This window comes from Cytobacillus sp. SAFR-174 (assembly GCF_051964675.1).
Lineage (GTDB): Bacteria > Bacillota > Bacilli > Bacillales > Cytobacillaceae > Cytobacillus.
This window is the reverse complement of the sequence record NZ_JBQCMZ010000014.1, coordinates 1-115,343: the sequence shown is the minus strand read 5'-3', so window position 1 is coordinate 115,343 and position 115,343 is coordinate 1. Positions and strand designations below refer to the sequence as shown.

99 protein-coding genes and 10 pseudogenes (1 of these 109 running past the window's edge) are annotated in these 115,343 nt (G+C 38.0%); 23 read left to right on the top strand and 86 right to left on the bottom strand.

Features of this window, described 5'->3' with window-relative positions; all coding sequences use genetic code 11:
• The 4 genes and pseudogenes from ACTHRG_RS15335 to ACTHRG_RS15320 form a co-directional block, all read right to left on the bottom strand.
• Positions 1–1,362, bottom strand: the 5' portion of a protein-coding gene (locus ACTHRG_RS15335) for a glycoside hydrolase family 32 protein (RefSeq protein ID WP_440231554.1). 129 nt of this gene lie to the left of the window's left edge; only the first 1,362 of its 1,491 coding nucleotides appear in the window; its start codon is at positions 1,360–1,362; its stop codon lies beyond the left edge, outside the window.
• A 55-nt stretch (positions 1,363–1,417) separates the two neighbouring features.
• On the bottom strand, positions 1,418–2,848 hold the full coding sequence (locus ACTHRG_RS15330; protein WP_440231553.1) for a PTS transporter subunit EIIC: 1,431 nt from the start codon (positions 2,846–2,848) through the stop codon (positions 1,418–1,420).
• A 226-nt stretch (positions 2,849–3,074) separates the two neighbouring features.
• Positions 3,075–4,058, bottom strand: coding sequence for a LacI family DNA-binding transcriptional regulator (locus tag ACTHRG_RS15325; protein WP_440231552.1), 984 nt, complete (start codon positions 4,056–4,058; stop codon positions 3,075–3,077).
• 488 nt (positions 4,059–4,546) lie between these two features.
• Positions 4,547–4,687, bottom strand: a pseudogene (locus ACTHRG_RS15320) (multicopper oxidase domain-containing protein); the annotation flags it as partial.
• Positions 4,688–4,900: 213 nt separating this feature from the next.
• Here ACTHRG_RS15320 and ACTHRG_RS15315 point away from each other — a divergent pair.
• A complete protein-coding gene (locus tag ACTHRG_RS15315) occupies positions 4,901–5,611 on the top strand; it encodes a nucleotidyltransferase domain-containing protein (protein ID WP_440231565.1) in 711 nt (236 codons plus the stop codon).
• A 116-nt stretch (positions 5,612–5,727) separates the two neighbouring features.
• On the opposite strand, the gene ACTHRG_RS15310 is transcribed toward ACTHRG_RS15315, so the two are convergent.
• Together ACTHRG_RS15310 and ACTHRG_RS15305 are read right to left on the bottom strand one after the other, a co-directional pair.
• Complete coding sequence (locus ACTHRG_RS15310; RefSeq protein ID WP_440231551.1) at positions 5,728–6,018, bottom strand: hypothetical protein; 291 nt, start codon at positions 6,016–6,018, stop codon at positions 5,728–5,730.
• 923 nt (positions 6,019–6,941) lie between these two features.
• On the bottom strand, positions 6,942–7,259 hold the full coding sequence (locus tag ACTHRG_RS15305) for a YciI family protein (RefSeq protein ID WP_440231550.1): 318 nt from the start codon (positions 7,257–7,259) through the stop codon (positions 6,942–6,944).
• Positions 7,260–7,685: 426 nt separating this feature from the next.
• Here ACTHRG_RS15305 and ACTHRG_RS15300 point away from each other — a divergent pair, with 426 nt between their 5' ends.
• The 3 genes from ACTHRG_RS15300 to ACTHRG_RS15290 all read left to right on the top strand — a co-directional run bounded on the left by ACTHRG_RS15300 (position 7,686) and on the right by ACTHRG_RS15290 (position 10,040).
• Entirely contained in the window at positions 7,686–7,907 is a 222-nt protein-coding gene (locus ACTHRG_RS15300) for a hypothetical protein (RefSeq protein ID WP_440231549.1), read from the top strand.
• Between the two features lie 284 nt (positions 7,908–8,191).
• The gene (locus tag ACTHRG_RS15295) at positions 8,192–8,335 is read left to right on the top strand and encodes a hypothetical protein (protein ID WP_440231548.1); all 144 of its coding nucleotides are present in this window, start codon (positions 8,192–8,194) and stop codon (positions 8,333–8,335) included.
• Positions 8,336–9,320: 985 nt separating this feature from the next.
• The gene (locus tag ACTHRG_RS15290) at positions 9,321–10,040 is read left to right on the top strand and encodes a GerAB/ArcD/ProY family transporter (protein WP_440231564.1); all 720 of its coding nucleotides are present in this window, start codon (positions 9,321–9,323) and stop codon (positions 10,038–10,040) included.
• On the opposite strand, the pseudogene ACTHRG_RS15285 reads toward ACTHRG_RS15290, so the two are convergent.
• From ACTHRG_RS15285 to ACTHRG_RS15255, 7 genes and pseudogenes are all read right to left on the bottom strand, one after another.
• Positions 9,993–10,279, bottom strand: a pseudogene (locus tag ACTHRG_RS15285) (EamA family transporter); the annotation flags it as partial. The gene ACTHRG_RS15290 and the pseudogene ACTHRG_RS15285 overlap by 48 nt on opposite strands.
• A 68-nt stretch (positions 10,280–10,347) precedes the next feature.
• Entirely contained in the window at positions 10,348–11,115 is a 768-nt protein-coding gene (locus ACTHRG_RS15280; RefSeq protein ID WP_440231547.1) for an SDR family oxidoreductase, read from the bottom strand.
• Positions 11,116–11,128: 13 nt separating this feature from the next.
• The gene (locus ACTHRG_RS15275; RefSeq protein ID WP_163140539.1) at positions 11,129–12,133 is read right to left on the bottom strand and encodes an ABC transporter substrate-binding protein; all 1,005 of its coding nucleotides are present in this window, start codon (positions 12,131–12,133) and stop codon (positions 11,129–11,131) included.
• Positions 12,130–12,891: an ABC transporter permease gene (locus ACTHRG_RS15270; protein ID WP_163140541.1), complete on the bottom strand. Its 762-nt coding sequence runs from the start codon at positions 12,889–12,891 to the stop codon at positions 12,130–12,132. Before ACTHRG_RS15270 ends, ACTHRG_RS15275 begins: the two co-directional genes overlap by 4 nt.
• Entirely contained in the window at positions 12,888–13,634 is a 747-nt protein-coding gene (locus ACTHRG_RS15265) for an ABC transporter ATP-binding protein (RefSeq protein ID WP_440231545.1), read from the bottom strand. Before ACTHRG_RS15265 ends, ACTHRG_RS15270 begins: the two co-directional genes overlap by 4 nt.
• 11 nt (positions 13,635–13,645) lie before the next feature.
• Positions 13,646–15,097 carry an acyl-CoA reductase gene (locus ACTHRG_RS15260; RefSeq protein WP_440231544.1) on the bottom strand — a complete coding sequence of 484 codons (1,452 nt, stop codon included), beginning with the start codon at positions 15,095–15,097 and terminating at the stop codon, positions 13,646–13,648.
• On the bottom strand, positions 15,094–16,176 hold the full coding sequence (locus ACTHRG_RS15255; protein WP_163140547.1) for a LuxE/PaaK family acyltransferase: 1,083 nt from the start codon (positions 16,174–16,176) through the stop codon (positions 15,094–15,096). Before ACTHRG_RS15255 ends, ACTHRG_RS15260 begins: the two co-directional genes overlap by 4 nt.
• A 631-nt stretch (positions 16,177–16,807) precedes the next feature.
• On the opposite strand from ACTHRG_RS15255, the gene ACTHRG_RS15250 reads away from it, so the two are divergent.
• Both ACTHRG_RS15250 and ACTHRG_RS15245 read left to right on the top strand, forming a co-directional pair.
• Positions 16,808–17,605: a carbonic anhydrase gene (locus ACTHRG_RS15250; RefSeq protein WP_440231543.1), complete on the top strand. Its 798-nt coding sequence runs from the start codon at positions 16,808–16,810 to the stop codon at positions 17,603–17,605.
• A gap of 196 nt (positions 17,606–17,801) precedes the next feature.
• Positions 17,802–19,231, top strand: a pseudogene (locus ACTHRG_RS15245) (PLP-dependent aminotransferase family protein).
• A gap of 134 nt (positions 19,232–19,365) precedes the next feature.
• Here ACTHRG_RS15245 and ACTHRG_RS15240 read toward each other — a convergent pair.
• From ACTHRG_RS15240 to ACTHRG_RS15215, 6 genes are all read right to left on the bottom strand, one after another.
• Positions 19,366–19,581, bottom strand: a complete 216-nt coding sequence (locus ACTHRG_RS15240; RefSeq protein WP_286167899.1) for a YfmQ family protein — start codon at positions 19,579–19,581, stop codon at positions 19,366–19,368.
• On the bottom strand, positions 19,524–19,808 hold the full coding sequence (locus tag ACTHRG_RS15235) for a YfmQ family protein (RefSeq protein WP_286167871.1): 285 nt from the start codon (positions 19,806–19,808) through the stop codon (positions 19,524–19,526). Before ACTHRG_RS15235 ends, ACTHRG_RS15240 begins: the two co-directional genes overlap by 58 nt.
• 23 nt (positions 19,809–19,831) lie before the next feature.
• Positions 19,832–20,023, bottom strand: coding sequence for a hypothetical protein (locus ACTHRG_RS15230; protein WP_163140551.1), 192 nt, complete (start codon positions 20,021–20,023; stop codon positions 19,832–19,834).
• Between the two features lie 634 nt (positions 20,024–20,657).
• The gene (locus tag ACTHRG_RS15225; RefSeq protein ID WP_440231541.1) at positions 20,658–22,265 is read right to left on the bottom strand and encodes an N-acyl-D-amino-acid deacylase family protein; all 1,608 of its coding nucleotides are present in this window, start codon (positions 22,263–22,265) and stop codon (positions 20,658–20,660) included.
• Positions 22,266–22,319: 54 nt separating this feature from the next.
• Entirely contained in the window at positions 22,320–23,816 is a 1,497-nt protein-coding gene (panF, locus tag ACTHRG_RS15220; RefSeq protein ID WP_019382205.1) for a sodium/pantothenate symporter, read from the bottom strand.
• Between the two features lie 11 nt (positions 23,817–23,827).
• Positions 23,828–24,112 (bottom strand): YhdT family protein, encoded by a 285-nt coding sequence (locus ACTHRG_RS15215; protein WP_019382206.1) that lies wholly within the window; start codon positions 24,110–24,112, stop codon positions 23,828–23,830.
• A gap of 479 nt (positions 24,113–24,591) precedes the next feature.
• Here ACTHRG_RS15215 and ACTHRG_RS15210 point away from each other — a divergent pair, with 479 nt between their 5' ends.
• The gene (locus tag ACTHRG_RS15210) at positions 24,592–25,956 is read left to right on the top strand and encodes a D-serine ammonia-lyase (RefSeq protein ID WP_076258501.1); all 1,365 of its coding nucleotides are present in this window, start codon (positions 24,592–24,594) and stop codon (positions 25,954–25,956) included.
• Between the two features lie 103 nt (positions 25,957–26,059).
• Here ACTHRG_RS15210 and ACTHRG_RS15205 read toward each other — a convergent pair whose 3' ends face one another.
• From ACTHRG_RS15205 to ACTHRG_RS15090, 24 genes and pseudogenes are all read right to left on the bottom strand, one after another.
• A complete protein-coding gene (locus ACTHRG_RS15205; protein WP_019382209.1) occupies positions 26,060–26,920 on the bottom strand; it encodes a DUF421 domain-containing protein in 861 nt (286 codons plus the stop codon).
• 31 nt (positions 26,921–26,951) lie between these two features.
• Positions 26,952–27,158, bottom strand: a complete 207-nt coding sequence (locus tag ACTHRG_RS15200; RefSeq protein ID WP_061791255.1) for a DUF1657 domain-containing protein — start codon at positions 27,156–27,158, stop codon at positions 26,952–26,954.
• 12 nt (positions 27,159–27,170) lie between these two features.
• Entirely contained in the window at positions 27,171–27,521 is a 351-nt protein-coding gene (gene spoVAE, locus ACTHRG_RS15195; RefSeq protein ID WP_019382211.1) for a stage V sporulation protein AE, read from the bottom strand.
• On the bottom strand, positions 27,518–28,537 hold the full coding sequence (gene spoVAD / locus ACTHRG_RS15190) for a stage V sporulation protein AD (RefSeq protein ID WP_159864454.1): 1,020 nt from the start codon (positions 28,535–28,537) through the stop codon (positions 27,518–27,520). The genes spoVAE and spoVAD overlap by 4 nt, the downstream gene beginning before the upstream one ends.
• Positions 28,537–29,016: a stage V sporulation protein AC gene (gene spoVAC / locus ACTHRG_RS15185; RefSeq protein WP_440231539.1), complete on the bottom strand. Its 480-nt coding sequence runs from the start codon at positions 29,014–29,016 to the stop codon at positions 28,537–28,539. The genes spoVAD and spoVAC overlap by 1 nt, the downstream gene beginning before the upstream one ends.
• 16 nt (positions 29,017–29,032) lie before the next feature.
• The gene (locus ACTHRG_RS15180; RefSeq protein WP_440231538.1) at positions 29,033–29,500 is read right to left on the bottom strand and encodes a YhcN/YlaJ family sporulation lipoprotein; all 468 of its coding nucleotides are present in this window, start codon (positions 29,498–29,500) and stop codon (positions 29,033–29,035) included.
• An 81-nt stretch (positions 29,501–29,581) separates the two neighbouring features.
• Positions 29,582–29,785 (bottom strand): DUF1657 domain-containing protein, encoded by a 204-nt coding sequence (locus ACTHRG_RS15175; protein ID WP_440231537.1) that lies wholly within the window; start codon positions 29,783–29,785, stop codon positions 29,582–29,584.
• 349 nt (positions 29,786–30,134) lie between these two features.
• Positions 30,135–30,818, bottom strand: a complete 684-nt coding sequence (locus ACTHRG_RS15170; RefSeq protein WP_115596750.1) for a DUF421 domain-containing protein — start codon at positions 30,816–30,818, stop codon at positions 30,135–30,137.
• Between the two features lie 314 nt (positions 30,819–31,132).
• Positions 31,133–32,650 (bottom strand): phospholipase D-like domain-containing protein, encoded by a 1,518-nt coding sequence (locus ACTHRG_RS15165; protein WP_440231535.1) that lies wholly within the window; start codon positions 32,648–32,650, stop codon positions 31,133–31,135.
• Between the two features lie 466 nt (positions 32,651–33,116).
• The gene (locus ACTHRG_RS15160) at positions 33,117–33,269 is read right to left on the bottom strand and encodes a hypothetical protein (RefSeq protein ID WP_440231563.1); all 153 of its coding nucleotides are present in this window, start codon (positions 33,267–33,269) and stop codon (positions 33,117–33,119) included.
• A gap of 348 nt (positions 33,270–33,617) precedes the next feature.
• On the bottom strand, positions 33,618–34,481 hold the full coding sequence (locus ACTHRG_RS15155) for a MurR/RpiR family transcriptional regulator (RefSeq protein ID WP_335689905.1): 864 nt from the start codon (positions 34,479–34,481) through the stop codon (positions 33,618–33,620).
• A gap of 202 nt (positions 34,482–34,683) precedes the next feature.
• Positions 34,684–35,580, bottom strand: coding sequence for a serine hydrolase (locus ACTHRG_RS15150; protein WP_440231534.1), 897 nt, complete (start codon positions 35,578–35,580; stop codon positions 34,684–34,686).
• Between the two features lie 38 nt (positions 35,581–35,618).
• Positions 35,619–37,055, bottom strand: coding sequence for a serine hydrolase domain-containing protein (locus ACTHRG_RS15145; protein ID WP_440231533.1), 1,437 nt, complete (start codon positions 37,053–37,055; stop codon positions 35,619–35,621).
• 53 nt (positions 37,056–37,108) lie between these two features.
• Positions 37,109–39,208 carry a S9 family peptidase gene (locus ACTHRG_RS15140; RefSeq protein WP_440231532.1) on the bottom strand — a complete coding sequence of 700 codons (2,100 nt, stop codon included), beginning with the start codon at positions 39,206–39,208 and terminating at the stop codon, positions 37,109–37,111.
• A gap of 21 nt (positions 39,209–39,229) precedes the next feature.
• Complete coding sequence (locus ACTHRG_RS15135; RefSeq protein ID WP_076258487.1) at positions 39,230–40,066, bottom strand: hypothetical protein; 837 nt, start codon at positions 40,064–40,066, stop codon at positions 39,230–39,232.
• A 55-nt stretch (positions 40,067–40,121) separates the two neighbouring features.
• A complete protein-coding gene (gene menC, locus ACTHRG_RS15130; protein ID WP_019382222.1) occupies positions 40,122–41,252 on the bottom strand; it encodes an o-succinylbenzoate synthase in 1,131 nt (376 codons plus the stop codon).
• 18 nt (positions 41,253–41,270) lie between these two features.
• Positions 41,271–42,275, bottom strand: coding sequence for an ABC transporter ATP-binding protein (locus ACTHRG_RS15125; protein ID WP_019382223.1), 1,005 nt, complete (start codon positions 42,273–42,275; stop codon positions 41,271–41,273).
• Positions 42,272–43,276, bottom strand: a complete 1,005-nt coding sequence (locus ACTHRG_RS15120; protein ID WP_019382224.1) for an ABC transporter ATP-binding protein — start codon at positions 43,274–43,276, stop codon at positions 42,272–42,274. The genes ACTHRG_RS15125 and ACTHRG_RS15120 overlap by 4 nt, the downstream gene beginning before the upstream one ends.
• A 19-nt stretch (positions 43,277–43,295) precedes the next feature.
• Positions 43,296–44,213, bottom strand: coding sequence for an ABC transporter permease (locus ACTHRG_RS15115; RefSeq protein ID WP_019382225.1), 918 nt, complete (start codon positions 44,211–44,213; stop codon positions 43,296–43,298).
• A 17-nt stretch (positions 44,214–44,230) separates the two neighbouring features.
• Positions 44,231–45,148 (bottom strand): ABC transporter permease, encoded by a 918-nt coding sequence (locus ACTHRG_RS15110; protein ID WP_163140572.1) that lies wholly within the window; start codon positions 45,146–45,148, stop codon positions 44,231–44,233.
• Positions 45,149–45,218: 70 nt separating this feature from the next.
• On the bottom strand, positions 45,219–46,817 hold the full coding sequence (locus tag ACTHRG_RS15105) for an ABC transporter substrate-binding protein (RefSeq protein WP_083675346.1): 1,599 nt from the start codon (positions 46,815–46,817) through the stop codon (positions 45,219–45,221).
• A 17-nt stretch (positions 46,818–46,834) separates the two neighbouring features.
• Positions 46,835–48,325: a M81 family metallopeptidase gene (locus ACTHRG_RS15100; protein WP_076258479.1), complete on the bottom strand. Its 1,491-nt coding sequence runs from the start codon at positions 48,323–48,325 to the stop codon at positions 46,835–46,837.
• Between the two features lie 712 nt (positions 48,326–49,037).
• Positions 49,038–49,478: an Hsp20/alpha crystallin family protein gene (locus tag ACTHRG_RS15095; RefSeq protein ID WP_019382230.1), complete on the bottom strand. Its 441-nt coding sequence runs from the start codon at positions 49,476–49,478 to the stop codon at positions 49,038–49,040.
• An 81-nt stretch (positions 49,479–49,559) separates the two neighbouring features.
• Positions 49,560–49,709: pseudogene (locus ACTHRG_RS15090) on the bottom strand (SAM-dependent methyltransferase); the annotation flags it as partial.
• Between the two features lie 204 nt (positions 49,710–49,913).
• On the opposite strand from ACTHRG_RS15090, the gene ACTHRG_RS15085 reads away from it, so the two are divergent.
• Positions 49,914–50,378: a hypothetical protein gene (locus ACTHRG_RS15085; RefSeq protein ID WP_019382232.1), complete on the top strand. Its 465-nt coding sequence runs from the start codon at positions 49,914–49,916 to the stop codon at positions 50,376–50,378.
• A gap of 45 nt (positions 50,379–50,423) precedes the next feature.
• Here the strand turns inward: ACTHRG_RS15085 and ACTHRG_RS15080 are convergent, their stop codons facing one another.
• The 10 genes from ACTHRG_RS15080 to ACTHRG_RS15035 all read right to left on the bottom strand — a co-directional run bounded on the left by ACTHRG_RS15080 (position 50,424) and on the right by ACTHRG_RS15035 (position 65,892).
• The gene (locus ACTHRG_RS15080) at positions 50,424–51,545 is read right to left on the bottom strand and encodes a hypothetical protein (protein WP_019382233.1); all 1,122 of its coding nucleotides are present in this window, start codon (positions 51,543–51,545) and stop codon (positions 50,424–50,426) included.
• Positions 51,546–51,563: 18 nt separating this feature from the next.
• Positions 51,564–52,586 (bottom strand): Nif3-like dinuclear metal center hexameric protein, encoded by a 1,023-nt coding sequence (locus ACTHRG_RS15075; protein ID WP_019382234.1) that lies wholly within the window; start codon positions 52,584–52,586, stop codon positions 51,564–51,566.
• A 132-nt stretch (positions 52,587–52,718) separates the two neighbouring features.
• Positions 52,719–53,081 carry a Na-translocating system protein MpsC family protein gene (locus ACTHRG_RS15070; protein ID WP_019382235.1) on the bottom strand — a complete coding sequence of 121 codons (363 nt, stop codon included), beginning with the start codon at positions 53,079–53,081 and terminating at the stop codon, positions 52,719–52,721.
• Positions 53,082–53,225: 144 nt separating this feature from the next.
• Positions 53,226–54,431 (bottom strand): amidohydrolase family protein, encoded by a 1,206-nt coding sequence (locus ACTHRG_RS15065; RefSeq protein ID WP_440231529.1) that lies wholly within the window; start codon positions 54,429–54,431, stop codon positions 53,226–53,228.
• Positions 54,432–54,500: 69 nt separating this feature from the next.
• Entirely contained in the window at positions 54,501–55,631 is a 1,131-nt protein-coding gene (locus ACTHRG_RS15060) for a M24 family metallopeptidase (protein WP_440231528.1), read from the bottom strand.
• Positions 55,632–55,657: 26 nt separating this feature from the next.
• Positions 55,658–57,073 (bottom strand): sodium:solute symporter family protein, encoded by a 1,416-nt coding sequence (locus ACTHRG_RS15055; protein ID WP_440231527.1) that lies wholly within the window; start codon positions 57,071–57,073, stop codon positions 55,658–55,660.
• A gap of 173 nt (positions 57,074–57,246) precedes the next feature.
• On the bottom strand, positions 57,247–58,431 hold the full coding sequence (locus ACTHRG_RS15050; RefSeq protein WP_440231526.1) for an amidohydrolase family protein: 1,185 nt from the start codon (positions 58,429–58,431) through the stop codon (positions 57,247–57,249).
• Positions 58,432–58,542: 111 nt separating this feature from the next.
• Complete coding sequence (locus ACTHRG_RS15045; protein ID WP_440231525.1) at positions 58,543–60,117, bottom strand: PucR family transcriptional regulator; 1,575 nt, start codon at positions 60,115–60,117, stop codon at positions 58,543–58,545.
• 421 nt (positions 60,118–60,538) lie between these two features.
• On the bottom strand, positions 60,539–63,205 hold the full coding sequence (locus ACTHRG_RS15040) for a DEAD/DEAH box helicase (RefSeq protein ID WP_440231524.1): 2,667 nt from the start codon (positions 63,203–63,205) through the stop codon (positions 60,539–60,541).
• Entirely contained in the window at positions 63,196–65,892 is a 2,697-nt protein-coding gene (locus tag ACTHRG_RS15035; RefSeq protein ID WP_440231523.1) for a DEAD/DEAH box helicase, read from the bottom strand. The genes ACTHRG_RS15040 and ACTHRG_RS15035 overlap by 10 nt, the downstream gene beginning before the upstream one ends.
• A gap of 687 nt (positions 65,893–66,579) precedes the next feature.
• Between ACTHRG_RS15035 and ACTHRG_RS15030 the strand changes: the two genes are divergently transcribed.
• Complete coding sequence (locus tag ACTHRG_RS15030) at positions 66,580–66,747, top strand: hypothetical protein (RefSeq protein ID WP_440231522.1); 168 nt, start codon at positions 66,580–66,582, stop codon at positions 66,745–66,747.
• A 138-nt stretch (positions 66,748–66,885) separates the two neighbouring features.
• Here ACTHRG_RS15030 and ACTHRG_RS15025 read toward each other — a convergent pair whose 3' ends face one another.
• The 9 genes from ACTHRG_RS15025 to ACTHRG_RS14985 form a co-directional block, all read right to left on the bottom strand.
• Positions 66,886–67,455, bottom strand: coding sequence for a hypothetical protein (locus tag ACTHRG_RS15025; RefSeq protein WP_440231521.1), 570 nt, complete (start codon positions 67,453–67,455; stop codon positions 66,886–66,888).
• Positions 67,456–67,599: 144 nt separating this feature from the next.
• Positions 67,600–68,949 carry a cytosine permease gene (locus ACTHRG_RS15020; protein WP_440231520.1) on the bottom strand — a complete coding sequence of 450 codons (1,350 nt, stop codon included), beginning with the start codon at positions 68,947–68,949 and terminating at the stop codon, positions 67,600–67,602.
• Positions 68,950–69,044: 95 nt separating this feature from the next.
• Positions 69,045–69,374, bottom strand: coding sequence for a cupin domain-containing protein (locus tag ACTHRG_RS15015; RefSeq protein ID WP_283934743.1), 330 nt, complete (start codon positions 69,372–69,374; stop codon positions 69,045–69,047).
• A gap of 1 nt (position 69,375) precedes the next feature.
• Entirely contained in the window at positions 69,376–71,124 is a 1,749-nt protein-coding gene (locus ACTHRG_RS15010; RefSeq protein WP_440231519.1) for a hydantoinase B/oxoprolinase family protein, read from the bottom strand.
• Complete coding sequence (locus ACTHRG_RS15005; RefSeq protein WP_440231518.1) at positions 71,125–73,170, bottom strand: hydantoinase/oxoprolinase family protein; 2,046 nt, start codon at positions 73,168–73,170, stop codon at positions 71,125–71,127.
• Positions 73,171–73,215: 45 nt separating this feature from the next.
• Positions 73,216–73,761 (bottom strand): helix-turn-helix domain-containing protein, encoded by a 546-nt coding sequence (locus tag ACTHRG_RS15000; protein ID WP_221880411.1) that lies wholly within the window; start codon positions 73,759–73,761, stop codon positions 73,216–73,218.
• A gap of 321 nt (positions 73,762–74,082) precedes the next feature.
• Positions 74,083–74,406 carry a nucleoside triphosphate pyrophosphohydrolase gene (locus tag ACTHRG_RS14995; protein WP_252218641.1) on the bottom strand — a complete coding sequence of 108 codons (324 nt, stop codon included), beginning with the start codon at positions 74,404–74,406 and terminating at the stop codon, positions 74,083–74,085.
• A 41-nt stretch (positions 74,407–74,447) separates the two neighbouring features.
• A complete protein-coding gene (locus tag ACTHRG_RS14990; protein WP_440231517.1) occupies positions 74,448–76,928 on the bottom strand; it encodes a DUF2357 domain-containing protein in 2,481 nt (826 codons plus the stop codon).
• On the bottom strand, positions 76,900–78,624 hold the full coding sequence (locus tag ACTHRG_RS14985; protein WP_440231516.1) for an MrcB family domain-containing protein: 1,725 nt from the start codon (positions 78,622–78,624) through the stop codon (positions 76,900–76,902). The genes ACTHRG_RS14990 and ACTHRG_RS14985 overlap by 29 nt, the downstream gene beginning before the upstream one ends.
• Before the next feature lie 232 nt (positions 78,625–78,856).
• Between ACTHRG_RS14985 and ACTHRG_RS14980 the strand changes: the two genes are divergently transcribed.
• A complete protein-coding gene (locus ACTHRG_RS14980; protein WP_252218647.1) occupies positions 78,857–79,888 on the top strand; it encodes a nuclease-related domain-containing protein in 1,032 nt (343 codons plus the stop codon).
• Between the two features lie 24 nt (positions 79,889–79,912).
• Here ACTHRG_RS14980 and ACTHRG_RS14975 read toward each other — a convergent pair whose 3' ends face one another.
• On the bottom strand, positions 79,913–81,976 hold the full coding sequence (locus tag ACTHRG_RS14975) for a UvrD-helicase domain-containing protein (protein WP_440231515.1): 2,064 nt from the start codon (positions 81,974–81,976) through the stop codon (positions 79,913–79,915).
• Entirely contained in the window at positions 81,963–84,824 is a 2,862-nt protein-coding gene (locus tag ACTHRG_RS14970) for a hypothetical protein (protein WP_440231513.1), read from the bottom strand. The genes ACTHRG_RS14975 and ACTHRG_RS14970 overlap by 14 nt, the downstream gene beginning before the upstream one ends.
• Positions 84,825–84,970: 146 nt before the next feature.
• Between ACTHRG_RS14970 and ACTHRG_RS14965 the strand changes: the two genes are divergently transcribed.
• The 8 genes from ACTHRG_RS14965 (at position 84,971) to ACTHRG_RS14930 (ending at position 93,868) form a co-directional block, all read left to right on the top strand.
• Positions 84,971–85,150, top strand: coding sequence for a DNA modification system-associated small protein (locus tag ACTHRG_RS14965; protein ID WP_252218654.1), 180 nt, complete (start codon positions 84,971–84,973; stop codon positions 85,148–85,150).
• 14 nt (positions 85,151–85,164) lie between these two features.
• Positions 85,165–87,183 (top strand): DNA sulfur modification protein DndD, encoded by a 2,019-nt coding sequence (gene dndD / locus ACTHRG_RS14960; protein ID WP_440231511.1) that lies wholly within the window; start codon positions 85,165–85,167, stop codon positions 87,181–87,183.
• On the top strand, positions 87,171–87,557 hold the full coding sequence (locus tag ACTHRG_RS14955; protein ID WP_252218660.1) for a hypothetical protein: 387 nt from the start codon (positions 87,171–87,173) through the stop codon (positions 87,555–87,557). Before dndD (ACTHRG_RS14960) ends, ACTHRG_RS14955 begins: the two co-directional genes overlap by 13 nt.
• A 118-nt stretch (positions 87,558–87,675) precedes the next feature.
• A complete protein-coding gene (dndB, locus tag ACTHRG_RS14950) occupies positions 87,676–88,773 on the top strand; it encodes a DNA sulfur modification protein DndB (RefSeq protein ID WP_252218663.1) in 1,098 nt (365 codons plus the stop codon).
• Position 88,774: 1 nt separating this feature from the next.
• Positions 88,775–90,367 (top strand): DNA phosphorothioation system sulfurtransferase DndC, encoded by a 1,593-nt coding sequence (dndC, locus tag ACTHRG_RS14945; RefSeq protein WP_252218666.1) that lies wholly within the window; start codon positions 88,775–88,777, stop codon positions 90,365–90,367.
• Between the two features lie 19 nt (positions 90,368–90,386).
• Complete coding sequence (gene dndD / locus ACTHRG_RS14940) at positions 90,387–92,372, top strand: DNA sulfur modification protein DndD (protein ID WP_252218669.1); 1,986 nt, start codon at positions 90,387–90,389, stop codon at positions 92,370–92,372.
• Entirely contained in the window at positions 92,369–92,740 is a 372-nt protein-coding gene (gene dndE / locus ACTHRG_RS14935) for a DNA sulfur modification protein DndE (protein ID WP_252218672.1), read from the top strand. The genes dndD (ACTHRG_RS14940) and dndE overlap by 4 nt, the downstream gene beginning before the upstream one ends.
• A gap of 9 nt (positions 92,741–92,749) precedes the next feature.
• Positions 92,750–93,868 (top strand): cysteine desulfurase family protein, encoded by a 1,119-nt coding sequence (locus ACTHRG_RS14930; protein ID WP_440231510.1) that lies wholly within the window; start codon positions 92,750–92,752, stop codon positions 93,866–93,868.
• A 59-nt stretch (positions 93,869–93,927) separates the two neighbouring features.
• On the opposite strand, the gene ACTHRG_RS14925 is transcribed toward ACTHRG_RS14930, so the two are convergent.
• The 12 genes and pseudogenes from ACTHRG_RS14925 to ACTHRG_RS14870 form a co-directional block, all read right to left on the bottom strand.
• On the bottom strand, positions 93,928–94,149 hold the full coding sequence (locus tag ACTHRG_RS14925; protein ID WP_440231509.1) for a hypothetical protein: 222 nt from the start codon (positions 94,147–94,149) through the stop codon (positions 93,928–93,930).
• 70 nt (positions 94,150–94,219) lie between these two features.
• The gene (locus ACTHRG_RS14920) at positions 94,220–95,569 is read right to left on the bottom strand and encodes a M20/M25/M40 family metallo-hydrolase (protein WP_252218678.1); all 1,350 of its coding nucleotides are present in this window, start codon (positions 95,567–95,569) and stop codon (positions 94,220–94,222) included.
• 65 nt (positions 95,570–95,634) lie between these two features.
• Positions 95,635–96,117 (bottom strand): hypothetical protein, encoded by a 483-nt coding sequence (locus ACTHRG_RS14915; RefSeq protein WP_440231508.1) that lies wholly within the window; start codon positions 96,115–96,117, stop codon positions 95,635–95,637.
• A gap of 36 nt (positions 96,118–96,153) precedes the next feature.
• Positions 96,154–96,693 carry a tetratricopeptide repeat protein gene (locus tag ACTHRG_RS14910; RefSeq protein WP_440231507.1) on the bottom strand — a complete coding sequence of 180 codons (540 nt, stop codon included), beginning with the start codon at positions 96,691–96,693 and terminating at the stop codon, positions 96,154–96,156.
• A 60-nt stretch (positions 96,694–96,753) separates the two neighbouring features.
• A complete protein-coding gene (locus ACTHRG_RS14905; protein WP_440231506.1) occupies positions 96,754–97,224 on the bottom strand; it encodes a hypothetical protein in 471 nt (156 codons plus the stop codon).
• 280 nt (positions 97,225–97,504) lie between these two features.
• Entirely contained in the window at positions 97,505–97,825 is a 321-nt protein-coding gene (locus tag ACTHRG_RS14900) for a heterodisulfide reductase-related iron-sulfur binding cluster (RefSeq protein WP_440231562.1), read from the bottom strand.
• 329 nt (positions 97,826–98,154) lie between these two features.
• A pseudogene (locus ACTHRG_RS14895) lies at positions 98,155–98,280 on the bottom strand (FAD-linked oxidase C-terminal domain-containing protein); the annotation flags it as partial.
• A 153-nt stretch (positions 98,281–98,433) separates the two neighbouring features.
• Positions 98,434–99,930 (bottom strand): P-loop ATPase, Sll1717 family, encoded by a 1,497-nt coding sequence (locus ACTHRG_RS14890; protein WP_440231505.1) that lies wholly within the window; start codon positions 99,928–99,930, stop codon positions 98,434–98,436.
• Positions 99,931–100,304: 374 nt separating this feature from the next.
• A pseudogene (locus tag ACTHRG_RS14885) lies at positions 100,305–100,550 on the bottom strand (glucosylceramidase); the annotation flags it as partial.
• Positions 100,551–100,734: 184 nt separating this feature from the next.
• Complete coding sequence (locus tag ACTHRG_RS14880) at positions 100,735–100,926, bottom strand: hypothetical protein (protein WP_048008527.1); 192 nt, start codon at positions 100,924–100,926, stop codon at positions 100,735–100,737.
• A 35-nt stretch (positions 100,927–100,961) separates the two neighbouring features.
• Positions 100,962–101,408, bottom strand: coding sequence for a YaiI/YqxD family protein (locus ACTHRG_RS14875; RefSeq protein ID WP_061794443.1), 447 nt, complete (start codon positions 101,406–101,408; stop codon positions 100,962–100,964).
• A 686-nt stretch (positions 101,409–102,094) separates the two neighbouring features.
• Positions 102,095–102,538 (bottom strand): glycoside hydrolase family 30 beta sandwich domain-containing protein, encoded by a 444-nt coding sequence (locus ACTHRG_RS14870; protein WP_440231503.1) that lies wholly within the window; start codon positions 102,536–102,538, stop codon positions 102,095–102,097.
• A 196-nt stretch (positions 102,539–102,734) separates the two neighbouring features.
• Between ACTHRG_RS14870 and ACTHRG_RS14865 the strand changes: the two genes are divergently transcribed.
• Positions 102,735–103,775, top strand: coding sequence for a UvrB/UvrC motif-containing protein (locus ACTHRG_RS14865; protein ID WP_440231500.1), 1,041 nt, complete (start codon positions 102,735–102,737; stop codon positions 103,773–103,775).
• Positions 103,776–103,790: 15 nt separating this feature from the next.
• Here the strand turns inward: ACTHRG_RS14865 and bioA are convergent, their stop codons facing one another.
• Both bioA and bioD read right to left on the bottom strand, forming a co-directional pair.
• Positions 103,791–105,152 carry an adenosylmethionine--8-amino-7-oxononanoate transaminase gene (gene bioA / locus ACTHRG_RS14860; RefSeq protein WP_440231498.1) on the bottom strand — a complete coding sequence of 454 codons (1,362 nt, stop codon included), beginning with the start codon at positions 105,150–105,152 and terminating at the stop codon, positions 103,791–103,793.
• Positions 105,145–105,828, bottom strand: a complete 684-nt coding sequence (gene bioD, locus ACTHRG_RS14855; RefSeq protein WP_440231561.1) for a dethiobiotin synthase — start codon at positions 105,826–105,828, stop codon at positions 105,145–105,147. The genes bioA and bioD overlap by 8 nt, the downstream gene beginning before the upstream one ends.
• Before the next feature lie 131 nt (positions 105,829–105,959).
• On the opposite strand from bioD, the gene ACTHRG_RS14850 reads away from it, so the two are divergent.
• Positions 105,960–106,541 carry a biotin transporter BioY gene (locus ACTHRG_RS14850; protein ID WP_440231497.1) on the top strand — a complete coding sequence of 194 codons (582 nt, stop codon included), beginning with the start codon at positions 105,960–105,962 and terminating at the stop codon, positions 106,539–106,541.
• Positions 106,542–106,609: 68 nt separating this feature from the next.
• Here the strand turns inward: ACTHRG_RS14850 and ACTHRG_RS14845 are convergent, their stop codons facing one another.
• The gene (locus ACTHRG_RS14845) at positions 106,610–107,662 is read right to left on the bottom strand and encodes a tetratricopeptide repeat protein (protein WP_440231496.1); all 1,053 of its coding nucleotides are present in this window, start codon (positions 107,660–107,662) and stop codon (positions 106,610–106,612) included.
• 186 nt (positions 107,663–107,848) lie between these two features.
• On the opposite strand from ACTHRG_RS14845, the pseudogene ACTHRG_RS14840 reads away from it, so the two are divergent.
• Together ACTHRG_RS14840 and ACTHRG_RS14835 are read left to right on the top strand one after the other, a co-directional pair.
• A pseudogene (locus ACTHRG_RS14840) lies at positions 107,849–108,350 on the top strand (DinB family protein).
• Between the two features lie 199 nt (positions 108,351–108,549).
• Positions 108,550–109,389: an isocitrate lyase/PEP mutase family protein gene (locus ACTHRG_RS14835; protein ID WP_440231495.1), complete on the top strand. Its 840-nt coding sequence runs from the start codon at positions 108,550–108,552 to the stop codon at positions 109,387–109,389.
• A gap of 227 nt (positions 109,390–109,616) precedes the next feature.
• Here the strand turns inward: ACTHRG_RS14835 and ACTHRG_RS14830 are convergent, their stop codons facing one another.
• Positions 109,617–110,204, bottom strand: a complete 588-nt coding sequence (locus tag ACTHRG_RS14830) for a DUF3231 family protein (RefSeq protein WP_440231494.1) — start codon at positions 110,202–110,204, stop codon at positions 109,617–109,619.
• A 95-nt stretch (positions 110,205–110,299) separates the two neighbouring features.
• Positions 110,300–110,578 (bottom strand): annotated as a pseudogene (locus ACTHRG_RS14825) (hypothetical protein); the annotation flags it as partial.
• A 131-nt stretch (positions 110,579–110,709) separates the two neighbouring features.
• On the opposite strand from ACTHRG_RS14825, the pseudogene ACTHRG_RS14820 reads away from it, so the two are divergent.
• Positions 110,710–111,075, top strand: a pseudogene (locus ACTHRG_RS14820) (RrF2 family transcriptional regulator); the annotation flags it as partial.
• 264 nt (positions 111,076–111,339) lie between these two features.
• Here the strand turns inward: ACTHRG_RS14820 and ACTHRG_RS14815 are convergent.
• The 5 genes and pseudogenes from ACTHRG_RS14815 to ACTHRG_RS14795 form a co-directional block, all read right to left on the bottom strand.
• A complete protein-coding gene (locus tag ACTHRG_RS14815; RefSeq protein ID WP_440231560.1) occupies positions 111,340–112,293 on the bottom strand; it encodes a branched-chain amino acid ABC transporter permease in 954 nt (317 codons plus the stop codon).
• 41 nt (positions 112,294–112,334) lie between these two features.
• The gene (locus ACTHRG_RS14810; RefSeq protein ID WP_048008517.1) at positions 112,335–113,204 is read right to left on the bottom strand and encodes a branched-chain amino acid ABC transporter permease; all 870 of its coding nucleotides are present in this window, start codon (positions 113,202–113,204) and stop codon (positions 112,335–112,337) included.
• A 20-nt stretch (positions 113,205–113,224) separates the two neighbouring features.
• Positions 113,225–113,929, bottom strand: a complete 705-nt coding sequence (locus ACTHRG_RS14805; RefSeq protein WP_252218737.1) for an ABC transporter ATP-binding protein — start codon at positions 113,927–113,929, stop codon at positions 113,225–113,227.
• A complete protein-coding gene (locus ACTHRG_RS14800) occupies positions 113,907–114,680 on the bottom strand; it encodes an ABC transporter ATP-binding protein (RefSeq protein ID WP_440231492.1) in 774 nt (257 codons plus the stop codon). The genes ACTHRG_RS14805 and ACTHRG_RS14800 overlap by 23 nt, the downstream gene beginning before the upstream one ends.
• Positions 114,681–114,719: 39 nt before the next feature.
• Positions 114,720–115,265: pseudogene (locus tag ACTHRG_RS14795) on the bottom strand (ABC transporter substrate-binding protein); the annotation flags it as partial.
• Positions 115,266–115,343: the final 78 nt, after the last annotated feature.

The window sequence follows — 115,343 nt, the reverse complement described above, 5'->3', positions numbered from 1 at the left end:
ATTGATAAAAATCTCAGCTATACTGTGGTCAACAAACACCTGAACTCTTACAGAAGAATCGATTTTCAGTTCAGAGCTTCTTACAAAACCGTATTCCCCGCCAAATGAGGATGCAAATTTTTCCCGGTTCAGACTCACAGCTTGTGAGCTGCGGTCAAACTCAAGCACTAAACCCTCTTTTTCAGAAGCAAACAGCTCAATCCCAAATACATCAGCATCTACTGTATCAAAATTAAATTCGAGCTCGTGCTGCCCGATTCCTTCATCAATTATCAGGCTTCCCGACTCAATGGTCACGCTGCTCGTTTCCGACTTTACGCGAAGCTGCTTCAGCATTTCTGCCGGTCTTTGAGCAAGCTTCCCATCGACAAGACACAGCTCACGCGGAATGGACAGGCAATGCGCCCAATCCTCTTTATCACTCGGATAATCGATTTCACCCATGCCGGCCCATGAAAATAACAGGCGCTCATTTTGTTTGCCGGCAAAAGTTTGCGGAGCGTAAAAATCAAATCCTTTTTCAAGCTCCTGGAAATGCTCAGGCTCAAATGAAAGAGCTTCTGCATCTAAATGGCCCACTGCATACATGACATTATATAGATTATGGTAATCATGCCCTTCAGGCTTTAACCCTTGCGGAGAGAAAATCAGCACATCTTTGCCGTCGAGCTCGAAATAATCCGGACACTCCAGCATATATACCGAATCAGGAAAATCAATGTGCAGATCCAGCTCCCCTTTAAATGACCAGTCAATGGCATTATCAGATTCATAGACAATGATGGCGCCTGTCAGGTTTTCCCGCTGTGCACCAAGCAGCATATAGTAGCGTCCGTTCTTTTCAAACACCTTTGGATCGCGGACATGCCCCGTATAGCCCTGCGGAACCCCTTCAATAATCGGGTTGTTTTCATATTTTTGAATCTTCCCTTCCTGGTCCATGATCGCCAGGCACTGATTCGCCGATCTTTCCTCTGCACTGTATTTGATATTGCCTGTGTAATACAAATAGAGCATTCCGTCCACCTCAAGAGAAGCACCGGAATAGGCACCATGAGACTCATAATCCTCCACCGGCACCAATGCAGCCGGAAGCCGCTCCCAGTTCACAAGGTCCGCTGATTTCACGTGGGCCCAATGCTTCATGCCGTGCATTGCACCAAATGGGTACCACTGATAAAAGACGTGGAATTCACCGTTGAAATAAGCAAGCCCATTAGGGTCATTAATTAAACCGTACTGCGGGTGTATATGGTAGGCCGGCTTCCATGCGGATTCTGCGGATTTTTCTCGGAGCCTTTCCAGTTCATTCTCTTTTGCTTCATATAACGTTCGATACTTCTCTTCTGTATATCTCTCCATACTAAGTCCTCTCCTGTAAAAATAGAGAAGAGAGGAATTTCTCCCTCCCATTCTATTAATCTAAGTTTGGTTTTTTCACTTTAAAGTACACAACCGTCAGAATCGCTCCTACTGCTAAGGCCAGTACATTGGCGATAATGTAGTTGATATGTCCGTTTCCTTGTGCCGCCACAATCGCGAAACCAGGCAGTGCAGTCGCACCAAAGCCTAATGCCTTAATACCTGTCATGTATACATACGCTCCGCCGATGGCACCGCCAATACAGCCCATAGCGAGCGGAAATCTATATTTCACGTTAACCCCAAACAGTGCAGGTTCAGAGATTCCGAATAAAGTCGAACCAAACGCTGAAATGCCAATCTGTTTGGCTTTATCATTTTTCCATAGAGCCAAAGTGTACCCAAGGACTGCTCCACCCTGTCCCATTAAAGCAACCGACATCAGCGGCATAATGAAGTTCGATCCTGTGTCAGCAATCAACTGTGCTTCAACTGCTCCAATGACGTGATGAAGGCCGGTAATAACAATCACCTGCTGGATTCCCGCAAACAGCATGAACCCGACAATCCCTAAGTTATCGACACTCCACATCAGACCCGCGGTAATGCCATCTGATAAGAGACGGCCAAATGGGCCAATAGCCGAGAATAATAGAAAACCAGAAACGACAATCGTTAGAAAAGGCGCAAGGAAAAGCTTAATAATATCCGGAACTTTTCTGCTGAAAAATTGGTCAAGCTTAGCCACAACAAGTCCCATTAACAATGCAATGATAATCCCGCCCTGGAATGCAACAAGTGAAACCTTTAAGCCGAATAAACTGATGACTTCCGGCTCAACCGTTCCGTTTCCAACTAAATAAGCGTTTGCAAGATCGGGGTGAAGCATAATCGCACCAAGCACTAACCCTAGAACCGGGTTGCCGCCAAAACGCTTTGTCGCTGAATACACAACAAGCAATGGCAGAATCGTAAAGATCCCGGTTGACATGATACTGATAAAGCGATTAAAGCCAGCAATGGCCGGATACATTTCAACCACCGACTGTTCGCCGAAAATTCCTTCCTGGCTGAGAAGTCCTGTAACCCCCATCAAAAGCGCAGCGGCTAATAAGCCTGGAATGATTTCAACAAACACATCAGATAAAGCCTTGATCCCTTTTTGAAAAGCATTCTGTTTCTGGGCAGATTGCTCTTTTACGTCGCCAAGTGACATTCCTGAAATGCCTGCTTCTTCTGTGAAGACAGCATATACATCATTAACTGTACCTGCCCCAAAGATAATCTGCAGCTGATCTCCAGCTACGAACGAACCTTTCACAAAATCAAGCTCTCCAATGGCCATCGTGTCTGCCAGTGAATTATCTTTCAGAACCAGCCGCAGCCTTGTGGCACAGTGGGCTGCGCCCTGAAGGTTTTCTTTCCCTCCAATTAACTTTAGTAATTCTTGGACTGTAGGCAGGTATTTGGATTTTATGTTTGCCATTTGTCTATTTCCTCCCCTTTATCTAGAAACGGAACCGGTTCCATTTCTGGATAAAAAAATAGTCATGTTTGTTCATTAACTTTTTGGAACCGGTTCCTTTTTAGTTTAAAAAACAACCCGCTTCTCACCCTATATAAGGGTTCGTCGTGCGGGAACCGGTTCCATTAATTTGATTATAGTACAGTTTTCAGTTTTCAACAACCCATTTTTGAAAACGTTATCAGCTTTATATACTTTTCACGCTCTCACCTTCAATAAAATCAAAACCGGAGACCTGCAAGTTGGGGACCTTTTCGCCATTTGTCAATTTGATAATCGTTTCGGCAGCCATGACACCTGTCTCTTCATTTTTAAATCGAATGGTCGTTAGGGCAGGATGAATGACTTCTGAGATGTTGTATCCGCCAAACCCAGCGATTGAAAAATCCTCCGGCACTTTTTTCCCCAGTTTCGTGATAGTCTTCATCGCTCCAAATGCAATTGTGTCAGTAGCACAAATAATGGCTGTCGGAGAGCTTTCCTCGAGCACTTCCTGTGTAACTCTGGCCGCATCCTGCAAATCAAACTGGGATACAAAGGTTTTAACATCAGAGACTCCAGCAGACTTTAAACCCTCCATTATCCCCTGCTTCCGGCGCTGCCCTACGGCTATATCACTTTCCGCTACTCCGATATATGCCACAGCGCGATGCCCTTTTTGTGCAACATACTGGCCCATTTTAAACCCTGCCTGATAATCATCATTAATAATGCAGGTGCAATGATCGACCTCCTGGGCGACGATCAGAACCGGAATTTGAATGGAGTTAATCGTCTCGATATGTTTTTCCGTTACGCCTGTCGCAATCAGAATTATGCCGTCCACTTTTTGGCGGGACAAGCTGATCAGGCTTTCGATTTCACGGTCAACATGCTTGCTTGTACTAATGATCAAGGTGGTATATTCCCGCTTTCTCAGCTCTTCATCAATTGACATCAGCACCGTCGATGTTACATAAGAATCCAGCGTAGGAGCAATGACACCGATAAAGTTCGTTTTCTTAGCCTTCAGGCTTTGTGCAAACGAATTAGGTTCATACTTCGTTTCCTCAATCACCTTTCTGATTTTGGCTTTTGTCTGTTCGCTTACATGGCCGCCATTCAAATACCTGGAAACGGTACTCTTCGCGACTCCAGCAAGCTTTGCTATATCTTTGATCGTTGTATTCATGAAATGTTCACCTTTTTGGATTTAGAATTGCTTATATTATATATGAATAGTTGAAGTAATTATAGAGAGGTGCGTGTGGGAACTATCGTACAGCTGGTAAGATTAGATTTATTCCACGATATTTCAGCTTTCATTACAGTCTTACCGGGATCACTGTTACGACTAACTATCTCACCTGCCGCTGTACCTTACCAAAATCTTTTTTAAAAAGGTATCCTCCGCATTGATTACTTTAGCAGATTAACTTAAAAATCACAGCAGCAACGTTCACAATTACAGGCTTGATTTTTCTATACATTCCCATGACGATTGAAACTCTGTTGGAGAACCTATCATCGTATCCGAAAAATAGCAAACAACTAAAAAACATCATAATCTATTTACATAACCATTAAAATACACTAGGCAAAAATCCGTCCTGAGGGCTGCTTTTTTGAACATAGCTTTATTGAATTCTGACTCGCCTATGGCGAACTTGGTCCATTTTTTTATAATTGATTTACCTGCTCACCATCCTTATCTGTAATAATTAGCGGTCTCATCATATCATGATCCTCGTGTTCAAGAATGTGACAGTGCCATACATACTCTCCAATATAATGCTTAAAGGGAACTAAAATTCTTCTTACCGTATCCTAGGTGTGTTTACGATGGAATAGTATGCATTAACTTTAACAAACTCTTAAATGCCAATAGTACTTTTTGATAAAGTTTTAGTTAATTTTCACTTCTTCAACAGGACAGGATAGTTAAGCAAGGCATGGAATTTAAAGGTATTTTCCTCTAAAATATAGAACAAGTATATGAAATTTTATTAATCGGATGTGAAACCAGTGACAAATTTGAATAAATTACCCCCTATCGAAGCAGCACACCAGTTTGTTAATGCCCATTTTCCGAATTGTAAGGGAGCTTTATTAGCAGGAAGTGTTGTACGGGGTGAAGCAACAGAAAAGTCTGACCTTGATATTGTTATTTTTGATAAAAACAATAGAACATCTTACAGAGAGTCATTAATAGAATATGGCTGGTATATTGAAGTGTTTGTACATACTTTAACCTCTTATAAACAATTTTTTAAAATGGATTATGAAAGAGCGAGACCGTCGATGCCAAGAATGGTTTCAGAAGGGATCGTCCTAAAAGATGATGGGGTAATTGAGTCTATAAGAAAAGAGGCAAATGATTTATTACATAACGGTCCACAAGAATGGTCCGAAGAAACGATAAATACAAAGCGATATTTTCTTTCGGATGCACTCGATGATTTTATAGGTTCTTCTAATAGATCAGAAGAATTATTTATAGCCACTACACTTGCTGAGTTATTAAGTGAATTCGTTTTGAGAACAAACCGTCTATGGATTGGTGCATCTAAATGGGTATATCGTTCATTAAAAGATTATGATGAGGAGTTCGCAAATCAATTTGTAAAGGCTTTTGATATATTTTATAAGACAGGCAACAAAGGCCAAGTTATAGAATTAGCTGATAATGTCCTGCAGCCATTTGGGGGAAAGTTGTTTGATGGTTTTTCTTTAGGAAAAAGATAGATGTAATCTTCAATTGGGGGGAGCGTTAGTTGAAGATGAAAAAATTAAGGGCCTATTATAAGGCCCTTAATTTACATTTGATTAACAGAGCCAAAATAAAAATATGAGTTCGTTTTCTACTTATTCATAAATCCAGGGGGAAAATAATAAGGCGGAACCTTCATCCACCCTCGTTTTCGCATAATTGTTTTTAGAGTTCCACCAAACATAGCCCATTCAAGAAAGAATTCAATCCACATTTTTACTGCATCATTACATAATGCATCTGCTTTTCTCTTTGCACAAAGCTGAGAGGATGTAACGAGCTTAAATGCTAGTCCATTTGTAATTTCATTATCTGTTAACTTAACCCCTAAAGGAACAGCGTTAGGCTCTGATTTCGGTTTTGAAGAAGTTACATCTCGCATGGAATACTCTCCTCTTTCTTTTTTAAAATATTCCTTATTATCGGTAGAAAAATGTATCTTATTCTATTTCAATGGACTTCCAATCTTGATAAGAATCAAAGGGCAATAATTTTTTATGACTTTAACCATTTAGAGCCCAAAAGTGTATAAATCATATAGAATAAGCATCCCTTATGTTTGCTCTTATTCATTAGTGGGGAGGAAAATCATGGGTTGGTTTAGCCGCAGTAATCATTCGTTCCAATTTAGCTTATTTTCTGTAAAACACAAGGAAGCTATTGATCTTTACTTTTGCCAATCATTTTTTTCGTAAATAACCAGCCAGACTGAAATTATTGGTACTTGCGGCACAAACCGAAAGCCCGAGTTTAATTGATTTACCGGGTCCTTATCCATCTATCTTTACATTGGAAATTGTGTTAATTGCCCTAAGCTCTATTACCTGGTTCATTTCGAAAGTGGGTGAAAAACGGGGAACGTTCTCAGATGAATATTGGTCTAGCTAAACAAATTAACACTAGTAAGTTTTTGCATGGGCGTTTAAAGGAAGAATATATAAATTCCTGAATTATAATTAAAAAGAAATGAGTGTTAAAGATGAAAAATTTTCTCCCTGTATTGGCGCACGTCCTGGCAGCCTTTCATACTGCATTTGCAGGAAGAAAATCAGAAAATAAACAAGTTAGGAAACTCTACTTCGCCTTAATGGTCGGCGGCTTTGTATGGTCCCAGTTACAAACTGAATATCTTATATGGAGAATAGAATACCGATCGTTCTTTAAATAAATCACAGGATTAACTACATTAGCACCAAAGGGAAAAGATGATCATCAGTTATTTACATTTACACTAAAAAGCCGCCAGTACTTATACAGACGGCAGAAAACAATCGTTTAACCGGTTTTCAAATTCAGATTGATGTATTATGAGCTTCTTTCCCCATGCAGCTGCATAAAAATGGGTGGCACCTTACAAGGATGAACCTCAATTTTCTCCCATACCTTTCCGGTTACATAAGGTTCTTCATTAAGCCATAGGTCCAGTTCCTCTCTTGATGGATACTCCACCACCATCATGGAGCCAATCATTTTTTCTTCATCATCAAGGATCGCTCCAGCATATAAATGCTCTCCTTCTTTACATCTCTTCTCTACACCTCTCAGATGTTCTTCCCTTGCCTGTAATCTTCTTTCCAAGGCCTTCTCATCAGTGCCGTCATAAGCCGTAATAATAAATTGCATAAATTTATCCCCCTCTGCCTTTTTTCGATACTGCAGCGACTGCTTTTATTTCAACTAATTGATTTTCATAACCCAAAACGGTGACTCCAGTTAAGGTACTGGTATGGTCCAAACGCTTCTCTAGCAGTGTTCCATACAGTCACTAAATCAGAATGATCAGCAAATGCTGCAAGTACCTTCGTATAAGCCTGCATCCTTTACCCAAATAATAACACAATAAAGTGTTTTCTAACGATTATCTCTAAACAGAGAAAACCGTCAGCTAACAGTCAGTTCTTTTCTTTTGAATTTGTATTGGTAGAGTCGGCGCATACATTCATCTGTACAGCTAAGATTAAAAATATATGTATTGTTAGGCACGTATCGGGTTATTTCTATTAGGAACGGTGTATCTGAGCAGAATTTTTCTAATAAGGAGTGTGAATTTTGAAAAATGTTGCCAACAATGTCCATATAGGTGAATTAATAGCTGTCTCCAGCGTTTTTAAATTAAATACTTTTCAAATGATCACATTTCTGGAAAATGGCTTAATGGAAGTATTCGATAACAAGGAAGCTTTTTTTAATAAGTATGGCAATAAGGAAACATATGACGGATTAGATTGGTGCGAGTTAAATAATGGAAGAATCTTTACTATGACGAAATAGAATGGAATAAATCCTGTAGCATACGATAAGGAACGCAGGCATCTTCTGGAGAGTATACGATATTCTCTTTCTATAGGTGGTAATTCTATAAATGCTTATGATAGCAGCTTTTTAAGTGATCGTGCCCTTATCGCAACAGTCATTAATACATAATTATCATGCTTAAAGCAGAAAGTGGTCTTCTTGGCTTTAATGCTCTCCTCACTTTTTTCTCAAATCCTCTGATAAATGAGTGTTTTATTGTAAATTATAAGTTTGTTTAAAAAAATTGAGGAGGGATCTGTATGCAACAGGAGCAACAAGCGAAGAATAATATGACGAAACCTGCCGGAACTGATCCGCAAAAAGTAAAACAAGAAATCCAAAAAGATGTAAGCCGGGGGCAAGGTGCAATGACTTCCAGAGAGGCAGGAGCAATGAGAGATTAGAAGACCACTTCGAGTGGTTTTTTCTCTTTATTTCTTTGCTATTGTGATGAAAATTTAGGTTGCCAAGCAAAATTTTCAAGGAAAGAACAGCCTGTTAAATAGTGTCTATACTATAGGTTTTTGAGTTATTCTAATAACTGACTGTTAAGCTATAAATCATCAATCCAGGAACAGTACTTTTATGTACACCTGAGCGCATAACACGCTCATGGTCATAATAAGCTGGTTATTCTCCATAGCAGACTTTAACACAAACATAGCCGATACAATAATACTCGCAGTTGTCGTCTGGAGTGTCTCCCAGATTACTTCTAGGCACAATTTCTATTTGTGGAAATAATGATTTAAGCTTTCTTCCAGAAGAACAGCTTGACTGATTCTCTTTCGCATCCCCTAACATTACAGCTCACCTCCTTCATAATAGATTATTCAAAAGGAGGGACAGGTGTATAGTTGTTAAACAAGGATATAGAAAAAATATGTTAAGAAATTTTTATTTTTAAGGATCAATCAAGAAAAAGAAGCTCGATTCGCAGTTCCGCACCGCGAATCGAGCTTCTTAAATCTGTTCATTTACCTTCCTTGCTCTTATTGTTCAATAGGAATCGTTGTTTTGACATCCATAGCCTTCCTCTTAATGCTAAACCACGCATTCTTACTCGCCGCTATCAGCCTAAATCCAAGATATCCCATCAGCGGATAAATCGTTCAGACCAATGTGACGAACCAGACAAAGCCAGCATCGAGAGCTGCAGCTCCAAATAGGTGCACACTGGCTTAGTATTTTCTAAAAACCCTTTATAGTTACAGAGATACATGTATCTGGAGTCCTTGAAATTGATTATTTTTCTAGCCGGTACATCTTCTCTGTCTTCAAAAAAGAGTGTACATAAATTAACAAAGCGGAGTTCAAACTATAGAACAGACATTAAAGAATTCAAAGGTGATCGAATGAATCAAAAAGTAATTCAATCCTTGCACATATATTCTGCACATCATTTCTACAGGATTTCTTGTGCACGTGCTCATTCTTCCAATCCTGCTTTCAACAGCGAAACGGGATTCCTGGTTAAGTGTTCTTTTTAGTATAGTACCTATGATTCTCTGGTGCCTGATAATTTTCTATATCTATAAAAAAATGGACCGTCAAAATGACCTCATTACTTTACTGAAAAGAAAAGGGCTGCCTTCCTGGATTTATTCCATTATTGCTTTATTGTTTGGACTATATTTTCTTTTTTCAGCTTTTATCACCCTCAAATTCACGTTTTTTTGGGCCAAAGGTAATTACGCTTTTGAAGTCCCGAATTTAATGATTGTCTTTCTTTTCTCCCTTGTTTGTTTTTATGCATCTGTCAAAGGAATCAGGACGATTAGCGCCATTGCCTTGATTGTCATTCCGATTGTTTCATTCTTTGGCTTTTTTGTCGCAGCAGGGAATATTCCAAACAAGAATTACGAGTTGCTGTTTCCCCTCTATGAAAATGGCATTGAAGGTTTATTTAAAGGAATACTCTGTTCATGTTCAGGCCTGTTTGACATCACTGCTATTTTATTTTTGACTCAATATCTTAAAGACAAACTCAAATTAAGGTGGGTTGTATTAGTTGGAATCATACTTGCCCTGTTAACATTTGGTCCATTAATAGGAGCCATCTCAGAATTTGGCGTAGAGGAAGCGGCCAAAATGAGGAACCCGGCTTAGACCGTCGTCTAATATTGTTTTTCTATTCCATATTTTTTGTCTGTTAACCAAATAAATCCCTACTAAAATGTGACTGCCTCCAATTAAAGTTGATATATCTAATTTTTCATTGGTAAGAGCCAACCAGAAAGCACGCCAAAAAATGGTGCTTGGAATAAAAATGAACTAACCCTACCTGTATCTTCTTTTTGTAAAAGAAAGAACCAAATTGCAAATTGAACTATTGAAGCCATTATTGCTTACCAAATGACCCACTTCTTAATAAGCTAAATGCTTTAGCTAATTTAACTAACTCCTTCCACTTTCTTTACTGCATAACAAGGCCACCGTCTACATAAAGTGTCTGCCCTGTCATAAATTTGCTCCAATCTGAAGCTAAAAATAAGACCGGCCCCTCAATATCACTTGGTGAAGCAAGCCGTCTTAATGGTGTTTGGGAAATAATCATCTCCTTTACTTCCTCTTTTGTATCACGGCTTGCATCTGTTGGATAGACTAATCCTGGCGCTACACAGTTGACTCTAATTCCAAAAGACCCCAGTTCTGCAGCCAAATTTCTACTATAACCTACAACAGCACTTTTAGCGGTTGTGTAGTCAGGGTATGGTACAATCGGCCTTTCTACTAAATTACTAACCATATTGATAATGCTTCCTTGAACTCGCTTTTTCATAGCTGGAATAACAGCCTGGCAAAGGTAATGAGTAGAACGAAGTGTACCATCCATTTGCTCCTGATAATCCTCCCAAGTGAGTTGCCAGGCTAATTTTCGTTGATCTGGATTAAAAGTGTATGGTCTAAAAGCGTTATTTACGACCACATCAATTTTTCCTGTTTCTAATAAGATTTCATCAACCATATCCTTTACAGCGTGCTCCTGCGTTACATCAGCTTGAATGGCCCAAGAATCTCCACCAAGTTCAATACAAGCTGAAACAACCTCTTCAGCTGCTGATTGGTTTTTTACATAATTAACGACAACAGTAGCACCTTCTTTGGCAAAACCTTTTGCAAGGGATGCCCCGATTCCACGACTTGATCCTGTGACAAGCATAACTTTGTTTTGAAATTTCATTCCATATCTCCTATTATTTTTTCGGAATAAGCTCCTCTGTTACAATATTCTTCATGTTCAGTGGGTTTTCAACCAATCCTAATCTTCTATAGGTATCTGCTGCCGCTTGTAACATGTCCATGTCAAAAGTGCCTAAGCCCCGTTCCTCAGTTGTTGCCGATACACTTGATTCGTTGCGAATCTTAATAATTTCCAGGTTATTGGCTTCGTTTTTCCCATCAATAGCATAGGCCGCCGCTAAAGAAGCTGCTTCATCCGGATTATTTATCATCCATTCAACACTATTTCTATAACCAATGATAAAGCTTTGTAAAAGCTCCTTTTTCTCCTGGTATGTTTCCTCTGTTACAACAAATACATCACTTGGAAAGTTTAGATAGTTCTTAACCTCCATGACGTTCACTTCACCCAGACTCTTCTGTTGGCCATTAAATAAACCAGTATCTGTAGCAGCTGTTGCGTCCACTTGTCCTTGCATTAATGGAGCAAAGTTTAAGATGCCTGTTTCAACAATCTTCACGTCTTCTTCTGTTAAGCCTGCCTCATGTAATAAAACTAATAAATTTTGTCTTGTCCCACTTGAAAGGCTGTAAACACCAATCGTTTTCCCTTTTAAGTCTTCTGGCTTCGTAATGTCTTTATCTTTTAATGAAACAATATTGAACACATTCTGAGGATAGATATTATAAATCACTCTTAGTTTTTCCCCTTTGTCTAAGGCAAAAAATAATGAGCCTGGATCAGTAAAAGCAATGTCGGCTTTTCCTGTGAGAATATTTTTAATTGCATCTCCCCCTCCTGCACCAGGAATAAAGGTCATGTTTAATCCTTGTTCTTTGAAAAACCCTTTCTTCTCCTCTACAAGCAGGTTTGTTTGTTCTGTAATCGGTTTGCTCCAGCTTGCTACTCGAATTAATTCCAGCGTTGCTTTCTCTTGTGTTGTACTAGTTGAATCTTGGTTACATGCTGTTAAGATTGTTAAAATTGCTATAATAAATGCCTTCATCATGGTCTTCATTTTCTATTCATTTTCTCCTTCTTTTTGGGCTTTATAAGCCATTTCTCTACCAGTCGCACACCTTCATAAAAAAACATCCCTAGCAGGGTGAGTAATATAAGGACAGCAAACATTAAGGGTGTATCCATCATCCCTTGTGATGCAATAATCATGGCTCCTAATCCTTCACTGCCTCCAATGAACTCCCCAACAACGGCTCCAACAACCGCTAATACTACCGCGACACGAAATCCAGCCAAAATACTAGGCAGCCCGGAGGGAAGTTTTAGATGAAGTAATGTTTGCCATCTTGTAGCATTTAAAACTCGAAATAATTCTTTTTTATTTGAATCAGTTTGCTTAATTGCCACGATAGTGTTTTCCAGAAGCGGAAAGAAGCATATAAGGGCGGTTATGACTACTTTTGATGTCATCCCAAAGCCAAACCACAAGATAAATAACGGGGCAAGTGCAAGCTTTGGCACAGCCTGACTGGCAATGACATAGGGAAGAATGATTCTTCTTAAGAATTCAATTTCTCCCAAGATCATACCCGCTATTAAACCTATTAGACTTCCAAAGAAAAGTCCTAAAATAACTTCTAAGGATGTCCTATAAAGATGCGGCAAGAGATACCCGGACACCATTCCATCCCAAAGTACAGATAAGACGACTGAAGGAGCAGGTAAAATAAGCTCTGACATCGTACCTGCGATAAGCTCCCATATGATCATTAGCAAGAGGAACAGTACGAATGAATAAAGTCTGTAGTTTTTCATCCTTCCCACCCATTCATGGCAGTTCGAATCTTTAAGCAATGCTCATTAAACGAGGAACTGTACCGATCAGAAGCTTGACGCGGCTTTGGCAGTGGTACGGTTAATTCTAAAATAATTTCTCCGTTCTTCATGACTGCAACCCGATCCGATAAATACACTGCCTCAGTTATATCATGAGTAATAAATAATACTGTCATTTTTTGATCATGACACAGTGATAATAAATCATCCTGCAGCTCTTCCCTTGTAATGGCATCAAGTGCAGCAAAAGGCTCGTCCAAAAATAACATTGAAGGATGATTAATCAAGGCTCGTGCTATAGCGACACGGCTTTGCTGGCCACCTGATAGTTCAGATGGATAATGGCCGTCACAATCCGTTAGCTTCATCATCCTTAATAATGTCTTGGCTCTCTCGCAATCTTCCGCTGTTCGCTTTCTTTTTAATGAAATGGGCAAAAGAATATTTTCAAGGACCGTCTTCCACTCCAGTAGTGTAGGTGCCTGAAAAACAAAGCCGATGTCAGATGAAGGTCCGGTTATTTTCTTATTTCCTAACGCAACTGCCCCCGTAGTGGGCTCTAGAAGTCCTGCTGCTACTTTCAATAAAGTTGTCTTCCCACAGCCGCTTCGTCCTAATAGGCTGTGAAATTCTCCCTTTTTAATCTCCCACGATGTATCATTTATTATATTTTTTTCTCCATCATAACTATAGGTTACGTTGTCAATGATTAAAAAACTCATAGTATTATCTCCTAATCTACATAAGAGGCAAGATTTTCTGAATATTCCTCCGCAAGGTGTTCAATATCCACCATATTTACTAAGTCCAGTAAATTAAAACGTCCATCATGATGCCATGCTGCTTCTGGGGCTGTCATATTTCCCAACCTTGTTATACGTGTTACTCCCACTCTTCCTAATAGCTCTGCGATTTCAAAGAGTTCTTTTGGTGACGCTGCGATCCCAGCCGTTTGCAGATACGATCTTGAGTTCTCGATATATGACGGGATATCAACTAACTCGTCCACTTCAACAACTCTGATGACTCGATTTAAACAGCTTGGTGTTAACTCATTTTCAGCTTTATCAAAAACGACCACCCAGGAATTATTTTGTTCACCAAGGATTTCTTTTTCTTGGTTAGTAAATAAACTGAACTCTTCCTTTTGTCTCCATTCAACAAGTTTTGCTGCTTCTTCTAATGAAAGACTTCTGCGAGGGTACCTCTTTTCAAAGCTTTCTAATTCATGGGCTAAATATCTGGCAAACTCTCTCGGTTCAATATTCCCGCCATTTTGCACATAAAAAACATGCGGAGAGTAACAGCCTTGTTGATCATACCGAATTACATCATATGCAGCATCCCGGACTGTTTTCCATACTTTACGAGAGTCAAGGCTAACCCTTGAAACAATACCAAAACTAATTTTATGACCAAATGGAAGGAAGCGGGTGGTAATGGGAACACGGCTTTTTATTGAATCCAGTGCTTGATTGCCGCCATAAGCAAGAACAATATCCGCATGCTGATATACACGCTTCTCCTTTTCTTCGTCACCGCCCTTCCACCAAATGACGGCTAAACAATCTGCAAGTTTTGGCTCAGCCTCGGCAATCATCTTTGCAAACCAGCCTGCAAATAAGGGTTCCGCACTCGGCAGCTTGCCAATGGTGCCAGATTTTACGATTAAACTTGATATGAGGCTCCAAAGTGGAAGAGCAGGAACATTCCCAGACCAGACTTGAACCGTAATATTTGCTCCTACAGCCTTAGAAAATCCTTTTTTGACTCTTGGCTGAAAGTCTTCTAATAGCAAAGGGTTTCCAAAATCCTCCGCAATAAAACGCTGCAAATTTTGCTTGCGAAAAGTTTTTAGATAATTTGTTAACCCAAGCCTAATTATTTCCTCGTTATAACCTGTTACAATTGGCAATAATTCTTCTGCCTTTTGCCGATAGGGGTTAGATCGATCCAGCAATTGCTCAATAACTTTATCAATGATTTCAATAATTTCTGTCACAGACAAAGATTTAAGTACCGAGGCAGCTGAAGCTTTTACCACATTAATAACCTGATCAAGCTGCTGTTGTGATAATAGTGGAACTTGTACGTCTAGCTTCCTGTCATTTCCTTCAAAGGTTAAGGTTTTATATTCTGGCTCCCCCTTGAGAGTGCTTGGAAGATAGCCTGCGATTTCCATCATTGAAATGACCCCTTTGCTGCCTGTATGAATTCATCTACAGCCATTGAGCATCCTTTTGCCTCTGCTCCTTGTGCCCGCCCTAATAATATAAATCCTTCCTCTTTCTCTGCACCGAGGTCCTCCGTTAAAATCGTTGTGACTGAATTAAAGTTTGCTAGATCACAATGAACCAGCACTCCTTTTTCTCCCTTCACAACCTCTTCCCCTGTTAATGGGTTTATCAGCCTTGTTCGTATCCAATGTGGACCTGATTTTACTGATGGTACTGTACTATTCCCATGATCATAAAATTGCGTACTCAATTCAGTCATTCCATACATATTGATACATTCCGACTTATCAACCCCTAACAATGTCGAAAGCTGGGTATAAAACGTCTCTAAATCCAGCTCCTTTGATTTATTCTTAAAGCCACCAGTATCTAGAATTCTACTTCCAGCTGGAAGGCGGAAGTATCTCCCCTTTGCTTGCAGCTCATCAAACAAGTGAACAAAACTAAAGGATGCACCAAGAAGCGCTATTGACTGACCCAATTCCTCAGCTTGCTCTAAGGCGAGCAATAAGGAATCAACCTTCAAGCCCCGTCCATCGACAAAATATTGGCTGTCATGTGTCCCATATTCCTTATATGCCAATGCTAGATAATGTGACAGAGAAGAATTGGGCATATTCTTTTCAGCGGGAAATAGGATACCCATTTTTATTTGTTTATGCTCCTTCATAAAACGAGCTTTAAAGTTTTTTAACATGGATTGATTGTATACCTCTAATGTTGGGTGGTAATGCTTCCCTCTAACCCCTTTCGTTGTTCCGCTTGTCATAAACACATCCTCTGCAGTTTCCGTATCCTCACAGCTTAGGGTGAGCTCCTTGAATGCATTTATGGGCACCGCAGGGATATCCTTCCAACTTTTGACCATCCTAGGTGTTTTCCCTTTCTGACGACAATACATTTGAAAAGGTTTGTTATTCGAATATTGGTACCGAAACAAATTTAATGCCAGGTCATTAAAGGCTTCATCAGAAAAATCTTCACTTCTCATAAAATGAAGAACACGGTCTACGATTTCATTTCTCATTTCGTCATACCCTCTTTTTTGAAATTATGTAAAGCTGAACATAAGAGCTTACTATATTTATTTGCTGGCCCTTTACTTTAGGAAAACAAAAAGAGCACTCTGCAGGCGCAAAGTGCTCATAGTTCCCCTAATCACATTCCCTACGCTGGCATTATCCAACAGGTTATCACGGTCAGCAACGGAATAGTTGCAATCTCAGCCAGTTTCCACCAGCCCCCGATATGTATTCAAATATTTTTAACCACCGTTTCTCACAGGAGATAATTATTTACCTTATCATTGGTCAAGATGTTATTCAAACTTATTAAACAAGTAGCATGATTTAATAAGAATAAATATTTTTCTTAAACGATGGATATTTTTCAGTATAGCATTGTTGAACAACATAAACCAATATGTTAGTATCCCGCCTTACTTATCTACCTAATTATATATATATCAATAATCATTGAATCATTCAACTAACATTATATAAAAAGGCACCAAGCAGGCATATTCTTATTCACTATTCACTTAATTTATACTGAAAAAATTAAGTAAAAAGACATGTTCCATTTTATTCTAAATTTTACAATAATAATAAGGGGAGAATTTCCTTTAGACGAAGACCTGTAATTTGAAAGGAGAGTATATGAAAAATAATTTATTTACAAAATTATTTCTTGGAACTGTCTTACTATTCATGACTGCCTGTACTTCTGCTACGCAAACTTCACCTGAGAAAAAGAATTCGGATAAAAGTGAGACTCATTGGTCTTACAATGGAGATACCGGTCCGGAACATTGGGGAAAAATCGATGCATTTTCTGCGTGCGCAGATGGTACAGAACAGTCACCAATCGACATTGAACAAACTAATGAACAGACCGATCAAGCATTAAGTGAAATTAAAATAAACTATAGCCCTACAGCTTTTACACTTATGAACAATGGCCATACTATACAAGCTAATGATACATCTGGCAGAAATAAGATAATAGTAAATGATGAAGAGTATACACTGAAGCAAATGCACTTTCATAATCCCAGTGAACACCAGCTTAACGGAAATAAGTTTGAGATGGAGGGACATTTAGTTCATCAAAACAAAGAAGGACAGTTGGCTGTTCTTGGATTTCTTATTCATACTGGAAATGAAAATAAAGTACTTGAAGAAATCTGGGCCGCACTTCCAAAAGAGAAAACGGAAAAGGATGTTATTTTGGACAAGTCTATAAACCTTGAAAACTTATTGCCAAAAGAGAGAAAACTCTTCAGCTATAGCGGGTCATTAACAACACCGCCTTGTTCTGAGGGAGTAAAATGGTTCGTCTTAGAGCAGCCGATTGAGCTGTCAAAAGAACAAATTAATGCATTTGGTTCTATTTTCCCTCATAATAGCAGGTCAATTCAGCCTCTCAATGAAAGAACAGTTTCTGAATTAGAGTGAAAAATTCACCTTGCACCGGTTAAAAGCCAGTAACATAAAATTCCACTCAAAAACTCATCAGTCTGCCCATTGGACGAGAATTTTTGGATAATGGTGTTTTCGGTAAAGCTAGTTGGCAGCTCCAGTCAATCCATCATTAAAAGAAAGGTGTTATATATCAAAAAAGGCCATTATTTTATGAAAAGGATTGTTTCAATTGGATTGGATACCTGACAGAAAGTCGAGAACACCTATTTATAAGCAGCTTGCTTTTTATCTTGAAAATGGGATTGCAGATGGCACTTTTCCCCCGATAAGCCGCTTCCCTCTGAAAGAGGATTGGCCAAACAGTTTAACATCAACAGGAGCACGGTTGTTGCGGCATATGATGAACTGGAGTCCAATGGAATCATCGAACGCAATCAGGGAAGCGGTACAACGATCAGCAAGGATATTTGGGGGATGACAAAGAGAAGGATTCCAAGCTGGAACAGATACATTGAAGCGGGCCCCTTTTTGCCTAATTTCTCTGTTACAAAAAGAATCCATAGGGAACTAACTGGGACCAAGCTGATTAACTTAGCCAGCGGGGAACTGTCTCAAGACCTTTTTCCCTTATCGTCCCTAAGAGAAATTACATCCAGCTGATCCTTTATTGGCCCTTTGGGATATGACCATCCCCAAGGGAATGAAATTCTTAGAGAAACTCTTGCTGCCCATGTAAAAACATTTCGGGACATTGAGGCTGAATCTTCTTCTATCCTGATTACCTCAGGGGCACAGCAAGCCTTGCATCTTGTGATTCAATGTCTCCTGAAACCGGGTGATGCTGTAGCGATCCAGGATCCTTCTTATCACTATAGCCTCCCCCTCTTTAAATCTGCCGGCATCAAAACCTATTACTTATAAACAGATAAGGATGGAATTGATCCGGACGATATCACTGCATTATATAAAAAACACCAAATTAAAATGATCTTTTTAAATCCTATATACCAAAATCCAACGGGTACATTATTACCTGAAAACCAACGAAGAAAAATCCTGGAACTATCTTCTAAATATGGCATTCCCATTGTGGAGGATGATCCATATAGCTTAACCTCTTTCACAGGTGAAAAAATGAAAACTCTTAAATCCCTTGATCAAAATGGAAATGTTCTATATATTAGCTCTCTGACAAAAATTGTTGCTTCTGGCCTAAGAATAGGCTGGATTATCGGACCGAAACCGGTAATTGAAAGATTGTCAGATGCAAAACAGCAGGACGATTTTGGACATGGAAGCTATTCTCAATGGATTGCCAATGATTTTATTGAATCCAGCAAATTTGAATCCCATATTAAGCATTTAGTGAAGCAATTAGATCATCGAAGCAAGCAGATTGATACAAGTCTGCAGACCTTTTTTCATGATCAAGTTGAATATAACGTCCCTGAAGGCGGTATACATCTATGCTTCAGAATCAAGAAGGATTTTAATGGATTAGATTACTCGAAGAATCCTATTAAGAGAGGCGTCATCTACGTTCCTGGCAGCTCAATGGGAACTGAGAAAGGATTTATCCGTTTTACATTTGCAAGGGAAAAAGAAGAAAACATTCATGAAGGTATTAAACGATTTGCTGAAGCCCTTGCATTCATATAGCAGCAATCAATTTTAAGGATGGCGTTTAGTTTATTGGAGTTAAAGGTAAATCACGCATGGATTCTTTTACCCATGCGTGATTCTATCTGGCCAATATTCGGTTGTATTATTTTTTATTCAGTGTTGTCTCTATACTATCTGCCCTGCACAGCCAAACGGCTATGCTGGAGTTCCTCGGAAATCAGGCTATAGACAACAACTTTTTTTCTGTATTGTTTTACCACATCAATTCGATCACTATAACTGTATACAATAATCCTGGGGTTTGTTTCCCCCCGCTTTACATCCATTATTACGGGCGTGCCGGCTTTCGATGGCGATAAAAAATTCTGTTCGTTCCCAGGATGGATATAGTGCTTCTTGATAAAAATTCTTCGTTAAATTGATTTATAAATTTAATTTTTTCCTCGCTTTCGAGAATCTTATCTCCAAAGGTAACGGTAACGTCCTCCTCTTTAAGCTTGGAATGTGTTTCAAATTTGCTGAGGAGCCAATTGACAGTACCCGTTGGCAGGCAGGTTATGACAATTTTTAATAAACTAACAAGTATAATTGGAATTAAAACAGCCCATGTCACTTCTCATCATCTCCCTTAGCTAATTAAGCCCGCCAAATATAGATTCCAAGTGAAGTGAGAGCAATAAATATAACCACCACATATATTAAAGTTAAATTTGCTGTATTTTTCTTAGCCGAATTTCCGTAGTCCTCGTCTGATTTGCCTGTCAGCACCAACGTAGAAACAACAGCAAGAATTAAGATCAATACCACTAAACCTAACATCACTTTCATTCAGCACACCTCTTCTTACTTCTGGATCGTTATTTTACTTAACTAAATGATAACTTACTTAAAGTATAAAATAACCATCCACTACAGCATAATTTTCCGTTTGAAAACCAGCCATCTTGCAAGTAAGGAGCTATATGATTACCCCCAATCCTAAATCTAAAGGAAGCCTCTAAAGACACATACAAGAAAAAGGACAAGATATTGACATTGCAATATTGCTGCACCTAGTAGATTTCTGAAGGATCCTTATACCCGTCTGGCTAATGCAGTGGACGCTCTACCGGGATTCCACGTAAATTTCAGTAGTTTTTTCTAACTAGATCGTGGATGTAATCTACCCTGCTTTTTTAAAAGGCTAGAAAATTGACGTTAGTCTTTTCTAGCCTTTTTATTTATTAACTTATTCTTAATACCATTTTTCCATAAATTTTTTCCAAATACAATTTCGGCTTCAGCTATTTCTTCTAATGGATATATTAATAGTCTTTTTCCCAATTACCTTCACTCTGCATTCTGCTCTGATCTCAGAGGATTTCATTTTGAATAACTTTAATTGAAAGGGAAAAAGACATCATTATCGTCAAGAATTCTTCAATTTGCAGATTTCCGGTAAGTGGCTAAATTCTGTAAATCTTTATACAGAAACATTCTCGGCATATACAGGTTCCCGCCTTAACACTTGACCAGCGGTTACCCCTAAGTACTTCCCATTTTCTGCAGCCAGCTGTCCGTTAACAATTACATAGTTAATACCTGAGGGCTCTTGTAACGGATCCTCATAAGTAGCATTGTCACGAATGGTTAGTGGATCAAAAATAACAATATCAGCCGTAAATCCTTCTTTTATTAACCCTCTTTTCTTTAGACGTAACAATTGAGCAGGAGCACCGGTCATTTTACGTATTGCCTGTTCAAGCGTAAGGGCATTATTGTCTCTTACAAAGTGCCCCAATACTCTCGGATACGTACCATATAAGCGAGGATGAGGTTTTCCTCCAAAAATGCCATCAGATCCTACAATTTGTAAGGGATGCTGTATTCCACCAGTAATTATTTCTTCATCACCCCAGTGTACAAGCATAGTAATTCCCGCACTTTCTTCAAGAAGAAGTTTGAATGCTGCATCGGCAGGTTCAACATTTAAGAGATTGGCAATTTCCACCATGTTCTTTCCTTCAGCCCACCGATTTTTATCCGTTGAGACGGATGTAAGCGTGATATTCTCCCACCCGCAATTCAATACCCAATTTTCATAATCGGAATTATGTTTTAAGTCCTCTTTTATGCGAGCTTGTACGCTAGGATCTTTTAGCTTTTCCAACAATTCTGCTGTACCGCCAGAATGCATCCAAGGTGGTAATATAGCATGAAAAACAGTAGACCCTGCTGTATATGGATATTGATCAAATGTTACTTCTATCCCTTCTGACCTCGCTTCATCCATTCTTACTAGAGCCTGTTCATACTTTGCTCGATTAATTTTCCCAGCAACCTTAAAGTGGGAAACATGCAGCCGTACCCCAGATTGTCTTGCTACATCAATAACTTCATCTAGCGCCTCTAGTGATTTGTTGCTTTCATTGCGAATATGAACCACAAAGCAACCATCGTACTTCGCTGCACCTTTGCAAATTTCAATTAATTCGTCTTTGCAGGAAAATACATTAGGAGGATAAACCAGGCCTGAAGACAACCCCACAGCTCCCTGTTTCATGCCTTCCTCGACAAGATCCCTCATTTTCTCCATTTCTTCTTTAGTAGCTTGCCGGCCATCAAATCCCATTACCAATGTACGTACAGCTCCATGAGGAACTAGATAAGCTGCATTGCCGGAAATTTTAGAATGATCCAAAAATTCAAGGTACTCTTCAATCGTATTCCATGGCCAATCTCCAATATCGCCGTTTAGCCCCTTTAATTGCTTTTGCCAAAGGGGTTTTGTTTGTTCAGATACAGGCGCTACAGATATCCCGTCCTGCCCAAATAATTCTGTTGTTACCCCTTGCAAAACCTTAATTTTATGAATCTCTGGTTTGGTACATAGAAGGTCCGAGTGTACATGTGTATCGATAAACCCTGGAGTGACAGCCATTTTTTCTGCATCGATAACTCGATTTGCACTTTTATTCTTCAAATCGCCAATTTTACGGATAATACCATCTTTAATCCCAATATCAGATTTTGTCCAAGGATTTTCTGTTCCGTCATAAATACGTCCATTTTTAATGATTAAATCAAACATAATTTTCCTCCTAAAATAATAGATTGATTTTTCTTATATGGATGGAATAAATGCTTACCCTATAGAAGTTTTCTTAATGTGAGGGTTTTCAACTTTTTTGTTTCCCCACATTTTGATGATAATTTGTTCAGATGGCCGAGGAGTTAAACAGCTGACAGCGATCATCAAAATTACGGATAGAGCTGTTGCAGTTACAATGGTTTGCATTCCAAAGGGATTCGGAAAAAGCTCACCAAGAATGATATAGCTGATTAACCCTGTATACATTGAGACAATAGCTCCCCATGCATTAGCTCTTTTCCAATAAAGACCGAATACAATGGGTGCAAAAAAGGTAGCTTCCAGTCCACCTATCGCATAAATTACTAAAAATTGCAGATAGTCTGGTGGTGTTAGAGCAAACAATACCACTCCTAGTCCAATAATCAGGGTAGAGAAATAAGATAACTTAGCTACTTTTCTTTCACTTGCTTTAGGATTGATGTAATTTAAATATATATCTTTTACAACAGAAGCACTCGTCACAAGTAGCATTGAGTTGACCGTTGACATAATAGCAGCTAGCGGAGCCGAAAGTACGAGTCCAGCAACCCATCCCGGCATTATATCTAATATTAATGTCGGCAATGCCATATCTGGTGCTGATAAATCCGGATATAAAACCCTTACAAACGGACCAAGAGTTGCAAAAAATATGGAAAACAACGCCATAATCATTCCACTATAGATTATGGACTTATGCATTGAATCAGTATTTTTGAAGGTCATTCCCCTAACTGAAGCATGTGGTAAACCAATGGCTGCGATGCCAAAAAGCATAAAGTAGGAAAAAAGCATTAATGGTGTTGCTCCTGACGGTCCTGGTAATTCTACCATTTCCGGGTGTTCAGCAACTAGCTTTCCTATTAGGCCACTAAATCCGTCCGTTTTAATTAAAAAGAAAATCCAAAGCAGCACTCCACCAAAAATCATAATGATGCCCTGAATAGCATCTGTTAATGCAACTGCTCTAAAACCACCGTATACAGTATACAGAACAACAGCTAGCCCAAAAATAAGTAATCCAGTTTTATAGGGTAAACCCGTTATTGATTCTAAAATGCGGGCTCCTCCTACAAATTGAGCTACCATATAGGCACTGATAAAAAGGATAACCCCGATAGAACTTCCCAGCACTACCGCTTTACTTTCATATCTTTCCTTGAAAAAATCCGTTAAAGTGACAGCATTAATTTTCCTTGCCACTATCGCAAACTTTTTCCCAAGAATCCCTAATATATATACACCCATTCCAACTTGTGTAAGGAGAATAAGCACCCAGCTAAATCCTGATGTATATGCCACCCCTGGAGAACCGATAAAAGTGCCGGCGCTTGCTGCCGAAGCTAAAATAGTGAAGGTCAGTACAAATGGTCCAAGAGATCGGCCTCCAATAAAATAATCCTCCTGAAAGTTTGCATTTTTAACCTTCATTTTCTTGTGAAGAACAATCCCGATTGCAAACGTAGCAATTAAAGTAAGAAATATCGGTATAAGAACATCCCATTTCATTGAGTGAGCACCTACCTTTCATCCTCAGCTTCAATCGACATATCCTTATAAAAGAACTTAATCATGAAATAAGGAAGGATACAAAAAATCGCTGTGCCCATAATCCCTCCCCAAAAGAACCAAGCAGGAAAACCAAGAATATAAGTCATTGAATCTGCGGTTTTGTTAAGCCCAAGCCATAACGATACACCCCCGACAAGAAGAATGTTTATTACAAATAAGCCTACCGTAGCCCACATTTCTCTCGTACATTGGGAATACCTGCTGTCCTCAATAAAATCATCTTGATCACTCACTAAACAATACCTCCTTTTGATGTTTTTACTTCATTTCAATATAAAAATTGACGTTACAACTTCATTTATCAGTATAAATACTCAATATATCATTAGTCAACATAATAATCTTAATCTTTTGATTATTATTAATAAATTGATTGTTAAGAAATATTTCCATGAATCTCATTTTTTCAACTGTAAAGTAGGCAATAAAAAACTTTTGTTGCTGATTTTTGCTTGACGATTTCCACCAATCCAAGGGTATAAACTTTAATCACAGTGTTCTTTTGCCCTCCTCATTAGCACTCATCACAATCGGAGTGTTACGAAAGACATTCTTATCAATAAAACCTTCAAATACAGATATGTTCTCGCTAATTTAACAGCTATTTGCTCCATTAAAATAATGTAAAATAAAAAGAAAAAATTGAAAGTATGATAAAATTTATAAAAATTCAGAAATATATTTCGCACAAAAAATCAGGAGGATAAAAAAGTTGAAAGACATTGAAAGAATAGAAATAAAAGCATGGAAAGACAAATATCCTTTACTGAATAAGCTCATATCGACAGAAGAGGTTTTTTGGATCAATCCTAATCTGGAAACGTTTCAAACTGGAATTAAAAAATCTCCCCTTACTCTAGAAGATGTAAAAGATGCAGAGGAAAGGCTGCAACGTTTTGCACCATTTATCTCTAAAGCTTTTCCTGAAACAAAAGAATCCAATGGTATCATAGAATCTCCTTTAGTGAGAATACCTTCAATGAAAAAATCCTTAGAGCAGAATTATCAGCAGCCTATTCCAGGAGAATTATTATTAAAATGCGATAGTCACCTTCCTATATCCGGATCTATTAAAGCAAGAGGCGGGATTTATGAAATTCTCAAGCATGCAGAAAAATTAGCGTTTCAACATCAATTGTTAACCATTCAAGATGATTATTCGATTTTAGATAGTGAAAAATTTCGAACATTTTTTTCACAATACTCAGTCGCAGTAGGCTCGACTGGAAACTTAGGACTTAGTATTGGCATCATAAGTGTAAAATTAGGTTTTAATGTTTCTGTTCATATGTCAGCTGATGCAAAACAGTGGAAAAAAGAATTGCTCAGAAGCAAAAATGTCAAAGTTATTGAATATGAAGCTGACTACAGTAAAGCGGTAGAAGAAGGCCGATCCCAGGCATATAGTGACCCAGCATGTTATTTTGTGGATGATGAAAATTCTCAAGACCTATTTTTAGGTTATGCAGTGGCTGCATCTCGATTGAAGCAGCAATTGGAAGAGTCAGGGATCATAATAGATAAAAATCACCCTTTATTTGTTTACCTTCCATGCGGAGTAGGCGGCGGTCCTGGAGGCGTAGCCTTTGGTTTAAAATTATTGTTTCAAGACAATGTTCACTGTTTTTTTGCAGAACCCACCCACTCGCCATGTATGCTGCTCGGCTTAATGACTGGCCTTCATGATAAAATTTCTGTACAAGATATTGGCATTGATAATCTTACAGACGCTGATGGGCTTGCTGTAGGGAGGCCATCGGGATTTGTTGGTAAAACTATAGAGCCGTTTCTAGGTGGAACTTATACTGTCAGCGATGAACTGCTTTATAAGTTATTAAAGGAACTAGTTGATACAGAGGGCATCCAGTTAGAACCTTCTGCACTAGCAGGACTGATTGGACCAAGTAAATTATGCAGTGAAGGTAAAGATTATTTACACATGCACGGTTTAACGGAAGCAATGAATAAGGGTACACATATTGTGTGGGCGACAGGCGGAAGCATGGTTCCTGAAAAAATGATGGCACAATATTATCAAAAAGGGCTGGAATTAGCATCGGGAAATAGAAGCAGATAACTTGACAATAATATAGGAAAACACCCCTTAGTCTGAAATCAAGCTAAGGGGTTAACTAATTAGTTTTAAAATAAATAGGTCCTGCTTTACTGTTAATGCATCATCATCCTTTTAAAATAGGCATCACTTTATCAATTGCTTTTTGCAGTTTTTCACTATTTTCACTATACATCTGCTTAGCTTCTTTTACTTCGGTTCCAAGAGCAAACAGCTCTAAGTCTGCTTGGCATTTTTTCAGGGTCGAAAGAATTAGGGCTCGATCCTGAGGTGATGGGACTTGTAATTGATCGTCAAACAGGTCTACTGTTAACTCTCCATAGGAGTTAACTTGTCCCAGAAACACATTTTCGACCGTTACACCAAGCTTATCTAATTCAGTGTATAACCAGGCCCGGCTTCGTCCGATCGTGGCAAGCGGTTCATCCATTATAACACCATCCATAATGACAGTCTGAGGCTCTTTGATTGGAGCAATCGCCAAGTTTAGATCCTTTGGTGTTAATGGCTGATTTTCTTTCTTTAGCATGACGGACAAATCTCCAGTCGGCTCTAATACGGCGAATTCTACATCCGCCACTTGATAAACATCCTTCCTGCGAAGCAGCTCCAGTAACTCATCTGTCGTGTATCTTTCCTTTTTCATGTTATCTTCCATGATTTTTCCGTCTTTTATAAAGATAGTTCCTGTACCTTCTACAAAATCACGAAACTTTTTACTTTTTAAGGAAAGTACACCAGAGATAAAGGGTATCGCTGCAAAGATAATAACTCCGATGATCCCGTGAAAAATGCTCCGTTCAAGCCCCATAGCAACCTCAGCACCTATACTCCCAATAGAAATACCAGTGACATATTCAAAGAAAGATAACTCTGATATTTGTTTCTTTCCTAACCATTTCGTAATAAAGAATAAAATTACAACAAATAAAATTGACCGTACGGCAATATCTAACCATGCAGGCACTGATTAACACCCCCAGCAAAAATAATATCTCTTAAAAACCTTTATACTGAAATTCTTCCCGTTCCATTTCACCTATTCGCTTTTTTAAATCCGTTACTACCTCATGGACACTCATCATGGTTTCATGGAGTGTACGCTTTGATTCAAAGTCTTGAGTCCTAAGTGCTAAGCTGGATAAATCGGCTTCTGCACCTTTAAGGCTGGCAAGAGTCTGTTTTACATTTGATGCAATCGTCATTTAACATCCTCCTTATCCTTTTGGCTTAAAAATAAGGGCTCCCAGCATTCCAAAAATAATGGCAGCTGAAATACCTGAACTGGTTACTTCAAACATTCCCGTGAGTACACCAACTATCCCGTGTTTTTCTGCTTCCTGCATAGCCCCATGCACAAGGGAATTGCCAAAGCTTGTAATAGGTACAGTAGCGCCTGCACCAGCAAAATCAATCAAGGGTTCATATAATCCAAATCCATCTAAAATAGCCCCTGCTACGACAAGAGAACTTAATGTATGTCCGGGTGTCAATTTAAACACATCAAACATAATCTGCCCAATGACACAAATCAAACCGCCTACGGTAAAAGCCCAAAAATAGGTCATATGGATGATTGCCCCCCATATTCAATGGATACTGCATGGGCGATACAAGGGATCGATTCGCTTTGCTGAAAAGAAAGTGGAGATAATAAGGCACCTGTGGCCACGACTAACATTCTTTTAAATTCTCCTTTCTTCATGCGATTTAATAAATGCCCATAAACGACGGTTGCTGAACAACCTGGACCACTTGCACCTGCGAGGACTGGCTGACCCTCCCGATAAATCATAAGACCGCAATCCTGGTATTGCTCTTCACTGATGGAAATTCCATGCTTTTTAAATAAATCAAGGGAAACTTCACGCCCTATTTGGCCAAGATCCCCGGTGACGATTAAATCATAATAAGATGGATCAATGTTTCTTTCCGTTAAATGCGCCTCAATGGTATCCACCGCAGCAGGAGCCATGGCCCCTCCCATATTAAATGGATCTGTTAAGCCCATATCAATTACACGGCCAATTGTTGCAGATGTAACACTTGGTCCTTCACCAGAATCACTTAAAAGGGCCGCGCCAGCACCTGTGACTGTCCATTGGGCAGTAGGAGGCTTTTGTCCGCCATATTCAGTTGGATAACGAAATTGCTTTTCAACTGCTGTATCATGACTGGAGGCTCCAGTCAGTATATATTTAGCTCCATTGGTATTAACGATATAAGCAGCTAATGCAAGCCCCTCCATTGAAGTAGAACAGGCACCAAACAAACCAAAATACGGTGCTCCAATTGTCCGGCTGGCGAAACTGGTTGGCGTTATTTGATTTATTAAATCACCGGCAAAGATAAATTGTACCTGATCCTTTTGGATTCCTCCTTTTTCCATTGCTTTCTGACAAGCTTCTTCAAAAAGGACTTTATGTGCTTTTTCATAGGAATCTTGTCCAAGCCATAAATCAGCATGAAGAGTATCAAAGTCATCTGGGATAGCACCATTAGCTTCAAAGGGCCCTCCAATAGTTCCAGTAGAAATAATGACGGGCTTTTGTTCGAATATCCACGTGCGATGGCCTGCAAGCATTATAAACCACCCCACTTGATCAAAATCGTTTTAATTAAGGCAATAACAAAAGCAGAAAAAACCCCGAATAAAATAACCGACCCCGCCAATTTAAATATATTTCCGCCTACGCCCAGTACAAATCCTTCGGTTCGATGTTCCATTGCAGGTGATATAACGGCGTTGCCAAAACCAGTTACAGGTACTGCTGTACCGGCACCGCCAAATTGGGCAATTCGGTCATATACTCCAAAACCAGTAAAAAGCATCGTAATAAAAATTAACGTTCCAACCGTCGGATTTCCGGCCGTTTGCTCTGTAAAATCAAAATAATAAATATAGAAGTCTTGAATAAACTGGCCAATAAGACAGATAAGACCACCTATTAGAAAGGCTTTTATACAATTTTTCACAACTGGTCTTTTTATTTCATGTTGCTTTTGTACTTCTTGGTATTCCTGCTGGACTGGTGTAAGCTGTTTCTTTTGATTATTTGACATGACTTGAGCCCCCTCTTTACGTCTGTTCCTTTATGAGACTTTTAAGTTTTTTCAGATCCTTTTTTAAGTTTTTCTTATTCGTTTTGTTTTTTTGCAGTCTTTCTTCAATTTTTTGGAGTTCCCATAACATTTTTTTATCGGACGAAACGACAACCATGTGATTCGGATACATTTTTTCCAAGTCGGATGTTACGGTCTTCTCGATACTTTTTAAGCGAAAACGGTCGAAATTTTCTACCTTTATCGCCGCTAGAAGCTCCTTATCTGTATTCACAGCCCTAACATCCGTAATTTCGTCCTTAGTTATAATCTTTTCTTTAGCGTGGTTAGCGATAGATTGATCGATTGGCTTCCCTGTATGTATTTGCGAAACACTAGACTTTTTATTGTTATTATCCAATTGATTTTCATTACATCCAGAGCTTAGTCCGATAATGATTAGCAATAATATAAGAATTTTAAAATTTGCTATGTTGACTTTCATGAAAATCACCTCATTTTATCCATTCAAAATCGGGAAAAAGGTTGGCCAATATCCAACCAACCTTTTGTATCGTGTTAATGATTATTGTTTGTATTGAGGTTCTTCTTGTTCGATTTGCTGAACACGCGGTGAAATACTGTCCACTACGGCTTGAGTTTGTTTAGCGGCATCTTGATACAGCTGCTTCGCTTGTTCATTATCTGTACTAAGAGCAAATGTTTCAAAGCTCGCCTGAGCACTTTTTAGTCCAGCCAGAGCTGTTTTAACTTCATTGATGACTGTCATGAATGGCACCTCCTTTGTTTTTTAGGACCTTTTTAGAATGTTGCAAAAAAAGATTTTTATGCTTAAAATTTTCCGGATAAAACCTGCTTTGGCTAACCAAGCGAGAATTTATGTCAATCCTTTATTAGGGGTACTTTCCTACACAAAATCGATACGTTTTGTAAGAGATCCACTTTTCACCCTTATGCATTCTTGATGAGATACTATGTCATAGCGATTTTTGTAAACCAATGCCATTCATTCTTCCTATTACTCTTGAAAGGGAGAGAATATAAATTCTCTCCCTTGTCTTGGTCTTAGCTGGCCATTTCTTTTTTCAATTTAAATCCCTGCTTTATCCTAACAAAATTTATTTAGGACTTATGTGTATGCCGTCACTCTCTCGCCAATCTGCGTATAGGATACGCTTTACACTATCATATCCATTGGCAGTTAATTGGTTATCTAACCACTGTTGATCAAACCCGAGTTCATGTAAATTATCCCATAGAATTTCCCCATCTATAATTAACGATGTTGGGAGGTCTGCTGGACTTTCCGGGAGATTGAAATCTTGTTTTTCTGGTTTTTGATACTTGGATTTTAATAATAAACTTATTTGTCCATTAGCTTCCAATATACCGTATTTGACTTCGCGAATTGAAAAGACATGATTTTGACGAAGTATACTCAATACTTGATTTACATCCAGTTTGTTCTTTTTAAGTAACTTTCTGTCCATAACACCATCTCGAATGATGATGTTAGGATTGCCTAATAAGAGAGAACGTGCCGATTTATTTTTTAGAGTCATAAACTCTATTCCCAGCATAAGAAACGTCCACAATCCGATTGCATATAAAAAATGAAAGACCCCTACCTGATCTTGATAAATGGTATTTCCTAATAAATCTCCAAGTACTAACACAAAAACTAAGTGAAACGGGGTTAACTGATTTATGGATGTTCTGCCTGTTATTATAATGATAAAAAATAAAGTTGCAAAACCAACGATGACTTTAATCGTCAGTAAACCAATTTGAACTTCTTCCAAAGTTTTTCCTCCAGTTTACATTTTACTTAGCTGTATCTTGAGGTTTCGATAAAGAGGCTAGAGAACTGGCTGCCGATACCGCTGAATATCATACGGAAAGGTCCGAGGATCTAAAGGCAGGTATGCAGTTCTAATAAACGTATTTCCTTATGATATACATTTGTCATTTATATTTATTTAAAAAGCAATTCAAACTCTTTGAACTACCTGTTTTGTATTACCGTTTTTAGTAAATGAACCATCGAAACCCGTGTTCAGAGTTCTTAAACATGGGTTTTCGATTTTTCAAAGAACAAAAAACAGGATACATCAACTTATAATAATGGAGAAAGCAGGCGGGCACCCTGTTCAACAAACCGCATGGTCAGGGATCGCTGCATTAAGTCTTCAATTCTTAATGGTATAGAATCAGAAAGATCCCTCTCGAACTGCTCTGTAAGTTCCCTTGCCACATCAGCACTGTACACGACTTGACACACTTCATAATTCAGGCGAAAGCTTCTCATATCATAGTTTGCTGCGCCTACTTCTGCAATTTCTCCATCAATGATCATCAGTTTTGCATGTAACATTCCTTTATCGTACTGATAGATTTGGACCCCAGCTTCTATAAGCTCTCCGTAATAGGTTTGACTTGCAAAACCCACGATTTTTTTATCAATATGGCGGGGAACCAGTAATCTTACGCGTACACCACGAGCCACAGCTGTCTTTAATGCCATAATAATATCTGTTTCTGGTATAAAGTAAGGCGTTGATATATCAATGGTTTTGCTCGCTTGTGTTATCAATATAAAGAAAGCTTGGCGAATAAATGGTGTGGGAATTCCAGGGTTTCCTTCCAGCGTATGGATGTATACCATATGCAATTCTCCTGTCTTTGATTGGGTATTGTCTGTTTTACCTTCTATAGGCCATAACTCAGATCCTAATTCGGCAGACCATCTTGAAAGATCTATGCTGCTGGCTGGATTGATTTCCTTTGATTTATATTTTTGGGTTTTGGTACTCTTTTTCGTTGCATCAGATTTCGCTTTTGACTTTATCCGTTCTGGTACAGCGATATTCCAATGAACGTCGAAGATAGCCTGCAAGTCTCCAGCTGCTTCGCCTTTAATTTGCAAATGAGTGTCCCTCCAGAATCCAACGTCCGGCCTTAATCCTGTATATTCATACCCAATGTTCATACCGCCAGCAAAGGATTCCTTACTGTCAATAGTGACAATCTTACAATGATCCCGATAATTCCAATTGGACAAAACCCAGGGAAATTTCAAAGGGAAAATTGTCCGGCATTCGATCCCTGCTTCCACCATCTGAAGAATTTTTTGTCGCGGAAATTTTTTACTCCCCCAAGCATCTCTAATAAAACGAACCCGCACTCCATTTACTGCTTTTTCTATCAGCAGTTCTGTAATACGATTACCAATTTGGTCGTTACGATAGATGAAATATTCCAGATCAATGGTTTTTTGGGCTTTTTGAAGGGATTCGATAAGCTGATCATATTTTGCGATTCCATTGTTTAGTACTTGGACTTTGCCGATTCGAAGCCCGCCTACAGAAAAATACCTTAAAGCATTGGCGATGATCGATGCAGAATCACTATATGTCTCAGGCAACTTATCAGACTTATTATCAGAAAAGGTCAATCTTTTACGATGAATAAGATTGGGATTTGATATGCTAAGATATAATAAGAAACCAATGACAGGCAAAACAAGGGCGATTACTATCCAATTCAAAGCTTTGGAAGGCCGCCGAACTTCCCAAATGGCTATGAATAAGATAAAGACCGTATTTAACAGGTATAGAAAGTAAATCCATTCCAACTACTAAAATTCCTCCTTAGTTTTTCCATTAACATGTACAAACCATGCAGCAAGTATACGTATGGAATATAGAGGAATTGGTTAGGCAGACTTTTACTCATGAGTTATGAGATTCTAAACGAGGAAAGTGTGCGGTTAAAGATATTTTCAAAGACTTATTCCAAAAAGTAACGTACCTATGAAGGGTGTGTATAATTATAAAAAATAATTAAATATTTATGCATTTCTGTATTTAAATTATATTTTGAATCCGTTATAATAATATTGGTCGAACTATTCAAACAGTTGACCCCCTATATTTTGAGCTTAGAGTATTCTAAGCTCACTTTTTTTACAGATAAAAATAAAAAAGAGCTGAACTCAAATTTAATGAGTCAGCCTCAAGAAACAAGATTAAACTTCAATTTATAGTAAAAAGGATTTGTTTCGGCGAATAACCATTCCACAGGTGCGCTTCAAAAAATGGTTATCTTTTACCGTTATTTCTCCGTTCACTAGAACGTGACGAACTCCAACGGGCAGTCTGGAGGGTTTTGGTATGTAGCCTTTTCTCAATCGTATTTGGATCGAAGATAACTATGTCTGCCCAATATCCCTCTTGGATTAACCCCCTATCCATTAATCGTAATAATTGTGCAAGAGCTCCCGTCAATTTGAGTATTGCTTCTTCTAAAGTTATAAAGCCTTTTTCAACGAACAAACCTTCCTAAAACTCATGGATAAGCCCCATAGAGACGAGGAGCGGCTTTCCTCCGAAGATACTGTAAGTAGAAATGGGTGCTGCATCCCATAAATTACGTCCATAATCCCTGGGCAACTAGAAGCCCCTCAGCGTCAATTACGTTACTCCATCAGATTCTATAAGAGGGCCTATTTCTTCAATTTTACCATTTTTTATACCTATATCTAATGAGGTCCATGGGTTCCCAGTTCCATCAATACATCAAATATATAATTACCCTCTCAATTACATTTTTGTAAATGGAGAAAATTCATCACTTGTCTGATCGTATTCTTCCAACCGCTTTTGGACTTTAGTTTCCTGTGAAGCGGCTATACTTGTAACAAGTAAATTAAGTAAAGCAAAGGTGGGGGTAATCCCTTTTAAAGGAATCGGAGAAGGTGCAACAACCTTGAACAAAATATCGGAAAGCAGTCCTAAAGGGGACAGCTCATCATCTGTTATTGCAAGTACCTTTGCTCCTTTTTTCTTTGCTGCTTTAACAAACGAATTGGTTTCTTTAGTATATCGAGGAAAAGAGATGGCAACCACTAATGTTCTCTCATCGATTAATGATAAGAAATAATTAGCATCCTCTATTTCTCCCCGATATAAAAGTGTATTTCCAACTACAATATTCAGGCTGAATGTCAGCCAATTTGCAGGACCATATGATGAACGGAAGCCGATAACTATCCGCATTTCTGAGTTTATCAATAAATCCACAGCTTTTTTATACTGGTTGTAATCTAATTGCTCTAAAGTTGATCGAACATAAGCGCTATCCTGCTCAATAACGTGTTGAATTAAGTTAATATCTTTTAGAGACTTGGATGTAGATCGAAAATCTTCTATAGGATCTGTCTTATGTAATGAATCTTCTATTAGGGAAGATTGAATTTCTTTTTGCAGTTCGCTATATCCTGAATATCCAAGTGCATATGATAATCTAATTACGGTTGTATCGCTTGTTTGACTAGCGATACCTACCTCTTTTGCTGTTTGAAATGCAACTTCCTTAGGGAAGTCAACGATATATTTTGCTACTAATTTCTGTCTTTTTGTTAGTTTATTAAATAGTTTTCTTATTCTCTCATTATAATTATCCATAAAGTGAACCCTTCCTGATGAGTTAATCTTGGTAAGTTACATCTGAATTGCCTTAGTCACCTTTGTGAAAAAAGAACGTTACACGCTGTAACGCCCTCAGACAATATATTAAAAAATATAAAGGTACCTTCTTATCATATATGGTTTTATTATCAAAATAAAGAAATTTTATAATCTTACATCTTTTCTAAGAGTAAAGCATTTACACGGTTACTTCGGTACGAAAATAACCATAAGCTGCTCTGGACAATTCAGCAATTTTTCTTGCACCTTCAGCTTCTGATTTGTTGCCAATTGAAAATGCGGAAATGATAAACCTTCCTTTGTTATCTGGCAGCTCCACGATTCCTGCGTCATTTACAACACTTGCAACGGTGCCTGTTTTATGAGCGACAACTGTAGTCGCAGGTAATAAGTAAGGTATCCTATTACGGAATTGCTGCTTTTCAAGAATTTCAAACATATCATTACAAGCTTTTTCCGAAATTAATTGTTTATTTGCAATCTTTTCTAATAACAACGCCATATCAAATGCAGTAGTTACATTATTATCTATACTTTCTTGGAACACAATCGAATTATAATCAATTTCACCATTTTTAAATCGACAGTTTATTTCATGATAAAGTTCAAGTGAAAATCCTTGTGGCGGAAGTCCAACACATGAACAAAGAAGTTCCCAGCAGCTAAAACGAATGTAAGTATTATTTAGCCCGACTTCTTTCATATATTGATTTACATTTTCTTTACCTACAATACGCAATATCTTATCTGTTCCAACATTATCACTTACAATGATCATCATTGTTGCTAAATTTTTTATGGTAACATCGATTCCTGGAATTAACTCTTTAAATATACCGGATCCATTTACTAAGTCTGCTTCTTCAAGCCGGATACGCTCTTGCAAATTGACCTTCCCTAAATGAACATCACGGTATAAAGCGGCCAAAATGGGAATCTTAAAGACACTGGCAGCCTGGAAAAAACGGTTCTCATTGATTGCAGCAGTCTCTCCGGTTTCCAAATGTTTAACATATACACCAAAAGTACCACTGGCATCCCGTAAAACTTCTTCTAGACGATCCTGTAAACTCATAGCAAACACCCCTCCATTTTTTGTATATACGGTTTCATTTATTTAACAACTTGTTTTGTTGAAACTTTAGGGAATTGTCTAAAGTGATAAGAAATACCCCATGGTTCATTGTTATCATCTACTAAAATTTCAGCTATTTCTGTAGAGTCGTTAACATAAGCAATAAAAGCATTTTCTTTTACAAACATGATAGGTATCTCAGCTTTTTGTGAAATAAGAACCGGCTTTCCATCTTTTATTACAATCGATACTTTCATTCCTTCATTTGACTCATATTCTCCTTGGTACTGTTCCAGCCGCTCTTCACCAATCTCGTATTCTTCAAAGGAAATGTGAGATGCCTCTACTTCCCTTCCTGCATAGGCATTAAATGCAAGCTGCATAACACGTGCAGCAGGAACACCTGCCAAATTTGTCAGGACCACACCTGAAACTCCTTTTTCAGGTAAAATACTTAATTGTGCAGAAATTGCCTTTAACCCTCCACCATGTTCAACCAGAGTAGTACCAAAATAGTCAGGGGTAATCATTAACCCATAGCCATAAAACCTTCCTGGCTGTGTTTGAATATGAGGTTTAACCATTTCTTTTACACTTTCCTCAGATAAGATTCGCTTACCGTTTACTACACCAGCATTACGGAAAATTTCTGCGTACCTTAACATGTCCCCAGCAGTCGATTTTAGAAAGCCTGCAGCTCGCATAGATGGAGCGTCCCACCAAATCGGAGCAGGAATAATACGCTTCGTTCCTTCACTACTGTCCTCTGCATAACAAGTGGTGATATTTTCATAGTCACCATATTCCTCGATCATGAAGCAGCTGTATTTCATACCACAAGGAGAAAGGATATGATCATATACATATTGTTCGTAGCTTTTCCCGCTAACACGTTCGATGATGGTTCCTAATAAAGCATATGCATCATTTGAATAACTAAACTGTGTACCAGGGTCCCCTAATAATTCAAAATCCTGGTCTGCAATAAACTGCATAAGTTGTTCATATGTGTCGATTGGTTCGTAATTTTCCTGCTCGATCTTTAAACCTGGATAATTTTGTGCAGATGGGTCAATATCCATCGATCGTTTCATTGCATAAACTAGAGAGGACATTGGAGGTAAACCAGATGAGTGTGTCATGAAGTGGTGAATGGTGATTTGTTTTAGTGCCTCTTCATTATTAACGTTGAATTCCGGCAGGTATTTGATTACCGGATCATGAACATTTAATTTTCCTGCTTCCTGCAGCTGCATAATAGCCACACAAGAATATGATTTTGTGATGGACCCAATCCCGAAAACAGTATCTTCTGTTACAGGCAATGCATCCTCCACATTACGGAACCCAAATCCTTTATGGTAAACGATTTCTCCTTCTTGGGCAATTGCTACTGAGGTACCAGGAATCATGTGTTTTTCCGTTAACTTTTGCACAGTCTCTTCAAATGCTTTAAAATTTACTGCTTTTTTCATTTCTTTTCCTCCTATATTGTTTTTATAAAGGACTTGCAGTCCGTTTTCAGTATTTATTGAGTTGAGGTTTGAAGATTTTTAATAGGCAGATGTGCATTGACAAAATCGAGCATTGCATTTAGCCTAGCTATTCTTAATTCAGGTTTTCCATATTGAAGGAGGCCATGGCTGGAATGGGGGATACGAACGAATTCAACCTCACCTCCATAACGCTTAATATGGGAATAAAACTGCTCGGCCTGCTCGATGGGACATCGCAAATCACTTTCATTATGCAGCAGCAAAAGCGGTGTCTGTACATGATCTGCATAAGCAAGTGGCGAAAACCTCCAAAGTGTTTCGAGGTCTGTTTTTCCCAGAAACTCCTGTTCAATGAAATAGGGAGCTATATCGCTTGTACCATACATAGAAATCCAATTGGAAATACATCCTTCAGATATGGCTGCAAAAAATCGATCTGTACGAGTGATAAGCCAATTCACCATAAATCCGCCGTAGCTTATACCATTAACAGCTACCCGATTCTCGTCAAAAAAGTGATAGTTTTGTAAGGCATAATCTAAACCATTCAAGATGTCCTTCATATCTTTGCCGCCATAATCCCCATGAACTGCATTGGTAAATTCTTCACTAAATCCTGAGCTGCCTCGTGGATTTGTATAGATAACGGCATACCCCTGCGCAGCAAATAGCTGCAATTGGTGGAAATAGGAGAAACCATATGCAGAATGCGGCCCTCCATGAATGTCAAGTATAACTGGATATTTCTTCTTAGGATCAAAATTAGCCGGCCTTAGTAAAAATCCCTGTATATGCCAATTGTCTTCAGATCTATACGTAAAGACCTCCGGTTCTACCACTTTTAGTTCGGATAACAACTCGTCGTTGCAGTCATCCAGACGAATCTCAGTTTCAGGAAAGAGTGGCATGCGGATTTGAGAAAAAGCTTCCTTTGGCTGCCGATACTTACAATCGACTGTACTAGCTTCATCAATCCTAATTACTGCTGCTTTTCCAGGGTGATTAACTGTCGAATAGGCTATAGTAATCGTTTCAACTCCGTCGTAGGAATAATGAAATATCGTCCGGTCCCCACCTATAATGATTTCTGCTCGATCATCGTTTTCATCAATCGAGAATCTTACAATTTCATTCCGTCCTTCCCGTGTTCCGAGACCATATACATAGCTGCTATTATTTGACCACTGAGGGCGCAATGAATATCTAAGGTATCGCATATCTGTAAAAGTCATATCAGCGAGTGTATCAGGGTATTGTTTGCTTAGACACCTTGGTTTCCCACCAGCTGCAGGCATAACAAACAATTGTTTTTGGTCTGCATGGATTCCAAAAAAAGCTATCCATTTTCCATCTGGTGAGTAAGATGGCAAGCTTGCTTTCTTATTACTATAGAGCAATTCCACTTCCCCTCCGGAAGCCGGCACACGATAAATCTGTCCTCCAAAAAGAAAGTTTTCATCCTCACTGCTTGTGCTGAAAGCAATATACTTACAGTCAGGGGAAACAACAGGCTCATGGACGTCAGTTGTTCCTCGTGTTAACTGTGTAAACGAACAGGTTTCTATATTAATTGCCACAAGCTGACGCTTTTGCGGTTTGTGGAAACCAATCCCATCAGATTTATAATAAAGATTAGTGTAATGTTTAGGTCCATTTCCCCATGACATGTTTCCTTTCTCTATATCGCTTTCGGCTTCACTCATCGTTTTTTGGTCATGAAAAGTTTCAAGTTTTGAATTTCCTGCTACGGGAACCAACCCGTAAATCGTACTGCCGTCAGGCGACCATACAATCGAACTGATTCCCCGCAGAAATCTCGTCAGACACCGGGCCTCTCCGCCGTCAAGAGATAGTAGCCATACCTGCCGTCCATAAGCACGGTTTGAGATAAATGCAATTGTTTTTCCATCTGGTGACCAGACTGGATTGGTATTACTTGTGCCGGAGGACGTCAAAATTTTTCTCGATTTACCGTGCACATCGCTTAAATACAGGTGTGTTTCATAAATATTTTCTTTCACACATGTGACGGTTCTTTCATATACAACCTGTTTTCCATCAGGCGATATAGTGGGATTACTTGGCCATTCAAATTTATAAATATCTTCAGGTACTGTAGTTCGGAAACTCATTTCAACTCTCCCTTATCTTATTTAATGGGTTGAAAGGTTCTCATTTTCAAGAATATAAAAATGGACATGGGTGTTACTATTTTTCAGCACTCCAGTTACTGTATAACCTTCAGATAAAGCATTACGTACCGCATTTCTCAGCTTATATCTCCAAGCCTTCGCAGCCTCATCATTTTCTTGTTTTAAACTTTGGAAGTTCACTGGGACAGGTATCAGGTATCCTTTTTCACCCTTTACTGGTTCTTCATCAAGGGGATATGGTACATTTCTAAGATTGCGCCATGCAAGAAGGTGACGATAATTTATAACTGATATATCATTTTGAATTACACCTGCCAATGTGTTCTTCACCCTGTTGGAACAAATATCCCACTCTGCTAAAAAACGATCAGAAGGGAGACCTATGTTCAGTTTATCAGTCATTTCTCCGTAATAAGAAGGATAGTAGGTTTTTGCATATGCCCCTAACTTATTTAGGTTAAAATATGCATTTCTAGCTTCTAAAGGATCAAAGGTCCATACAATTTTAGAATAGCCGTAATCAACGGCCCAATTCCTTTGCTTCAGTTTTAGCTGTAATCCAATGCCATAGTTTTGATACTTGCTGCAGACGCCAGTCATATGAGAAATCAAATACGCCTCTCCATTTTTATAACCCGAAAAACCGTATGAAAAGCCGAGTAACTCCCCTTTATTAAAAGCTCCGATTAAGATTCCGCCATGGTGAGCAGCAGCAATAAGCTGCGGAAGGGGTGTGACAGCGTCTTTCCCCCAAATCTCTTCTTGAAAACTAACTACGTCTTGTATTTCCTTTAAACCTTCGATATTTTTATATACAATTGGTTCTGTTAAAACCACTGGTATATCACCCCCTCCCCCACCTATAATTTTCAATAGCCGCTATATTAAATTATTAATAAAAGGTCACAGTGTCCCGTTTATAGACCTGTTCATTAACTGTAAGTTTATCTATAAGTTCCTGATTAATGTCAAAACCAATGCCAGGTTGTTCTGGAACAGTGATAATGCCTGGTTTTGATAGAGTCACTTCCGGTAAAATGATATCTTCATCGAAATAACGGCTGGAAGCGGATGTATCACCTGGAATACTAAAGTTACTTAATGAAGCAATAGCAATGTTATGAGCCCTGCCTATTCCTGCTTCAAGCATACCGCCGCACCATACAGGAATATTATTCTCCTCACAGAGATCGTGCATTTTAATTGCTTCCGTTAGTCCTCCGACACGCCCAACCTTTATATTGATAATTTTACATGCATTAATTTCGATTGCCTTTCTTGCGTCTTCTGCAGAATGAATGCTTTCATCTAAACAGATAGGTGTTTTCATTTCTGCCTGCAGTTTGGCATGGTCGATAATGTCATCATGAGCTAATGGCTGCTCAACCATCATTAAATTAAACTGATCCAGCTCCTTTAATAGCTGTTTATCATTTAGGCTATAAGCAGAATTAGCATCAGCCATCAGCGGAATTTGATCTCCGAATTTTTTGCGAATAGCCTCCACTGGTTCAAGGTCCCAGCCTGGCTTAATTTTCACCTTTATCTTTTTATATCCATTCTCTAAAAAACCTTCCACCCTGTTTAAAAGAGTCTCTATACTGTCTTCTATTCCAATGCTGACACCCACTTCAATCTCTGAACGCTTACCTCCCAATACAGCAGAAAGCGGCTGTCCTTTTAGCTTGCTATACAAATCCCATACAGCCATTTCAAGAGCAGCTTTTGCCATATTATTTCTGCGTATATATGAAAACATCTCTGACACATCTTTTGGCTCTTGAATTCCTTTATCCAACAGTTGAGGGATTAGGTATTTTTCAAGCATGTGCCATACAGTACCTGTAGTCTCTTCGTTATATATTGGATAGGGCATAGCGACACTTTCAGCAAAACCCACTTTATCGCCGCTATATGCCTTAACAATAATAATATCTTTTTCAGTAACTTTACCGAAACTAGTTTCAAACGGAGATTTTAATGGTAATTTTATTCGTTGTAATGCAATCTGATTTATATCCATTCAGTATCTTCCTTTTTATTAAAAATTGTTTTCTTTACCCATTATTTGAGGATCATACAGGTGACATGCTACAAAATGGCCTGGATTAACCTCAATGTTACGAGGTTTTTTTGATTTACATGTTTCCATACATGCGAAACAACGCGGGTGGAATGAACAGCCCTGGGGAGGACTTGCTGGATTTGGAACATCACCAGTTAAGATAATCCGGTCTTTCTTTTCAACTTCAGGATTCGGAACGGGAACAGATGACATAAGCGATTTAGTATAAGGATGCAGCGGTTCTGAAAACAATTGGTTCTTATCTGCAAACTCTACCATTCTCCCTAGATACATTACTCCTATTCTGTCACTTATGTGTTTAACAACACTCAAATCATGGGCAATAAAAATATATGTTAAGCCCAACTGTTTCTGAAGACTCTGAAACAGATTAAGTATTTGTGCTTGTACTGATACATCCAAAGCAGAAACTGGCTCATCAGCTATTATTAGTGACGGATTCACAGCGATTGCGCGGGCAATTCCAATCCTTTGTCTTTGTCCACCGCTAAATTCATGAGGATAGCGATCGGCATGATAAGCGTTTAACCCTACCATTTCCAATATCTCTATCGCTTTTTCGCTTCGTTCTTTCTTGTTCTTTCCTATATTATGTGTTGACAATGCTTCCTCTAAAATGGAAGAGATTCGGAGACGGGGATTTAAAGAAGCGAAAGGATCTTGGAAAACAATTTGCATTTGTTTTCGCAGCTTTCTCATCTCATTCTTTTTCAAGCTTAGTGTATCTCTGCCTTCAAATTTAATTTTGCCGCTAGTTGGTTCAATTAATCTTAGGATGCTTCTTCCAGTTGTGGATTTGCCGCATCCGCTTTCCCCAACAATTCCTAATGTTTCTCCTTTAAACAAGTTGAATGTTACACCATCAACTGCTTTAACATAGTCCTTTTTTTTAGAAATAAAGCCCTTGCTTATAGGAAAATATGTTTTTAGGTCATGTACCTCAAGCAGTATTTCACTCATGCTAATGCCTCCTCTTTAATATATAGCCAACATCTGACTGCCTGCTCATTATTCGCTTTTATTAAAGGCGGGTTTTCTATAGAACATTTAGCATGAGCATGAGTGCATCTGGAATAAAACGGACACCCTTTCGTTACCTCTCCTAAATTAGGTACATTGCCTTCAATTGGCTGAAGGGTATCATGATCCTCTTCCAGACTGGGAATCGAGTTTAATAGACCAATTGTATAAGGGTGTTTTGGATTTTTGTATATCGTTTTTACATCAGCTTCTTCAACGATTTGTCCATAATACATAACCATAACCCGATCGGCCATTTCTGCCACTACACCTAAATCATGAGTTATTAATAATATGGCTGTATCATAATTAGTTTTGAGGTCATTCATTAAATCCAAAATTTGCGCCTGAATGGTCACATCTAATGCAGTTGTCGGCTCATCCGCAATTAATAGGCTAGGATTACAAGCCATAGCCATTGCAATCATCACCCGCTGTCTCATCCCTCCAGAAAGTTGGTGGGGGAATTCGTTTACAATTTTTTCCGGACGTGGAATCCCTACCTTTTTTAACATATCAACAGTCTGCTGATGTAGTTCTTCCCCTGTGAGATCTGTATGAAGCTTTAGAACTTCACTAATCTGTCTTCCAATTCTATGGACAGGATTTAAGGAGGTCATCGGCTCCTGGAAAATCATAGAAATATCTTTCCCGCGAATTGAACGCATTTTTCTTTCTGACAATTGATTCAAATCTGTGTCTTTAAATATGATTTTCCCATCAATTTTCCCAACACTATTCGAAATTAGTCTCATGATGGAAAGGGAAGTAACACTTTTACCGCACCCTGATTCGCCCACCAAAGCAAGAGTTTCACCTTTATTAATTGTAAAATTCACCTTACTAACTGCATTCACATAATCTTTTTTCCCTGTTTTAAACTTAATAGAAAGGCTGTCCACTTTTAAAAGTGCTTCTTTTTCTGCAAACTCTGTCACCATCCCATTCACTCCCAAGCAGTTATTTTTGTCGTGGATCCAGAGCATCACGCAGTCCGTCACCTAATAAATTAAATCCAAGTACGACTAACATAATGGCCAGACCAGGGAAAAGTGACATCCACCACGCTTGCCCTAAAAAACCTTTTCCTACGTACGCCATAGCCCCCCACTCTGGAGTTGGCGGCTGAGCTCCGAGCCCTAAGAAGCTTAAGGCTGCTGCAACAAGAATACTAGTCCCAAATTGTAAACTGGATAGAACAATAACTGGTGATAATATATTAGGAAAAACATGCTTTACAATGATTTTAAAATCCGATACTCCCAGTGCCTTTACTGCCTCAATATATTCTTTCTCCCTTATGGACAAGACAGTTCCCCGGACCACCCTTACATAGGAAGGAATAACAGAGATTGCAACCGCAATCATGGCATTAGTTAAACCGACCCCAAGCACTGCTATAATGGCAATAGCAAGAAGAAGGGAAGGAAACGCCAATAAGATATCCATAACTTGCATAATATAAATATCAATTCGTCGGTAATAGCCCGAAATGATGCCTAAAATAACCCCGATTGTTCCTGCAATTAGTACTGCAACAAGCCCCATCATTAAGGAGACCCGGCCTCCATATAACATTCTTGAAAAGATATCTCTCCCGAATTCATCTGTTCCTAATAAATTTTCTCCCCCTGGAGGCAGGAACCGCTGTTCGAATTTCATTACATCTACTGGGTGTGGGGCAATGAGCGGGGCAAGCAAAGATACCGAAACGAAAAACAATAAAATGGACGCGCCGATAACTGCACTCTTGTTCGTGATGATCCTTTTCCCAACTAAAGACCAGTACGATTTGGATTTTACTTCTTCCTTTCTATTATTCTGAGGAGGAGTTAAATTAGTTTCGGAATTTGTAAGTTTAGGTGCTGTACTATTCAAAAAGCCTGCACCCCTTTCTAATATTTAATACGTGGATCCACCATACTATAAACAAGATCCACTATTAGGTTAGTTATGATAAAAAGAAATGCCATAAATAGAACCAGCCCTTGTACGGTTGGCAAATCCCTCTTCGAAATGGCTTCTATTGAAAAACTGCCTAATCCCGGGAGTGAAAATACGGTTTCAATGACCACGGCACCTGCTAATAAAAAACCAAACTGCAGACCAATTAAAGTAATAACCGGTATCATGGCATTTTGGAGAGCATGCTGAAAAATCATATTTATCAGGGCAAGCCCTTTAGCTTGAGCTGTTCTCATAAAATCCTGTTTAATGACTTCAAGCATACTTGACCTTGTCATTCTGGCTATATTTCCGGCTGATCCTAAACCCAGCGTAATGGAAGGCAGAATTAATGAATGAAAGCCTTCGTATCCTGAAATAGGAAAAAGGTTAAGCTGATAGGAAAAAATCCAAATCAAGAATAGGGCAATCCAAAATCCTGGTGCAGAGATTCCTATTAAAGAAATGACCATGGCTAATTGGTCAAAAATTGTATTTTGTTTAACAGCAGCTAAAATCCCCATTAAGATTCCAAATAAAGATCCAATAATCAAACTATAGACCGCTAATTGAAATGTTATGGGAAATCGGGCATAAATTTCTTCTCCTACTGTCAGTCCTGTTATATACGAGGTTCCCAGGTCCCCTTGCAGCACATTCCTTATATAATCGAAATATTGAATATATAGCGGCTGATCCAGTCCTAGAGTACTTCTCAGTTCAGCTATTGATTCTTCTGAGGCAAAATCCCCCAGAATATAGGTTACTGGATCACCAGGGATAAGATGCATCATCAAAAAGACTAAAAAAGACACCCCAATAAGAGTAACAATCATTGATAGGATACGTTTCACAATATATTTAGACATATTTCAGATCCCTCCTTTTATTAATAGGATTGTTAGGGATGACTGAACATCCCTAACTTTCTCTGTGGTTTTATTTCGGAGTGATATCATTAAATATAATGTTTTGTGAATATGGATTTTGTTTGAATCCATCAATATCACGGTAAGCCGTTATACTCTCACGAACAAATAGTGGAACCCACGGAGATTCTTCCACAATAAATTGCTGTGCTTCTTCATAGATTTTCATGCGCTCTTCAGGATTCATCGTTTGTCGGCCTTTAGTAAGCATCTCTTGTAATTGGTCAGATTCGTAATGCAATCTGGTTGAATTTCCTTTGGTCATAAGCATGTATAAGATATCTGGATCAGACCATCCGTACATGTTAAGGATGGCATCATGCAGGCCTTTTGGTGTATTTGCAGCAATGGACGCTGCTTCTTGAACTGAAATTTTTACATCAATTCCGATTTCCTTTAACTGGCCTTGAATAATTTGGACAACTCTTTGCATAACAGGTTCATCCGATAACCATAATTCAAAGGAGAAAGGCTTTCCGTCCTTATCTACAATTCCATCTCCATCTGTATCCTTCCACCCGGCTTCTGCCAGCAGCGACTTAGCCTTATCAATATTCTGGCTATATTTTTGTTTTGCTTCTGCTTCAACTTTTTCACTATAACCAGGTATTGTATGAGGAAGCGGACCAAAGAGCGGCTTGGCATATCCTTCCAAAGCAAACTCAACAATTGGCTCCCTATCAATCCCAAGTGCAATTGCTTGTCTGACACGTTTGTCCTGGAATATTGGTTTCTTATTATTGAAGCCTAAGTATGTTATGCCTTGTTCGTACATGCTATTAAGCTCTACACCTTCTGTTTCTTTAAGATCTTGAATATAGTTTGGCGGTACCTTTGTCATTATTTGTGTGGTACCTTTCTTAAATTCAAGCACCCTAGTATCATCATCAGTAATAAAGCGGAACTCAAATTTGTCATAAGCCGGTTCACCCTTGTTGTCCACAAAAGAAGGGCCCCAGCTATAATCGCCATTTTTCATGTAAGTAATGGAGGATCCTCGTTTATGTTCTCCAAATTTAAATAATCCCGCCGCAGCCGGCTGTTCTCCAAAGTCATCTCCATACTCATCAAGTGCTTTAGGATCCATCGGTGCTAAATAGGCAGTAGTTAATCCACTGGCAAAAGGGGCAAAAGGCTCAGTGAAATAAATCTTTAATGTTTGTTCGTCCACAGCGTCAATTTTGTCCAGTGGCCCTGCTATGAATTTAACTGCAGAATGCTGCAGAAATCTTTCAAATGTTTTCTTAACTGCTTCAGCAGTAACCGGTTCTCCGGAATGGAATTTGGCCGTTTTATTTAATACGATTGTCCAAACTTTCCCGTCATCTGAAACCTCATACTTTTCAGCAAGTCCAGGAACCAAATTTCCATCTAAATCCCTTTTGAGTAAAGTGTCATATATATGGGCATTGGTATCATCAACCCATGTTGTTTTATGAACATCAATGCTGTCAGGCTCACGAACAGAGGATATTACCAGCGTGTCCCGTGGTGCAGAACCCGTTGTGTCAGATCCAGCGGTTTTTTCGGAAGCTGGATTACAGCCTGTTAAAATGACTGCGAAACTTATCAAAGTGATGGATAACATTTTTAATACTTTCTTTTTCACTTTCTTTCCCCCATTTTTCACATGAATTTTTCTTTTTGAAACAGCGTTATTTCCTTATAAAATGGATATACTTTTTTTCTGAGTCTTGTATGATTAAAGGATTTTAGATTAAAGCTGCTTAATCCTGGAGAGTCAACTGAAATGATTTCCTTTGCAAGCGGTTCAAAACCTGCCCTGAAATGCTGGCTTGATTTTAAGGCCACGATTTTATAGGATTTTATATCAATCCCATGCAGCAAAAAGATTTGTTCATCCAGTGTCTGTGACCTTTTAGAACAAATTATAATATCGATCCCATCAACTATGACTCTCGCAGACTTGCCATAATTGATGCTTGCACCTCTTCCCATCGGCGAAGATTGGATAAACTGCCCATCAGTGAGAGTTTTTACGTATGCTTTAACATGTATAGGCTCCCCATGCATATCGTCCGTTTTTCCGCCGAGCAGTACTTCGATTACCGTCCCCACTCCACTTTCATGTGCAATATCCACTACTTCTGGATCATATATAAAGCCGAAACAAGCATTTTCAAGCTTTGCTTTTAACATAGCTGAGAGCAAGTGAGTTCCATCACCTGGTGTACCGCCCCCAGGATTATCGGAGGTTTCGTTAATTATGATTGGCTTGCCTTCCATCCTCAACGCTTTATTTATACCTTCCTCAGGAGTATCGATATCTGGAAAAAAGTCCTCTCTAGTATTCCAAATTTCTATTGCAATTTCTTCTGCTGTTTGATCTGCCAGCTCCTGGTCATTATTAGTAATAGCTACAACCGTTACACCGACTTCAGGAATATTGGTGTAAGGAAATCCATGAAAGAATGTACAATCAATAATTTTTTCGTTTTTTTCGCGTGTCCAGCATAATTCATTAATGTGCTTCGCAGGAGGTAAATTCGTGGTGGAAGTGGGAATCATAAGTGGCAGTTTTTTGAGGCTCATCTTTGGATGTATTTCTTCTAAAAGAATTTGCTTCGTAATATCAATGGCTTCTTTTCCTCTTTCATAACAATCGACATGAGGGTAGAAATTAACACCTAATAGGACATCAGCTTCTTTAACCATCTGGTCAGTTATATTGCCATGAAGATCCAGTGTGACAACAACAGGGATTTTATATCCGATAATTTCTCTAACAGCAGATAATATACCACCTTCAAGATCATCAGCATCCTCCGCAACTCCAGCACCATGAAGTGCCAGACAAACAGCCTCAAATTCACCCGCTGCTTTAATAGAATCCGTTAATTCATAAATCAGCCTCTCGTAGGTTTCCTTCGTTATTAACCCTGAGGGCATGGCAAAAGCTGAAAAACTCGGAATAATTTCCACCCCAATTTCTTCAGCCCGATCAATCATACCACCTAAGTAATTTCTTACTTTTCGATGTTTCTGTATGATTGTATCTCCGTGTATCCATTCCCATTGCTTAAACGATTCAACTGTTGTTTTCACATTGGAAAATGTGTTGGTCTCGTGTGCAATTCCACCTATCAAGATTCTCATTGTTATCCCGCCTTTTTTGAAGTAGATACTTTAATTTGTTTCAAAAATGAAGTAAACGTTTTATTGTTTGTAATTATATTACTAATTTGTTACCTTTTCAATACATAAATTTATATTTTTATAAATTTTCAGAATTAATTTTACAGCCCTAGGTTTTTCTAGCATTTCGGTTTAGCGATGAATAGAAAAAATTCGGCACTGAATCCAAGGGAAACAGTCCCGAATTTTATCTGGCACATATCAATCAAAACAAGGAGGGCGCACAAATAATCGAGTGGGTAGGAAAAAAAGCAGCATACGCATACTTATTGCATACTGCAGAAAGCTAAATTATATTTTATGAAGACTGTTTTCTGAGGGATTAGTGCTTTTGATTATTTGGCAAACAACATCTTAACAGGCCAGTTCTCAACAAAAAGAGGGTTAGTGGGTAACAGCTATCATAATGAATTGATGGATACATAGCAGATATTTTTTCCTCCTCGTGCATAAACATCAGTATCTTACAAAAGAAAAGCATTACCTCAAAGGAAGTAATGCTGGTAGGAATTCTTAATATTATTAGTCAGCTCATTTAAAATAATTTTTTTCTTTGCCTGAGGTAAATGGCAGCTTAAAATTAGCAAATCAACTAGGTCAGGTTGTTCCTCAGCAATTTCCTGCAAGTAATCCCTGCCAAACTCTTTCATAACAGGTAGCAAACTGTTCATTTTTAATGGAAATCCACATCAATTTTCTTTTTATTTGTTTGAGTTTGTTTAGGCATGATAACTTCTAGTACACCATTCTTATAAGAAGCCTTTATACCTTCCTCAGAAACAGGAGTTGGTAGTGTAATAGCTCTCTGAAAGCTACCTGTGTATCTTTCTCTCCTATGCAAATTCTCTTCTTTAATCTCATTAGTTCTGTTAATTGAGCCACTAATTCTCAATACATTATTTTCAATATCAATGTTTACATCTTCTTTACTCTGTAAGCCTGGAATGTCACAAGTTGCTACTACCTCTTTATCTGTTTCATGAACATCCACTCTTATATTCCCCAATTGATTCATTTCATTGTCTAAATGAAAAGGGAAATCATTGAATAATCTGTCAAAATCTCTCCTAATGTTAGTTAATTGTCTAAATGGATCATAAGGTATCAATGCCATTTGTATCATCTCCTTAGTTATTTATTTTTAACAAATATATTTTTTACATTTACGATGTAATTATTCATTTAAGGGATAAGGTTTGATTGAGTCGGAATCATAGAAAAACATTTTTACTCCTTCCATGATCTCAAAATAGTCTTTGCCCAATTGTTTACCCTTTCCATACATGGGGGCTTCTTTTGAAACCGCAGTAAAAATCATATATCCGTTTGGCTTTAACTGATTATAGCTAGCTTCATGGTTAAACCTATTTTTAATGTTTTTTAACGGATTGGTGCTTTTGATTAGTTGGCAACTCTTAACAGGCCAGTTCTCAACAAAAAGAGGGTTCGTGAGTAACAGCTATCATAATGAATTGATGGATACATAGCAGATATTTTTTCTTCCTCGAGCATAAACATCAGTATCGAGCAGCAGGAAAGAGGGATAGCCATGTCCTTTATCGGATTTGAACTGATAGCCAAGAGAGCATGGACGATTTTGCCTGGCAACACTTTTTCGATGTCCATTTTATGGAACAAAAAAAAGATCCCTTCCTCCATCGGAAGAGATATCTATCATGAATCTGGACTGATCCTCCCTGATAAAAGAATTGCAGCTACCGGGAGGATCCACTATCTGTCTGATCATACAATAAATCACTATGAACCCTTACAAACAACACCTTGTAAGCTTATTTGCCGGCCTGACTTTCCCCTGGATGATCTTAAAATTGAACTTCTTGCGCCGATGAAAGGGATTATGGAACCCATTCATCAAACGGCCGTACTTTTCTTATGGAACGAGGAAAACAATCTTATAAGAAAAACAGAGCTTCACCTGGATCCCCAATCATTTGAAAGGATCCCACCAAATCAATATTTGATCAATCTTTCTTTTTTACTGGGAAAAATTTAGATCTTATACCAAGCAAAAATTGTTTCTTTACCTTAGCTCTGAGCATTAAACTAATATCGGCGTTAAGAAATAAACAATCAAAAAGGCTGTCAAAATACGCATGATGATACCTAATACAGCAGCTCCCATTGCTTCCTTTTCACTTAGATCAGAATTAGCTGCCCATATAACCGGAATTTGACCAAAGACAGTAGACAAAGGCAAGCCGGATGAAGCTAATACGAATGATCCGATGACCAAACGCGGATCCAAAGAACCCGCTACTTCCGATAACTGGGCCATCGCCAGCGCCGGGCTAGCCAATATGGAGAGAATTCCGGTCTCCGGATGAATATTTAGAGCTAACAAAACGGCTGATAAGCCGGATTCAAATTTTGACCATATGCCGATATAATCGAGAACGCCAATAGCAGCAAACACGACGGCGGCAGCCGGTATAATGAGAAGGAATAAAAGCTCTGCTCCCTCCCTGGCTCCATTAAACAAAGTGGGCAAAAAGCCAGTCTTCGGCGTAAATTGAGGCAGCTTTGCAATTTGGACAGCTTTCGTATCCCGGTAAATGGTTTTAGAAAGCAGGAACGGGACAACAATGACAGGCATGAAAACAGCCAGCACGACCACGACAAAGGCATTGGCGCCTACAGCCGTTAATGCAACCATGCCTAACATAAAGGTAGCAAAAGACTGCTGGGATTGTACCATGGTGGCTACCGCTATTTTCTGCTCTGCTTTTGTTGCTCCTGAACGGATTAAGATTGGTCCGGCAATTTTTCCGGCAGCATTAATGTCACCAAGAATATTATATATACTTGGAATGATAACAGCTGAATTCACTTTCATCAGCTTTGTAACAGGAATGAATATCCGGATTAACGCATCCGTAAACCCCAGCCGTTCCAGTACCCGGCCTATAATGACACTAACAATTATGGATACCCCTACCGTGCCGGTTAAGAATATCTCTACGATAACCGGGAAAACCTGATCGACAATGGAAGTAAATAACCCGGCTAATGTACCTGGCGTGATTAACAATACCAGCAGTGAGAGGATGACTAAACCGAGACCGACTGCTTCAATTCGTGTCCATTTTCTCGTTAAAGGAATCGGGACACTATTCTCTTCTATTTCTATATTTTCTTGTACTAAAGATTTAACCTCGCTCATCTACCTGCACTCCTTTTTTTATACTGTTTGGACAACCTTTTTTTTCAATAGATAACCCTCAGCCATTTCTTCTGCATATTTCTTTAACTGAGTAGATCCCATTTCATTTAGGGATATGCTTGTCACGCGTTCCCGAAAAACAACAACTTCAACATCAGGCAGCAGTCTGTCCAAGGCGTAAGCTAAAGGTAAACCATTTTCAAGTATTTCTAACACATGGCAGTTTCCAATAATAAAATTAAGGCCTAACTCCTTAGCTGTTTCAATAAGCGGATGTCCATCATAAACCCGGCTAATGCTAGCGAGAACTGTGTCAGCTTCCGGGTGTTCCTGGATGGCTTGACGCAAATGTTCAGGAGAAAATCCCGTATGCGGGAAAATGTGCACAATATTGTTCACGGGGCTTGTCTCTTCTCCATGAACAATTCTCCCGCGTGTCACTATACTTGTTTCTGACAGAGATGAACTATTGCGTATTTCCTTTTCAGTATGTAACAATTCCTCTTCATCTCTCAGACCCATGAAATTGTCCAGCCGTGTTAAAATATCCCCCAGCGTTTTCACCTCAGGGAGTACCTTCCCTGCATATAAAATATTTCCGTGTACTCCTCCATAAGAAACCTCTGTACGGTATACCTGATGGCCGTGCAAAAAAGGAATGCCAGGATGTAATCCATGGAAGGCTTCATGCAATTCAAATGCAGCTACATTATACAAATCCAGATAATTTTTCAAGATAACTCCGCCCGAATTTGCCGCTTCGGCTATCGGATGATGAGCAACAATGGCATCGACACCAGTAGCGCCGGCAAGTTCGATACTTCCTTCTGTCATTGTCATGGCAACTGCTACTTTTTTTACTTCTTTATTCATATCGCCATAAACAAGACCAGGCGTTTCAATGATCTCTTTCCCGGGAATGTTGGAAGACTTCATGATGACAAAGGGATGCTCACCTCTCGTAATGTCATTTAGAGATTTAATCACTCTTCCTCCTGTCAGTTCATCCAGCGCAATCAATACATCTTCTATTGTTTTCATAATGTTGCTGCCTCCTCTATTTTTTTATAAAAAAAACCGTCAGCACAAAACAAACAGACGCTAGTCTGAAAGCTTGTACTGACGGTTTTTATGCACTCTTAAGAGTTCATTGGACCAGTCACGATTATTTAGTTACCTGGAAATATAGGCACTTGTATCCTGATCCAGGGTAATGATCGTTCCTGAGAGTTCAGTAACGGGATCATAGTCCTTTAAAATAGAAAGTACCTTCATCCCATATTTTTCTTCCAGGACATTCCTTAAATGTTCCTTATAACTATCTATGATGGCAATGTCAGTCATTCGGGTTACAAAGCGATTAATCTCGTCCAAATGTTTAAGAGATGGAATTCTCTTATGATTGGCGAAAATTAATATCTTATCCCCCAAAAACTCGACTCTTTGACTTTTGACACCAATGTTAAACAAAAGAAGGTTGATATTGTTATAATCCTTGATCAGTTCCTGTTTAAATGGGCCAGCAGTCCAACTCATTCACTCACACCATCTTTTTGAAATTTCAGAATCCTTTGATAAGTAGAATTTAACACAGTTAATTCTATCTGTAAAGTGTTTATATTAAAAATATATTTTACTAGATAAAATTTGCACCACTATAACTCTTCCTTCAGAAACTACTCATTCCGCAATCATTTCCAGGTTTTCATTTGTATGCTTCATAAGAGCTTCTCCCCTGCATACAACCATCTTTATACTTTCTAAATTACTCAGGCACTCCACCGGATTTTCCTTAAGCAAAATCAGATTTGCCCTGTACCCCTCTTTAATTTGCCCAACGTCACGTCCTAAAATTTTCCCTGCATTAACTGTTGCTGTTTTTAGCACCTTTTTCGCATCAGAAACAATCGCATTCATGGTATACAATTCATCCAGCAGCGCCCGATGAGAGGTGCATGGTGAACCCGCATCTGAACCGGCCCCAATTAAAATATTCCTGTTAAAATAGGTTTCAAATGCATTCCGATGAATGCTGACGATTTCCTCTGCTTTATCTCGTGCATAAGAAGGAATCCCATCCTGTGTTGCAATTTGCTTATAGACAAACAATGTTGGAATCCAGGCGGTATTCCGTTCTTCCATCAAGGCAGCCAATTCATCATCCAAGAAATGACCATGCTCAATTGTATCCACACCAGCAAGAATTGAATTAAGTATTCCATCACGGCCAATCGCATGGGACGCCACTTTGAGTCCAAAACGGTGTGCCTCCTTACAGATGACTTCCTGCTCTTCCAGGCTAAGCTCTGCATGGCCGACCTGTTCCCCTTCTATTCTGCCATAGACCCCGCCAGTTGCACTTACTTTAATTACTTCAGCACCCTTAAAAATTTGTTCGCGTACACCTTTTAAAGCCTCATCCTTCCCATCGACAAATCTTGCCCAGAACGGATCATGCCCGCCTGTCATGGTCAATGTTTTTCCGCTGGCAATCACATCAGGCCCTTTTATAAGCCCCCTCTTGATCCCTTTTGCTACATGCAGAGCAATATCATCAATGGAGCCAATGTCCCTGACAGTTGTTATACCGTGCTTGAGATAGGTTTGACAATTGGAAACAGCTCTTATCAGCATCTGCTCATAGCCTTCTGCTTCGGAGGTGTGAACTGGATTTAATGAGCCGTCCCACATCATATGAATATGTAAATCTATTAAGCCTGGAGCGAGAAACCCTCCATTTCCATCGATGACCTCTACGCCGGCTGGCAGTTTGGATTCAGGGATCATTTCCTTGATCAAACCATCTTTTACCCAAAGTGCTAACCCCTTCTTACAATCCAATTCTTCCCCATACAATAGCTGTACATTCGAAATCACAAACTCCATCACTTGTTCCTCCTATCATTTTAAAAGGAAGAAGTGTGATACTTCTCCCTTTCAAGTTTGATATTTAAGTTAATATAGCAGGGACTCCATATCACGCGGATATTCTGTAATCAATCGGCATCCATCAGATGTGATAAGAACAGTATCAGAGTGTCTGAAACCGCCAACCCCAGGTATATAAATCCCCGGTTCAATCGAGAATGCCATTCCTTCCTCTACCACATCATGATGGTCATAACGCAAAAAGGGCTGCTCATGTGCCGATACACCTATTCCATGTCCGGTACGGTGAATCGCATATTTTTCAAGTCCTGCCTTTTCAAACACTTGTCTGGCAACACCATCTACTTCTGAAAATTTCACACCTGGTTTAATGAAATCAATTGCACGCTGCTGAGCTTCTATAGCTGCCTGAAATGCCTTTTCCTGTTGGGGTGTTGGCTTCCCGACAATGACGGTTCTCTCTAATTCAGCACGATACCCATTTAGCCCGACCTGCCTGCTGTGAATAATGACATCTCCGGCTTCAATTTTTCTAGTGTTGGAGAATACGTGCGGCATAATGCTTCGGTTTAATCCGGAAGGCGACATAACCACAATATCAATCACCGAATCCGGATATTGTGCCGCAGTTGCTTCAAACAGTGCCGCATTTCCCGCAGCATCTATTTCCATTTCTGTTATTCCCGCTTGAATTTGCGCTAATGACTTGCTTACTGCCAGATTCACTAATTGCCCGGCCTGCTCCAGCATGAGTATTTCTTCTTCATCCTTGATAAATCGCATTTGATAAATGAATTGCCCGATGTCAACCACCTGATAGCCTGATTCCTGAAGATAGACAAGAACCTCACCCGGAATAAAGGCTAAATCCACACCAATTTTTGATGAGTCAGGATTTTGTTTAATCAATGCACGTATATGCTCCATATGCGATGTCTCATCCCTGCCGGCACCAGGATGCTCATAATAGACCAGTACATCATCTACATGTGAATGTTCCTGTGCATGTGTTTCTTCTAGACCTGGAACAATCATGGCTGTTTTTTCCTGTAAATGAAAAATGATTGGCCGTGAATAGATTAAAGCTTTAAAATTTGTTAAATAAAATTGATGGTCTGGATTAAAGACAAATACGGCAGATATTGCCTGTTCTTTCATATACTCTTTTAATCGAGTGATTCGTTTCGTTGAATCCACGCTTTCCAACTCCTTTTAAAGTCTAATTAGCTTGTATGATCAGTAGTGAGGTCTGTTGTGACGTTTTTATTTCTAGTTGCCAGGCTGACAATAATGAGTGTTAAAACGGACAATGGCAATGCAAACAGGACACTATTCCAATCTAAAGGCCGGTCAAGGCCGATTTCCCAAATCATAGTTGCAGAACCACCCACAATCATGGAGCTGATCACGCCTGCTTTTGTCGCATTCCTCCATAATACGGTTGCAAGAATGGCAGGAGTTAAAGACGCGCCATACATTGTATAGGAATACATTTGGATGGCCAGGACGCTTGGGAAGAATTGTCCTAATACATACGCAAGGACTCCTAATATCACAACAATGACACGGTTGTACCATAAAAGTTTGCTTTCTGACAGCTTGCTTTTACTGGAGCGCTGGATTAAGTCACTGACAATATTTCCTGATGCTGATAGAAGATAAGAGGTAGCTGTTGTGATAATAAAGGCAACGGCTGAACAGAGAATAAGCAACCCGACTACAAGGGGTACTCCATCTATCGCAAGTGATAAAATGGCTGTATCGGGCTTGATTTCCGGGAAAAGTACAATGGAGGTAGTTGCTAAGATGATCGTTAAACTAATGACAAAAATATTCCCAACAAAAAATCCAATAGTTGATTTCCGGGCTACGTCCGGATCTTTCGCTGCGGAGAATCGCTGATACATGTTTTGATCACCGAGAACAAGTAAAAACAATGGCAGGAAGAAACCGAGAAGCTGAGGGAATGATAGGCCGCCATTCCAGGTTTTATTTACCTCCGGCAAAGATAGAGCTAATCCTTCAAAGCCTCCGACAGCATTCAATGCAAAGGGAACCCCGAATAGAAAGCCAATGATAATCAGGACGGCACTCAGTGCATCTGAATAAGCAACCGAAAATAGCCCGCCGCTTACGGTTAAGAAGATAACTAAGGCACACATAATGATGGCGCCAACTTCCAATGGAATCCCAGTCGTTAATTGCAGCACATAGGCTCCGCCTGTAAACTGATAGGCTGTTATTCCGACAAAGGCGAAGATGATAATAACGGATGATATATAAAGAGCTGTTTTTCCAAAGCGCCGTTCCAAAAGATCTGGCACTGTATAGATCTCAATCTTTCGAATCTTAGAAGCTATAAAATACAAAATGATCGCTCCAACAATTCCGCCAGAAAGATTAAAAATAGCGGCAAACGGTCCGTATTGGTAAATAAAGCTCGCTCCGCCGACTACAGTTCCAGAACCTACAAACGTTGCCAGAAGGGTTCCCATTACGACGAATAGAGGCAGGCTTCGTCCTGCAACCATAAAGTCGTCACTATTTTTCACCGACTTTTTTCCGAAATAGACACCAATCAACGCCATGAAAACCAGATAAATCACAACTGCAACTAAATAAATGTTCAATAAGCTCACTCCTTTTACTATTTTTATATAAGGCTGTGTGGAAGCTTAATGCAGATTTAATCCTGGAACAGTGATCCATGTTTCCTAATGAATATTCTTTTAGGAGGCATGTATACAAGGGAGACTCCACAATTCGCAGAGCCCCTTTTCAGCTTACAGAAATCATGACCCTATAGTTTACTTTAGCTGACCAAAACACCATTTTTCATCACAAGCTTGTCTCCCCGCAAACTATTTAAATCATTTAGTGGATTGCTGTCTGCAATCAGCAAATCCGCGAACTTTCCTGGAGAAATACTGCCGCGCTGATCTTCAATTCCGAGACATTCAGCTGCAACACTCGTTGATGCTTTAATGACTTCCATTTCCGACATTCCCGCTTCATGCATTATCGCTAATTCATCATAATAATAGCGGGGCGGGGTTAATGGAGAGCCACAATCAGTTCCTGTTGCAATCTTCACTCCGATTTGAACAGCTTCCTGCAGCATGGAGAAATGCGGTCCCACAACTTGCTTCGCTTTTTCAAGAGCGTATGCAGGAATGTCCGGGCTGCTTATAAGCTGTCTCATAACGGCCATTGTCGGCACCAAAAAGGTTCCCTGATTTTTCATGATTTCAAGAGCCTGGCGATCTGCGTAAATTCCATGCTCGATTGTGTCAATCCCGACCTCTAAACAATTCATGATTCCTTCAATTCCATCTGCATGTGCAGAGACCTTCTTATTTTTCTTTAGTGCCTCTTCTTTTGCTGCACTCAGTTCCTCTATTGTTAATTGAACTGAACCGGGCTCTTCCCCTTTTGTATAAATACCGCCAGTTGCCATCACCTTCACCAGGTCTGCCCCTTCTTTAAGAACCCTTCTAGTATTCTTGCGGACTTCATCCGGCCCGTCCGATTCATAGCCTAAATAATAGACATGTCCGCCTGTCATACAAATAGGTGCACCCGCAGCAATAATGGTAGGCCCTGAAAGCAAGCCGGAATCAATGACATTTCTTACATGCAATACGGTTCGATCAGGTGCACCCAAATCCCTGACCGTAGTGACGCCTAATTTCAGTGTATCCAAAGCATGCTTGTAGGCTTCCAAAGCGATTCTGTCATTCTCTTCATTCTTTATGAGGGATTGCGGGTCTGCACTGCCATTCCAAACGAGATGCACATGGCAGTCAATCAGACCGGGAAGGATATATTTTCCGGTGCAATCAATGACTTCAAACCCTTCTGTATCACCTGGCTCCCCTTCTTTGACCTCAGTTATTCTTCCGTCTTCAACCTTGATGTACGAATTCTCAACCACCTCATCATTTAGTCCGTCAATAATGCTGCCACCTTTTAAGATCCATTTTGTGTCTGCTGGCATTTCGAAGCCCTCCTATTGTGTGATTATTCAAAATCATAACAATAGAAGGATTATTTATCATTGTATACTACAAACAAAAAAGAGACAGTAATTTGTCCCTTTTAAACAATTCTATTGAAATCGATCTGCTTTTTGTTTAAATCTGTATATGGAAAAGGCCATCATGAGCATTGAATAATGGGATGGATTTTGAATATCCACCTGCATTAATTCGGTTATTTTCTGCAGGCGGTATTTTACCGTGTTTGGATGCACAAATAATTCACTGCTCGATTTTTGGAGATTGAAAAAGTGTTTTAAGTATGTATAAAGTGTCTCTGTTAATGAAGCATTCTTTTCCTGATCATAGGCAATCAATGGACCCAGTAATTCTTCATCAAAGTTTTGAAACAAATGATGGGATTGTAAATTGTAGGCGATTTTTTCAATCCCCATCTCATCCCAAAACACCAATTGTGCATCATGAATGTGACCATGCAGCAGTCCCATTGATGATTGGTCATACATAGCTTTAATTTTACTGCAAGTGTTAACCTCCTCTATCGCACTTACACCAATACGGATTCCAGGGTAGTCTGTCAGAATGGCCGCTACCCTCTCTCTATCTAATATCGAATCGATCACCCCGACAATTTTTCTGTTATAAATCCATAATCGGGAATTTGCTTCATTTTCTATTAAAAGCTCAGAGAACATTTGAAGTTTTGACTGAAGTGTTTCCGGAGTGGAGGACTGCACCTGGAAAATGCATCTTACTTTCTTAAGGTCCATATAAAAGTCAGCTAGATTTTTATCATCGGCCTCACCTTGGAAAATACCTTCCAGCATTTCGATATCTTTGCTCTTTTGATAGTGAAGCAAAGTATTTTTATTATAGGCTGCTAAACTTAAGGCACGTATTCCGTTCTTAATTACTTCGTCTGAAAAATTATCCCCCGTTCCATTTTGACAAATGATCAGATAGCCAAGAAAGTTCATCTTAGAAAACAGCGGCGCTACCTTGAAATTCTGATCAGAAATAGAATCCATTTTCACCGCTATATTCGTTTCACGATTGGTGAAGCGCACTTTTAACACGTTCTCTTTATGCTGGTTTATGATTAAATTCATCAGGTGCTTTATCTCATCTCTGGTTTGCTCTTTCGTTTTCCAATACGCAATCAAATTAAAATACGGATCTAACACGCACACAACATTGTTTATATATTCTCCTATTACTTTTACAATTGAATTCAAATCCTTTTCCAGGAGAACAATTTCCATCAGTTTTTCATTTAATTTATGTATTTTCAAAGCCTGTTCATTTTCCTTCTTATTTACCAGCTGATTATATTTCTCGTGGATGATATAGTATGGGACCTCTTGGGGGATTTCAAAAAGCGGGAAAGAATGGGTATTGGAGTAGTCAATAACTTCCCTCGGAATTGTTTTCAATGCTGCTGTATGAAAACCAATTGCACTTATTCCGATTTCCTGCATCCATTCTAGATGGCTAATGATTTGATTCACATCTTTAAAAGCGTGAAATGTGGTCATAACAAAGCCTTTTTCTTTCATGCGGGATGTTTTTTCAGTTAGCTCCATGCTTGTTATGTAGGTGATTTCTTTATTTATATTTTGGGTGCCGCCTATCAAATAAACATTATCTAATTCTAATACATCTGCAAATTCTTTTAATGTAATCAAAGTATCCCCCCTTTGGTTGTGCACAGCTTATTAAACAAAATCACTATTCATTTTTGTTTACCATCTTGGCAATTACTACCTTATAGCAAATTTTGAACTCTGGTTATGAATATTTGAATTTGTTTCTATTATAAAGGGAACTTCAATTAATTTAAAATTGGAAGAGTCTGATTATTTAATATGATTCCGTTTTAAATAGTGAACTGAGCATCCATCCACAATAGGACATGTATATATGTCCTGAATAATAAAACGGTTCTCTTACTTCTAAAGATAGCAAAAGAACCGTACCTATTTCTCTAAAATTTACAATACATGGTTCTAAGTCTTTTTCAAAGTGACTTCTTTGTCAAAAATGTCAAAATTTTAATAGCTGGAAATCACTTAATCTTGGGTTGTTAAGTTAGTTTTATCTGTGTCATTAATCCCTCTTTGTGAATACAATCTCAGATATTAAGATTTCCAACAATTTAACCCCGCCCACCTTATCAAGATTTTCATTATTTCGTTCACAAATAGATAAATGGGTACAGTTAGGACATCCTTCTTTACATTCACATGCTTTTAGGATAGCTAATGCTTTATTTAATATATGAACTAACCTGGATTCTATAGCTTCCATAATGCCTGCACCTCCACCATCAGCTTCATAAAAAACAATGGTGGGCCGATAGTCAAATTCCTTTAAATTACATGAAGAAATTAAAGAAAAATCACTATGGGAACACTTGACGATTGTAGGTATTGCTGAAGCAATACCATGCTCCAATACATGCAATGCTGACTCATTTATTTTTTCAGATGTGAATTGAATCCACAACCCATCTGTTGTGTATTTTACGGGATACATATTAGTGTCTTCGATTAGATCTGATGTACCTCCACCAAATAGGTTTACTTTTTTGTAGCCCCATAATCTCCTTGTAATCACGAGTTTTCCTTTCCCTATTTCCATTAAATCATGAACAGGCTGAGTGCAGACTTCTCCTGAGACGTTTATCGAATCATTAACTTGCCCCCTTGTAGTATAATCAGCCTTAAAAGGGACAGTCCATACTTCATTTTTATTGGATAAGATTCGCGTCACCTTATAGGTTTTTTGGTTATAAAGAAACACCGAACCGTAATGATAATCCCTTAGTAATGACCTATCATCCACTCCCTCAAACAGTGCTTCTTTTGTGGTTTGATTTATCACAGTGTAGACCCTACCACCTTTTAATAGGTTATTATATATAACATTTTTATCTGTTAATTCCCACAAACCTTTTTTTACTTCTTTCATCTTTTCAGCAAAGCCATCTGCTTTTTTAGCAGCAGAAACTTTAAAGTAGTTATGTGGGGAAGTCAATTTCCCGTTAACTTCAAATGCGGCATACTGCATATGTTCAGAAACAATAAGAGGATTTGAAACATCAATCGTGACATGTTCAGGTTCTCGCTCCATAAATTCTACAGGGTTGGCTGCATAATATTGTTCTAAAGGGTCCTCTTGAAAAATTTGTATTATTAAGCCAGGACCCTTTCTGCCTACACGACCAGCTTGTTGCAAGAAGCTAGCTTTGCTCCCGGCGTATCCTATCATAATGCATAAACTTAAATCTCCAATGTCAATGCCCATCTCTAAGGCAGAAGTTGACACCAGCCCAACCAATTCTCCCTTTTTTATTTTATCCATAATTTCTTGTTTTTTGTACCAATTCAATTGAGCATGGAAAGGAGAGAACAGTTCCAGTGGCACTTCTTTATCCTGCAGTACCTCACCCACTCTTGATCTTATTGCATTATTTAATTCAAAGCTGGCATTCGTTGCCGCCTTTCTATTGCCATAAAAGAATATGGACTTGGGAAGCATGCGGTAAGATGCTGCGATTGATTTTAAGATTTCAATAGCCTCTGAAATAGGCGCTCTTCTAGTCCTTTGCTCTGATTTTTGGCCAAGTAATCCCGGATTCCATAATAATATTTCCTTTTCATAAGCAGGGCTCCCATCATGGTCAATTAAGGAAAAGCCATTTCTACCCTTTAATCCAGTAATTTCCTCTGCAAGCTCCTTGGGATTCCCTATAGAAGCAGAACATGCGATAAATTGAAGGTCAATATTTCCAAGAGCTTTACATAAGTTCCTGAGGCGCCGCAAGAGCATTGCCACCTTTGAACCAAGAATTCCGTTATAAGCATGCAGTTCATCTATTACAACATATTTAAGATTTTTAAAAAAACGAATATATCTGCTTTTGTGTTTAAAATGTACAGCTCCTTGAAGAATAAAGTGCAGGAAGTGTGCATTAGTCAACCAATATCTTGCATGATCATAAGTTAATTCCTTTACAGAATCAGACTTTCCTCCTTCGAGTACACCAGCACTTACTTTTTTCCCTCCCAGTGAAATAGTTCTATATCCAAAAGAATCTTGACTTTCAGTTTCGTTATCATTAAATCTATCTAAAGTCATAAGCTGATCACGAGTAAGCGCTTTAAGCGGTGACAAATAAAGTACAGTTGCATTCTCATCATTTAGGAATGTTTCTAGTGCTGGTATTGTGTACACCATAGACTTTCCGGATGCAGTACCTGTTGTAATGACTACATTTTCACCATTTCGTATACGATTAATCGCTTCAGCCTGATGAGAGTATAGTTTTTCAATTCCTATTTTTTTTAAGTTGTTTGCTAAGGGAGAAGGCAAGTCTTTCTCAAGTTCCCCGTACTGAGCTGACTTCGAATTAATATGGTATCTTTCAACAGAAGAACCTATTTTGTCGCCCAGGGAGGTTAGATTACCTACCACCTCGTCAAGTGATTGATCTTTAAATGACCAGGTCTCCATTCTGTTATCTGCAAGCAAAGCTAATTCATCAAATGTTAAATATTGTTCATTTAAACTCTTATGGCAGTTGTCACAGTATACCCCGTCTGGAGTATTATCCAAATTATCATTATCTTTAATCCACGATTCAACATGAAGACCATTAGAAGGCTGCTTAATCAGCCTTCTATAAGGGATTCCTTTGTACTTTCTACTAATCTGATAAAAATATAACTGCTTTTGTTTTGCTGTATGGCAATTTATACATACTAAAGGCAATTAAGTTCAGCCCCCTTTATAATATTCTTGATAGAATGGCTAAGCAGCAGAAGGATAGCCTTTGCCCCTATCTTTGAAAGATGGCCATTGTCTTTGCCCGGGTATTGAATACATGAAGGGCATCCGCCAGAGCACGAGCAATTGTTCAAGAGGTGAATTGCACTTTTCGAAATCCTTTTTATATGTTCACCTATTGCTTTGGTTGTACCCATTCCTCCTGATTGATTACCATAAAAACCAATAACAGGCTTATTAGCAAACCCAGAAACAGATAACCCTGAAAAACCGGAGATATCGTTTGCATCACAAATGATGGTATCCGGAATAACGGACAGTAAAACATGCTCAGCAGCGCGTATAGACCCATCCAGTTTTTCCTCAGTGTAATCCGGTCCTAAAACGTCTTTTACTTCTTTTATTAACTCGTCAGATAACACTATCCACATGCCCTCTGCATCAAAATCAGCTACCAATGGGGGATTGAGATTCTCGACATCAGGAACCCGGGAACCAAAATATGATTTATTAAATCCAAATATTGACCTTTTTATATTTAATATGCCAGTAGATTTTATAACCTTATGGCTTTCCTGAACAGATATTTCCTCTGAAACATTGATAAAGTCCTTAAAGATAGATTGTGTATAATATTCTATCTCTCCCCGTATCGGTGTCACAAGAATTTCTAATTTCTTGCGATTAATGCTATCAACCCGATAACCCTTTTCATTAGCATTCCAGTAGATGGCACCCTCATGAAAATCCCTGAATGCAGTCCACTCATCAATGCTTTCTAGTAATACATCGCGCGATTTTGTGACCACGACCTTGTAGCTCTGCAAAGATCCTGATCTTAAACTGCATCTTGGCAATTCTTCCTCTTTAGGTGGTTCTATATTTTCAAGTAATTGTTTAGCAACTTCATCATTTACCAAGAAAATTTTCAAATCCTCTATCGACAGTGGTCTCCCAAGTTCTTCCTGTAAATAAGCAAGATGCAGTTTTAATAGTTCTGAGTTTCTGGGATCAATTCTTACCACTTCTGGCGGCTTTTCCAAGAAGGTATTTGGATTTTGCATGTAATACTGCTGAAGCGGCTCATCTTCAAAAATCATGACTGCCACCCCTTCACCTTTTCTCCCAACTCGGCCTATTTGTTGTGAAAACGCAGCCTTACTCCCAGGATAACCGCTTAAAATCGCAAAACTTAAGTCTCCTATATCAATTCCAACTTCTAGAGCATTAGTGGCTATTACTAAATGGACATCACTTTTCTTAATTGCATTAATTACCTGCTTTCTCTCATCAACACCTAGCATGCCATTATAAAAAGCAGACAACTGGACCCCTGCTACATTTTCCTTTTTTAGTTTTAGCTTTTTTCTTAACACATCTTTCATAGATCGCGCTGTAACTTTCCCTTGCAATCTGGATCCCTGGAACATGATTGTCCGAATGATTTTTTCTTCATGCACAAGAACATTTTCAGCAATTGAAATAGCATCCGATACAGGTGCTTTACGCACTCCTGTATCCAGGGTTACTCCTGGATTCCAAAATACGATATGACGTTTCCTCTTTGATGACCCATCGTTGTCGACTAACGTAAATTCGCTTTTTCCAGTCAATTCTTCAGCTAATAATTTCGGATTCTCAATCGTGGCTGAACATAAGATAAATTGGATATCGTGATTACCCAGTTCCTCACAAACTTTTCTTAACCTGCGAATGACCAATGAAACATGACTACCAAAAGCCCCTCTGTATAGATGCATTTCATCTATGACAATATACTTCAAATTTTTCAGAAGGTTATAGACGTGATTGGAAGTTTGATGGTTTCCTTGAACCTGCCTTAAAATAGAATGATGAATCATATCTGGGTTGGTAAACAGAATTCTGCCATCCTTCAACAACCTTTTTCTTGATCCTGGCTGTGTATCCCCATCAAGACGCCCATAAGGAAGATTTGTAGAACCAAATCGGATAGTTCTTTCAAACCACTCATCCTGCTCGCAGGAATTATCTTCAACCTTTTCTCCTGTCCAACGATAAAGCTGTTCAACCTGATCATCAGCTAAAGCTTTTGTTGGGAAAATATATAATGCTCTTGCATTTTCATTCTCTAATAGCCCATGTAAAATAGGTAAATTAAATGACAGTGTTTTTCCTGAAGCAGTCTGTGTAACAAGCACAACATCCTTCTTTTTTCTAACTGCATTATATGTATCAGCCTGATGGGTAAAAAGTGATTCTATATTCATCTGTTTAAGGGCACGCCTTAAACTTTCTGGCAATTCATCATGAATCTCTCCAAATACAGGATCACTCTCTGGAATGCTATGAACGAATATTTCAGCACGCTCCTTTTGGCTCACCTGTTTCAATTTTTCGATAACTTCAATGGAATCAAACTCACTTGAGCTTAGCCCTGGAATTCTTTTATCCAATAAAACTTCAACTTCTGCGGGATCGATTGGTATCTCATTATGACATTTAGGACAATAGACAGCATCGTTTTTATTCTTCATCCATTCGTTTGCTTCATCAATACCCCTCCATGAACCCGCTTCCAAAGCAGCTCCCACTTTATACTCACAAAGCCTATATTCACCTGCAGATAATACCTTTCGACTCAACTGATAACCTTTTAGCATTGAACCGCAAGAACATTGTAGATATGGCATAATATCTTCCCCCAAATTTTAAAAATTTATATTTCCAATAAAATTCTAAATTAGTATATTTATAGTATACCAGAAATAGGTAGTCAAAAATTTAGTTAGGTTATTTGATAATTGAGCAAATAATACGGGTAAATGGTTGTATTTCTTTGATTCTCATGGTTTCTTACTGTTCTAACCTGTAAATATGAACTAAAATAAGCAACGAGCACTTTTTCTCAGTATAAAATTAGTTTCTTTCAAAAAAATTGCTCCTAAATTTTTATATAATGCTTGCCTTCAAAAATACAGTAGAAAAAAAGAGACAGCCTTCTATATACCGAATTGGAAACAAAATAAAAACAGCATGCCTAAATTGTCTTGCTGTTTTTTATGATTATTAATGAACCATCACTAAAGCATCCTCAAACGGACCAAAAAACTTCCCCTTAGGTGCGATACAATCGCTATCCTGAAATCTTTCTCTCCATTCACTTCATAACTCCCTTTTAGAAAGAAATCAAACAATCCCCACTCTTTATACATGCTACAAAATAAGGAAAGTTCATCTTATCAGACGAACCCAATATTAACTGCCCAACCCAAAGGGAATTAGATAATACACCTAGGGAATCAAACACAGCTGTAATTGATAAAACAGCAACACCCACAACAGGTCTTAAACAATACCTAGAAAATCTAGGATACGAAGTGATTGATAAAAGAGAAAAAGGCGGAGCACTTTGGCTAATCGGTGATCAAGAGTTAACTGACTTGATAGAAGAGCTGAGAAAACAAAAAATAACCTTCACCTTTGCTTATAATGGGAGTAAATCAACGAATCAAAGGCCTGCCTGGTTTACTAGTTACCAGGGGTAAAAGAAAGAACCGATCGTATTGGTCGGTTCTTTCATATTTTTCAATCTTGTACTCTTTAATTTATTGAACATTAAGTGGCTGCCCCCATTAAGGAAAAGCATTATAAGCTTGGAACAGGCAATTATTTTTATTGCTGACTTAATCCATGATTATTTGTATAATCTCATCTATCTTTGGCTTTATTTCGTCATATCTAACCGGTTTTGCTATTTTATTTAAAGAAGATAGACTAATTGTTTTTTGAGTCGGAAAACGCTCATCCAAGATTTTAGTCGGGACAATATAAAACTCCCAATGACTCACATTTAATGGATCAATGGTATCAATATCTTTTTCCTTCAATAAACAAAAGATATATATGTCAGCGTGTCTTCTAATTTCTGTACTATACTTCCTGTTTGTATAGCTATATTCTCTTTTTGCCCCAATGTTAAAACTGATTTTTGAAAATGTGTCAGTATGCCAGGACTGGACATATGCTGCAGATTTTACTTCAATCTTTTTCCCTCGATAAATTAAATCAAAAGCATCCCACTCAATTCTTGACTGATTTAAGCAGTCTAGAGCACTTCCTACCAAAAACTCTGCAAATATTCCTCTTAAAGAGTTGCTTAGCAAATCAGAAAATCCCCAGTTCCAGAAATCGATTAATGTTTTATCAGTTCCACTTATCTTAGTTTCATCTGAAAGTGTTCTCTTTCTAGACACTAGTATCACACTTCCTTTTTGGATTTTTATAACTTTTCCACATCCTTTTGATCCTAAAACAACTCATAAAAAAGCGTCAGACCCACTTAGGTCCGACGCTTCATGTATTATTGTTTCTCAAAAAACATTATTCAAGCTTCTCATTTATTGAGCTTTTAAATTATCTGAAGTAATAAATTCTGATTGATTATTAACCTCTGTAAAGTGATCAGGTGCAATTCTTGCTTTAACTTTCATAGCAATCATATACACAATTCCTGCAGCAACAATGGATTGAACGGCAGGCAATCCAAATGAATACACGTATTGTGTGAAGTATCCAACCAGAGTTCCTACTGCTAATGCGATGGTTGCCATCCAGTTCCATCCTTTGTTGTCGACCCACTGCTGTTTTCTTATAAAGAAGAAGTCAGCAATCATGACACCAGCAATGGCTGGATAGATTAAAGCAGTCATATATAAGAAGTCCATAAAATAATCAAGGATCCCGGCCAAGGCAATTCCTATAGAAACAATAGTACCAGCTAATGTAAGAAGTGCTCTTCCTTTATTAGAATTTACATTTAGCATGTTAGCTAAAGCTAATCCCATACTATAATTATTTACTAATTGACTCGTCCAGGTTGCTAACCATAAAATGAGAAAGCCCCAGATCGGGAAACCTAAATTCATCATGACATTTACAATATCAGCATCGCCTACTCCTATAGACATAATGGCTCCAACATAGAATAGCGGGAAACCTACTGCAATGATGCCTAATGGAATGAGTACGTTGTCTTTTACTTTCGGTTTTGCATAGCGCGTATAATCCGAGGCAATAACCCATTGAGAAACGTTAATACCGATGACTAAACTAACGGCAGCAAGAAAAGTCATTTGCGGTTCAGGGTTCCAGGATGAGATCTTTTCCCAGCCGATATTTTCTAAAGCATAGAAGATACCGCCCGCAATTAATAGAAGGCCAGCTGGGACAGCTAAGTAATCAGTCCATTTCATAGATGAGTAGCCTATAATGGACGGAAGTGCAAATAGCAGACCAGCTATGATTGTTACGAGTGCCCAAAGGAACCACTGCGTCTTATAGTCAATTCCAAACATAGCTGAAATGGCATTTCCGGCAACTGCCGTCTGCAAAGCCCACCAGCCCATTGAAACAATAAAGATAGTCAATCCTACGATAAACCGTGCCTGGGTTGAACCAAAGCTGGTTCTTGCAATTACGGAAGAGGACCGGCCAGTTTTAGCCCCTATATAGCCTGCGAGGGCATTACCGATCCATTGGAAAACAAAGAGAGCTGCTGCCAAGATCCAAAATAGCTTTCCGAGTCCAAAACTGGCTGTTAAAGTGGCACCAACCATTAAAACCGGAATTGTAAATTCCAGTCCCCCAAATATAACAGCGGGTGAAATCCAGTGCTGCCTCTCATTCATTGGAACGGAAGCAAGAGCTTCATCTTTTCCACTGCTTTTCCTTAGAGACACATCTTCCATTTCTATTCAACTCCTTCAAATTTATATCGGAATATTCTGTAAAATTCTTTTATAATAAAGACCTTGCCCTAGCAAGGTCTTTATGGTGAATGATGCTAACCAACCAACACCCAAACAATTTCACAATCCTCTTCACTGTCATTATAGGCAATATGCTCTTGCCCGGCAGGAATATAAGTTGCTTCCCCACTTGAAACCCGATACGTTTTTCCATTGGTTTCTGTTACTATAGAACCTTTAACGATAATGGAATATTCGTTCTCACTATGATTAGAAACTCCAGTCAGCGGAACTCGCTTCCCCGGTGGAATAACAACTGTACCCACTTTCATGTCTCCAGCCAGAGCTTTTTGTGAAAATACCGTTTTAAGTGGAACGGCCGCATTTGGATCGGCCTTGATTTTCTCTATATTTAATACCTCCACTTTATTTCCCCCTCCGCTGACGATCTTCGGTTAAACCTTCAACTTCATATGTTTTCTCATTTACTATGACCCCAAAGCTTTCATTTGCCTGTGCAGCAGTGATATAGCCATTTTTCACATCCTGGGCTACTTGATCTGCAGGGCGTTTAAACGGGTCTCCATAGCCGCCGCCTGTAGCAGTTACCAGTTTAACGACATCTCCTTTATTCAGCGGATACCTAGGATAAATTCCAAATGGACCATCTACATCCCCGTCGGCTTTTTCAATATATACCTCATTCGCTGAACCGTCTTGGCCATCCTTCATTCCCCAAGGAACAAACTTATTCCGTCCAAATGTTACGGACACCATTTGGTTATCACTTAATGCTTTATAGGAACGAATGACACCAGAACCGCCTATATATTCCCCTGCTCCCGCACCATCTGTATGAAGGCTGTACTCGTCAACCATTACACCATACCTGGTTTCTGCAACTTCCACCGGGACATTATAGGTTTCTCCATCACCAATACAGAATTGTCCTCTGGCGCCATCCTGACCTTCAGAAGCACCCCAGCCTCCAACAGATGGTTCAACAATTAAGAAAGGTTCATTTGTATCCTGATGCTGCCCTGATAAGACAACTGAACAAACAGATAATAAATGTCCCGCATTAAGCCTATGAGGAACAACCGGAGCAAGAGCTTTCCATATCAGATCTGCTCCTGCTAGCATACTCTCCCAATAGATTGAAACAGGCGCAGGACGTTCGGCTGAAAGAACAGACCCCTTATCCGTAATAACTTCTAATGGGCGGAAAACTCCATCATTGGCATCCTGCGAAGGATTCGTAATCGCAAGGAAAATCGTTCGTACGGCAGAGACCAGTGCTGTATAAGAACAGTTAACAGGTCCTGGAACCTGAGGATGACTGCCTCTAAAATCTGCAACGAATTTATCATCTGTTATCGTTACTTTAACTTTTATCTTGAAAGGGCCATTTCCAAAACCATCATCATCAATAAACCCTTCTGCGTTAAAAGTACCTTTTGGCAGTTTACTTAGTTCCTGACGTGCAAGCTGTTCACCATGATCAAGAAGATAATCCACTGAAGATAAAAATAATTCTTTTCCATGCTTTTCACATAATTCCTTGACTCGTTTTTCACCTGTTTTCAGTGCTGCAACCTGTGCCCACATGTCTCCTAAAGATAATTCAGGAAAACGCACATTGGCTTCTATGATATCGACTATCGCTTGATTTATTTCACCTTCATTGAAAAGTTTTACACTCGGAAATTGTAAGCCTTCCTGAAAAATATCTGTAGCATCGTTACTGAAGGAACCTGGATCTTTTCCGCCCACTTCTGTCCAATGTGCTTTATTGGCCGAAAAAGCAACAATTTCTCCATCAAAGAATATTGGCATGACCAATCCAACATCCGAAAGGTGTGAACCGCCACCACCGTATGAGTCGTTAATGATAATGATATCGCCCTCTTTTAACTTTCCGTCCCCAAACTTTTTGAGTGTTTGTTTAACCATGTCAGAAAGCATCCCGATAAATCCGGTTACACCATTTCCTTGTGTCAAAAGCTGCCCCTTTGCATCAGTCAGGCCGCTGGCGTAATCCAATACTTCGTAAATAATCGGGCTCATTGAGGTTTTAGCAAGGGCAATAAACATCTCATCTCCAATAGCAACCAGTGAGTCTTTCACAATCTCAAGTGTAAATGGATCTACTTTACTCCGAACAATCTGTGTCATTTATTCCACCCCTGTTTCAATGATTAAATTCCCATACTCATCTACAGTTAAGGATTGATCAGGATAGATAACTGTAGAAGCAGACGGTTCCTCTACAATGGCAGGTCCAGAAATTTTCATGCCTTTACCAAATAAACTGCGGTAGTAAACCTTCGTTTCAACCCATCCGGTGTGCTCGAAATATACTGGACGAGTTTCTTTGTAAGCCTCTTGCGCATCTCTGCTTGTAGAGGTTAATCTTTTTAGTTCAGGCTTTAATACCTTCCCGAATGCTGTTAGGTGCAGGTTGACAATCTCTGTCGGAGTCCCTTCAAGCTTAAAGGTGTAATGCTGTTCGTGCAGATCTCCAAAGCGTTCAACTACTTCTGAAATGATTTCTTCAGACCATTCCCCATTCGGAACAGGAACCTTTACAGTATGTTCTTGACCTATATAGCGGATATCCGCAAATCTTGTAAATAACACATCTTCTTCTGAAACTCCCTCTTCTTGATATTGCTTTAGTGCTTGAGTTTCGATTGAATTCCACTCTTTATTTAGTTCAATAGGATCTAATTGATTTAATCTTCTAATGTATGTCTGGATATAATCATGCCTTAAGTCAGTCATGAGCATCCCCCATGCTGAAAATACGGAGGAAGCAACTGGAACAATAACCTTCTTAACACCAAGCTCTTTAGCCAATGCAGGTGCATGCATCGATCCTCCACCGCCAAAAGCCACCAGCGAGAATTCACGGGGATTATGCCCCTTTCGAACTGAAATAAGCTTTAAGGCATTCAGCATATTGGAGTTTGCAATTCGAATAATGCCTAATGCAGCATCCTCAACAGACATGCCAAAATGATCGGCAACCTTCTCTTGAATGGCAGCCTTCACTTTATCCAAATCTACTTCATAATCGAAGTTTTCTGGTGAAAGTCTTCCCGTAATCAGGTTAGCGTCAGTGGTTGTTGGCTCCGTACCACCTTGACCATAGGCAACCGGTCCAGGCAAAGCACCTGCAGATTGAGGACCAACCTTTAAAGAACCCGCTCCATCTATCCATGCAATAGAACCGCCGCCATTTCCAATCTCAACGATATCAACAACCGGCACTTTTATTGGATAGCCAGCGCTGCGTTCATTTTTCTCGATAAAATAATCAGTAGAAACCTTGACCTCTCCCTGATTAATCAGTGAGCACTTTGCTGTAGTCCCGCCGATATCAAAGGCAATAATATTCTTTTCATCCAGGATTTCACCAAGTACAGCTGCACCATAAATCCCCGCAACAGGTCCGGACTCTACCATATTAATAGGCGTTTGCTTTGCACTATTGAAGGTAGTTGTACCGCCATTTGACTGCATAATGTAATTTTGGCTGTCAGTCTCGTTTTCTATTAATTTATTATGTAATCGGTTCACATAGGATGCAGCGATTGGCTTTACATAGGAATTAAGAACCGTCGTACTAGTTCGCTCATATTCCCGCCATTCTTTTGTTACCTCATGTGATGCCGTGACAGCGACTTCTGGCCACAGCTCTTTTACCATATTCACGGTCTCAATTTCATGAACTGGATTTACATAGGAATGCAAATAGGCAACAGCTATCGCTTCTACTTCTTGTTCCTTGAAATAGTGAATAATCTCTTTTAATTGTTCCTTATTTAACGAAGACAGCACTTCTCCCTTATAGTTTAAGCGCTCTTCTACTTCCTGGCGTAAGTACCGCTCAACAAATGGAACCGGCTTTTGATACCTGACATTAAATAAATCCGGACGATTTCCACGCGCAATTTCTAGTACATCCCTGAAGCCTTTAGTTGTAATTAGACCTGTCTTTACACCTTTTCGTTCAGTAAGGGCATTAATAATAACAGTGGTGCCATGAATAAAGGTCTGGATAGCTGTTTGATCTATCCCGCTTTTCTCAATAACATCGATAACCCCTTTTTCAAAATTAGGAGGTGTGGTATGGCTTTTGGCAACCCCAATCTCACCTTCTTCATTGACATAAACCAGGTCAGTAAAAGTTCCGCCAATATCAGTAGCTACACGCATGATACTCCACCTTTCTGTATTTATAGATTTATTTATAAAGGCCAATTAAAATATAACTGGCGTTAAAACACAAAGTAATTTTGATTCTTCGCTTATCGGATTTTCAACTGTATGCGGGTAGGTAGATGGGAAATGAATGGAATCACCTTCTCGGATAACGTACTCCTTTCCATCTACTTGAAAAATAACAAGGCCCTTTAAGACGTAATAATATTCCTCGCCTGCGTGGCCAAATTGCTGTGTCTGTTTTTGGTTGGGTGCTAATGTAACCAAAAGCGGCTCCAGGCTTCTGCCTGGAAAATCACCATTCACTCGCACATAAGTAAATTCCGACCCCTTGATATTAAATGGCTTATGCTCGCTGGACTTCACCATAAAATTCTGATTCGGTTTCTCGTCTTCGAAAAACTCAGAAATTTTAACATTCAGTGCATCCGCTATTTTTTTCAATGAAGTAATAGCCAGGGAAGTTGTTCCTCTCTCGACTTGAGAAAGAAAGCTTATTGATAAATCAGTACGTTCACTTAATTCTTTTAAGGTATAGCCATTCTGAAGTCTTAAATCTTTAATTTTCTTGTAAATTTCATCCATAATGAACTCCTTTGAAGCAAAACTGTAAAATTATTGTATTAGTGTAAATTAATTTAAGTATTACTGTAATTAAGAGTATAATAGCATATAAATTTTTGAATTGAAAGAAAATTTTTAATAGACCAACAAAAATTTCAGATACATACTTTATGATTCAAAAAAAAAAAAGCGTCAGTCCCATTTGAATAGGCCTGACGCTAATAACTTTGCTTTCTAATACAGTCTCTTACAGCAAATTCCTCTTCCCTTAAAACTGCTCATCCATGTTATTGGGCTAAATTTTGAGCATTTACATTCTGCCGATCGGGCTGCTGTCCGGGTTTAATCTTCGACCTCAATTAAAAATATTTTCTCCTTAAACCCGCCGCGCCCTTCAGCCTTCTGTTTCCTCAATTCATCCACCTTCTCAATTGATTCTCCATGAGCCTCAGCAAGTGCATGGATTATTTCAAGCAAATCAGCTAATTCCACAAGCGCTTCTCCATCATTTTCCGCATTAGTGTACTCTTCCAGTTCCTCGAAACTCTTTTTCTTAAGTTCTTTTATAAATTCAGTCTGGTGAAGAACTCTTGTTGTATATTTCTTCCCTGACCTTTCAATAATTTCTGGAATCCGATCACGAACTAGTTTGTTGTAAGTAGGCATTTATAACCCTCACCTTTATATAAATGGCAGCATAAATATTATCATTGTGCACGATCTAGCATCTCAATCAAATCTTTAAAAACAGCAGACAAATTTCTTTGTAATGAATCAAAGGGTACAGTTTTTTGTTCACCTTCACCTATCAAATAAACTTCTCTGTTGTCTTTATTAATTTTTATCAAAACATTTTTTATCCTATATTCCTCAACCTTAGTAGCCACATCAAGATTAGCTGAGTCAAGTTCAATAGATATTCTGTCTGAGACCCTTCTAAGCATTCTCCATAGTGTTTTTTCTTCCTTCGATTTCATAAACAATTCAGGAAGCTCGATGGACTCCTTCAGATTGTTCAATGTGGTATGCATATATTCAGCAATGCCATATCCAACAGGTTTAATGATTGGATTGCAATTGATCCAATGCTCCACTTCGAAATCCATGTATTCATCATTTCCTGATTTCACAGGTCTAATATCTTTAACCCTGCCATAACAAATGACCCCATTATGTTCTAATACACCATTCTTCACATAAAGAGCTACATGCTTGGTCTCTTGCCATCCAGCTTTTAATTTTCCAACCAGAATCCCGTAGCGGCCCGTCTGTTTACAGCTAATATATTCATCACGATCTCTAACAAGTCCGACAAGAACTTTCTCGTCAAGACTAGAGTTCCAATCTTCAAGTGTACCCCTAGGTAAAATCCCTTCCTGCTGGATTTCCTCAGGGCTTTTTTCAATAAGCCTCTCCACAAATCTCTCGACAAGATCCGTTGCATTAGGGAGAAATGGCAGCCCTCCGATATTGACTTTATCGATGCTTTTATAGAAATGATGATCCTGATAAAGCTCTTCATTGAACCATGGAAAAAGCACATACGCTCCAAAAGCGGTTCTTTCATATGGCCCATTGTTATATGCAACAATAGAATCCCGATAACGGTGCATGGTGTTAATGTCGTCCTCAAGTGGTCCGGGTTGTTTATATCGGTTTTGATAATAGCTTCCTTCCTGGGCATAGTCAATCCGATACTTGGCATCAAATACATAATTATAGGTAAAGCCTTTCCCCTTTTTAGAGATACTGAGCATGGTATCCGGTTTTTGAGGAATGGTTGGCAAACTACTCTCATACTTTTGGTAGGTTAGAATAATGTCTTCTTTGGTATATGGGTGTTTGTACTTTCTTGTGGCAGATCGATTGGTCTGAAGATTTACAAACAGTCCTTCACGGTTTACCTGGATAATGTCCTGGCTCACAAGCTGATACTTTTTATCAAGGATCTGGCCCAGCTTCAAGAATGTCCAATATTCATAAAGTGTAGCAACATCTTTCACAGACATTTGATAAAGCTTTCCTTGAAGCATTAATCCTTTGGACACGGTCAGATAGATTTGGAAAGCATCCCGATAGCCTGGTGCCATCTGCAGAACTAAACTAAGAATAGAGCGATCCAGCTTTTTTATTCCCTTCCAAAATGGACTTTTCAGCTTACCCTCTAACTTCTCTATCATTTCATTCAATTTGTCTAATAGATCAGCATCCGGTTCTGTTTCCCACCTCGAGCTTCTATTAATCAAAGTATCCAACAAATCATAAAGCTTATGTTTTACCCGTTGCATCATCCATTTCACATATCGATTTTCTAATGTATCAAAGGTAAGCTCCTTTTTAACACGAAGACCTTCGGTTGGCATAAGTGTTTTGTTATTGATATGGATGCCATTTGAAACCTTTATAAATAGATGAGGTCTTTTTTGCAAGTAGCTCCTGCTTCTAGTGTCCAGCTTATTTAATTGGTCTCCCCTAACCTTTTCATACGTTTTCTGAAGAAGGTGATGAGGCTGCCGTTCAATACGGTTAATCGCCTGCAGAAATTGATCAAAATGCTTGCTAATTAACCGGTAAAATTCACTTCTGGATGGCTTGCCGTCGAGCTTCACTCTGGCTCCTAAATAGGTTTTCCGGATAAAATGAAAGGCTAGATTATAAATTTCATCATTAACTTCTTCTAAAAGCTTTTTATAATCATTTTTGTAGTCAAGCTTTGCCGGAAAGATTTCCAATGTTACTTCTAACAGCTTTTTACTGCCGTCTCTAATTTCAAAGGTCGTTAATCCCACTTCATTCTGGAATTGTAAGTTTCCCATTAACATATAAGTGTTTGGGATTTCCACTTTAGATATTGATTGCCTTAAACCAGGATGCTCATGATAAAAGGATAAGTCTCTGCTTGTTTTAGGTATGACAATAACCTGATAAACTCCATTTTCGAAAAAGATAGACCTTAATTGAGTAGATTCCTGCAGCAGCTGTGTTTCAATATCATAGATTAATACCTGATTTACCAAATCCCCATGAACAGAAAACTGCATGACATCGTGCCTATCCATTGCACGATACTGTTTTAACCCTTCATATCTCTCATGATACGGTTTTCCTTTCACCACAAGAGAGAAATCATATGTTTCAATCTTAACCAATTCAACTTCGTTACGAGATCCAGAAGGATGTAAAGCCATCTGCTTGTAACCTCCTAAGCATCTCAATCACTTTTCTAGCACTCTTAGGATATATAGCACTTTGTTCATCGAAATGAGATTCCTCATCCCCCTGATACTCAGTATTTGTAAATAGTAGATATAACTCCCTTAGCAGTTGATCAATTCTGGAATCACTTCCAGACAGACGCGGCAGGATCTTCTGGAGGATGCAATGATCAAATGCTTCCTCAAAGGTCATTAGATCACCATCTTTGTTATAGGCAAGATAGAAACAAATCTCATCCCTAACCCGGTACCCAATATGTGCATTAATAAGTTGAAGACTCTTATTAATCCTTACCAGCTCACTTGTAGCCTTTTCAACAATCTCTGTATCTACCTTGTACAGATCCTTTAAGTGCAGATATTTTGAGGCAAGCTGACTCTGACCTATTTCTAATGGATCTATGTCCTCAAGATCCTGGAGAAAAGTTAAATTATCCAACTCAACCTGATTGAACTCAATCGTATTGGCACGATCTAACACTTTTTTACTAAAAGGGTGGGTCGTTTCGTCCATATTAACGGTTCCAATAACATAAAGATTATTAGGAAGTGTGACCTCTTCTTTTGCAACTTCCTCCGATATTAAAGTGGAAGAAACAACCTTTCCATCCGCCCACCTTCTACTCTCCATAACACTGAGAATATCACTGAAGTAATATTCCACTCGTGCTAAATTCATCTCATTTAAAAGAACAAAGTAAGGCAGCTCTGAATGCTTTTCTGCTGCTCTAATAGCTTTTGTTAAAGGTCCTTCTTTAAAATCCCCTTTAATATCTACATACCCTAATAGATCTGATCCATCACTCCAGTCAGGACGGACAGGGATCAATGTAAACTGTCCATGTTTCTCTGTAGCCCCTAAACTCTCTGCAAACCATTGAACCATTTTGGTTTTTCCTGTTCCAGAGATACCTGATAGGATCACAAAGGGTTTGGTTTTTAGAGATAGGAATAAATTAATGACTTCTTCTTTTGGGTAGTAAAAGCCTTTGCTTTTAATGTAAGAGAAAATATGATTAATTAAATCCATAGAAGGTAAATAGGTATTTAGGTTTTCTTTTACCATTTGTTTCTCACCTTGGAGCTGCTCATTATCGTATCCTGTCCCCTCATTCATGGAGATATAATTCTCATATATATGTATCATTTCTTGTAAATCATTTACGATGACAGTTTCTTCAGGCATTTGGTCGGCGGCATAATGAATGTAAGCTGCAGTTGATAATGCATAATCCCTTGCCTTTTTGCTTTCTCCCAAGCTAATTTTGTCGTCTATCTTTACCTTGCTAGATGACGGAATAGATTCTCTAATCTTTGCTTTTATTCTTAACATTTCTTCCTTCGAAGTTTCTGTAACACCCTGAGCTAAAGTAAGATATACACTTTGCATATCCTCACTGAACAGATAAACAATATAATAGCCGCGTTGAGTAGAAACAGTAATTTTGCGATTCATGATGGCTATCCAGGGAACAGAAGCCCAGTTACCTTGGCCTACTGATCCTGACACTATGTAGTCAGTGGTATTTATAAAGGGGAGATTGTTAATTTCTTCTGTAACCTTATTTCTAACAAAGGGTCCAAGTTGATGCCCTCCAAAAGGTTCTCTTTTAGCGGTTATGTATTGATTCATTATTCTATTTAGATTATCTTTTAAATTACTAGGCATTTTTTACTCCTTTATGTTAATAGAATTTTTATTATATATGAATTCTTATTTGAAATCGGTATAGTGATACTTTATATATTTCAAAGAATTTCTATATGGATGAATTTTGAGTAATTATGCATAAGTAGTAAAATAAGGAACAAAAGTAAAAATCACTAATCATTAATATTTTGATATATGTGTTATTATTTTAGTGAAATAAACATTTAAACATTGTTAAGGAAGTGAAGAAATGTCAACAACATATCCACGTACCTTCACTCCTCAAACAGAAGGAGAAAAAGTACTTTTTAACAAATTACTAGAACTAAGTGACGATTGGCATGTTTTTTATGAGCCAATTATAGAAGGTAATAAGCCCGACTTTATAATTTTTCATCCTAATTTAGGTATTACCATTATAGAAGTAAAAGATTATACACAAAACTCACTTATCAGCGTTGATCCCAAAACCTGGAGAGTTAATATTGGCGGGGTTACTAAATCTTTAACCTCTCCAATTGAACAAGTTATCCAATATAGAAATAAATTGATCAAGAGGCTTGGTCAATCTGACTCACTATTAACCCAAGTGACCCAATATCAAGGAAAATTAAAAGTTCCTGTTTCAGTAATCTGCTGTTTTCCATATATTAAAAAGGAACAAGCTTGTTTTAATGTTATCTCAAGTATAATTCCCCATGATATGTTAATAGTAAAAGAAGACTTATCAAATGCAAATCTTCTTTTGCAAAAGATATCTATGAGTTTTCATAGGCTCTTTAGTCCAGATGAACTTACTCAGGAAGAAGAACGAATTATAATACAATCTATTTTTCCTTCGGCTTCGTTTAAAGATATACACCCTAGGGATAGTGATATTAATGAGATTATCCAAGAAATAAAATATTTGAAGTTTAATAATTATGTTGAGGAACTTTTCTTTATTGTTGATAAAATATCCCATATTTATAACACAGAGGTAAACGAAGTTCAAAAGATTATCATCTTTTATAATGAATTGAGATCAACTGAACCTAACTCCCTTGCCTATGTTAATCTATTAAAAGAGCTTTTAAGTAGTAGAAATATTAGTGCTAACACCATTAAACTTACTACGTACAGTCAGATAAATCACCAGTGGAGAGATTGTAAGTATAATTTCTTAATTGATTTTAATAAAATAGCATTGTTGAAATTAATTGAAAATAATCCAGGTAGCATTCTTAACTTACTAAATTCGAATAACACACATATAACAACAAGTTACCACATCCCCAAATAAACAAGAAAAAAAGGATTAGGCCTCCTAATCCTTTTTTAACCAATTTTGAAAACAAATTTTATCTTTTTTTAACTTATTTTTTCCACACATAATTATTTTTCTTTTTGCTCGTGTTAGAGCTACATATAAAACCCTTAACTCCTCAGAATAAACATTGTATTGGATAGAATCTATGGTCTCATCATATGAAGATGATTTTATAATTGAATTATTATCATAGTATTTTCTATAATAATATTCTAAAGAATAAGATTGTGGGTTAATGATTATTTCTGGATTTAACGAAGATTCACTAATACTTTGATCAAGGTTTGGTAGGATCACAATAGGAAACTCTAAACCTTTAGATTTGTGGATGGTCATTAATTTTACAGCACTCTGATTTTCATTTAAAGTATCAGCCAACGGTTCGTCAACTTTAGCAGAAATCATCATTGCAAACCAGTTAATAAATTGATAAAGTGAGAGCTTTTCATTCTTTATTAACCTTCTAGAGATTTCCTTTAGTTTATTTAAGTTAGATTTTATTTGGCTGGAACACCTACTAAAAACACCAGTTCTCTGAATGATAAAATCAATAATCTGTGAAGGTGTAATATTATATATTAATTGATTCTTATCGATGATATCGAATAATGCATTAAAATTTCTATCGTTATTCTGAAAGAATATTGTATTAATTGCTTCCTGTGTTGCACTTTGATTACCTGGGTTGAGTAACCCATTTAATACTTTATACATATCTACTATTTCTTTTTGATTATAAAAGTTACCACTATCGAGAATTTTAAACGGTATACCTTTCTTATTTAATTCTTCGGCTATAACCTCAAGTTCATAGTTTTTTCTAGTTAAAATTGTAAAGTTCTCTGCAGTTTCTTCTTTATTTTCAATTTTGTTCTTAATAAAATCAGCAATTAATTGGGGTTGCTTTGAATTTACATCCTCTAACAACCACTCATAGGCATTCTGAAGTTCTATTACTTCTCGGTTTTCTTTTGCTTTTAAGGGGTCACGCTTAAAATGATACTTATTATTATCCTCGATCCGGTTAAAGACATCATTTACAAAATGAACCACTTCCGGTGTTGACCTCCAGTTGATGGAGAGATTTAAAATTGAACCATTATGAGCGATCCATTGTTCAATTCTTGAGTATGCATTTGTATCTGCACCGCGGAATTCATAAATAGATTGCTTAATATCACCTACTACAAAAAGGTTTGGTGAATTGTCACTATCATCACAGATAATTTTAAATATTTCTGATTGGTAATTGGATGTGTCTTGAAACTCATCTATAAATATATACTTAAAGCGGCCTCTTATATCATTTGCTATATCAGACCTCTCCCTTAATATCTTTGAAGTATATTCTAATAGGTCTTCTACATCAAGTCTATCGTATTTATACTTACGATGAATCAAAGAAACAGAACTTAATATTTCATAGAGTTCCAATTTAAGATTCTTTTTAGATGATTCCATTTCTAAGAGAGCACTTCTTTTTGTAGAATTTATAACCCTATCAATATCGAAACCTTTTGTTCTGATTTGACTGTAAATTACCTTAATCATATTTTTAAGATTATAAACTGGCATTATTTTTAAGTGCTCTATTTTTTTCTTGTTTTTTGATTTTTCTATTATCCAATTTTCAATTGTTTCATCAATAGCGTCATTAAGATAATCTGCTTTAACATTAAAAGCAGGGGAATATATTATTTCTTTAGAAACATAAGGTCCTATCATTTCCAATACATTTTTACAAAACATATGGATAGTTGAAATTTGAGCTAAATTAAGGGATTCTAGTTCGTATCTAAACCTAATTTTTTTTGTAGGATCATTTTCCATTTTCCATTTTCTATAAAAAGCTTTTTTCAACCTCCCTTGGAGCTCTTCAGTAGCTTTATTAGTAAAAGTTATTATAGCCATGTCTTTTATCGAGACATTTGGATTTTCTTCTAAAATTCTAATTATTCTTTTTGTCAAAACCTCTGTCTTTCCAGTACCTGCTCCTGCTTTAACTAGGATCTTACGTTGATTAGAGTTTATTACATTTTTTTGTTCATCAGTCAGCTGCATTAAATTGAATCTCCTTTTCCATACAAATATGCTTAAATGAGCAATAAATGCAATGACCACCTGGATTCTTTTCAAAACTGTTATTGTTAATTTTTTCAGCGTACAAAGCTAATTTTTGATTTGTTTGGTTACTTCCATAACAAAACCCTCTTAATAATTCATAATATAGCTCTTTTACACGTTTATGGTTATTAAGCTCTTCTTGATCGAGTGTGTTTATACTAAAAGACTGGAGATCCTTTAAATTTGAAATAGAATAGTAATGGGTCACTGTTGGGTACTTTACTTTTAATTCTCTTTCGCCTACAAAATTATATCCATTTAGCTTCTTTACAACTTTTTGGCCACCTATAGAAAGTTCTGCAGCATTATGCTCTGTATTATTTAGAACCTTTTTAATTAATTCTTCTAAATGAAAACCTGCTCGTATTTTTATGTCTTCCCAGTACCTTTGTCCAAGAGGAAAGAAACCATATAACTCCATTTTCGATTCATCAAGGATATTTTCGATTTCAAGTAAAACTACTTTCTTATTCTCTTTACTTATCCGAGGGAATTTATCAACTAGATTTATAACACCTCTTTCATACAAACACGCAGAAGCATAATTTTGAATATGAAACACACTTTGAAAAGCCCTCTGGTTGGGAAATTGTTTTTCATAAAAAAATCTTTTAGGACAATATTCGTACACAGCAATATCTTCAATTGATAGTTCAATACCTTCTTTAATACTTTGTCCAATTATATTTTCATTCGTATAATCGGAGTACTCAAAAGGCCTTGAGGAGGGGTTTAAAAGTAGGTTCGATTCTTTTAATACATCCTCTATACTTTTTTCAGATTGAATATCTTCTTCAATGTTAAAAACCTTAGCAATATCATGCAAATAGTGAGATACTGATTGATTAAGACCATTATCCCTTTTTGAATAGGATATTGTTAATTTCTTTGAAACTGAATTTAAGACTGTAAATAAATGATATAAAGACCTGTCAAGATAGAAATTAAATAGCTCACTAGAGTTGTTAATCTGTTTATTATCATTACTTTTTATTAAAATACTCTCAACTTCCATGCTCATTGGCCATTTATAATGAATTTTTTCAGGATACATATTTTGAGTAAATCTAGTTAAAAAAATCATATCGTACTCTTGGAACTCTACATTATTAGGACCAGTAACAGTAATTTTAACTTGATTACTTGGATATTCCTCTTCTTGGAAGTTGTCATCCTTAAAAATAGACTGTATTTTGGAACCAAACTCTTCCCCATTTATATTCAATTTGTCATCTAATTCTACTATATCTTTAATTTCATTAATTCTATCGACAATATCTTCATTTGGTTTATATAAATGTTCTTCTTCACTTAATGTTGTAAGTAGATTACTTAAATGTTTCTGAAAAGGAACAATTGCATTATTAACAACTTTTCTAGAAATGTTTTCAATTAATGAAATGAATAATTGAAACTGATCTAGCTGATTTTCTGAAATGTAATATAAAGGATGATTTCTAAAATCCTCATTAATAACTCTTCTTGCTTCTTTTAACATGGATAGTTGATTGTACCACTCATTAAATGTTCTTGAATCTTCAAAAAAAGCTTGAAGTTGTTCTAAAAGGGATAATACTTCTTGACTCTCCTTATATATATTTTGATAAAGTAATTCGGAGACTAAGCTTTTATCAATAAAATGATCCGCCTGAACTAATGTATTTATTCTATCGTCCGTCTTTATTTGGAAAAGCAGATAGATGAATTTACCATAAGGTAGATGAACTAATGCTCGAGGGGGCAAATCACATTTTAGATCATACAATTCTGCAAGTTCTCTTACGAAAGGTCTCATTTCCATTGGATTTGGTGTAATTATTGCCACCTTATGAGGTTTTACAATATCTCTTTTGATAAAAGTTGATATTCTTTGAACAATGGAAGTAAATTCTTCTTCCAATGTTTCAAATTCTATGATTTCAAAAGAGGGATCATCAACAATTATTGTTTCGTTAGTAAATAAATTTCGAGCCAGCTTTTGAACTACATTATGGTCTTGTTTTACAAAATTAATCGATTTCCAATCATTGATATCAACATATTGAGAATAAGTTTTTTTTATAACTTTAAAGGCGGGACTATCTTTTTTCTCTAAGTCAATTGGTACGAAAAATTTTATTTCACTGCCAATGTCATTTAGTGTTTTTATTAATTTATGCAATCCTGGTTGTACAGGTAAAAAAGCTCCATCAATATACACTTTATCAAATTTCTTTAAATCATAAACTTTTATGGCTTTGCACCATGCTAAGCCATAATCTAAATAATTGTTTTCCTTCAGATGCTTAACATAATCTTCAAATATACTTAATAAAATTCCCCATGAATTATTACTTGAATAAGACTTTAATTCTTTAAGCGGAGTTCCACTAATTAATAAATTTTGGAAGAAATCATATAATTTAGGAATTAAAACCAACCAGACATGATTATTAGTTACAGGGTTCGCTTTTAAAACCCTTTCTAAAATTATTGTTGTTTCTCTTCTACTTAATAAAGTACTTTTTATTTCACTATTAGAATTAACCATTTCTTCGAAGAACCTATTTATTTCGAATAGAAAAATACCATTTTTTCTTAATAATGAGTTTATCTCTTTATCTTTAAGTCTGTGGAAAACTGGCATATCAATATTTTTCGATTTAAGCAGTTTTCTATAAAAGTTAGCCCTTCTTTGGTACAAAATCATAGTAGGTACAAGGTGTAAGGTTTTATCATTTATAGATGTGTTTTTATTTAAATATAGTTCAATATCATTTGTATTAGGAGAACCCAAAATTTCCAACTTACTTCCTCCTATTAAGTTTTTTTTCAATTTGTAATATAATTCAATTATACTATAAAATTTCTTTGAATTTATTTACATTTTACATGTAAATTAGTACAGTCTAACAGACTGAAGAAGAAAATCCAAAGTGAGGATTGAATAGCATGCATAAAGAGGAAGAAAAGCTAATCGAGGAAATATGTAAAAAGTATGATTTAGAAAAGGAGTATTTTGAAAAGTTATTTAAACTGGAAAAAGATTATGCCAATAAAAATATGGGAAGAAGAGTTGGCATATTTAAAGATATTAAAGAAATGTTAGCGTTCTGGTCTGGCAGCTATTAAGGAGTGTAAAATATATGATTTTTGAATACATTAAATTTAACAATTATCGGCCTTACTATGGTAAACAAACATTAAGTTTCAAAAACAAAAACAAGTCTCCCAATACAGTTTATAAAAATAATGTGGTACTAATAGGTGGATTAAATGGTCATGGTAAAACGTCTCTAATAAATTCAATTTATCTTGCCCTTTTTGGGCATCGAAAATTTAAAAATCAAAAAGAATATCAGGAATATATTAGTAAATCTGTTAACCAAAGGCACATTCAAGAAGGTGGTAACGAAGGTTCAATCGAATTAGGTTTTAGTGATGAAACTGGAACGTATGCTATTGAAGTTACATTTGTTAATAATCATTATGAAGAATTCAGAAAAATATATCAGTTAGATAATAACTTTAATAAAAGTAGAGAAATTCAACTCTCTAATGAAGAATTTTATGATTTTATAGATGCTCGCATCCCCTTAGATGTTGCACAATTCTTTATATTTGATGCTGAAAAAATCAGAGATCTTGTGGGTGACCAAGAAACAGAAGAAACAATAAAGGCAATTCAAAAAGTAGTTTCACTCGAGCTATATAATCAATTATTAAAAGATATTGATAAGGTTTATAATGACTTCACAAAAGAAATAAAATTAAATGTTAATGATAAAGAAATCGATAAACTATTTTCAAATTTAGAATCTATAACTGACAAGATAGAATCCTTAGAACAAGAATCACAAACAATCGCCGAACAACTTGAAAAATTAGGAAATCAAGAGCAAACAAAACAACGAGAAAGAAGAATTATTATAGGTAGTACAAGTCTTACCAAACAAAATTTAAGTAAAGCAATTGGCGAAAACACTCAGAAACTTAACCAAATTGAGTTAGGGTTAAAAAGTGCTAAATCTAACCAGTTACAAATGCTAATTCTCCAACCGTATATTAAAAAGTTAAAAGAAAGAATTAAGAAGGAAAGAAATTTCTTAGATGCAAAGATTAGAGAAAATGCCAAATTTGCTCCTTATGAAGATTTTATTAATGAACTTTTAAATATACCTACTTCACCTCAGTTGAATGAAGATCAAATTAAACAATTAAAAAGATACGGTAAAGCGATCTGGGGGAAAATTAATAAGATACAAAGTGCAGTTGTAAATGAAAAATTAGATATTCTGCATGACCTCTCACTCGGGGATTATCAAAAGTTGATTTATTATCCTGAGACAAAATCTAGTAACTTGAAAGAACAAATAAGTGAAAAACAAAAAATAGAAGCGTTATTAAGAAATTATCAAGAGAAATTTAAAGTTGCACCAGAAGAAGTTAATACTTCAGTATTAGATAAAGAGATTGCTGAATTAAACCAACAGTTAGGAGAGCTTAGAGGAAATAAAAGAAATATATTTAACAGTTTAAATAAACTTAGAAATGAGAAATTCCAGCTTAATAATACAATTAAGTCAAAACAAAGAGACCTTGAAAAACTTGGTCCTCTCGAAGCGAAATTGGATCTACTTGAACGTTTAAGAAATGGAACTAAAGAATTCATTGATAGTGTTACAATCTTAAAAGCAAAACAGCTAAAGAATGAAATAGAAAAAATCATCCAACAATTATTTAGAAAAAATGAATTCCAAAGGGTTGAATTTCACCCTGAAAAATTCACTTTAACAATCTACAACCAACTAGGTAATCCAATTGACTTAATGTCTAGGTCAGAAGGTGAAAAACAACTAATTGCCCTTGCTATGATTTGGGCTTTAACGAAAGTTTCCGGTGCGAATTTTCCGTTTGTTATAGACACTCCACTTGCTAGACTTGACAGTATTCATAGGTCTAACCTAGTAAACCATTATTTCACAAAACTAAGTGATCAAGTAATTATACTTTCAACTGATACTGAAATCACTCAAGATTTTTATCATGAACTTTTACCTTTTATTGAAAGAGAGTATGTTTTAGAATTTGATGAAGATACCAAGTGTACTAATATTGTTGAAGGCTATTTCTTCAGTAAGGAGGTTTCAACATGGCAGGTGTAAAACTTTCAAAAAAAGGGTTATTATATCTTGAGAATATTATGACTGAACTAGAAATTGAATTAAAAGATAGACCAGATGCTATACGAATTGCTTTTGCAAAAGGCATTGCTTCTGATTCTTTACCATCAGATGAGAAGCAAGAGGTATCGAAATTTGAGTTCCCTATCTCTGTCGTTGCTAAAGGTGATGAAGTTCTACTTTTTAAGCATCTAATTATCGAAAAATATCAAGAAAAAATAAAAGATGAAGAACTAGATAAATACATTCTCTTATTTGTAGAACATGGTCTTTTAACGATGTATAACGAAATTAATAAATTAACTAATATGGACAATTATTTATTTTACCTACTAGAAAAACATGCAATAAAATAACTACAAGCTTGTAATGTTAAGAAGACATTACAAGCTTTTTATTTTATCCATTACTTGTGCCATTTAACTAAAAGTTTTATAATTTTATTTATTACGTACGTAATAAGGAGGAATGAAAATGGACGCGACATTCAGTTATAATTTCCCTGCTATCAGAGGTATTCAGGCTGGCAAAGAATATTTTGTTGCTATGTGCCCTTTAAGAATTATTCCAAAAATATTTCTGTTCGACGAAGAAGAAATTCCACCAGAACATCGGTCACAAAGAATCCTAAATAAATCTCGTATTCCTGAAATGACAAGCTACATAGTTGAAAACCAAAAAGATTATGTTTTTTCATCAATAACAGCTTCTATTGATGGTGACATCAAATTTATCCCTTTTAATAGCGAATCTGCTTTAAATGATCTTGGTCAATTAAGGATTGCTTTGGATGCAAGGTTTTTAATAAATGATGGACAGCACCGAAGAGCAGCAATTGAAGAAGCTTTAAAAATCACTCCAGAGTTGGGAAATGAAACAATTTCAGTTGTCTTCTACCATGATGAAGGACTACGAAAGTCACAACAAATTTTTTCTGACCTTAATAGACATGCAGTAAATACAACTTCTTCTATTGGGATTCTTTATGACCATCGTGATCGTCTTGCTCTAATTACTAAGGATTTGATTACTTCAATTCCTTTACTTAATAGATATACAGACAAAGAGAGAGTTTCTTTATCTAAAAACTCTCCTAAAATAATGGCATTAAATCACATTTTTAATACAAATCTAAAGTTATTAGGAAAGTCCAAGGGAGATGAAATTACCCAAACTGAAGAACAATTTCTTAAGCAATTTTGGTTAGTTTTAACCGATTCTATTGTAGAATGGAACTTGGTCTTTCAAAAGGAATTAACTCCAAGAGATCTAAGAGCCAATTACATTGTCGGACATGGAGTATTTATCGAAGCAATGGGACTTGTTGGCAATTATCTTATTAAATACAACGAAACCGACTGGAAAAAGTATATAAAGAAGCTTAAGAAAATTGATTGGAATAGAAGCAACACTGCAGAATGGTTAGGTAGAGCATATAACCAAAACGGCAGAATACAGAAAACAAATTATACAATTCAATTAACCTCCAATAAAATTAAACAATTAATAGGCCTTCCTTTAACAAAGGCAGAACAAGAATTAGAAGATAAATTCTTTCAAGGAGTAGTTTAATATGACAAATGGCATTATCAGTAATTTACTATCAAAAAGTATGCCTTATGTGGAAGAAGCTAAAGAGCATATAAAAAAAGCATATAAAGAAGATAACCGTCCCTGGGTAGTAGGTTATAGCGGTGGGAAAGATTCAACAGTTGTAGTTCAACTAGTGTTTGAATCACTTTCAGAGATGGACAAAGAAGAATTGCATAAAAAAGTTTATGTAATCTCATCAGATACGTTAGTAGAAACTCCATTAATTATTAATTCAATTAATCAAACTCTAAGAAGGATCCAAGACGAGGCACTTAAAAGAGATTTGCCAATTGAAACTCATAAAGTAAAGCCAGTTATCAAACAATCATTTTGGGTTAACATTATCGGAAAAGGATACCCATCTCCCAATCAGCAATTCAGATGGTGTACAGATCGATTAAAGATTGATCCTGCTAACCAGTTCATAATGGACAAAGTCTCATCCTTTGGAGAAGTAATTATGGTATTAGGGGTGCGTGAAGACGAAAGTGCCACCCGCGGAAATGTAATCCGATCTCATACTGTAGAAGGTAAAACATTTATGAGACACTCTACTCTTTCAAATGCATATGTTTACGCTCCAATAAGAAGCTATACACTAGATGATGTTTGGGACTACTTATTAAACCACCCTTCTCCCTGGGGAGACGACAATCATGAGTTACACAGACTTTACCAGGATTCAAATAGCGGTGAATGTCCACTTGTTGTTGATAAATCAGTAAAAGAAAGTGCTGGATCGTGTGGAAACAGCCGTTTTGGCTGCTGGGTTTGTACAGTTGTTAATGAAGATAAGGCACTAAGTGGCTTTATTCAGAGTGGCCACGATTGGATGAGACCTTTACTTGATTTTCGAAATTGGCTATCGAGTATTAGAGATGATCGAGAAAAAAGAATGAAATATAGAATGAACGGACAAATCTATTATAAAGAAGTTAGGATTGAAGATATTGATGGCGTCCCTCATGTCATGATACCTAAAAAGTCTGGAAGACCTAAGCAGCAAATTCCATTAGATCAATACACTATTATGGAAAAAGAAAAGCTTAAAAGTTATATAGAGGCTAATAATGTTGATCTTAGTGCTCCAGAAGATCAAATGATTTTGGTTACCTATGAGGAAGAAATGCTAGATGGAGATAAAGTCCTCAAATATGCTCAATTAGGTTTAGGACCTTATACAATGGAAGCACGAAAAGAAATTTTAGTAAGACTCCTTAAAGTTCAAAAAGACTTAAAGCACCCAGAAGATCCTTATTACGAATTAATTAGTGTAGATGAACTTAAAGCAATAAGAAAGATATGGTTTAAAAATGGAGAATGGGAAGACCCCATCCCAACAATTTATGAGGAAATTATGGACCAAGTGATTGATTGGGAAATAGATGACCGTCCCCTCTTTGATAATGAACAAATATCCGATCTTGAACTACTGGCTGATCAATTTAAAGTAGATATTAAGGTCCTCAAGAGACTTATATCAATAGAAAAAGAATTCTCTGGATATAAAGTAAGAAGAGGGCTTATAAACGAAATCGGAAAGGCTCTTAAACAAGATTATTTACACTTATAGAAGAAATTGAGGTTTTACAATGATTATAAATCAGATTCAGCTAACCAATATTGGAGCTTATAGAGGAACTAATTCCTTTGATTTCAGTCCGGAAAACGAAAAGAATGTTGTGCTCATTGGCGGTGAAAATGGCGCTGGTAAAACTACTTTACTTAACGCTATTAAATTGGGGTTATTCGGTTCATATGGATATGGATTTAAAACAGAAAGCGCAGAGTATTATAAAAGAGTTCAAAGTATTTTAAATCATAATGCAAAAAAAATTGGAGAAAATAACTTTAGAATTAAATTAGATTTTTCGCTTATTGATGATTTTGAAAAAGTTGATTATGTGCTTTATCGTTATTGGAAATTCACGAACAAAAGCTTAAAAGAAACTTTTGATCTTGTTGCTAATGGCAAACATTTTACTGATTACGAAAAGGAACTTTTCCAGTCAAAACTAAAAGAAATTATGCCACCCCAGTTATTGGATTTATGTCTCTTTGACGGTGAAGAGATTGCAAGAATAGTTAATGAAGACCTCCTGTCTGACTACTTAAAAAATCTCTCACGGGTTGTGTTCAATCTTGACTTATTTGAAACATTAGAGGAAGACCTTGAATACTATTCTAACCAATCTTTAGACGGCAAAAAAATGGAATCATTGGAACAGGAACTTTTTGAGTTAAATAGTCGTGAAAAAGACTTGAGAGGAAAAATTGCTACTTCCCTATCTAATTTAGAAGACTTAAAATCACAAAAGTCAGTACTATTAGATGAATATAATCGAGATAAGCATGATTTCGAAAAATTTGGCGGATTAGTTAAAAGTGAACGAGAAAAGATCATAAAAGATATGAACCAAATCGACATAACACGTAAACAGAATTTGGAATCTATAAGAGGTTTTGTCTCAAACCTTCTCCCCTTCTATTTAACCAAAGGACTTCTAAATGAAAGTAGAGAACAAATTCAGAATGAGGAAGCTTTACAGCTTTTTAAACAACTTGGTGAGAAGCTAACAGATGAAAAAATCCATAATATATTACATTCCGTCAGCGAATCTATAAATAGTTCAGAGAGCAAGAATGTTAAAGAACAATTATTGGATTTAATGAAGCCTGAAAAGTCCATCTCAACTATCCATGGAGCATCTTTTTCAGAAAGCAGTTTAATTGAAAATATGCACTTAAAGATCATGAGTGATGCAGACAAAGAGTGTATTAGGATTATTGAAGAAAACAAAACGAAACTACTTGAATTACAAGAGCTAAGAGAAAAATTAAGAACAAATGATGATACTAATGAGTTTGCTGATATGCTCCAAAGAATGGAAAAAGCTCAACAAAACTTGTTAAATTTAGAAGATGAATTATTAAAGACCGAAGCTCAAATTCATGATTGGAAAAATGCACTGGAGGGAATCCTTTCAGGTATTGATAAAATCCAGAATACATTGCGTGATGATGATAAGACAAAGAGTTCTTTCCTTGAGTCACAGAAGATTATTGCTTTAAGCCGTCGATTCCGTGAAATCCAATTGAAGAAAAAACTTCAGCAAGTTCAAATCGAAGCATCCATTATGCTAAAAAAAATATTTAGAAAGCACAATTATGTCTCTTCTATTATCATAGATTCTGAAACTTATGACGTTAAATTAGTCGATTCACAAAAGGATTATATTGAGAAGACCACCTTATCAGCAGGTGAAAAAGAAATTCTGCTTATATCAATCATCTGGGCGATATTTAAATGTTCGGGCCGAAAAGTTCCTTTTATCTTTGATACATTACTTGGTCGTTTAGATAAAACACATAAAGCTGCCGTTTTGAAAGAGTTCATTCCAAACTGTGGGAAACAAGCTATTATTCTTTCAACTGACACAGAAATTGATCAAGAACATTATAATATTTTGAGGCAGCATATTGCTAAGGAATATATGCTGGACTTTAATGTTGAAAAGAAAGAAACTCGTATATTGAATCAGTATTTTCCTTTTAAACAAATGGAGTTGAGCATATGAATTTCCGATTGAAGACATCAAAACAAACGGGTGAACGGTTAGTTGCCCTTCAAGGTGCTACTGGTCTAACTTGGAACATTTTATCTCGTATTGCAGTTTCATTATCCTTAAATAATCCTTCTATGCCTGAACTTGTTGAGAATAAATCAGGAGTAGATATACATCGTAATGCAATGACCGGAGAAAATGATTATATTTATAAGGCATTAATTAGACAACACGCTAAGCGAAATATTTCTGACGAAGAATTTTTCCCTGACCTTTTTAATGCCCATTTGGAAAGAGGAATTGAGCTACTTAATAATGAGTACAAACATGCAGGAAACTATGAGAAACTTCTTTTAAACCTTTTGAAAATGGAAAATTAGGTGATATAAATGCTGTATTTAGACAATAGCGCAACTACTCAAATACAACCAGAAGTAAAAGATGCCATGCTCCCATACTTAATGGAGGAGTATGGCAATCCATCCAGTAAATATTACGCTCCTGCTGAAAATGCAAAAAGAGCAGTTAAAGAAGCAAGAAATGCACTCGCTTCCTTAATAGGATGTAAGGAAAATGAAGTAGTATTCACAAGTGGATCAACTGAAAGCAACAATATGATTATTAAAGGTGTCGCTGACCATTATTCAGAAAAAGGAAACCATATTATAACAACTAAAGTTGAACATCCATCGGTTTTAGAAACATGCCAGTATCTTGAAACTAAAGGATATGCTGTTACCTACCTGGATGTTGATCGATTTGGAAGAATTGACACTGTGGACTTACAGAATCAAATAACCGAACAGACCATTTTGGTATCTGTTATTTGGGGCAACAACGAATTAGGTTCATTGAATGATATGGCTGAAATTTCTAATATTTGTATTGAGAATAATGTTTTCCTACACACAGATGCTACCCAAGTAGTGAGTAAAATTGAAATAGACTTGTCCAATTACCCAGGTATTACATTTTTATCGTGTTCAGCACATAAGTTTCATGGTCCTAAAGGAATTGGTGCGGCATTTATTAAAAATGATGAATATGAACTACCAACCAAGATAACTCCCCTTCTTCATGGTGGTGGACAAGAAAATGGTATTAGAAGTGGGACGTTGGCTGTTCATAATATAGTTGGCTTGGGGAAAGCTTCGGAGATTGCAAGCAAAAATATGACAAGAAACATAAATAAACTAGAAGAATTAGAGTGTCACCTAATATGGATATTAAAAGAAAAGTTCAATGACCAGATTCATATAAATAGTGACCACAAAGCAAAGATTCCTGGTATTGTTAGTGTTCAATTTAAAGGGGTTAATAATGAGCTACTAGTAAAAAACCTTGCTCCTATTATTGCTGCGTCTACTGGTTCTGCCTGCAGCTCAAGTAAACCTTCTCATGTTTTAGCAGCTGTGGGGTTATCGATTGATGAAGTGAGATCAACGATTCGGTTCTCGTTATCCTGTTTTATAAAGAAAGAAGACCTTGATATATTTAAAGAGCTATAAGTGAGAGAAATCCTCTTGCTTATAGCTCTTCTTATTATGCTAAATATACTAATATACTGTTAATCATCCACTACATCTATCCAAATTTTCGCTGTTTTAACTTTCCCTTGTAGACCAAATTCTTTCATCTCTTCTAGAAATTTTTCTGCGTCTTCTTTTCTCTCAAACTGGACTGCTAATTCTAAGATCCCATCAAGAACTTTACCATCGTATATTTCATCTTCAACTACATATAATGATTCAGTTGTTTCTATTACAAATACAGAGTTTAATTCTTCCATATAAATTTCCCCACTTCACTTATGAATTATTACTTTCTAAAAAGTGACTTTAAGACCCTAATTAATTTTCTCATAAAATATAACTTTTATTCAACAGAAAATTCTTTCCCCTTGCATTTTTAAAAATCCCCTTCACCAGCTTCACCGCATTATAACAACCCTCCACATCCAACTTCTCATCACTGGTATGCTCATCAAAATAACCAACAGATAAATTAACACTCTGAATACCATATGAAGCCCATATCCTTGTGTCACTGCTTCCTCCATTTGTACATTTCCAGTTCTTCAAGCCCTCTTTTACTGCTACATCCTCAATAAACTGTCCATACCTTTCATCACAGAAAGGAATGTATCCACCGCATGAAACTACAATATCTCCAGTGCCTCGGCGATCTAAAACAATTGCAGCATCAACGTCCCATAAGAAGTGTTCATCAACATGCTGAGCACCTACCAGCCCAATTTCTTCCTCAACAGTTAAAATAAATTTCACTGTGCCTCTAAAGCTGCTTTTTTCCAAGTTTTTAGCCATTTGCAGCAATACCGCCACACCCGCACGGTCATCTGCACCCAGAATGCCAGAGCTGCTGGTCCAGATGTTTTTTTCTTTTACTATGATTCTGCCTGGATCAATCGGCACTACAGTATCTAAATGGGCATTTAATAGAATAGTCGGTCCATTGCCGCCTCGATAGCGTTTTTGAGCGAGGATGTTGCCTTTGCTATCAAAAGTTAGATGATCAACTAGAGGAGCAAGAATCCTTTCTGCATGCTTACGGATTTCACCTTCGTTTCCGCTTTCTCCGTTGATGTTAAGAAGTTCCTCCAGCTGGTCAAAAAACAGCTGCTTTTCGATTTCTTCCGTTTCCAGTTCCAAGATAGCTTCATCTATATTTAAGGCTTTTTCAGCTAATTCTAAAAGCTCCTCTCTAGAATGCGGCAGAATCAAGCGCTGGTTTCTGACTCTAACTTTTTTATCAGAAATGATGCTAAAAAGCTTTGCCACTTTATCCATAGATATGCCATGGAGAAATTGGATGGAAGCATATCTTATTCCATTGCCGTCGCAGCTTCCCATAGTAAATAATTTTAGTCTGTTTAATTGACGGACCAAACCGCTTATATACAGATCCAATTCCCTGATTTTCGGCTCTTCTTTTTCAGCATGGAACCAAAGTCCTTCTCCATATCCTCTGTGAGGAAAATCAGCTGCAGCCAGCCACTCTTTTTCAGTAACAGCCTCAGAGTGAATAGTAAGAAGAAAATGCTGACACGTAAACTTTACACCTGTTTTTAGAAGGCACTCCATTAAAAACTCGATATTTTCTTCGGTTTCAAGAAAAAGATCAAACTCATTTTCCGTGTACTCCCTAACAGCAAATCCTTGACGAATGAAAAATGTATTCCAGCTTTTCATTTAGGATCATCTCCCTTTCGTGAATGTAGCTTTATTATCACAAAAAGGCGATGACAGCCCTGTCATCAGCTTACATAGTCATTAGCAAAAACGTCATCAACTCTGAACAGAACAATATATTGCACTGTTTCGTTGAAATAATAAGCTGTTTCTCCCTGGTACTGTTTAACATCGATAATGTCAGGCATATTTAATGTTTTCATTCGAGTTCTGAGGCGCTCTATTGATTTAATGAAGGTATTCTTTTTAACTTCTCCGTCCGTTCCGGTCCTTCCAAAAAAGTCCTTCATCGTCATTCTCGTGCATGGATTCTTTTCATTAGATGACAGCAAAAAATGCCTGATCATATTTGCCTGTCCCGGTGTAATTATGGTCTCTTCCCCATTAAAGAACAAGATATTTTCTCGATCATTAAAATAAACGATGAGCGTATTCTTTTCCCCATTTTCGGCAACTTCCTCGCAAGTGTCTTTCGAACAGGTCTCAATATGTCCTTTTGAAATTTTATAAAAAGCATGATTCTTTAAAAACTGCTCATTGTCCCTCAAGGTTTCATATAATGGTGAAAGTGCTAAATTGGGGAGCTACTTTGCTGAGGAGTATGAGAAATTTTCCATTGCTTCATAAGTTGAACTTGCCACATATAAAGCACTGTTTGCTAGATACATATGTGCGTGAAATTGCTGCTGCTGATTAAGGCTAAAGCTTGGGTCATCCCCTAACTTATGATAATTCAATGCTTCTTGAAAATAGCGTACAGCTTGGCTGTAATCGCCTTGCTTATAAGATAAGAATCCTAATCTATAATAGGCAATCGGAATATCTTTCTGATAACTTAATGCTTTTGTTAAGGATGAAAAAGCAACTCGATCATTCTTAGAGTTGTTCATTTTTAAATATGTACCGTATTTAATTAGATGGGAAACAAGCAGTTTTTTTGTATACTTCAGGGAGTATTCGTGCATTCCCCGATCTTTTTTTACTAGTGGAATTAACCTTTTATACATCTCTTCATAGACATTTACTAGTTTGGCGTAATAACCATAATCACTCTTTTCTCCCTTTTCATGCAATTCTTGTTCAAGGTCCTCAAGTTCTTCAAGAGTTAAATCTCTTAAGCTCATTTTTAGTTCCCTTCCTTAAACTGATATATATACTGAATGGGTTTTTTAGAATACTATTATTTAACGGTTTAAAGCTGTTAAAATCAATACTAGTTCCTCTAAAGAGTAGTTTTTATATAAATAAGTATATGAAATGCTTTTAAGCTCTATTTCCTCAAAACCAACGATAGTATGATGTCTATAATCTTGAACTAATTCAACAATTATTTTTGCAGCGTCTCTTTTAAGTTTTGAGATTTTTTCTTCAACTGTTCTGTTCTGTGCCTTTTGTTTATTTAGCTTTTTGGGTGACACTTTAAGAGCTTTCTCCCGTTCCTTCACACACACCTGGCACCATCCGTCCTCGTTCACAGCCTGGACCTTTTTCTCGCACTGTGAGCAGACCTCGGTTCTCTTTTTCTTGGTTGAATATTTCAACCGTGTTTTCATTGCGCTGCGATTTATGCAAGCATCACAAGTCTCTTTTTTTCCCAAAGCGAATTCTGCTGAACTTTTAATCTGGAAACATACCAGACAACGTTGTTTGCTCATTAACTAACCTCCGCACTTAAGTCACCTTAATAAGTAAATTTTAACTCAAAAAGACTTGTTTAAAGAATTAAAAAAACAACCCCACAAAAATTTTTTGTAAAGTGAGGGGCCTAGCCCTACACACATTAAATCAATAAATTTCAATTCAAAAAACCGCACAGCATTCTCACTGTGCGGGTGGCTCCCTCTTTTTTTAAGCAAACAGTGTGTATAAAAGCGTTTATATGGGGATAACTGTTGAATCTTTTACTGCTGCTACTTGATTTTTATTATTTAAAAATTATTTAGAAACCGCCCCAACCTCAACAAGCAAATCAACAAGTTGTACAGCTCTTACACTCTTCTCAAGCCCTTCCCTTTGAATATCTAATTTCATCTGCAGCAGGCAGCCTGTATTTGAAGTTACAATTATAGAAGCATTTGTGTTTTTAGCATTTTTCATTTTACTATCCAATATTTCCATGGAGTCATCATAGTTAAAAATATTGTAAATACCAGCGAATCCACAGCATTGGTCTTTGTCATTCATTTCCCGATACCCTTTGCTTTTTACTTGCTTTAATAATGATAATGGCTCATCTTTTACCTTTTGAACATTGATTCATATGACAGGGTGGCTGAAAGGTTATGGTTCTTCACTTCCTTTGTAAAGCTCAAACCATCAAATTCAGATAGCACCTGTGAAATATCTCTTACCTATTAGAAAAAGCTTGTACACGGCTTTCCCACTCGATGTCTCCCTTGAAAAATTCACCATATTCCAAAAGAGTTGCACCGCATCCACAGCACGTCTGATGTACAGGCCGCGCGGCGAATGCACCTCGCTCTTCATCGTTTCGTAAGTGGGGCAAACCGACAGGCAATATCAGCATTGGACACAATTAAACGTCTCATTATAATGTAATCTGTCTTTTAGATCGGCTTCTGTACTCATTCCCTAAGCACCAGCTTCTGGCCTTCTTCAGGAAAGATTTTACCGTGATTCAAGATGTTATTTGGGTCCCATATTTGTTTAATTCTTTTCATCATATCAAGTCCTGCTGCACCCAGAGATAAGGGGGCCTGTTCCCTCACTAAATAACGTATTAACGCTGCCGGGGTCAGGCCCTTCCTACAAAAAATAATAGAAAATAAACACAGTGACGGTTCTCATATTTCACTCTCAGAGTAAAAACACTCGAATCATCCCTATGTTATATAATTCTTGAGTCAAGTTTCTCTTCCCTGAATCATCTTTAAACCATCCCTATACATAAATGGTGTCCAGTAAGTTGTCGTACCTGTTCCTTTTTCTTTTCTTTCTTCAAATAAACCTATGGCAACAAGCCCTTGAACGATTTCCGCAGATTTCTTTTTAGAAACACCAAAAATCTTGCATAAGGTATCTAAGTCTTGTTCTGTTTTATGCTCTTTAAGCATTTCAATATAAGGTTTTAGTGCAGAAAACTCTGTATATATTGTCTGATTAAGTCTAACTCTCGAAACTTCTTTTAATGCTTCTTTCAGAGCTGACCTACTAATTATTTCATCATATGAATTTTCCTGTGTTCCTGTTTCAAGTTGTCTTATTTGTGCCAATCTTGATTCATTCAGTAAATGAATTAGTTCCCGAGGAGCACTTATTCCTAAACCGTCTTTAACACGACTTACCATCCAATTAAATGTTTTTGGGTTGTTACCAGTTTCTACTTGCTCAGGGAAAATAGAGTAGAAAATTTCCTGTTGTTTGTTACTATCTCTAAGAACCTCATCCTTAGTAACATTAAAGTTATCTCGAAATACTTGATTATCCAATATACGGCTAGTTAGTAATTGAAATAAGTCTTGTTCATTCCACTTTATTGTTACCTGTTTTGTAATATGGCTTCCTTCCCGAAATCCATCCTCAGAGACAATTCTCTCCCATATATCATCCCTTATAAAGATTTTCAGCTTTATATTACTCTTTGATTTCAAATCATTATAGGTTTTAAAGAGAGTTTTAAGAGCAACAGATTCAAGTTCGGGACTTTCTGAAAAAGCAACATCTAATCTGTCAAACATGATCCACACTTTCATATTCAAACTTTCTAATACCTCTTGAGCTAAGTCTAAAAGTTCGTAAACAGAGATATATCCAGCTCTTCTTTGCTCTTTTCTCGGTTCAAAAAATGTAATATTTCCTGATAATTTAGGCATTGAAGTTAAAGGGTCTAACTCTAACCCGCCACTTACCTCGTTAACTCTTCCGAAGAAATCCTTTACATAATCGCGGGCATTGGAAAGGATTCTCCGTAATCCCGAACCTTCCAAAAGTTCTTCGTTTTCTAACTTTCTAATAAATTTTTCTACTTTCTCATCTTCTGACCTAAACTGTGTAACTTGTTTGCCAATCAGAGTTAGAATATATATTAGCCATAATCCCTTGAACTCTTCTTCACTAATTACATCTTTAGCAAGAACTTGTCCAAAAACAGGATCTCCTCTTAGTTCCTCAGCCGGAACCAAAAGTGTATTTCTGTCGGAAAAACTTCCTTCATTTTGTAGGAGATAAGAGTAAAGAGCACTTTTTCCGGATCCTTTTGAACCATAGATTACATCTAATTCATCATTTAATAACTGTTTCCAAGTATCTGTCTTTACAAAATAAGATGAAAGGGTTTCTTGCTCATCCTCCGCAACCCTTTCTCCAAATCTACTGTCTTTTAATAGGTCAATTTTCCGCATACTTCCTCCAATTATTAACAATTTTTTCGCGATAGTCCTATTATACCATAAAATTCCTCATCTATTAAATTAAAAAGAAAAGCGGAGCTATCACTTCTAAATAAAGTATAACGTAACAGGATCATGACGCTTCTTTTCATCTATTCAAGTATAAACTTTTGACTACTAATATAAAGCCCAAGGAAGGCCGCCTGTTTATACCCACCCTCCCTGGCTCCTGATTCTAAAATAACGAATAGAACCCTCTCACCGTGTTATAACAAGACTCAATCATCAGATGTTAAAAAAAGACCGATGGCCCTGCAATCATCTGCATGACCTGTCACTATACAAAAAAACAGCCCCCAATCAGGGCTGTCCTCCTATCAATGAATAATAATCGTCGCTATATAGTAGTTCCCAACATGATTCGGTCCGCCTTCTTCATTCAGCACGAGATTCCAGTCAATCCATGCTTCAAGATGATTGTTCAAGTCGCCAATGATGTTTCGGCCATACCGCTTTCCGGTATGCCATTCGCCTGGCTGAGGACCGCCTTCTATGCACCCTTCTGTGAAAATTAAGTGCTTGTCAGGGAATGCATCGTGAACCCTGGAAAGATTCTCAAATTCCTCAGACACTAAACTCAAGCCCTCGTTAATAAGTACATTCTTCTACAAAGAGAACAAATATATGTCGTTCGAATACGCAGTATCGTTGTACTGCGTAGCAACCCACTTCATAAGTTGGTCAATAACTTAATCCACTTATAACCATCCAGCATTTATAACAGAATTTTTAGTAAGTATAATTAGATATAAGAGTCTACTTTTTGGGCTGATCAAGTGCTTGGTAAGCTACCTGGTACTTTCCTCCATCCGCAACTTCTGAATGGTACAAGGCCTTGAGGGCATTGTTTTTCTCAAGACCATGCTCAGCCTTCAGTTCTTTAAAGCGTGTATGGAGTTCTTTATTTTCCTTAATTAGTTGTTGCATTTGCGATTTTAAATACTTCAAAATATTTAGCTCCTTTCTGAATCTCTAAGTTTAGCTTAAATTTTACGTGAAATAACCTGTTTAAAAAGATCCCTAAATTGCTCCCGGTCTTCTGCTGTAAAAGGCTTTGGTCCCTTCGTTCGCTGTCCGCTTTTTCTAGCCATTGCACTTAAATAACGTGTTTGTAATAATTGGTCAATATTTTCATTTGTATATCTAAATCCTTTATGGTGGAGGACGATAATTCCTTTTGCTAAACCTAGTGACGCAAGACCATAATCTTGCGTCACGATAATATCTCCTTTTTCCACTAACTTCACAATTCGATAATCTGCAGCATCTGCTCCAGAATCAACATAAATGGTTTTCACTCCTGATGGCTGTTCTGCATTAGAAAAATGAGAAAAGCTTGTAACAAGGATAACCGGAATTTCAAAATCCCTTGCTTCTGCAATAATAATATCTTTCACCGGACAAGCATCTGCATCCACATAAATTTTCATCTTTCCCTCCTGTTAAGAAGTTCGACTTACTATTTAACTTAATCTTTTTCAACTATAAAAGAGACTGGTGACTTTTGTTTAAAAATAATCAAGAGTTCTTCCTTTTGCTGTATTTTTCTATCCTCATATTATACTTTATAGAAACTTGTTGGCAAATGGTCGTTCAATGGCCTACAAAATAGGTAGCTAAATCATCTGCTTATATTAAATCTCTAGGATACCTTAGAACTAAATACTTGATTAGAAAGTCACACATTTTATAGGTGTAAAAGTAAAAGGATAAATGAACAGGATGATCACCTATATACATCTATCCTTTTTATACAACAAAAGACATCATTTACCACAATAACAATATTGTTTATTCAATTTGCAGATATGGGAGACCACTTAGTATTATGGGGGAAAACCAAATAGCTGTATAATTAAACAAGTATAGGTGAACTGGAAACATAACACTTTAATTTTTGTTATATAAATATCTATGTTTTGTATAAGTCATTTTCCTAGCTGAAGGCACATTTTTTACCAAACTATCTTTTGCTTTTATTCACTAGCACCCCTACTTTACTAGCTGTTTAAAGTGTGAATTACCAGATCTACTAAAAAGGAATTATTTTTTTACTATAAAGAAAAGGGGGGGCCTGTCTGCTTTTAAACAGCCGGGGTCTGGCCATTTCATTCGATCAATGAATAATAATCGACGCAATAGAATGCTCCGGAAGAAACAGCATCATACTTTTTCCCCCAAAGGATAAAGATACTTCTTCTTTACTATCATTCTCATTCATCAAAACCGCCACCGTTCCTCCATTGGTGTTCTCAAAGGCGGTGCCCAATATGCGGCTATTCGATGCCTTGCTGCCAATTCGCCTGGCTCCAGGCTTAATGAACTTGCTAAAATGCCCAATATAATAGTAGGAGCTGTTATAGTGAACCTCATCCTTCTTCGTATCCACAATCACCGGCGCATCACAATAATTCCACACATGGTTCGGCCCGCCTTCTTCATTCAGCACGAGATTCCAGTCAATCCAAGCTTCAAGATGATTGTTCAAGTCGCCGATGATGTTTCGGCCATACCGCTTTCCCGGTATGCCATTTTCCTGCCTGACGGGAGCCGGTTGCAATTGACTAACTAAGTTTTCAAATTCATGCCTTCACACAAGCAGTACATATCCATGCCAACACCCAAATCAGAGAAATAGCGCCCCCAAATCCCATTCCATGATAAAATACTAAATAAATATCCCAGTAAAGGAATGAATCCCTATTAATCTCCCTGACAAGGTGAAAAACCTGCCCTTAACTCCAGGCGTCTATCTGATGAAGGATTCCCAGGGTCAAACTCTGTATGTGGGGAAGGCGAAAAATCTAAAGAATCGGGTTCAGTCTTATTTCCGTAACTCTACCAACCATTCACCAAAGATAAAAAAGCTGGTCAAACACTTAAGGGATTTTGACTATATCCTGACAGATACCGAATTCGAGGCTTTTATGCTTGAATGCCAATTAATTAAAAGCATTAAGCCGCTCTATAATCGAATGATGAAGAGTCCGCAGTCATTCATTTATATCTCGATCAGCCTTACCGGCAATCACCGTAAAATTGATATTGCCTTTAATCCCATTGAAAATGACGGCAAGATTTTTTTTGGCCCTTTTACAAGCCGAAGAAATGTAGAAAGAGCTATTCGGGGGTTAAAGGAATGCTTTATGCTGAATTGCAGCAATCCCAATGGAACGAACTCCGCCTGCCTGAATTATTCCTTAGGCTCCTGCCTTGGCCGGTGTCTTGGCGGGCCTGCGGAACAGCAGTACAATGACATCCTGGACAGGTTTATCGGTTTTCTGAAAGGCACTGACATGAGTATTATCGAGGACATGAATCAAATGATGTTGAATGCCTCTGAAGCATTTAATTTTGAAGCGGCCTCCGCCTATCGGGATCATATACAGGCAGTAAGCTCCCTGTTAATAAAAGAAAAAGTGATCGAATTCACTGAAGAAAATCATAATATCCTCGCTATCGAAAGATTAACAGATACTAGGATTAAACTTTTCCTTATTAAAAAGACGGAGATTCTGTTCAGCCACAGCTATGCAGCAGCACACAGCAAGAAGGAAAAAATAAAAGCGAACATTTTAGCTTATTTTAAAGATGAAGCAAATGCGAACGGAGACATTAGCAGACATGAAATCGATGCAGCGCATATTATTTACCGCTATTTACACAGCGGCAGCTGCTCTTATCTCCTCATTCCGGAAAACTGGCTGGAACCTGAGAATCATTCCACCCTGGATCTGGCACTGGAGGATTTACTAAATAGCCCTCAACACATACAGCCCCCTATATTAAATGAATAAGGGGGCTGTTTCTAATCAAACAAACGACTTTTCTTTTTCAGTCACGGCTTCAATCGAATCTCTCATGATTTGAATCATTTGCCTGATTTGGTCATCCGTACTCGCCAAAGGCGGCATAAAGACAATTACATCCCCTAGCGGTCTAGTCAGCATGCCTCTTTTTCTCATTTCCAGTGTTGAATGGTACCCCATTCGGCTTTCCCATGGGAAGGGCTTCCCTGTTTCTTTATCCTGAACCAGCTCAATGCCGCACATCAGTCCCACTTGACGGATGTCTCCTATATGTTTGAGGCTTTTTAATGCAGCTAATTCAGATTGAATGACTTCTGCTTTTTTGGCTGCCTGTTCGACAAGGTTTTCTTTTTCATAGATTTTCAGGTTAGCCAGGGCGACTGCACATCCGAGCTGATTGCCTGTGTAGGAATGCCCATGGAAGAAGGTTTTCATTTCTTCATATTCCCCATAAAACTCCTGATAAATTTCCTCTGTCGTGAGTGTGGCAGCAAGCGGAAGATAACCGCCTGTGATCCCTTTAGCAACGGTCATGATATCCGGCAGAACGCCTTCATGCTCTACTGCAAACATCTTTCCTGTCCGGCCAAAGCCTGTCGCTACCTCATCCGCAATTAAAAGGATGTTAAATTCACGGCATAGCTCTTCCACCCCTTTAAGATAGCCAGCAGGCATGACATTCATGCCGCCTGCTCCCTGGATAAGCGGTTCGAGTGTTATGGCTGCAATTTCTTCATGATGTTCCTGGAAAATGGCTCTCAGCTCTGTTAATGCCCTTTCTTTAACCTCTGCTTCACCTGAATAAGGACTCCGATATTGGAGAGGAAAAGGAGCTTTTAAGGTTTGAAACATTAAGGATCCATACACGCGGTGGAATAAATCAACATTCCCGATACTAATGGCTCCAATTGTATCTCCATGATAATTGTTCGTGAGCGTGACGAATTTCTTTTTCTTTTGTTTCCCTTTATTTTGCCAATATTGATAGGCCATTTTAATGGCGATTTCTACGGAGGTTGCCCCGGAATCAGAATAGAATACCCGCTGCAAATTTTCCGGTGTAATCTCAATAAGCTTCTCAGCAAGCCGGATAGCAGGTACATTCGCTGCTCCTAAAAGTGTGGAATGAGCTATTAAATCAAGCTGCTCCATTATCGCCACATTCAATTCCTTTTTCCGGTGGCCGTGCACATTTAGCCAAAGTGAGGAGTATCCATCCAGATATTCCTTCCCATTCATATCCTTCAGAATGATCCCTTCTCCGCTCTCAATGATCAGCGGATCTCTCTCATAGTCTGTCATTTGTGTAAACGGAAGCCATAGATGCTTCATGCTGCTTTCTAACAGATTTGCCTGCTCACTCATTACTGTCCACCTCCATCAGCTTTGAAAATAGATGGTCAAGCATGTCTGAATTACCAAAGGCGGATAATGGATTTTCTAAATAGGGGATCATCCCTAAAACAGGCACCCTGGTCATAAGCTCAATCATTCGTATGTTGTCCTGCTCAACCTTTGTATCCTCTATTGTCATCTGATTCATGATAACGCCAACCACATTTATCCCTTCTTGTTTTAACCTTTCAGCGGTCAGAACGGTGTGGTTGATTGTGCCCACCCCGGTCCTTGCCACAATCACAACTGGAGCGGACAGTTCTTTCATTAATTCAAGCATGCTGTATCCATCGTCCCTTAAAGGAACGAAGACTCCGCCAGCACCTTCTATTAATACAAATTCATTATCCCTTGACAGCCCTTGATAATGCTCAATGATCTTATCAATCTCGATTTCTATTTCCTCTTCCCTTGCAGCCAGATGCGGGGAACATGGTTTTTTTAATAGATATGTAGTGGAAGCGGCTAATTCCGGATTGGCCAGTTTATAAAACTCCACATCTGGTGCAGAAAGCACGCCATCAATCATTTCAGCACCACTTTGCACGGGCTTATATGCAGCCGCCTGGATGCCTTTCTTTTTTAAATACGCTAAAAGAAGAGCGGCAGCTGTCGTTTTTCCTGCGTCAGTATCTATGCCTGTAATAAAGAGACTTCTAATAACTATTCCTCCTTTTAAATGTTAACCATATTTACAAATAAGTTAACATATGAGAATATTATATTCAACTTATTGTTAACCAAAAATATTTTTGGTTAACACAAAAGGAGGTTCATATGAAAGATTTAAAGACTCAAGATTTGGTTCTTTGCGGTCTTTTTGCGGCATTGATGGGTGTGGGTGCAAATCTATCCCCATTTCTCATGATCGGGAGTGTTCCTATTACTTTGCAGCTTCTCTTTGCTATTTTAGCCGGGGCAGTGTTAGGAAGCAGAAAAGGATCCATTGCTATGCTGGTCTATGTGTTTGTCGGTTTAATAGGTGCACCTGTTTTTGCACAGTTTAAAGGAGGGCCTGCCCAGTTATTAAGCCCGACCTTTGGCTTTGTGCTGTCTTTTGTTGCTGTTGCCTATGTTGCTGGAAAATGGGTAGGGGATTCTCAGCTGGTTAAACCAAAGCATTATTTTATGGCAGGATCTTTAAGCCTTTTTTGCAACTACATAATTGGAACCAACTGGATGTATTTTGCGCTTCTACTTTGGGCAGATGCACCGGCAGGATTTAGCTACGGTATGGCCTGGGGCTGGATGCTTGCCTATTTTCCTCTCGACCTGGCTGTAACAGCTTTGTCCTTTTTCCTTGTTCCAAAACTAAAACAGGCACTTAGAAGGACACATCATCATAACACCGAGATGTGACAGTCCTTAAAAAAAGCCTAATGAGCAGTTTTAAATTACCGCTCATTAGGCTCCTCATTCATGCATTTTCAGTTCACATATTCATTCGCAAAAGCATCATCCACCCTGAAGAGGACGGTAAATGGATGGGTTCCATTATAATAATAAGCAGTCTCTCCCCTTTCTTCCGTTACATCAATCATCTCAGGCATATCCCGTAATTTTTCCCTGAGTCTTTCTATGGATTTGATGAAGGTGCTCTTTTTTACCTCCCCATCACGCCCCGTTCTTCCGAAGAAGTCACGCATAGTGATTCTCGTACTTGGATTTTCTTTGCTGGAGCACAGCATGAAATGTCTGATCATATTCGCATCGGTTGGAGTGATGATGGCATCCTGACCATTAAGTAATAGTATATTTTCACGGTCGTTAAAGTACAGGACCAGCTCACCTGCTTCATTGTTTTCAAAGAGGTGTTCGCAAGCATCCTTTGAACAGGTTTCCGTTTTATTTTTGGTCATTTTGTAGAAGGCGTGGTTATGCAGGTAGGTTTCATTGGCTGATATTGCTTCAAATAATGGGGACAGCTCTGCGTTCGGGAGCTGATCCATATATGGGAGTTTTCCCATCGTTTCATAGGTCTCGCCCGCAACATGCAGCCCGCTGTTGGCCAAATACATATGGGCGTGGAGTTCCTGCTGCTGATTGAGGCTGTATCTTGGGTCACCTGAGAGCTGCTGACTTAGGGACTGCTGGAAATAGCGGACAGCTGAACCGTATTTGCCGTGTTTATAGGCGAGGCAGCCAAGACGGTAATACGCTATTGGAAGCTTTTGTTCCACTCTAATTGCCTTGAGGAGTGACTCTACAGCATCCCCGTCATCTCTGAAGTGATTCATTTTTAAGTAGGTTCCATATTTAATAAGATGGGATATCAGCAGTTTTTTCGTTTGCTGAAGGGCGTTGTCATAATAGGGGCCATTATTTCTGGCGAGATTTGTAAGCTTTTTATACATCGTTTCATAGAGGATCACCAGCTGCATGTAATAGCCGTAATCGCTTTTTTCCCCATTTTCATGTAGATCGTGTTCCAGCTCTTCCAGAGCGTCGAGGGTTAAGTCTTTTATCTTTAAAGTTCTCATCTTTACACCCCAATCTTTTAAAACCTGACACTTTTCACTATATAGAAATAAGCGGCCAGTTTCGCGCGAAGATTGTCGAATGAATTGTGAAAATTTTGTAACATTTATAACCATAATCATAAGATGGACCCTTGAAAAATACGAACAAACGTTTTATAATTTACCCCATGAACGGAGGGATGCTTTATGTACGTTACAGTAAAAGATTTTATTAAAGAATGGAATAGAGAAGCAATGCTGACACAAAAGGTACTGGACGGTTTAACAGATGACTCTTTAAAGCAGCAGGTCTATCCTGAAGGACGCACCTTAGGGCGAATTGCCTGGCATTTCACCACGAATATTCCTGATTATTTATCTCATTTCGGAGTAAGAATGCAGAGAGCTGAATGAAGAAGATGTCCCCTCTTCTGCCAAAGAAATTGCGGATACATTTAAAAAGCTGAGTGAGAAAGCGAAACTGGCGATCGAACAGCAATGGACAGATGACTCATTGAGCCAGACACAGAAGGCATTTGGAAGAGAGGAAACCAATGCTCAAATTTTGATGGGCTTAATTAAACACATTGTGCATCATCGCGGCCAATTGACCATTCTCATCCGCCAGGCAGGGTTAAAGCCTTTTGGGGTTTATGGTCCATCAAAAGAGGATTGGGTTAATTTAGGCGTTGCAAATCCGCCGCAATAATACGCTCGAGATTGCCGAGCGTTTTTCTTGGTTTCTGGATAAATGGCTATCTAAGCAGCGCTCTCCACTTCCCTTTTTTCAAAGTGAGATCTTAGGGATCATCCAGAGTTTTCAACCCCTCCGAACATCTACTCAAGAGGGCATCCACAAATGAAGCAATAAAATACTCTAATCAAATCAGGAAAAGGAGCTTAATTCTATGAGTAGCAAGGAACAATCATTAAAGGCAAATACCTTTCACCGCTTACATCAGCAATCATCCACCTTTGTTTTGCCAAACGCATGGGATGTAATCAGTGCAAAGATGTTTGAAGAATGCGGCTTTAAAGCGATTGGAACAACAAGTGCCGGTATTGCTGCTTCTTTGGGGTACTTGGATGGGCAAAGTATACCTCTTAACAAAATGGTTGAAACGATTGAAAATATCGCCAAATCAGTAAATGTTCCTGTGAGCGCAGACATTGAGGCAGGTTATGGAGTGACTGTTGAAGAAGTTTTGGAGACGGTAAAAGCAGTAGCTGCTGCTGGAGCTATCGGGATAAATCTGGAGGACGGTACAGGTGATCCTGACAGTCCAATATTTGATATTTCATCTCAAGAGGAAAAAATAGCAGCTATCAAAGAACTTTCGGAATCCAGCAATATGCGGTTACTTATTAATGCACGAACAGATCTGTTTTGGTTAAATGCTGGGGATTCTTCAACGCGTTTACGAGAAGTTGTAAAGCGGGCAAAAGCCTACCAGGATGCAGGGGCTGATTGCATTTTCATTCCTGGCTTAACTGATAGGACGAGTATAAAAAAAATTAGAGAGGAAGTTTCTTGTCCTATCAACTTATTGGTTGACCCAGAGATGCCTTCTATATCAGAGCTATCTGAAATCGGAATCGAAAGGCTTAGCTGTGGATCCGTCCCATTTAGAGCGACCTTAACCTATTTACGGTCTATCGGTGAAGAGATTGTAAACAACCAGACCTTTCATCAAATGACAAATGGCGATGTTCTTTCTTATAGGAGGTTAACTGAATTCATTCAATAAGAACTTGTAATACTCAACAACAAAATGATGAATGTTAAGAAGCCGATTCTCCTATTATAATGAAATCGGCTTTTTGTTCACTCTCATAACTTTTCGGGAATGTTTTAGGCTGTTTGACTCAAATTATTACCTATCAATTGACCTATTGGCTACAGGCGGCTCATTAAGCCAGTCTTTCCGCACCAATAACTTAAACCCTTGCGCTGAATAGCTTTCCACCTGATCAATTAATTCCTTAGTCTTTTCACGTGACTTTTTTTATAACTTGAAACCACAGCAGTTTGCAGATTGCCTATTCCGATGGGGTTCAAGAACATGATTAAGTTAGCCATTAGTTTATCTGAAAATGGGGATTTATTCACCTTATAAACGTGAGCCTCCAGTCCAGTGGTTGTTGGCACTCCGTTTTCTCTGTATATTTCTGATAAAACATCAACTTGATGGTATGACAATTTGGTTCCATCCTCTAAAAAACTCATTGTATCTTCATCCTTTGCGACATCTGAAAAAGCAGTACATAAAGCTAAACCAACATTATTACATTGAAAGGAACCAAACATACTTGCTAATTCAACAGCATTAAGCGGCCTCTGCTGGGTTGATGCCACTTTGAATAGCTTGCTCTCTCTGTCTTCAGCATTTTTGTATGAAAAAGGCCTGTTTTGGAGTAAACCCTTTTGCTCCAGCAAATTTAAAATAGAAATATCCATTTGCATTAACTTATTGAGAATTTCTTTAAAGAAATTCTTAACCTTTGGGACGGTTAAGTCTGTATATTGAAAATTATTTTCTTTTCTTAGTTTGTAAATGAACATGGTAATTATTCATTATACAGTGACTAAACAGCTTACTTAAAGTGCTTAACAATAAGATGGCTGCCCTGGTTAAAATGGTTCGAAGTGCTTTTTTCATAACTATTTTTTCCTCCTCCCGCATCTTTAAAGGAATCCCACATAGCAAAAAAATACAAACAAGGGTAAAACATCAGCCACAAATAATCGGTTTCTGCAATTGCCTTTTCAATATCTCCATGAAAACTTGAAATAATGACCCCATTGAAATTCGCTTGTACATTTATAAGGAACTCTAAAAATACAATAACCATTCCCTTTATCAATTTTCCATTTAAAAATTGCCCAAAACCAGGAAGTGCCATACTCCATAATAGCCTTTCTATAGATGTCTCCATTCTGTTCAAGCTCCTTGCCATGTCTCTTATATGTGTCCTTTTAAGAGCATACATCTATTAATTGACTGAAGTTAACATTCACTATAACTCAGTACCACACTTATTAGTATGTAAGCACACTTCTCAAACTAAAGATATTCAGTAAATTATCTAAGAACGAAATTGTTAGTTCAGTCCCTGGAGTTAAGGGTGGTTATAAACTCGCTAAATCTCCAGAAGAAATATCTTTTTGGGATGTAATTGAAGCAGTTGAAGGTCCCAAGCCAATTTTTCAATGTAAAAACATTAAAGATAATGGTTATTTGTATAGAGAAAATATCTGCTCGTCAAGTACCTCCTCCTGCACCATCAATTTAGTTATGCTCTTAGCCGAAGAAAAAATGCGTGATTTCCTGCGCAGTAAAACACTTTCATGGTTAAATGAAGAGCTGGATCGTGTCTTGCCAAATCAAACACGTGAAGAAACCCGGAAATATTTTTCTAAGAGCAGCCTATAATACCAGCCTCTCCTGAAATCCCTTGATTTTGATGGAGAGGTTTATTCTTTTTCTATGTTCTGATGATAACTATGACCGCTTCAATAGCCTGATCCGCATTGGATTTATCAGCTCTCATCAGCTTAAGAACGTTTTTTCACAACATTAAAGATAATAGTTTTGATATTAACCCCACGTTCAATATCCCGAAAAAATAAGTGTTTTTGCAATTAATAAAAAACCTTACCCATGATGGCAAGGTTTCCAGAATCATCTTATCCCACACTATGCAGCCCTCTCCATATTCCTTTTCCTCTTCTCCCTCCTCCCCTTTTTCAAGGTGAACTTTTTAATAACTCCTGCCAAACCGGAAGGGAACCCAAGGAGCACCACTATATATAAGAATCCGAGGATAATCGTCCATCGTTCAAAGATGGGGAAAGTCATCGCAAGCTCAGAAAGATAATGTCTTAAAAATTCGATGATCCCCGCTCCTGCTATGGCACCAGCCAGGGTTCCCATTCCCCCGATCATCGTCATTAAGAGAGCATCAAGGGTAACTTCAATAGAAAAGACATTGGTATTAATGAACCGTAGTGACACTGCATAAAGTGCGCCGCTTAAGGAAGCTGCCACTCCAGCCGTCACGCTGGCAATCAGTTTATAATGTAGTGTTTGATACCCCAGTGCTTCTGCACGATATTCATTCTGGGAAATGGCTTTTAGCACCTTTCCAGTGGACGATTCTGTAAAAAGCTTCAGCAGGATGAAAACAACGGCAACACTAATGAGTGTAATGTAATAGAAAGAAGTACGGTCTTTGAATACGTCAGGCACACTGAAGGTAAAACCGTCTCCGCCATGCGTCAGTCCCCTCCATTTCTCTGCCAGTACAAGAAAGAGCTGTGATACTGCCAGTGTCAGCATCGCATAAAAGTGGCTTTTGAGCCTTAGTGATAATAAACCAATGATATAGCTAACCAGAGCGGATAGGATGATGCCTATAACCAATCCAATTAAAAAGTTTGGCAGAGTTGCATCCAGCTTATTAAAAATGAGAGCCGTGCTGTAAGCGCCGATTCCAAAGAACATACAATGACCAAAGGAAACAATGCCGGTATACCCTAACAGAATATCAAAGCTCATCGCAAATATGGCAAAAATGAAAATTTGAGTAAGTAAAATCAGTGTGCTTCGGGAGTCGTTAACAAAGGGTACCAGAAGCATGAAAAGCAGAATCGCAAGCCCCCAGTACAGCGGCACTTTATGAAATACACCTCTCATACAGCACTCCCCTTTTCTCCCAGCAGCCCTGTTGGTTTCACCAATAATACGATAGCCAATAGGAGCATATTCAATGCCAGTGACAAATCAGGCATATAATAAGCCATAAACGCTCCCGCTACTCCTACGATCAGGGAAGCCAGTGCAGATCCCTGCAGGCTTCCCATTCCGCCAATGATGACAACAATGAAAGCCAGGATGGCATACTGCATGCCCATTTCCGCAAAAACGACTCCAGAATACGGCGCTAATAGCGCTCCGCCTAAAGCAGCCAATCCGGCACCGAGCAGAAATACGAATGTAAAAAGTCCTTTTACATTGATTCCGAGCGCCTGAACCATTTCCTTATCCAGCACTCCAGCCCTGATCATAAGTCCAATCTGCGTACGGCTGAGCAAAAGCCATAATGCCAGATACAGCAGCAGTCCAACCACAATCACAAACACACGGTATTTTATGATGATGATTCCATCAAACTGATAACTCCCTTCAAGCCACGCTGGCAGGTTTACCCTTATCGGGTTTGGCCCCCAGAAGATTTTGATGCTTTCCGATAATACCAGCATCCCGCCTAATGTAATCAGCAGTTGTCTCACATGATTCCCATAGACAGGACGGATCAGGAATCTCTCCAATACCCAGCCCAAGACCATTCCGACAGCAACTGCACCCGCTATCGCTAATAGAAAACTGTTTGTTTCTTTAAAAAACCATGCTCCTGAGAAAGCGCCCCAGACGAATAATCCGCCATGGGCGAAGTTCAATACACTCATCAGTCCAAAGATTAAGGTAAGTCCAGCAGCCAGAAGGAATATCAAAAGCCCAGTTGAAACCCCATTGACCAATAAATTAATAAAGACTTCCATTTCCAGCCCCCCTTCACTGCTTACGCGATGCCCAAGAATTTCTGACAGGTTTCCTTGTCCTCCTTAAGATCCTGCATCAAGCCATCATGGACTATTTTTCCGTCGTCCATAATGTAAAAGTAATCGCCGATTTCACTCGCCATCAGGAAATTCTGCTCCACAAGCAGAATCGTGGTTTTTTCCTTCATTTTCAGAATCGATTCCATCAGCTTTTCAACCATGATCGGCGATAATCCTTTGCTTGGCTCATCAATCAGAAGCAGTCCATCTCCATTGATATACGCCCTGGCAATCGCCAGCATCTGTTTTTGACCGCCGGAAAGCAAACCGCTTTTTTTGCTCCAGAACTTCTTCAAATCCGGGAAGAGCTCCAGCATCCACTCCATTTTTTCCTCTGTCTCACCTTTGCTCTTTGCCTTGGCCAGATTCAGGGTTTCTTCTACTGTCAGCGCACTGAACATTCCCTGATTTTCCGGCACATAGCCGATTCCTTTTCTGGAGATCAGATGGGTAGGGATTCCGCTGATCTTCTGATCGTGATAATGCACGGAACCCGTGGTGGATGGGTTAAAGCCCATGATGGTGCGCAGTGTTGTCGTTTTGCCTGCGCCATTTCTCCCGAAGAGAACGGTGATGCTTCCCTCTTCCACAGACATGGACACACCCTGAAGAATGTGATATTGACCCAAATAGGTCTCCAGATTATCCAGTTTTAATAGACTCACGGTGGAAGCCTCCTAAATATGCCGTCTGAACTCTTTGATCCTTAATAATTTCCTTCGGATTGCCGCTGGCCAGGAGCTCTCCATTGAATAGCACCACAAGGGTATCGGACAGGTGCATGACCATTTCCATTTTGTGTTCGATTAAGACAATCGTGTACAGGCCTTCCTTCTTAATTTTCTCAATCACTTCCAGAATGGCAGGGATCTCTTCAATCGATATGCCTGCTGTCGGTTCATCTAGAAGAAGCAGTTCTGTTTTTAGAGCCAGCAGCATGGCCAGCTCCAGTTTTCGTTTTTCCCCATGTGCCAGATCCTGTGCCAGCACATCTTCCTTCCCGCTTAACATGCACCTCTCCATGGCCGCTTTTGCTTCATCCTGCTGGCGGTTCATGTACGAAAGCCTTGGAAAGATTGAGTAGTAATCTTTACTTGATGATTGGATGGCCAGTCTGATATTTTCGAGCACCGTCAATTCCGGAAAAATATTGGTGAGCTGGAAGGAACGTCCAATGCCTCTTCTCGCCCGTAAGGGTACAGAGAGCTTAGTTATATTGTCTTTCTTAAAATAAATCTCTCCCTCTGTTGGAGCAATCTGGCCGCTCAGCAGGTTAAAGAGAGTGGTCTTGCCGGCCCCATTTGGACCGATAATCGAAGTCAGCTTCCCTCGCTCTATTTCCATGTTCACATCTTTTATGACATCATGCTCTCCAAAGGAAACAGATAGGCTTTTGGTTTCCAGAATATTTTCCAACTTGGCGCATCCTCCTATATATCTAACTATTCTGAATTTTTATTTGTCATTTCGGATTGGCGGCTCGGTTTCTTCCATATTCAATTCCCTGATCAGGACCGGCACCGGATGATCCACACCATCCTGTTCCTCCAGGGTTACAGCGTACAGGGACTGCAATGCCTGATGATCCTCAGCCCGGAACTTCATCGTTCCTTTCGGTGTCTCAAACTCCATGTTTTCCATTGTGGTGATCAGGCCGTCCACATCTTTATCACCTTCTGTTTTCTTCAGGGCCTCCACAATGGAGATGGCAGCTGTCATTCCGCCGGCTGTAAACAGGTCAGGAATCTCACCGTCAAATTTTTTCTTATGCTCTTCCACCAGCCAGTCGTTCACTTCATTATCCGGAAGGGTGTGATAGTAAATGGAAAAGCCTCTCATGCCAATTAGAGAATCCATCGTCTTTAAGGAAGCAATATCCTGCGCCGCAGTGGAAATTTTAATTCCCTGCTCTTCCAGCTGCATATCCTTTAACTGTTTCCATGGGGCATTGGATCCTGCCCAGACGATATAAAGGTAATCAGGCTTTTCATTTATGATGCTTGATTAAGTCCATATAATTGTGTAAAAAGAAAGAGTCATTTTATTCACTCTTGGCAACACTGTTTTCTACCACAGAAA

Excerpts from the sequence above, each read along its gene's own strand:
- ACTHRG_RS15330 (WP_440231553.1), bottom strand. The coding sequence starts at position 2,848 with ATGGCAAACATAAAATCCAAATACCTGCCTACAGTCCAAGAATTACTA.
- ACTHRG_RS15325 (WP_440231552.1), bottom strand. The coding sequence starts at position 4,058 with ATGAATACAACGATCAAAGATATAGCAAAGCTTGCTGGAGTCGCGAAG.
- ACTHRG_RS15310 (WP_440231551.1), bottom strand. The coding sequence starts at position 6,018 with ATGCGAGATGTAACTTCTTCAAAACCGAAATCAGAGCCTAACGCTGTT.
- ACTHRG_RS15305 (WP_440231550.1), bottom strand. The coding sequence starts at position 7,259 with ATGCAATTTATTATTACGGCTTATGACGGCACTGATGAGAAGGCCTTG.
- ACTHRG_RS15295 (WP_440231548.1), top strand. The coding sequence starts at position 8,192 with ATGCAACAGGAGCAACAAGCGAAGAATAATATGACGAAACCTGCCGGA.
- ACTHRG_RS15280 (WP_440231547.1), bottom strand. The coding sequence starts at position 11,115 with ATGAAATTTCAAAACAAAGTTATGCTTGTCACAGGATCAAGTCGTGGA.
- ACTHRG_RS15275 (WP_163140539.1), bottom strand. The coding sequence starts at position 12,133 with ATGAAGACCATGATGAAGGCATTTATTATAGCAATTTTAACAATCTTA.
- ACTHRG_RS15270 (WP_163140541.1), bottom strand. The coding sequence starts at position 12,891 with ATGAAAAACTACAGACTTTATTCATTCGTACTGTTCCTCTTGCTAATG.
- ACTHRG_RS15265 (WP_440231545.1), bottom strand. The coding sequence starts at position 13,634 with ATGAGTTTTTTAATCATTGACAACGTAACCTATAGTTATGATGGAGAA.
- ACTHRG_RS15260 (WP_440231544.1), bottom strand. The coding sequence starts at position 15,097 with ATGATGGAAATCGCAGGCTATCTTCCAAGCACTCTCAAGGGGGAGCCA.
- ACTHRG_RS15255 (WP_163140547.1), bottom strand. The coding sequence starts at position 16,176 with ATGAGAAATGAAATCGTAGACCGTGTTCTTCATTTTATGAGAAGTGAA.
- ACTHRG_RS15250 (WP_440231543.1), top strand. The coding sequence starts at position 16,808 with ATGAAAAATAATTTATTTACAAAATTATTTCTTGGAACTGTCTTACTA.
- ACTHRG_RS15230 (WP_163140551.1), bottom strand. The coding sequence starts at position 20,023 with ATGAAAGTGATGTTAGGTTTAGTGGTATTGATCTTAATTCTTGCTGTT.
- ACTHRG_RS15225 (WP_440231541.1), bottom strand. The coding sequence starts at position 22,265 with ATGTTTGATTTAATCATTAAAAATGGACGTATTTATGACGGAACAGAA.
- panF (WP_019382205.1), bottom strand. The coding sequence starts at position 23,816 with ATGAAATGGGATGTTCTTATACCGATATTTCTTACTTTAATTGCTACG.
- ACTHRG_RS15200 (WP_061791255.1), bottom strand. The coding sequence starts at position 27,158 with ATGACGATTGCATCAAATGTAAAACAGACTCTTGCCAGCCTTAAAGGT.
- spoVAE (WP_019382211.1), bottom strand. The coding sequence starts at position 27,521 with ATGACCTATTTTTGGGCTTTTACCGTAGGCGGTTTGATTTGTGTCATT.
- spoVAD (WP_159864454.1), bottom strand. The coding sequence starts at position 28,537 with ATGCTTGCAGGCCATCGCACGTGGATATTCGAACAAAAGCCCGTCATT.
- spoVAC (WP_440231539.1), bottom strand. The coding sequence starts at position 29,016 with ATGTCAAATAATCAAAAGAAACAGCTTACACCAGTCCAGCAGGAATAC.
- ACTHRG_RS15180 (WP_440231538.1), bottom strand. The coding sequence starts at position 29,500 with ATGAAAGTCAACATAGCAAATTTTAAAATTCTTATATTATTGCTAATC.
- ACTHRG_RS15175 (WP_440231537.1), bottom strand. The coding sequence starts at position 29,785 with ATGACAGTCATCAATGAAGTTAAAACAGCTCTGGCTGGACTAAAAAGT.
- ACTHRG_RS15160 (WP_440231563.1), bottom strand. The coding sequence starts at position 33,269 with ATGGATAGGGGGTTAATCCAAGAGGGATATTGGGCAGACATAGTTATC.
- ACTHRG_RS15155 (WP_335689905.1), bottom strand. The coding sequence starts at position 34,481 with ATGGATAATTATAATGAGAGAATAAGAAAACTATTTAATAAACTAACA.
- ACTHRG_RS15150 (WP_440231534.1), bottom strand. The coding sequence starts at position 35,580 with ATGAGTTTACAGGATCGTCTAGAAGAAGTTTTACGGGATGCCAGTGGT.
- ACTHRG_RS15145 (WP_440231533.1), bottom strand. The coding sequence starts at position 37,055 with ATGAAAAAAGCAGTAAATTTTAAAGCATTTGAAGAGACTGTGCAAAAG.
- ACTHRG_RS15140 (WP_440231532.1), bottom strand. The coding sequence starts at position 39,208 with ATGAGTTTCCGAACTACAGTACCTGAAGATATTTATAAATTTGAATGG.
- menC (WP_019382222.1), bottom strand. The coding sequence starts at position 41,252 with ATGGATATAAATCAGATTGCATTACAACGAATAAAATTACCATTAAAA.
- ACTHRG_RS15125 (WP_019382223.1), bottom strand. The coding sequence starts at position 42,275 with ATGAGTGAAATACTGCTTGAGGTACATGACCTAAAAACATATTTTCCT.
- ACTHRG_RS15120 (WP_019382224.1), bottom strand. The coding sequence starts at position 43,276 with ATGGTGACAGAGTTTGCAGAAAAAGAAGCACTTTTAAAAGTGGACAGC.
- ACTHRG_RS15110 (WP_163140572.1), bottom strand. The coding sequence starts at position 45,148 with ATGTCTAAATATATTGTGAAACGTATCCTATCAATGATTGTTACTCTT.
- ACTHRG_RS15100 (WP_076258479.1), bottom strand. The coding sequence starts at position 48,325 with ATGAGAATCTTGATAGGTGGAATTGCACACGAGACCAACACATTTTCC.
- ACTHRG_RS15095 (WP_019382230.1), bottom strand. The coding sequence starts at position 49,478 with ATGGCATTGATACCTTATGATCCATTTAGACAATTAACTAACATTAGG.
- ACTHRG_RS15085 (WP_019382232.1), top strand. The coding sequence starts at position 49,914 with ATGTCCTTTATCGGATTTGAACTGATAGCCAAGAGAGCATGGACGATT.
- ACTHRG_RS15080 (WP_019382233.1), bottom strand. The coding sequence starts at position 51,545 with ATGAGCGAGGTTAAATCTTTAGTACAAGAAAATATAGAAATAGAAGAG.
- ACTHRG_RS15075 (WP_019382234.1), bottom strand. The coding sequence starts at position 52,586 with ATGAAAACAATAGAAGATGTATTGATTGCGCTGGATGAACTGACAGGA.
- ACTHRG_RS15070 (WP_019382235.1), bottom strand. The coding sequence starts at position 53,081 with ATGAGTTGGACTGCTGGCCCATTTAAACAGGAACTGATCAAGGATTAT.
- ACTHRG_RS15065 (WP_440231529.1), bottom strand. The coding sequence starts at position 54,431 with ATGGAGTTTGTGATTTCGAATGTACAGCTATTGTATGGGGAAGAATTG.
- ACTHRG_RS15050 (WP_440231526.1), bottom strand. The coding sequence starts at position 58,431 with ATGCCAGCAGACACAAAATGGATCTTAAAAGGTGGCAGCATTATTGAC.
- ACTHRG_RS15035 (WP_440231523.1), bottom strand. The coding sequence starts at position 65,892 with ATGCCATATCTACAATGTTCTTGCGGTTCAATGCTAAAAGGTTATCAG.
- ACTHRG_RS15020 (WP_440231520.1), bottom strand. The coding sequence starts at position 68,949 with ATGGAAGATGTGTCTCTAAGGAAAAGCAGTGGAAAAGATGAAGCTCTT.
- ACTHRG_RS15010 (WP_440231519.1), bottom strand. The coding sequence starts at position 71,124 with ATGACACAGATTGTTCGGAGTAAAGTAGATCCATTTACACTTGAGATT.
- ACTHRG_RS15005 (WP_440231518.1), bottom strand. The coding sequence starts at position 73,170 with ATGCGTGTAGCTACTGATATTGGCGGAACTTTTACTGACCTGGTTTAT.
- ACTHRG_RS15000 (WP_221880411.1), bottom strand. The coding sequence starts at position 73,761 with ATGGATGAAATTTACAAGAAAATTAAAGATTTAAGACTTCAGAATGGC.
- ACTHRG_RS14995 (WP_252218641.1), bottom strand. The coding sequence starts at position 74,406 with ATGCCTACTTACAACAAACTAGTTCGTGATCGGATTCCAGAAATTATT.
- ACTHRG_RS14990 (WP_440231517.1), bottom strand. The coding sequence starts at position 76,928 with ATGGCTTTACATCCTTCTGGATCTCGTAACGAAGTTGAATTGGTTAAG.
- ACTHRG_RS14985 (WP_440231516.1), bottom strand. The coding sequence starts at position 78,624 with ATGCCTAGTAATTTAAAAGATAATCTAAATAGAATAATGAATCAATAC.
- ACTHRG_RS14980 (WP_252218647.1), top strand. The coding sequence starts at position 78,857 with ATGTCAACAACATATCCACGTACCTTCACTCCTCAAACAGAAGGAGAA.
- ACTHRG_RS14975 (WP_440231515.1), bottom strand. The coding sequence starts at position 81,976 with ATGCAGCTGACTGATGAACAAAAAAATGTAATAAACTCTAATCAACGT.
- ACTHRG_RS14965 (WP_252218654.1), top strand. The coding sequence starts at position 84,971 with ATGCATAAAGAGGAAGAAAAGCTAATCGAGGAAATATGTAAAAAGTAT.
- dndD (WP_440231511.1), top strand. The coding sequence starts at position 85,165 with ATGATTTTTGAATACATTAAATTTAACAATTATCGGCCTTACTATGGT.
- ACTHRG_RS14955 (WP_252218660.1), top strand. The coding sequence starts at position 87,171 with ATGGCAGGTGTAAAACTTTCAAAAAAAGGGTTATTATATCTTGAGAAT.
- dndB (WP_252218663.1), top strand. The coding sequence starts at position 87,676 with ATGGACGCGACATTCAGTTATAATTTCCCTGCTATCAGAGGTATTCAG.
- dndC (WP_252218666.1), top strand. The coding sequence starts at position 88,775 with ATGACAAATGGCATTATCAGTAATTTACTATCAAAAAGTATGCCTTAT.
- dndD (WP_252218669.1), top strand. The coding sequence starts at position 90,387 with ATGATTATAAATCAGATTCAGCTAACCAATATTGGAGCTTATAGAGGA.
- dndE (WP_252218672.1), top strand. The coding sequence starts at position 92,369 with ATGAATTTCCGATTGAAGACATCAAAACAAACGGGTGAACGGTTAGTT.
- ACTHRG_RS14930 (WP_440231510.1), top strand. The coding sequence starts at position 92,750 with ATGCTGTATTTAGACAATAGCGCAACTACTCAAATACAACCAGAAGTA.
- ACTHRG_RS14925 (WP_440231509.1), bottom strand. The coding sequence starts at position 94,149 with ATGGAAGAATTAAACTCTGTATTTGTAATAGAAACAACTGAATCATTA.
- ACTHRG_RS14920 (WP_252218678.1), bottom strand. The coding sequence starts at position 95,569 with ATGAAAAGCTGGAATACATTTTTCATTCGTCAAGGATTTGCTGTTAGG.
- ACTHRG_RS14910 (WP_440231507.1), bottom strand. The coding sequence starts at position 96,693 with ATGAGCTTAAGAGATTTAACTCTTGAAGAACTTGAGGACCTTGAACAA.
- ACTHRG_RS14905 (WP_440231506.1), bottom strand. The coding sequence starts at position 97,224 with ATGAGCAAACAACGTTGTCTGGTATGTTTCCAGATTAAAAGTTCAGCA.
- ACTHRG_RS14890 (WP_440231505.1), bottom strand. The coding sequence starts at position 99,930 with ATGCGGAAAATTGACCTATTAAAAGACAGTAGATTTGGAGAAAGGGTT.
- ACTHRG_RS14875 (WP_061794443.1), bottom strand. The coding sequence starts at position 101,408 with ATGAAAATTTATGTGGATGCAGATGCTTGTCCGGTGAAAGATATTATT.
- ACTHRG_RS14865 (WP_440231500.1), top strand. The coding sequence starts at position 102,735 with ATGAAGGATTCCCAGGGTCAAACTCTGTATGTGGGGAAGGCGAAAAAT.
- bioA (WP_440231498.1), bottom strand. The coding sequence starts at position 105,152 with ATGAGTGAGCAGGCAAATCTGTTAGAAAGCAGCATGAAGCATCTATGG.
- ACTHRG_RS14850 (WP_440231497.1), top strand. The coding sequence starts at position 105,960 with ATGAAAGATTTAAAGACTCAAGATTTGGTTCTTTGCGGTCTTTTTGCG.
- ACTHRG_RS14845 (WP_440231496.1), bottom strand. The coding sequence starts at position 107,662 with ATGAGAACTTTAAAGATAAAAGACTTAACCCTCGACGCTCTGGAAGAG.
- ACTHRG_RS14835 (WP_440231495.1), top strand. The coding sequence starts at position 108,550 with ATGAGTAGCAAGGAACAATCATTAAAGGCAAATACCTTTCACCGCTTA.
- ACTHRG_RS14830 (WP_440231494.1), bottom strand. The coding sequence starts at position 110,204 with ATGTTCATTTACAAACTAAGAAAAGAAAATAATTTTCAATATACAGAC.
- ACTHRG_RS14810 (WP_048008517.1), bottom strand. The coding sequence starts at position 113,204 with ATGGAAGTCTTTATTAATTTATTGGTCAATGGGGTTTCAACTGGGCTT.